The organism is Helicobacter cinaedi PAGU611 (assembly GCF_000284635.1).
Classification (GTDB): Bacteria; Campylobacterota; Campylobacteria; order Campylobacterales; family Helicobacteraceae; genus Helicobacter_C; species Helicobacter_C cinaedi.
Window position 1 is genome coordinate 807,400 of record NC_017761.1, and the last position, 115,343, is coordinate 922,742.

Consider the following 115,343-nt stretch of genomic DNA (forward strand, 5'->3'; position numbering starts at 1 on the left):
TATGCCTTTGCGTGAGATTTTACAAGAGAATATTAGCTTGCCAAGTGCTATTGCTTTTATCTTGTTTATTATGTTTTATAATCCTTGTTTTGCGGCAAGTATTGTGTTTGGCAAGGAGGCGGGTGGAAAGCGGTTTATTGCGTATTTGTTTATTTTTACAAGCGTGGTATCGTATATTTTTGCTTTTGTGGGGTATAAGATTACGCAGTTGATTGTTGGGTAAGGTGTAGATTTCAAGTTTGAATCTACTCTAAAATCCGTGCGGAAAAGGCGTATTTTCTTGACAAAAAAGCGAGGTTATATTATAATCACGCCTTTTTAACTTCGTGTCGGGGCGTAGCGCAGTCTGGTTAGCGCACTTGGTTTGGGACCAAGGGGTCGAAGGTTCGAATCCTTTCGCCCCGACCACTTCTTAAGTCTTTTTTTATTATGGTGGGTGTAGCTCAGTTGGTTAGAGCATCAGGTTGTGGCTCTGAGGGTCGTGGGTTCGATCCCCATCACCCACCCCATTTTTCTTAGTTTTTTGCGTTCGTAGCTCAATTGGATAGAGCACCAGACTTCGGATCTGGGGGTTAGGGGTTCGACTCCCTTCGGGCGTACCACCTCCCTTGTATCAAAATGTTTGATGATTTTAGCTTTTGTTGGTTTTGGAGATTAGGATAAGTGTGGTTATTATTTATTTTTGAATGGATAATATATTTTATGTAAATGTTTGATTTTTCTTAGAATGCGGACAATAATGGATTTTTTTAATGATATTTCAAATTCTTTAATTCTTGTAAGGGCAATTGCAGATTTTGTAATGGTGCTTGGGTAGGTTACAGGAAACTTTGTGTTTATTATGTGAGAATTAAAAATCTCTCTTTCTCCCCCGCAGTGTGTGCCACTATTGTCAAGGCCGATCTGTTTAATATATGGAATGGCTGGACAAAGTGTGAGAGCACTATGTTTATAAGCAATGAGATAATTAAATATCGCCCAAGTTTTTATTTTACCTTTGTGATTGGCAATGAGCTGTTGAAAATAATGCGGAGCATACCCATCAATATTGATATAATCAATGTCTTTTTTTTGTAAAGTTATTCAATGCCCATTGTACATCTCTTTTGAAATACTGCCATCTATTTGCCCAAGTTGACCAACCCCAGCAGTGTGGAGATCGCCAAAAATAGCAATCCCCAAATCTTGTTTGTCAATAGGATAGCTCCACGCAGAAATGCTCCATACTTTTGATTCGTTTTCATAGCGATTGAGAGCGTCATTCATATAGTTTAAAAAAGCAGGCGAGGTAACAATATCATCTTCAAGAATAATGGCTTTGTTGAAACGATAAATAATAGCATTTATGCCCTGAATAATAGAATCTGCCAAACCAAAATTTTCTTTTCTATAAACAATCTCAATTGAAGCAAATGGAGCGAAATTATCTTGCTCTATCTCAAGCTCTTTAAGAAGTTGTCTCACTTTCTGAAAACCTTCTCTTTTTTTCAGGGTTTTCTCCATCAGCAAAAAAACAAAAAGCAAACTTTGTTTGGCCAATGTATTAGATTTTAGTGCTTCAAGTGTTTTGGATAGATGTATTGGGCGGTTGTAGGCAAAAAGTATAATAGGGGCAAGATCCACTATATTTCTCCTTGTGACACACTGCTACTATGTTTTGTGATTGTAGCAAGAAGATTGTCATAAAAATGTGGGCTTGTTATATTAGAAATATATGGATCAAGCTTTGCAAATTCCTCATTTTCGTCAAGCTTGTATGGAAAGCCTTTTTGGATTTTTTCTATAGCTTCTTGCAAATCTTGATAGGAAAAAATATGAAGCGTATTGCTTAAAAAGCGATAAGGACTAGAGTCAGAATCAAACATAATGATAGGTTTTTGAAAAGCAATCGACTCTAAACACACAGTTCCATTGAAGGTTGCAATAGCTTTTGAGTGAGCGATTAGGTCCTTTGAGCTTACTTGGAGCGACACAAGTATCGTGTTTGGCACAAGGACGATATGCTTGTAAAATTCAATATTTTTAAAAAAAGTAATATTGTGTAAAAAATAATCTGTGAGACTATCATTCATTAATAGCTGGTGAGGATGTTCTTTAACATAGAGTTTCCAGCCTTTTGGCAAAGCATTTGCTGTCATTTTAATAAGGGTAAGTTGTGCTTCAAGAGGTGCTCTACCAATAATGGCAGCCTCAGGCTCAAGATGGAGATTGAAATAGATAAAATTCTCATTGAGATCGGGTATATGAGAGTGTCTTTTATAATATCTATGCATTTGCTTGTGTTTAAAAAGTGAATAGAGTTTTTGGAAGTAATTGTATTCTAAATTTAAAAAACATCTTTTAAAGCTTAGGTTTTTCATACAAGAAATAAATTCCACAAGCATTGCTCCGCCAATTTTATAGAATAGGGCTTTAACTCTATCTTTTAAAGTCGTATTTGGATTTGTTGCGTGAGTATTGTATGGATAAAAACATTGCTCCTTGATGGGATACTTTGGCTTGTTGAATGTATCAAAAGCTAAATTCTCGCGTGTATTATAATAAAAAAGTGCAACCTGACCATAAAGTTCTTCAAGTGTATATGATGGAATATTGCGTAGTTTTGCCAATCCAAATGGAATGAGATGGTGAGGTGTAGCAAGGATCATTTCTGCATTGAGAACAAATGCAATTTGGTAAGTTTCAAAAATCTCTGCAAAAAATGAGAGATATTGATAATAAATATCTTTAGCGATAGGGTTATTGAGTATAACGCGATGAAGCATTGTTTCTATATCTATTTGAATAAACTTCATTTGCTTGATAAGATTATAGTCAATATGAGTGCAGTGCTGAATCTCAAGAAGATCTTGATAGTTTAGGGTATGGGTGAGTCTATGTGGATGGGATTCTAATAGGGTATTCGTTTTTGTATTGAATTCGCACACTAAAACAACTATATTAAAAGAGGTGTGCTTAAGAATATATTCTAATAAATTCCCCTCTCTATCTAGCAGAATAATATGTTTGCACATATGTCTGTTCTCCTTCAGAATTAATATGGGTTTGTCATTGATTGGAACAACAAGGTAAATATGGGAGAAATAAACACTGCTATGTCATATTGTAGATTTTCTTTGGCAAGTATGGTCTTAAATACGGTGGACAACATTTATTTTTCCTTAAAAAACAATGTGTTAATTGTTTTGGCGAATAGCTTATAGTTCTGGGAGGATAAAAAAGAATATGTTTCAGTGTGATATATATTCTCCAAGTCGCTATCCCAGCATTCTACAACTACAACTTTTGGGCGGTATTTATCCCAGTTGTTTGATTTCAGCACCTCTAAATCAAGCCCCTCAACATCAACGCTTAAAAAATCAATATGGGTCTCTTGCGGCAAATATTCATCAAGGATAGATTCTAAACTCCGCACAGGCACAGAGATTTCATCAATCAAACGGTAGAGTGGGTGATTATCATATTTTGTTTTTAAAATTGGACTAAAGCCATTAAGGGCGGGTTCATTAAAACTATAATAAATCATACTGCCCCCCCCCCCGTTAAAAGCTACACCACATTCAATATTAATGTCCCTAGGGCGGAAACGATTAAAAAGTTTCATTGAATTGGGCATAGCATCAATGTTAAGCCCACGCCAACCGACTTTATAAAATAAATAAGTATTTGAGAATCTAAATGGGTGATGAGCACCTACATCTACATAGAAGCCACTTTTAGCGTATTCAAAAAGCTCACGCAAGATTAAATCTTCACCTTGTATGGCGTAAGATTTGGTGTGAAAGTGTGTGATGTAGAGATTTCTTATATGGATAAGCCAAGCTTGAAGTTTATTTGGCAGGATTTTTTTAATAATATTTTTCATCACAGCCCCCAGCCATCATCAACAACTAGAATCTGCCCATTGATATATTCACTTGCATCACTGAGTAGGAACACAAGTGTCCCACTTAAATCCTGTGGGTCAAGCATACCTTTGCTTGTGCAATGCCCTTTGTAACGCTCTAAAAAGCTTTGCGGCTGATTATCCAAGATTCCACCCGGGGCAATGGCATTAGCACGGATTCCGGTGTTGGCAAGGTATTTTGCCATATAGCGTGTCATATGGCATACTCCCGCCTTGATAATGCTATATTCCACAGGGCTATCCATTTGTGTGCCAATGTAGGTATCAAACTTTGGAGCATACACACCTTGAATACTACTCATTGAGATAATATTCCCATAACCTTGCTGTTTAAAATACTTCGCAAATTGCTGTGAAGTCAGCAGATACCCACCCATCTGCATATTCATATTCGCACAAAAATCATCATACTCCACTTCAAAAAAATTCTTTTTCCCCCACATTGCTGTGCGTGGATAGGCATTATTGACTAACGCATCAATTTTACCAAAGTGGGAATGCAGTGTCGTTATAGCAGATTCTAAACTTGCCTTTGAAGTAATATCAAGCTCAATGCAGAAAATAGAATCTACATTCAAATACTCATCTTTAAGGTTTTGGTAAATAGTATTTTTAGCAGCTTCAGCAGCAGCAAGATCAATATCTGCGATAATGCCAATGCCTCCATGGCGGATAATTGCTTCTATAAAGCCCCTACCGATAAGCCCAGCTCCGCCTGTTACAACCACCACTTTATCTTTTAAAATCATATTGGTCCTTAAGAATAGTTTAATTGTAAGATGAAAATATTATAAAAAGAGTGGAATTATAAGTAAGAATATCTAATAAAAATCTTAAAGTATGCCCAAACTCCATTCCCAAGCAGTTTAATTAGAATCTTCAAGCTATAAGATTCTAAAAATGACTTGCAAATTCTCATATTCTCACAATATGTTTTTTCCAAATGCCCTTGTAGAAAAGTAAGCCAAAAAGTCCCGCACGCAGGTATGTCTCGCAACAAATAATGGCAAAAATCCACACCACATTGATTTGAAAATACACGCATAGCCACATCGGCAAGATTCTAAGAATCCAAATGCTCCCCGTATTCACCCAAAGCGAAAGCTTCGTAGCCCCGCTCCCACGCAACGCCCCATCAAGCACAAAGATACAAATAAGCGGCACTTGAGAAAATCCAACCGCCACAAGATAGGCATAAGAATAATCCACCACAGCAGATTCTGTGCTAAAGAGCGATGAAAGCTCCACCCCAAACACACAAAGCAAAAGCCCCAAAATCCCCATAGTAACGCTAGAGATAAGCAAAATTGTGCGGATAAAATCCTGTGCTATATCCAGTCGCTTTGCCCCTAGCATTTGCCCCACTAACGCCATTGTCGCCACTTGAAAGCCAAAGCCGGGCATAAGGATAAAGCTCTCCACCCTTGAGCCAATTTGGAATCCCGCAATCACTTCTAGCCCATAATCTGTCATAAACTTTGTGATAAGCACGAGTGAAAAGATGGTCAAAGCGCGTTCAATCCCTGAAGGCACTCCAAGCTTTAAGCCAAAAAATAACATTTTGACTTCAAAGCTAAGATTCAAGTGTAGATGTTTATGCACTCCACAGAGAATCCAAAGCAACACAAAACATTCGAGATAGGTGATTGTCATATTTGCAATACCCGCTCCCATAATGCCAAGTGATGGTATATGTAAAGATTCTAGACCAAAAATTAATATATAATTAAGAGCGATATTTAAGCTTGTGGCGATGATTTTAATATAAAACACACTTTTTGTATCGCCAACTCCAGCTAGGGCGGAGATAAAGATTGTCTTAAGTAAAAAAGCAGGGATACCATAAAAAATAAAGCTAAGATAGAGCATTCCTAGCGTTTTTGTCTCCCCACCCACATTCATCCAGTCAAAATAAAATTCATTACTCAAATCGGCAAGAAAGTAAATAGGGATAGAAAAGAGAATCGCCCCAAAACTCATTGTGCTTAGAATCTTGCTGAGTTTTGTGTAGTTTCTTTCTCCAAAGGCACGAGAGATTTGTGCGTTTGTGCCGACATAAAAAATGGTTGTGAGTGCGAATAAAAACATCCAGCAGCTCATACTTAGCCCCAAAGCCACGATATTGTGCTTTGTAATCTCTGCGTTATTTGAGATATGAGCGATAAAATACATCGCTATACTGATATTGGCAATATCAAGCAAAGAGTTCCCACCAGAGGGCAGAGCGATTTTTAGAATCTTACAAGTGCGTTGTTTAAAGCTATAAGTCATAGGTATTTCTTATGGGGTTAGATTCTACTTTGGGCTTGTATTGTGCGATAAGCTGAATGATATGTCTATATGCGGATTCTGCCCTTGTGTTTTCATAAATGTGAGAATGTAAAATCTCAAAGTGATTATGTGGGCTAAAAACCTGCTCCAACTCCCCCATATACAAGGCTTTATCGTGCTTTATAGAGCTAGAATCTATGTCAATAAAAGTTTCAAAAAGCACAATGCCATTTGGATTAAGTGCGTTTATTATAGGCATAAATTGCCTTCTATCAAGGAAGAAACTATTTAAAATCACATCATATTTTTGCGTTATGCTAAAGGTATCTAAATCAGCACAGATAGGCGTGATATGTGGAATATGTGAGAGGTTTTCTAGGGCGATTTGAGATATATCTACACTCTCTACGCAAAATCCAAGAGATGCTAGAATCTTGCTGTGGCGTCCATTCCCACACGCAATATCGAGGGCTTTTAATCTTGTATTGTGGGGGTGTTTTTTTGAAACTAGATTCTTTGAATCTGCCTTGATAGAAAAAACATCTTTTAGCACACCACAAGCTTCTATCACAAACGCACTAGACTCACTTGGCATAAAGCCTTGCTTGTAGCGTTCATTCCACTTTATCGCATCTTCAAGCATTGTCGCAATAGAATCTTCAATTTACACAAGTGGAGGGAATTTTAGCTTTGCCCCACCAAGTATATGTAAATGCAAATGAGGCACTTCCTGTCCGCCATCAATGCCGATATTTGTAATGATTCTATATCCACTCTTATCAAGCCCCACTTTTTTCACAACCTCTTGTGCAAAGCCACAAAGCTCCCCTAATAGCTTAGAATCTGCACAATCAAAGTCCTTTATGCAAACTTTTGGAATAGCTAAAATATGCACCGGGGCTTTTGGAGCAATATCATAAAAGGCTAAAAACTTCTCATTTTCAAGCACTTTTTTGCTTGGAAGCTCCCCACTTACAATCTTTTCAAAAATCGTTTTTTCCGCCATTTTTTCTCCTTTTTGCTAAAAAGTAGGGATTTACTCCCTTAAGATTCACAATGCCCCACAAGATAAAATTTTGTAGCAAATCTCAAAAATCCGCAGAATTATAGCTTTTAAATCTCAATAATAATCTATTAATGTGCTACAATGTCGGTTTTTTATTTTGACATAAACGCATACAAAGGATAGGCATTGGAAGCACAAATGGAGCAAATCATCGCAAAAATTTCAACATTACAAACCTTGCAGGAGGTGGAGAATCTCCGCGTTGAGATTATGGGTAAAAAGGGCATTTTAACACAGCAATTTGCTGAACTCAAAAATCTCCCTGATGAGCAGAAAAAGATTCAAGCCAAGATTCTAAACATCTTTAAGCAGGAGTTTGAATCTAAGCTTACAGAAAAAAAGGAAAGCTTATTTGTAGCTCAAATGAATGAAAATCTCGCCAAAGAAGCCATTGATGCAAGTCTTTTTAGTGCCTTACGTCCTAAGAGTAGCGGACACCCTATTTATCAAACAATGGATAGGATTATTGATTTTTTTGTAAATATGAATTTTTCTATTGAAAGTGGTCCGCTTGTGGAAGATGATTTTCATAACTTTGAAGCACTTAATCTCCCTAAATTCCACCCTGCACGAGATATGCAAGATACCTTTTATTTTAAAGATTCTATGTTGCTTCGCACACATACTTCGCCTGTGCAGATTCGCACGATGGAAAAAGGCTCATTGCCTATCCGTATGATAGCACCGGGCAGTGTGTTTAGGCGGGATTATGACTTGACGCATTCGCCGATGTTTCATCAAGTGGAAGGCTTAGTGGTGGATAAAAAAGATAGCATTAGCTTTTCGCATTTGAAGTATATTTTGGAGGATTTTTTACACTTTATGTTTGGTGATGTAAAAATCCGCTTTCGATCTAGCTTTTTCCCTTTTACAGAGCCGAGTGCGGAGGTAGATATAAGCTGTGTGTTTTGTAAGGGCGAGGGTTGTAGGGTTTGCTCTCACACAGGGTGGCTTGAAGTGCTAGGCTGCGGGATTGTCAATGATAAAGTCTTTGAATCTGTGGGCTATAAAGATGTGAGTGGATATGCCTTTGGGCTTGGAGTAGAGCGGTTTGCTATGCTTGTTCATTGTGTGAATGATTTGCGTAGTTTTTTTGAGACAGATTTACGAGTATTGGAGCAGTTTTAATGATTTTTACAAAATATTTGTTATCGCAATTTGTGGATATTTCTCATCTTGATATAAATGAAGTTTGTGTAAGGCTAAGTAGCATTGGCTTAGAAGTAGAATCTGCGTATGCGTTGAGTGTGCCAAAAGAGGTTGTTGTAGGTAAGATTCTCTCTTATGAGCCACACCCAGATGCGAGTAAGCTTAATGTATGTAAGGTTAGCATTGGCACACAGGAGCTTCAAATCGTATGTGGGGCAAGTAATGTTAAGGCTGAATCTTATGTTGCTGTGGCATTGCAAGGTGCGGTTATCCCAAATGGTAAGAATGGCGAAATGCTTATTCAAAAAACGATTTTGCGTGGTGTTGAATCTTGTGGAATGCTATGCTCTAGCACGGAGCTGGGACTGCCAAAAATTAATGAAGGCATAATGATTTTAGATGAGAGTGCGGGGAGATTAGATTTAGGCAAGGAGCTAAGTGAGCTTCCGATATTTGATGACTATGTGATTGAAGTGGGTATCACGCCTAATCGTGGGGATTGTCTCAGTGTGCTAGGCATTGCAAGGGAGCTTGCCACTTGCTATGAGTTGCGTTTAAAGCGTGAAATTGATATGGATAATGTCATCACACTTGGGCTTGGGCGGGTGCTACAGATTCTTACTGATGAAAAGATTAACGCACATTTGCTTTATCGCGTGGTGGAGATTAAACAGGCTTATTTACCGCTAGATATTGCTTTAGCTCTAGCAAGGAATGAGACTTTGAGTGAAGATATTGTGTGTAATTTTTTAGAATTTGGCACTTATATGACAGGCGTGATTTTAAATGCCTATAAGCTTAGAGAGTGTGAAAGTAAGGATATTGTGCTTGATAATGGCTTGGCAGCACAGCTTAGGATTAAAAAAGATGAAAATGGCTTGGAGGCGGTATTTGCTAATGAAAAGCTATCAGTCATTGGTGTGTCTTATGGGGAGCGACATTTTGGGATTCGTTCAGAAATTCTTATCATTGAAGCAAGTTATGTGAATCCAAACTCACTTGCAAAAGCCTTGTATGATAATGCTATAAAAGGCGACACACAGCTTACCTATCGCACAACGCGTGGGAGTAATCCAGATTTAGAGCAGGGGATTGAATTTTTATGTAAAAAGATGGTTAGCACTTCAGATGTGTTGGTGTATTCTGGCTCACACAATATCGCTCAAAGCACAGATGAAGTTAGTATTAAAACAACCTTTGGTGCGATTAATCAGCTTATCGGCACAGAGCTTGAAAAAGAAGAAATTGCGATGATTTTAAAGCGGCTTGATTTTAAGCTTGATGCGACTTGTGATGAAAACTTTTTTATGATTTCTGTGCCACCTTATCGCCACGATATACATAGGATTCAAGATGTGGCAGAGGAAGTAATGAGAATCTACGGTATTGATAATATCCCTTCAACGCCCTTGTATTGCTTGCAAACGCATAATGCTAATAGCACTTATTTTGCGTATAAATATACGCGGGATTTGGCACATAGGCTCATTGCTAATGGCTTTGTGGAATGTATCCATTATGTGTTTGCTTCATCACAGAGATTGCAAGAGCTGGGGTTTGTGCGATTGGAAGAAAATTTAGAGCTGTTAAATCCTATTACAAACGACCTTGACACACTCCGCACAAGCCTTTTGCCTTCACTCTTAGATTCTATAAAACGCAATGAAAATTTTGGATTTAAAAATATTGCTTTATTTGAGATTGGTAGTGTATATGATTGCAAACGCAATGAATCTAGCAAACTCGCCTTTGTCGCAAGTGGCTATAAGGAAGATGAGTGCTATCCACACACTAAGCCTAACAAATGGGATTTTTTCTCTTTTGCTGAAGTGTGTCAGCGATGTTTGGGGGAGGTTGGCTTAAAAAATATCCGTGATGAATCTAACAAAGATGAGCTATTATCACGCTTTGGCTTTATGAGCGAAAAGATTTTACATCCTTATCAAAGTGCGTTTGTGTATGTTAAAGGTAAGCCCATTGGTATCATCGCAAAGATTCATCCGCAGATAGATTCTGATATTTTTATATGTGAAGTGGAGCTTCAATCTAGTGATTTTGCCATCACTCAAGCACAAGAATTTTCAAAATATCAAAAATCTGTGCGTGATTTGACTATTCTTATAGACAGGGAGATTCCTTTCTATCGTATAAGGGAGAGCATTATTAGAGCGGAGCTTGAATTTTTACAAAATGTGTATCCCATTGATGTGTATTTTGATGAGAGTTTGGAAAATAAAATGGCTTTAAGTATAAGAATGGTGCTGCAATCAAATGATGGGACACTCAAAGACACGCAGTTAAATGAAGTGGTGGATAATATTTTGGCACTTTTGCAAGATAGATTTCAAGCAACACTTCGCTCATAAATGGTGTTTATGGAGTGGCATTCATAAAATAGCATTTGGGCTTTTTATTTAGAATCTAAGTTTTAAGGAGAATATATGCAAAGACAAGTTGTCATCACACAAGAAGATGTCCCATTACTGCAAAAGATGTCCCACACGCTAGGTTTTTTATGTGCGGATATGGTGCAAAAGGCAAATAGTGGGCATCCGGGCGCACCTATGGGACTAGCTGATATAGCAAGTGTGCTTAGCTTCCATCTTAATCTTTCGCCTAAAAATCCTGCGTGGCTTAATCGCGATAGGCTTATTTTTAGTGGCGGACACGCAAGTGCATTAGTATATTCGTTGCTGCATTTATGGGGCTTTGATGTGAGTATGCAGGATTTACAATCTTTCCGTCAGTTTGGGTCAAAAACGCCCGGACACCCAGAGTTTAAGCACACGCAAGGTGTAGAGATAACCACAGGTCCATTAGGGCAGGGCATAGCAAACGCTGTGGGTAAGGCAATGGCGAGTAAATATGCGACTAATCTTTTTGGACGCGAGATTTTCTCACATTTTGTGTATTGTTTATGCGGTGATGGGGATTTGCAGGAGGGTATTAGCTATGAATCTGCTTCACTAGCCGGACATCATAAGCTTTCAAATCTCATTGTGATTTATGATAGTAACAATATTACGATTGAAGGAGACACGCATATTGCGATGAGTGAGAATATAAGAGGGCGGTTTGAAGCACAGGGCTGGGAAGTGTTAGAGTGCGATGGGCATAATTTTTTGCAGATTCATAACACTTTAGAATCTGCAAAAAGCTCTTCAAAACCAAGCTTAATTATCGCTAAAACGATTATTGCCAAAAATGCTCTAAGTTTAGAGGGTAGCCATAAAGCTCACGGTGCACCTTTGGGCGAAGAGATCATAGCAAAAGCAAAGCAAAAGCTAGGATTCCCTTTAGAATCTTTTCATATTCCTTGCGATGTGGCTTTTGCTTTTGGAATGATGAAAGAGCGCGGGGAGCTTTTAGAATTACAATGGCAAAAGCAGGTGGATAATCTCCCGCAAATTGCTAGAGAGCGATTTGAAGCTATGGTAAAAATGGATATATCAAATATTTCTTATCCGCAATTTGAAGTGGGGCAGAGTGTGGCTACTCGCGTGAGTAATGGCAAGATTCTTAATGCTATTTCTGCTGGGGTGGAGGGCTTTATTGGGGGGAGTGCTGATTTAGCCCCATCAAATAACACAACGCTTGAAAATGAAGGCGATTTTCCACAGGGTAAAAATTGGCATTTTGGTATTAGAGAACACGCTATGGGGGCGATTTGCAATGGTGTAGCAAACTATGGCTTATTTTTGCCATTTTGTGCTACTTTTTTTGTATTTAGCGACTATATGAGCCCAAGTGTGCGTGTGGCAAGCCTTATGAAAGCAAGGGTGTATTACATTTGGACACACGATTCTATCGGTGTGGGCGAAGATGGAGCGACACATCAACCCATAGAGCAGTTAAGTCATTTTAGAGCAATGCCAAATCTGCTTGTATTCCGCCCAGCTGACGCGAATGAAAATGTGGCGTGTTGGCAAGTGGCATTAGATTCTAATCTGCCTTGTGCCTTTGTGCTAAGTCGGCAGAATCTCCCTGTGCTTATGCCTTATAATGCGGATTTGAAAGAAAAAGTGAAAAAGGGGGCATATATTTTACAAGAGTGTGAAAATGCGGATATTACGCTTATGGCAAGTGGGAGTGAAGTGAGTTTGGCCATCAATGCAGGTAAAGCGTTAGAACAAGCAGGAATCAAAGCAAGGGTAGTGAGTGTGCCTTGCTTTGATTTATTGCTAGAGCAGTCAAAAAGCTATGTGAAAGAGCTATGTGGGGAGAGTAAGATTCTAGCCATTGAAGCTTCAAGGGGGCTAGAGTGGTATTATGTAGCAGATGAAGTGATAAGTATGAAAGGCTTTGGGGCTTCAGGCAAGGGGGAAATGCTTTTGAATCATTTTGGATTCAGTGTAGAAAATATTCTTAAAGTTGCTGAAACGCTGTGTAAAAAATAAGCCCATAAAGGAACTTTGCAAAGGGAATGTAAGGTGGAAAATACACTTAAGGTTTATAGCTCAAATCGTGCTTTAATGCAAAATCTTAGCCCAAATGAGCTACTTTCTCCATATATGATGATAGGGGAGTTTTTCTCACAGCTCATTATTGTTGAAGGGTATAGGGCATTGCCTAAGGCTATGCGTTTGCCTTTGGGTATGGCGATTTTAAAAGAATGTGCTAGGGAGCTTGTGGGGGCAAAACTCATTTTTGAAGAGAGTTTTTTAGGATTTTTAGAAACTTCAAATTTTTTATTTGCTTTTTTTGATGAGTTAGCCCAAGCTAGAGTGTCGGTAAAGCAGATTCCATCTGTGGATATTTATGGGGATTATGCGGATCATTTAGCATTGCTTGAAAAGATTGAATCTCGCTATAAGCAGCGTTTAGAAGAGCTAAAGTTTTATGATGGATTTATTTTGCCAAGTGGTGCGAAGATTACTCTTAATGAAGCTTTTATCAAGCATTTTAGCGGGATTGAGCTTTTTATTGAGGGTGTGATAAATCCAAGACATCAAGAGATTTTATCTCAAGTGGCGGATTCTGTGCCTATCAAGGTGCATTTTTGGCTTGATGATTATAATAAAGCTTTAAACTTTTTGCCTTTAGATATATTGCGACATTGTCAAACATATCATCGGTATGTGGTGGATTATAAAAGCGGGGAGATTCTAGAATCTGCTCCTTTAAAGATATGTGAAAAGATTGATACATATAGCTTTGGGCTTGGTATTTCTCAAGTGGCGTTGGTGTTTGCTAAGATTGGGGAGTGGATAAAAGCAGGTGTGAGTGAAGAGGATATTGTCATCATTGTGCCAAATGAGAGCTTTTCAAAATACCTTTCTTTGCTTGATAAGGGGCATAACTTTAATTTTGCTATGGGGAAAGATATAAGGCTAAGTGCGGCTTATAAGCGTTTAGAAGAGCTATTGCAAGAGTGTGCGGAAAATGCTTTGGATATGGGTTTAGATTCTGAATCTAGTCTTAAGTCTATGGGGGCTAAAAGCTATGTCCAAATATGTGAGATGATTCAAAATGCTATTGCCCCTTGTGATGATAGGCAGAGTAAAAAGGTGCGAGAATATGTTGGGGAGTTACTCTTTATATGGGGTGGCTTAAATCTTAGTGCTTGTGAGCTAGGCGATATTCTCTCTTTTTTGCTAGAAGAGTTAGCACAAAAAAGTATTGATGATATTCACGGCGGGAAAATACGCGTTATGGGTGTGCTTGAATCTCGTGGCTTTGCGTATAAAAAGGCAGTGATTGTGGATTGTAATAAAGATGTGATTCCAAATGTGAGTGAGAATGATTTATTTTTAAACTCAAGGCTTAGAAGTGCGTTAAAAATGCCAACGCTTAGGGATAAGGAGCAGTTGCAGAAGCATTATTATTATGGGGTTTTTAGCACAGCGAATGAAGTGGCGGTAGCCTTTGTGGAAAATGAGGATAAACAGGCTAGTCCTTTGCTAGATGAACTAGCCCAAAAGACAAAAGTATCCTACTATAATGGCGATTTGCTTTTCTCTCTTTTGCCACAGGGCAGGAAATTAGCATATTGTGAGGATAAATTTTTTGGGAAAATGCCAGAGGTTTTAACGCCAAGCAGGTTAAAAGTCTTTTTAGACTGCCCGCGGAAGTATTATTACATTTATATAGAGCAAATGAGTGGGGCAGGAAGCGATAATGCGAGTTTGGGAAATGCCCTGCATCAATGTTTAGAATCTGTCTATCAGCCTTATGTTGGCAAAAATTTGCGTTTAGATATGAGCGAGATTGTAAGCAATGCTGAATCTTGGCTTGATGATTTTAGTCTAAAGGCTGAAAGTGCGTTAAGTCGTGCGGAAATTGAGCTGCTTAAATGTGAGCTAAGGAAATTTTTCACTCAAGCAAATTTAAGCGAAAAGCAAAGTGAAATTGAGATTTTGCAGCTAGAGGGGCAAAATATGAACTTAGAGCTTAAAGGTTTTAGCTTTTATATGCGTCCTGATAGGATTCAAAGGGTGGGGGAAATTGTAGAGATTATAGACTATAAGTATCGCAGGAATTTTGATACAAAACACGATATGGCAAATGACTTTGCGATGAATTTGTATGATTTTGCTTTTAAGCAAAGCAATAGTGTGTATAAGAATCTGCCTATTTGCTTGTATTATTGGGATATACGCGGTGGTGTGCAGAAAAGTGAGCTACAAGAAAAGGGCGAAAAATTGCTTGAAAAACTTACAGAGCTACAAGGCGAGATTGAATTTAGCAAGGCTGAAAGCAGGAAGCCCTGCCGTTATTGTGAGTTTGTGGATTTATGTGATAGGTAGGATTCTAGCTTTTCTTTGAGTGCTTGATAGACGAGCTTATGTCCAAAGGCTGATAGATGATGCCCATCTCTTATAGTGATTTGCCCTGTGTTATATCCTGTATAGGGATTAAGGATTTCAAAATGCTTTTGGGTGGCACATTGAGCCAAAATGTTATTGTAAAGCTCAATGTCTTGTTGAATGGCATAGACTTTTGATATAAGAAATTCTCCGGGTGGGGCAATTGCAATCCATAGAATTTTTGCATTAGGATTGGCTTTGTAAATATCATCGCAAATACTTATGACATTGCGATAAAAGTTTGCGGGAGATACATAATGGTAATTGTATAAACGCGTGAGTTTAAGCCTAAAAGTAGAGGTAAAGTTTTTATAGAGCTTACCGAGAATAGGCAAAGATTCAATACGCCATTCTAAGCCCCTTTTCATAATGCGTCTGCTTGCATCTACGACACCAGATTGAATGATGACAAAATCTGATTTTTGATAAAGAAGCAAATCTATTTTATCATTAAGCATATCTTGTGTATGCAAACCGCGTTTAGCAAAGAAGTATGTTATCACCCCCCCCCAGCTATTTGCTTAATATTATTAGAATCTTGCATTAAGTGGCATAAAAAAAGATCTATCCAAGTTTGCTCCCTAGGTGTGCAGTCTCTAGCCATACCTAAAGAATCTGTAATAATCGTTAATCGTTTCATTTTTCACTCCTATTATATCCCAAGCATTGTTTGCAGAGATGATGTTGCGGGAAGATTCCATATTGTTGCATTTGTCTAATTTCTTCAAAGGCTTGAGAATGATAGAGGTCTAAAAAATCGTGTGTAAGCAATGATCCAAAATTAATAGAATCAAAATAATCCTTGCAACATAAAATGAGAGAGCAATCAGAGTTTATCCATATTTCATTAAAAGGGATAAAACAAAGGGGTTTTTGGAGTGGTTGAGCTGTGGAAAATTGTAAGGGAGAAAAATATTGTGTGGGAGAAAAATGCCGTTTATGCGGAGTTTCTTCTATCCCCCCCCCCGTAGAAATATACTCTTTTTGTGTAAGAGTGTGCTGGTATGGGAGAATATTGTCAATAAAAATGGAATCTTCCCCAAAAATTTTCTTAAAAGCATCTTGTGGATTTTGCGTATTGCAAGGTGTTAAAACGGAGCTAATAAGCAGTTTGAGATATGGATATTTTTCTTTTTTAAGTTTAAGAAGTGTAGAGAAATTTTGAATAACCCTATCAAAATCATCACGATTATGCACTTTTTTATAATTTTTAGAATCCACTGCATTAATGGAAAATTTTATAGAATCTAGTCTAGATTCTATAAGAGATACAGCGCGAGATTCATTCATTAAGGCTCCATTTGAGCTGATATAAATATATGGAATATTGTAAATATTTTTACAATGGCTGATGATAGATTCTAAATCATTATTTAAAAGCACTTCACCTTTTGCTGATAGCCCTAACTCATCAGTTTCAACATATTGCAAAACATTATCCATAGCTTTTACAAAATCAGCATAACTTGTTTTTGCTTTCTTGGTGCGTTTATCTGGGTTTGAGCAAAAATCACAGGCGTGATTGCAAAATGTGCAGACATCAAAGTTTATTTTTCTTTTGAGTTTCATTTTCTCTCCTCTATTGTGTTTGGGGGTGCTATTATAACCACTTTTGTGCGATTTTTGTTAAAGAGGCGGTGTTATCACTTGCGAAAAATTGAAGTGATTTGAGTGGATATTGTGTGCGAAGCTGCAAATGCGTTTCTAAATACTCCACAATCGCCTCGCCTGAATGGATAAGCACACTTTGATTGTTAAAATACGCACTCAAAGCATCTGCGATAAGCGGAAAATGTGTGCAGCCTAGGATAATGCCTTTTGGTGGATTGGTGAAATTACTAAAATAGTAATCAAACACGCTTTCAAGCACCGCTCCTTCAAGCAAACCCTCTTCAACAAGTGGCACGAAAAGTCCAGTAGCAAGGCTTTTAAGATTCCAAAAACCTATTTTTCTTAGGCGTGTCTCATATTCCCCAGAATTAATCGTGGCACGAGTGGCTAAAATAAGGATTTCTGAATCTGTGTCCTTGAGCTTATTTTGCACGGCTAAGACTCCGGGCTCAATCACGCCAACGATTGGAATCTTGCTGTGTTTTTGCATTTCTTCCAATGCATAGGCACTCACGGTATTACACGCAACGATGAGAATATCAATATTATGGGGCTTAAAAAAATCTAATGCTTCTAGGGAAAAGCGGATAATAGTTTGCTTATCTTTCACACCATAAGGCACACGAGCTGTATCACCATAGTAAATAATCTCATCAAAAAGTTTTGCATTAATAAGACTTTTTAAAACGCTTAAGCCCCCAATACCGCTGTCAAAAACCCCTGTTCGCATCTATTTTCCTTAAACTACTCTTGCATCATATTTAAAAACTCTTCATTGTCCTTTGTTTGCTTCATTTTTGAATAAATAAAGCTAAGCGCTTCTACATCGTCCATTGTGTGCATTACATTGCGTAGCATCCACACTTTTGTGAGATTATCTTTGCCAAGTAGCAAGTCATCTTTTCGCGTTCCGCTTTTAAGCACATCAAAGGCTGGGTAGATTCTGCGATCAGCAATATTTCGTGCTAAGACGATTTCGCTATTACCTGTGCCTTTAAACTCTTCAAAAATCACTTCGTCCATTCTAGAGCCTGTCTCAATAAGGGCTGTAGCGATGATGGTAAGGCTTCCGCCTTGCTCTATATTTCTAGCTGCACCAAAAAATCGCTTAGGCTTATGCAAAGCATTGGCATCAACCCCACCGCTTAGCACCTTACCACTTGAAGGTGTAGCGGCATTATACGCACGAGCAAGACGCGTGATAGAATCTAGTAAAATCACCACATCTTTACCCATTTCAACCTTTCGCTTGGCAGATTCAATAACTAAATCAGCTACGCGGATATGATTTGTCGCTGGCATATCAAAAGTAGAGCTAAACACCTGCCCTTTGACGCTCCGCTCCATATCAGTTACTTCTTCGGGTCGCTCATCAACGAGCAAAACCATAAGTTCAACTTCGGGGTGATTTTTCGCAATGCCGTGGGCTAACTCTTTCATAAGCTCCGTTTTTCCTGTGCGAGGAGGGGCTACAATAAGCGCTCTCTGCCCCTTGCCTATGGGGCTAAAGAGATCTAGCATTCTACCTGTAACTTTGCTAGATTCATATTCAAGCTTGAGCTGCTCTTGTGGGAATAGGGGGGTGAGATTATCAAAAAGAGGGCGGTTTTTATTCTCTTCAAGCGACATATAATTAATGGCTTCAATCTTTAAAAGTGCATAATATCGCTCCTGATCTTTTGGGGCGCGCACCTGTCCGGTTACAATATCGCCATTACGCAAGGCGAAGCGGCGGATTTGAGATTGTGAAACATAAGTGTCATTTTGAGAATCTGCAAGACTTTCTGTCAAAGCACGCAAAAAGCCATAGCCTTCATTTGTAATTTCTAAAATCCCTGAAAAAAGGATATATCCGCCTTGATTGACTTGATTTTTTAGAATCTCAAAGATGAGATCTTGTCGGCGATAATCACTAGGATTTTCAACCTTGACTTCTTCAGCGATGCTAATAAGTTGTTTAATGCTTTTTGTGCGGAGCTCTTCTAGCTGATAGCCTTCCACAGGTGTGTGAGTTCGTTTGTGTTCTGCCATAAATGTCCTTAAAGAATTTTGTTAAGAAATTGAGAAGTTGCAAAATTAGATTCTAAATCCTAAGAGATTGCATAGATGAAATGAAACGCTGATTGTATTAAAAACTTTGCTTGAAGTCAAGGGTTAGAATCTTTTAGGGCGTTATTTTTGGCATTTTGGTCTAAATCGGGGTGAATCTTATAGACTTTATTTTTGATTTTGATAAGAATGCCCGTGTCAATGAGCTGCTTAAAAGTCTTAACAATGGTGGGTTTGCTGACATTAAGATGAGCGATAATATCTTCATACGAGCCATAAAAGATATTATCTTTATCGCAATGGGAGAGCAAAAATTGAATAATGGCGATTTTCTTTCCGCCCACAAATGTAGAGATAGCATTAATCAGCAGATTCTTAGAGGCAATCTCATCAGCTTGTAAAAATGGCAAAATCGCCTTATCAAGTGCGTGGAGTAACTCTTCTACATTAATGGGCTTAAGAATATAACCATCAACGCGTAGTCTTATGGCATCAAGGAGATATTTTGTTTCAGTATGTGCGGTGGTAATGACAACAGGGACATCGGGGTGAGTGCTTGAAGTGCGTATAGCATCAATAAGTTCAATACCATTCATCTTTGGCATAAGAATATCAGTGATGACTAAATCAACCTTGTGGAGTTTAAAAAGATTGAGTGCTTCTTGTCCATTTTTTGCCACAAGCAAACGCCCGACATAATCTTCAAGCACCAAGCTTGTGAGATTAGCCGTGTCATTATCATCTTCTGCGTATAAAATAGTGAGTTTGCTAAGTGCGTTTAGATTCATAACTAATCCTTTTGTAATGGTATGTTTATGCTAAATTCAGCCCCAAAATATTCCTTATTCCTAGAATCTTTATTGCGTTCAAAATCCCCATTAGACCAATGGGTGTTAGCTACATTGATTGTGCCATTAAATTGACGCTCTATGATTTGCTTTGCCATATACAGTCCAACGCCCGTGCCAACGGACTTATGCTTGGTGGTAAAATAAGGCTCAAAGACTTTTGATTTATCCTCTAGGTGAATCCCCCCTGCATTGTCTTTCACACAAAGTGCGACATTATACCCTACCTTATCTAATGAAATCGCTATGAGTGGGCTAAAGTCTTTTTCGCCCTCTTTATTTTCCATAGTCAGTTTGAGTGCGTCAATGGCGTTGTTAATAAGGATTAAAATCACTTGTGTGAATGAGTTTTGAAAACCATCAATGCTTAAGTCCTTTTCACTCTCTTCAATACACACTTTCACTTCAATGGAGCTTTCAATCAGTTGAGCTTTAAGCAATTCCACAGAATCCCAAATACTTGAAGAGAGCGTAAAAGGCTCTGTCTTATTCTCTGGGCGGAAAAAATTGCGGAAGTTTTCAATAGTATTTGACATCTCTGTGGCGATTTTCATACCATATTGCGTTTGTGTTAGGACAAACTCATCATCTAGCTTTTTTTGCATAGCCTTGCTTTTAAAGCTTTGTATCAGCACCATCAGGGAGTTAAGCGGTTGCCGCCACTGATGAGCGATATTTTGAATCATCTCCCCCATAGAAGCAAGTCTAGCTTGTTGATACATAATCAAATCTTTTTTGCGATTTTGCTCTACTTCGTAATCTATGGACTTTTGGAGATTCTCATTAAGGTTTTGTAGCTCTTGGGTTTTTTCCTGCACGAGTTGCTCTAATGTGAGATGATTGATATTAATGGATTGGCGGATAGATAGGGCAAGAATGATGATTGTTGTGATGACAATAAACATAAAGATTGCCAAAATGATAAAGGTGTTTTGATAGAGTGAATCTGTGATATATTTGTTGTATAGGGCAATGTCAAATGCGAGTAGAATCTGCTCTTCTAGCAGGGAAGGAATGCTATGACTATCATTTGTAATAAAGGCTTTGTCAATAGATTCTAAAATGGTATTTTCTTTAGCAAGAAGTGTTTGAATCTGTGTGTAGTGGCTGGGCTTAAAGGTTTTAGCATACCATTCTCGCAAATGTGTAGTAGCTAAATTTTGATTTTTTGTAAGATTATACATTTTGTATTGTTCCCACATTTCAAGGAGTTGTGGAATCTTGTCATTTGGCTTGTATGGGTCGTAATTTTTATTAAGCAGTATGAGTGAGTGGATATTGCGATTTTGTGGTGAGTTTGTATCAAACTCGCTTTTTAACCCAATGAGTGTAAGCAGCCCCACACTTGCCACTAAAGCAAAACCAACTATAATAATCCACACAAGGATTGTCGTTTGCGTGTGAAAGGAGGTTTTGTTAATAAAATGTGTAAATATATTTCTCATTGTGAATCCTTATACCAGTTCTTTACCATTTGCAATTGCATCGCCTAAAGCGTGGCAAAGCAAGTCATATTGCAAAAAAATTTCTCTATTTTTCTTAAAAGTGTAATTAATGCGTTGTTTGAGTTCTTCTTTAGATTCTAAAAGCTTGATATACTCATTATTTAAGCCCACAAACTCTTTTTGTAGCTCTTCAGTGGTGTTTAGAATCTGTGATTTTTTAAGAATAAGGGCATTTATTTCTTCACTTAGCGTATCAATCTGCTCTTTTGGTGCTTTTTGATTAACAAGTAAACGCAGGGCTTGATTTTTAGATTCTAAGTCATTTTTGCAATATTCAGCTTTGGTGTGAGATTCTTTTAAACTTAATTCGTGTTGGTTGCTTGTGCGGGTGATATTCTCAATCTGTTTATCAATATTATCACTTTGTTGTTGCATTTTTTGTATGTCAAACTCTATATTAAGCTTACTTTTTAGGGCTTGTTGTATGAGATTTATAGTCCAAGGATTTCCATTACTATCAATGATAAGTGGCTTTTTTAGAATCTGCCCTTTAAGCTCAAGTGAGCCGCCATTATAAAACTCAATAAATTTAATAGCATTAGCGTTATTTTTGCTACAAAGCTCTAAAAGCTCTTTTGCCACCACTTCAAACATCACATTAGTATATTTATGTGCTAGATTCATACAATAAATGCTTTTTGCTAGTGAATCTATATGGTTTATAGCAAGATTTTCTATATAAAGTCGCAATTTTTGAATCGCAAAAAAGCTAAAGCGTTTATTGAACTCAAGATTATCTATGCGTGAGAGATGTATGTCATTTTGTAAAATCATCAAGGTATTTTGCACGATGATAGTGTGCATATCGCTTGAAAGCAAGGCATTATCTAAAATCTTTTTATCTTCATTGCTTAAGACATTAATGTGGGCGTTGCTATTAATCTTGCGGATTTCATTGTTGATTTTTACCTTTTCATAATCAAAGGTAAAAAGCTTAATCTCTCCATCTTTAAAAAAAAGTGCGTCCCTAGCCTGTATGCCAAAGACATTTCTTAGAGCGATTTTGATTAGCTCTCTTTGTGTGTTTCTCTGCACATCAAAGCTAGATTCCACAAAGTCAAACAACTCTTTAAAATCCTGTTTTGTCAGTTCGCCTTGCTTGATTTTCTCCTGTGTATAAAGGGCTTTGTGGGTTTTTAAAAACTCGCAGATAGAATCTACATAGATATTATACTTTTTGTTTTTAATATGCGTGATGATATGGAGTGTGTTTTTATCATAATGCACAAACGCCCCCAAGCCACATTGATGATAAAAATGCAAAATCGCCATTCTTATTTCATTTTCTGTAAGCTGTGGATTTTCGCCGCTTTGCTTTTGCCAAAGGGATTCTAGGCTTTTTTGGGCATTGTCTTTGGCAAGTTTAATGTCTAAAGTTTTAAAACTTTGGTGCAGAATATCTAGGGTTTGATTGTATAAAGAAGTAATCATTTTGAATCTTTATTACTTTTAAAAGAGCGTGAAAGAGCATTTTCTATCTGTTCTTTTGGAGCGTTTTGAATGGCGTGGAATGAGCCAAAATAATCTAAAAGTCGTTTAATTTGAGCCTTGCTATAAGAGCTATCCATATCACTTCCTTTTTGAATCTGAATCTTGTGTATGTCTTTTTGCTTTTTGTTGCGATGATAAGTGATAGCATATCTATGCACTTCATCGCGGAGCTTTTGGCAGAATTGTAGTCTTTTATCGTTTGTGCTAAGTTTAAACTCCGCATTTTGTGTGCGTAAAATATCAAGGGCATTGCCTTTAGCGCGATAGGCTTTGGCATTATATTTCATTTTGGCAATGGCGATAATATCTACATTTGCCCCCACACTTTTTAGAATGTCAAGTGCTAGGTTGATTTGAGCCTTGCCCCCATCAAGTAGCCATAAATCTGGTGGCGGATTGGATTCAAATTTTTTTGCCCTGCGTGTTAGCATTTCACTCATTTGAGAGTATTCATCACTGCTATGAAGCTCAAAGCGTCTGTAAGCACTGCGGATAAACTCGCCATTTTCATACACTACCATTCCGCCTACATTGTGGCTTCCGCTATGATGAGAGGTGTCAAAGATCTCTATCCTATAAGGCACTTGAGAGAGATTGCATAAATCTTTTAGAGCGTATAAAGTGGTGTTTTCATTTTGGGCGTTCTTTTGCTCTTTGGTATGCAAAGTTAGGATTTCTTGGGCGTTCTTTTTAGCAAGTTGCAAAAGGTTATATTTTGTGCCTTTTTGTGGTTGGGTGATTTTGAGATGACTTTGTGTTTGGGCTTGCAAAATCTTTTGTAAATCATCTTTTTCATCTTTGTCTTGGAAGTCAAAATGCGGGATAAGAATCTCCTTTGGTGGCAAGGGAAGAGGGGTTTTATAGTGATTAAGTAAGGCTTGGGTGTAGAGTTGGGCTAGGTTTTGGCTGTGAATCTCTTGGTGGATAAATGAAAAATCACTTGAGACAATGCGTCCATTGCGGATAAAAAGCATCATAAGGATATGATTTTGCCCTGCTGAATCAAGCAGGAAAATATCATAATCTCCGCTCATAATATCAATAATAGATTGGGTTTTTAGTGTTTTTAGCTTTTGGATTCTATCTCGTATCTTTGCTGCCTCTTCAAATTGTAGATTGTGTGAGAGTATCTGCATTTTAGATTCTAAAATCTCTATAAGTCCTTTTCTATCATCTATAAACGCCTTTGCTTGTGTAATATACTCTGCATATTGACTTTGAGAGATTTTATTTTCACAAGGGGCAGGGCATTTATGAATCTGATGAAATATACACGCCTTTTTGCCTTTAAGGCAGGATTTTTTCTGCACAAGGGGCAGGGCATCATAGAGACTATCAAGCAGCTCTCTAGCTCCACTCACAAAAGGACCAAAATACTCAATATGCTTACTTTGTAGCACCTTGCGAGTGATTTCAAATCGTGGAAAAGTAGCAGAAGTATCAATATAAATATAAGGATAAGTTTTATCATCACGCAAAAGAATATTATACTTTGGCTTTAGGCTTTTGATAAGGGAGTTTTCAAGGATAAGGGCATCTTCTTGGCTTTGTGTAAGTAAAGTGTGAATCTTAGCCACTTGGGATACCATAAGGGCTATTCTTTGGCTAAGGTTAGCCTTTGGCGTGATGATGTCATTATGGATAGAAAAATAGCTTTTTATGCGATTTTTTAGATTTTTAGCCTTGCCGACATAGAGCAAGTTATCATCTTTATCAAAATATTGGTAGATTCCGGGCTGTGTAGGGAGATTTTGCAGGGTAAAAAGCAGACTATATATTGATGTTTTGGATATTTTGTGAATGTTTTTATGCTTTGGCATTTTGTGCTTCCCATTGGCGTTTTATCCCAACCCGAAGTGCTTCAAACTTCTCATAAATCTGCGGATTTTTGGCGTGGTTTATAAACTCGCCTTTTGCGTGTTCGCGGTAGATTTGCACGCTTTTTTGTGGGGGCTTTGGGCTAAGGATATGAGAAGGCACATAGGCGTGTATTTTTTGGATAGAAGCAAGGCTGGGGAAACGCTCTTTATATTGCTTTAAACTCTCTATTATAAATTTATGCTTATAATGATTAAATTCTAGGCACAACGCCTTATGCTTAAAAGCAAAAAGCAATTGATTGTTTTTAGGCACAATGAATAGAATCTGCTCTCGCTCTAGCGGAGTAAGAAAGGCATTTTTAAAACGCGTAATTTCACTTTGGGCTTCAAGCTTTTGGTGCAAAAGTGGGAATTCTCGTTTTATATGGGAGAGTAAATGATACATCGTTTTAGTTCTTATTTCAGCTTTCATAGGCTGATTGTAGCATATTTGATATTTATTTTTGCTTGTGGGTTTGTGGGCTGTGGATACAAGGCAGATCCTTTTTATAAAGATTTTAAAGCAGATTCTAAAATAGAGCAAGATTCTATTCCACAAGAGCTTGAATCTGAATCTAAAAAGAAAGTGCTATTCCAAGAGATAGGCTCTAAGCCTTCAGCAAGTTATGAAGAAGATGAGGAATAAATGAGCCAACAATATGATGTGATTATCATCGGTGCTGGTGTGGCTGGGCTATATTGTGCTAGGCATTTACCCCCGCATTTAAAGGTGCTGATTCTGTGTAAAGCTCAACCTTGGGAGTGTAATACCTTTTACGCACAAGGTGGCATTACTATTCCAAAAGATAAGCAAGATGAAGCCCTACATATACAAGATACGCTTTCAGCCGGTGGCTGGGTGAATAATAGGGAGTGCGTTGAGATTCTAAGCCAACATAGCAATGTGATTTTACAGGAGCTTATCCAAAGTGGCTTTATACTTGATAGAGATGATAAGGGGCAGTTACTTTATGCTAAAGAAGGGGGGCATTCCTGCTCTAGAATCGTGCATTCAGGTGGGGACGCCACAGGGAGAAATCTCCACACGCACCTTATAGGCAAACTTCAAGCGACATTGTGGAAAAATGCTGAAGTGGTGGATTTACTCATTGAAGAAGATAAATGCTATGGGGTATGTGTGCAAAGTAAGTTTGGTTTGCAAAATCTTTACGCACATCAGGTGGTTATCGCAAGTGGGGGCGTTGGGGGGCTTTTTAAATACCATACCAATGCTTATACCATTAGCAGTGATTTGCACGGCATTATTTTAGAGCATAATTTAGCTCTGCAAGATATGGAAATGTTGCAATTCCATCCCACAGCCTATGTCAGCAACCCACAAGCGAGAAAATACCTTATATCCGAAGCGGTGAGAGGTGAAGGCGGTGTGATTGTAGATGAAGATAATAAGAGATTTTTGTTTGCCTATGATGAGCGAGGCGAGCTTGCTCCGCGAGATATTGTGGCAAGGGGGATAATGGATTATTGCTCCACACAAAAAAAATCAGCTTTTTTAGATGCGAGTGCTTTTAGTGAAGTAGATTTTAAAACGCGTTTCCCAAATATTTACCGCGATTTAAGCACAAATAAACTCTCTCTACCTAAGCAAAAGATTCCCATATCTCCAGCGTTTCACTATTCTATGGGTGGAATCTTAGTAGATTCACAAGGGTTAGTCAAAGGTATGAGTAATCTCTATGCGGTGGGGGAATGTGCGTGTAATGGGCTGCACGGAGCAAACCGCCTTGCGTCTAATTCACTTTTAGAAGGGCTTGTTTTTGGCAAAAGAGTTGCGGAATATATCGCAGGGCATTCTATCCAAAATCCCATTCGGCATTTTCCGCTATGTGAAGAAGCCTTACAAAAAGAGGGCGATGTCCGGCTTAAGAATGTGCTACGGGAGATTATGTGGGATAAGGTTGGGATTATCCGCTCACAAAGTGGGCTAGATTCAGCTCTAGGTGGCGTTGAGGTAATGCTAGAATCTAATATTGGGCGTATGCTACGACTACGATTGCTTGTAGCTAAAAAAATCATAGAATCTGCCAAAGCACGCAAGGAAAGCAAAGGCGCACATTATAGGCTTGATTAAAGTTATGCCAGATTCTATGAGTTTGGCTCTACTTCTATCATCTCAACCCCTGCACCTTTAAGGAGCTTTTGGATACTCTCACTTTTACTTGCTATGCCTTGTGTGCCGTTGTATTTTGTCATCACTTCATCGCTGAAAGTTTTTTGCAAGGTGTTAATATTTTTGCCAAGTTTCTCAAGTGCGTTTTCAAATCGCTCAATATAAACAAAAAGCTTTTGAATCTCATTAAAAATCTTATCAATATTCTTATTGCGATGTTCAAATTGCCATAGATTGTGGATAATGCGAAGCACTGCCATAATGGTTGTGGGTGAAACAAGCACCACACCTTTTTGATATGCCTTATCATACAAGCTCATATCATACTGCATAGCTTCTAAAAATGCCCCTTCAATTGGCACAAACATCAGCACAAAATCAAGCTTTTGCCCCTGCAAATGTTGCTGATAATTTTTTCCGCTCAACGCATTGATATGGCTTTGGATAGAAAGGGCAAGTTCCTTTCTGGCTTGAATCCTGCCCTCTTCATTTTCTGCATTACATAATCGTTCATAGGCTATAAGCGAAGTTTTTGAATCTACCACAACGCACCGCTCCACTTCATTATGCTTAGGGAGCTTGATAATCGCATCTGGGCGGAGCAAATTGGAGCTATCATCATACAAAGTTTGTTGAATCTCATATTCTCGCCCTTGTTGCAATCCGCTATTTTCTAACACTCTTTGGAGTATCACCTCTCCCCAATTCCCCTGCGTTTTATTCTCACCCTTTAAAGCATTTGTAAGATTATGTGCGTCAGTTGAGAGCTGAAGATTGAGCTTATGAAGTTGGTGAATCTGCGTCTCTAGGCTTGTGTGTTGCTTGAGATTTGTCTCATAATTGAGTGAAAGCTGTTTTGTGAAACGCTGTATCTCTTCACGCAAGGGCTGGAGAGAGAGCATTTGGCTTTGATTAAAGCTTTGTGTATTTTGAGCTAGAATATCCGCACTCAAAGCCTTAAAGGCATTTTGCAATTCTTGCTTATTTTGTTCTTTTAGTCGCTCTTGCTCATTTTGTGTGTAAATAAACTGCTCTTTAAGATGCTCTAGCATTGCTTGGGAATGGGCTTTTTCTTCAAATAGGGCGTTTTGATACATTTGCTGCATATCTTGTAGGCGTTGGCTCATTTGGGATTGTAAAATCTCTTGCTCGTTGTGTGCGTTTTGGAGAGCTAGATTTGCTTGTAATAACTGCTCTTTGTATTGCTCAAGTGTAAGATTATATGAAGATTCTAGCTTTTTAATGCGGCGTGCGTGCCATACATAAAGCCCAAAGCACACACATAGACTCATAATCCCAAAGCTTAAGGCAATATTCATATTTTTCCCTTAGTTCTGTCTGTGAAAATCACCACTTTTGCCTCCACGCTTAGATTCAAGCTTAATTTCACTTATACTCATAGATTTGTCAATAGCCTTTAGCATATCATAGATGGTTAAAAGCCCGATACTCACACCTGTGATCGCTTCCATTTCCACGCCCGTTTTGCCTTCACATTTCACAAGCACCCCAAGCTTAATGGAGTAAGAGCTAGAATCTGGGCTAATATCAACATTCACCTTGCTTAACATTAGCGGGTGGCACATAGGGATTAGCTCACTTGTTTTTTTACTCCCCATAATAGCGGCAATTATGGCAGTCTGCGTGATAGGTCCCTTTTTGCCCCTGTCGTTGATAGCCGCTTCAAAGGCTTCCTTACTCATACTGATAATGCCACTTGCATAAGCCTCTCTTTGGCTTATTTCCTTTGGACTGACATCTACCATTGTGGGGTTGTTATGTTTGTTTAAATGTGTGAGCTGCATAAGATTCCTTTTGTATTCTCTTTAGGCTTTTGGGCGGAATATAGTGATATTCTCCGCATTTGCGTGAATGTATCCTGCCTCAATCAAATCAAGGCAGTAAGGCACAGCAGGAAAGACTGCTTCAAGGCATTCTTTTATACTTTTTGGTTTGCCCGGGAGATTGATAATTAAAGACTTCCCGCGTATCCCAGCACTTTGACGCGATAAAATCGCTGTGGGGACATATTGCAAACTCACACTTCGCATAAGCTCACCAAATCCGGGAAGCATTTTTTGACATACCGATTCTGTGGCTTCGGGCGTTACATCTCGTTTTGCGGGTCCTGTGCCACCTGTGGTTACAATCAAATCACAACCCTGCTTATCACTCAAATCTTTGAGATAAGATTCTATGAGCCTTTGCTCATCAGCGATGATATGGTAGCAAAACTCGCAAGGATTAAGGATAAAGCTTTTTAGCACTTCTTGTATTGCTTTGCCCGATTCATCTTCGTAAATTCCTTGATAGGCTCTATCGCTTGAGACAAGCACACCGATTTTTATTGTTTGCATTGTGTATCCTTTGTTGTAGATTGTAAAAGAAAGTTTGCAATTTGTGCCACATCATTAAGATTGAGTGTGGGGATATGACTTGGCACGATGTTAGCATTACTCACACTCTCATCTATGGCAAAAGCGTCCGCATAGGGAATATAAGTAGATTCTATACCCTCCCTTGCAACAACAATGCGTTTAAAAGGCAGAGTTTTAAGCCCTTCAATAAAAATAAAATCATAATCCTTAAAAAGCTCCATAGTTTTATAAAAGGCTTGAATGTCGGTAGAATCTTGTGAATCTACGCTTTCATTTTTTGTCTGCAAAATAGTGCGTGTAGGCGAGATAAGAGCCACCGCATCGGCAGTTTGAAAGAATTTATATGAATCCTTACCCTGTGTGTCAAAAATTGCCTTATCCTTTGGGTCGTGCTTGAAAATAGCTACCTTTGCTCCCCTTGCCTTAAAATACTCACTTAATTTACAAATAAGCGTCGTCTTGCCACTATTGCTTTTCCCGCTAAAGGCAAAAATAATGGGCTTAGAATCTACCTGCATAAGATTCCACTTCCTTTGAGGGCTTTGCTTCTCTCTTTGGCATAGATTCTTTTGTGATTGATAACATCATATTTCCAAATGGGTGCATTAGCCTTAAAATCCTCTATCAGCTCCGCATACAGACTAAGAGCTACCTTGCGATGAGATGAGATAATGCCACACATAAAAGAGCTTTTCCCACAAGGCACATCGCCTATGCTGTGAGCCATACACACATAAGCCCCCATATTATGGGCTTTTTCCTGCCACGAGTGAAACCATTTCTCTAGTAAGGGTTTATAAATATCAAAGCTAAGGGCTTCTATATCACTAGAATCTAGAAACTGCGTCATCTTTTCAGCAATTTCAAGGGAGTTTGCTTCTTGTGCATCGGCACTACCGCTTAGGTAGCTTCTCGCACAAGAATCGGCACAACCCTTGAAATTATCTAAAAATATTTCCGCAGTCGGCGTTTTGGGGTTTTGAGATTTTAGATGTTGCTCTTTTCGCACGATACCACTAAAAATGCTTACTGCTCCGCAATTTTTGCTTTGAGCTAGAGCTTCCCATTGTGTGTAAAGCTCACCTGTTGGCAATGCTCCGTGATATAAACTTAGCATTATCCACCACACACTGGAGGGAGCAAAGCTATTCTATCGCCATCACACAATGGGTGGGATAGAGATTCAATAATCTCATCATTAACTGCCACTGCACTTATTGTAAGCCATTGTTGCAGAGCAGAATCTTTACTTAAAATCTCTTTTAACTCTTGTAATGTGTTTGCTTCTAGCTCAACAGGGGGGATATGGCTCATCGGTCCCAAAAATTCAACTTTTACCATATAAACACTCCTTTTGCTTGGGATTTTACACAAGATTCTATATAAGATGATGAAGAAACATCACTTGCACCACTGCACCTTTGGGTAAATCACTGCCATTTTCTTCTAAAATCGCAAGGGCAGTGTTGTGGGTAAGATTATTCACCATTGAGCTTTGCAGGGATTTTTTCTTTGCAAAACTCACACTGAGTTTGCCATTATGTGAGAACACTTCACACGCACGAAATTCTAATCTGGAATCACTGCGTTTGCACTCTTCAAGCAAAGTCGCTTCAAATGTTGCTTCAATATGTGGGGGCTTGTGGATTCTATTTTGCAAACGAGCAAGTAAGGTAGTGCCAAAAAGCAAAAAAGTTACCGCAGAGGAATTTGGAAAGCCCGGTAGTCCTAGAATCAGCGTTTTATTAGCCACACCAAAGGCAACAGGTTTGCCCGGCTTCAATCTCACGCCTTTAAAGTGAATCTGGCTCAATTCCTGCATTATCTCTTGTGTGTAGTCATAATCCCCAGCACTCATACCGCCGGTGGTAAGGAGCATATCGCATTCCTTTAACGCTTGAATGTAAGCAGTTTTTATCATCTCTTTATCATCTTTGATGATGGGATAAATGATAGGCTCTTGCCCCATTTGTAAAAGCAGAGATTCTAAAAGATGTGTATTGACACTTCGCACAACATTGTGATGTGGGCTATCTTGCCCCACTTCAATGATTTCATCGCCCACGCATAAGATTCCAACCTTTGCCTTTTGATACACTTGCACAAAGCTTTGATTAAGCTCTGCTAACAAGCCTACTTCAAATGCACCGATTTTATCGCCCTGACGGAGCAGAATCTCGCCCTCTTTATAATTATCGCCAACTTGGCGTATCCATTGGGATTTGCGGATAGAATCTAGCGGGGCATTTAAAAATATCTTATTATTTTCAAGCGTGATATACTCCACAATGATAAGCGTATCAGCATTAAGTGGCATTACAGATCCGGTGAAAGTCTTTATCGCGTGGGCTTTTTGGAGCGTTGGGCGGGTGGGATTCCCAGCTTTATTTGGTGGCAGGATAGTAAGTCCTTGCTTGGAGAGTAGCTCTAAATCCTCAAATATCATCGCATAGCCGTCCATCGCAGCGGTAGGGTAGGCTGGGACATTGCAAGGGGCTTGTACATCTTGGGCTAAGATTCTATTTAGGGCATTTTTAAAATGCACTTGCTGTGTGCCAAGCGGCTCTATGGGGATTGAATCTAGGATATGCAAGGCTTCTTTGTAGCTAATAAGTTTAGGATAGTTTGCCATTTTCCATAATCCTTAGAGTAGATGTCCAAGCTTTTGCTTTTTAACTTCAAGGTAGGCTTTGTTGTGGGGATTGCAAGGGGTGATAATGCTATGCCGCACAACCTTTGCATAAGGCTCTAAGGCGTGAATCTTGCGTGGATTGTTGGTAAGAAGATTAATCTCTGTAATGTTAAAATGCTTAAAAATCTCGCCTACAATCTCATAGCTTCGCATATCGCCTTCAAAGCCAAGCTTTTGATTTGCCTCCACTGTGTCATAGCCCATATCTTGCAAAGCGTAAGCATTAATCTTATTGAATAGCCCTATCCCTCGCCCTTCCTGTCGCAAGTAAATCAGCACACCGCCCTCTTCACTTTGAGCGATTTTCTCCATTGCTAAAGCTAATTCATTACCACAATCGCATTTTTGTGAGCCAAAGACATCGCCAGTTAGGCATTCGGAGTGGATTCTCACTAGGGGAGTTTTGCTAAGATTCTGTGTAAAAACGATAAGATGTTCTTTTGTTGTAGAATCTGCAAGATACTCGCGAAAACTGATTGTGAGAAAATCCCCAAAACGCGTTGGGAGCTTAGCTTGATTGGAAATATCATATTTCATCATTTATTATCCTTTTTTGATCTTGTGTAAGATAGGTGAATTTGAAAGAGCGATTCTAAAATGTTTTGATTAATCATAAGTGATTTTTCTTTTTCAAACGCCAATAAAGCAAATATCCGCCTCCACAGATAATTACAAAGCCTAGCGTGTAAAGTCCTGCTTGTTTGACAAGCCCTTTAAGCTCTAGCTCTTGTGGGCTTGGTGTGCGTGAAGTAAAGGCGTGGATAATAGAATTTACACTTATGCCTGTGTCAAAAAGCACCCCAGCATAATAGCCGATGATGGTTAGGATAATCACCCAAATACCCGCACCAAGCGAAGTATAAAGGCAAAATTTTGCTAGATTCATTTTGGCTAGTCCAGCGGGCAAAGAGATATATTGCCTAACAACCGTGATCAATCGCCCTATAAATGTGCTGATAGGTCCGTGCTTTGTGAAAAAATCTTCCATTTTCTGCATAGTAGATTCAGTGAAAAAGAAGTATTTGCCATAGCGGATAAGAAAATCTCTCCCAAATTTTAATGCCAAGTAGTAGTTAAATAATGCCCCAGCTAAAGAGCCTAAAATCCCGCATAGCACAGCGATAATAGCATTCATCTCGCCTGTATAGACTAAATATCCAGCAGGTATCATCACCACTTCGGAGGGGAAGGGAAAGAAGCTAGATTCTAAAAACATCATAAGGAAAATCCCAACATATCCAAGTGTGCCTACAATCTCAACAATACCGCCTATAATGCTACCAAGTATCTCGCCCATTTTTGCTCCCTTAAATTAAAGTTATCAAATCAAATTGCATTGTGATTATTTTAGTTTGATATAATGCCATAATTTTTTTACAGAATCTAGCCAACGCTAAGTGTTTATTAAGACTAGGCGTGAAGAGTGTAATGCTAAAGGAGTGGAATGAAGGAGCTGTTTCAAGGGGCGGTGAAGTTTAGAGAGGAGGATTTCAACGAGCATAAAGAGCTGTATGAGAGCCTTAAAAAACACCAAGAGCCACATACGCTTCTTATCACCTGCACAGATTCACGCGTTGTGCCAAATTTGATAACAAACTCTTTACCCGGGGATTTATTCGTCATACGCAATATGGGGAATCTTGTGCCACCATATTTGGGGAAAAACAAAGGCATACGCGATGGGTATTTAGCAACGACTTCCGCCATAGAATATGCTTTGGTGATTTTGGGTATTAAGAATGTCATTATTTGCGGACATAGTGATTGTGGGGCTTGTTCGGCGATTTATGAGCCACCAGAAAAGCTTGAGAATGCACCCTATGTCCAAAAATGGATAGAGCTTTTAGAGCCGGTAAAACAAAAGGTAGATGCCCTAAAGCCAAATTCCAAAGCAAAACGCACTTGGCTTATGGAGCAGATGAATATAGAACATCAGCTTGAGAATCTAATGACTTATCCTTTTGTGGAGGAGCGGTTTGATAGGGGGGATTTAAATGTGTATGGGTGGTATTACATCATAGAAACAGGTGAGATTCTAAACTACAATATGATAAAGCGAGAGTTTAAGACAATAAATCAAATTAAAAAGGAGAGCGTATAATGGAGCGTATGATAATAATGAGCGGACCTTGCGTGATTGAAAGCATTGAGGGGCTAAATGCCGTAGCTGAAGCCTTAAAGCCTTTAGCGGAGAATCCACAGATTGACTTTTATTTCAAAGCGAGTTTTGATAAGGCAAACCGCACGAGTTTAGAATCTTATCGCGGACCGGGCTTAGAAAAGGGATTGGCGATGTTGCAAGAGATTAAAACTAAATTTGGTTATAAGATTCTTACAGATATACACGAGAGTTATCAAGCAGGTGCGATTGCTGAAGTGGCGGATATTATACAGATTCCAGCGTTTTTGTGTCGGCAGACGGATTTGATTGTAGCGGTTGCAAAGACGGATTGTATTGTGAATATCAAAAAAGGGCAGTTTATGAATCCTGCGGATATGCAACATAGTGTGCTAAAAGCCATCAAAACGCGTGGAGGCTCACAGGCGACTTATGAACAAGCAAAGGAATATAGAATTTGGCTCACAGAGCGGGGCAGCAGCTTTGGCTATGGGAATCTTGTGGTAGATATGCGTTCATTAGTGATTATGCGTTCTTTTGCACCGGTGATTTTTGATGCGACACATAGTGTGCAAATGCCCGGGGCAGCTGGTGGCAAAAGTGGTGGCGATAGCTCATTTGTGCCTTATCTTGCTAGGGCGGCTGCGGCAGTTGGCGTTGATGGCTTTTTTATGGAGACACATCTCAATCCCAAAGAAGCATTAAGTGATGGACCAAATATGGTGCAGACAAATGCCTTGCTTCCGCTCATAGATGAGCTACAAAAGATTACTAATCTCACACAAAAGGAGTGCAAATGAATGTGATAGAGGGCAAACTACAACTTATGGGGAGTGAAAAAATCGCCATTATCAGCTCTAGATTCAATCATCTTATTACCGATAGGCTTGTTGAGGGGGCAAAGGACTGCTTTTTACGACACGGAGGCAGAGATGATTTACTTGATTTAATCCTTGTGCCCGGAGCGTATGAGATTCCATTTGCGTTACAAAAGGTGCTTTCTCAAGGTGAATATGATGGAATCTGCTGTCTTGGTGCGGTGATTCGCGGATCAACACCACATTTTGATTATGTCTCTGCTGAAGCGACAAAGGGCATTGCTAATGTTACGCTTAAATATGGCGCACCTGTAACCTTTGGTGTTTTGACCACAGATAGCATTGAGCAAGCTATTGAACGAGCGGGGACAAAGGCAGGAAATAAAGGCTTTGAATCTATGGCAGGGCTTATTGAGCTTGTGAATCTGTATAGAAAAATCGGGGCTTAAGACTTATGGCTACTCGCACACAGGCACGAGAGGCGGTTATTGGAATGCTGTATGCCTATGACTTGGGGAATAAGGATATTTTAGACATTGCGCGTTCTATGTTTGAAGAGAAAAAGATTAAAAATAAACAACAAGATTTTGCATTTTTGCTTTTGCAAGGTGCGATTACAAATCTACAAAGCATTGATGAAGCGATTATCCCTTATCTTAAGGAGTGGGATTTCTCTAGGCTTGGGGGAATGGAAAAGGCAGTGCTGCGACTTGGGGCGTATGAGATTCTCTATACGGATACAGATTCTCCTGTGGTGATTAATGAAGCTATTGAGCTTGGCAAGATGTATGGTGGAGAGGATAATACGCCGCGTTTTTTAAATGGTGTGCTTGATGCGTTGAGTAAGGCTCATAGGCAAACGAGCAAGGAAGCACAAGATTCTAAAATAGAATCTACAAGTTTAGATTCTCTCTCACAAAATGCAAATAAAGATAAAGGCAGAGATAAATGAAGCTCTGTATTGCCCTTGATAATGAAAATTTGCAAGAAAACCTTTGCTTATTAGAATCTTTACGCACCCTTTCATCATCGCAAAAGCAAGATATTTGGCTCAAAATTGGGCTAAGGAGCTTTATTCGTGATGGTGTGAGCGGATTAGAATCTATTAAAAAATATGGTGCGTATAAAATCTTTTTAGATTTGAAACTCTATGATATTCCAAATACAATGCTTGATGCGATTATTGAAGTCCAAAAGCTTGGCGTTGATATGCTGACAATCCATACAAGCTGTGGGTTAAGAGCTATGAAAGAAATCGCTAGATTAAAAGAAAAGTATCAAATGCCCCTTATTATTGGTGTGAGTGCTTTGACAAGCTTTGATAATGATGAATTTATGGAAGTGTATAATGCCTCTGTATTTTCTCATACACTTAAACTTGCGAGTTTAGCATACAAGGCGGGGATTGATGGTGTGGTGTGTTCTACTTATGAAAGTTTAGCTATTAAGCAACGCACAGATTCTAGCTTTCTTACTATCACACCAGCAATCCGTCCATTCGGGGAAAATGTGGGGGATCAAAAGCGTGTGGCGACCTTGCGTGATGCGTTAGATTGCAAAAGTGATATTGCCGTGATTGGACGCCCTATTTATAAGGCAGATAAGCCCATAGAAGTGGTGCAAGATATTTTAAAGGCGATGAATGGAAGTATGTAGAGATAGGCGGTCTTTGCGGGAGTTTCGCAGTAGGCTAGAGGGTAGTGTAGGCTTTGTGGCGACTATGGGGGCATTGCATAAAGGGCATTTAAGCTTGATTGAAAAGTCATTACAGGAAAATAAGCATACAATCATATCTATCTTTGTGAATCCTACGCAATTTGGGGAGAATGAAGACTTTGGGAGCTACCCTCGCACTTTGGAAGCTGACTTGGCATTATGTAAAAAAGCAGGGGTGAGTGCGGTATTTACCCCAAGTGTGGAAGATATGTATAGCACAGATGAAATTACTTTTAATCCCCCAAAAAATATGGGCTATATTTTAGAGGGCTTTGATAGACCGACACATTTTGCTGGGGTTATTGCTGTGGTGCTAAAGCTTTTTATGTTGGTTCAGCCTTATAGGGCGTATTTTGGGCAAAAGGACGCACAACAGGTGCTGATTTTACAAAAAATGGTGCGAGATTTGTTTTTGAATCTTGAGATTGTGCCTTGTGAGATTATGCGCGATGATGATGGCTTGGCTCTAAGCTCACGCAATATTTATTTGAGCCAAAAGGAGCGAGAGACTGCTCTATGTATCCCACGCACGATTGCTTTAGTGAAAAAGGAAATTGACAATGGCGAAGTAAAAGTGGATAAGCTTAAAACCCTTGCATTAGAATCTTTAACACAGAGTGAAACTACACTTTTTTATGCGGATTTTTTTAATAGAGAGCTTAAACCCATTGCAATGATAGAAAAGCAAAAAAGTATTTTTTTAATCGCACTCAAAGTTGGCAAAACGCGTTTGTTAGATAATCTGTGGATATAGGAAAAATATGAAAAAAATAGTTTTAAGCGTAATGCTTTGCGGAAGTGTATGGGGGTATGCGTGGGGATATGATAGTATTGATGAAGCCTTAGAAAATGGAATCTCAAGCGGTGATATTACCCTATATGGCAATTACACAAATGGCACAAAAAATCAAGGCAACAATAAAGGCAAAAATGATTTTAGTGAATCTGGCTATATGGTAGGCAGTGTGGGCTTAGCCTACCACTCGGCGTTTTATAAGTATTTGCGTGTGGCGGTGAGCTTTAGGGCAGTGGGTGTGGCGTATGAAAATGATACAGATTCTATCTGGGGAGCTGAGAATTTAACGAATAATCCAAATCGCTATGGCAAGGGCGATGCTTCTAGGGATTTTTATATGAATGATCGCACGATGCTAGGGCAAAGCTATGTAGAATATTTTGATGGAAATACGAGTATTAAGGCTGGGCGTATTTTTGCAGATTCTGAATGGGCAGATAGGCTTGTAGATGGTGTGTGGCTGCGGAATCGCTCCTTGCCAAATGCACTGATTGAGGGCTTGTGGGTAAAAAATAGTGGCTATGTGCAGTATAATAAAATGACAGGCTTTTATGATGTGAATCCGCACAATAGCCTTGGGCTGACACAAATGAGCTTCAAATATCATATTGGCGAAGTGATGAGTGTGAAATTTTATGGTATTGCTAATCCAAGTATGTTTTATGCCACAGGTGTGAAAGCCTCTGCACGATATGAGGCTTCAAAGTCTTATATCGGTTTGAGCGGACATTTTGCCACGAGCTTTGAGCAAACCTATGGTGTGCAAAAAGGCAAAGAGGGCAATGGCTACAACACAGATGTGAAGGTTTATGTAGGCGTGAAAGATATGGCAGAAGTGAGCGGAGGCTATATCGGCAGTGGAAGTAATGTCGGCTGGGGGTCTCTCAATACGCTTGGTAATAGTGTCAGTCCATTTTTTATGTGGGGCGGGAGAGCCCTGCTTGAAGGCGTAGATTCGAATGTATGGTATGGCAAGGTGATGTTTGCCATTGATAGAGTGAGTTTTGCGGTGGTGTATGGTAGCACGAAGTTTAGGGGAATGTCTATGATAAATGATCCACTAAAGCCTTATGATAGGGTGAATGAAGTAAATTTTCTACTTGATTTTGGATTTACAGAGCATTTTAGTGGTATTGTGAATGTCCTTAACACACACGGTGGCTCACAGTTATATTATCCACATATGACAAATGTGAATCTAGGTATGAAATTGGCATTTTGAGAAATTGATTGAAGGGAGCAGTATGGATAAAATATATAAAATTTGGCATATAACAAAGGCTAGATTCAATAGTCTGCGGGGGGGGGGGCGCAAAACTAAAAGCATAAGTCTTTTACATATCATACTCTATTCTGTTAGGGTAGTGTGGCGTAGGGTTTTTACCCCGTATGCCGACATTGCCCGACACGATTTTAAGCAATATCGCCTTATGTCAATTATAGCGATATGTAATATTTGCTTTGTTGTTTTTGTTTTCAATCCTTATAGTGTTTATAGCAGTGATGTGTCGCAATTTGATATTGCGCAGATTCGTTCAACTTTAGCAAAGCTTTTTGGCTGGTTTTTGTTGTTTTCATTTGTGTTTATTTATTTTATAAGTTTTGTTTATAAAACGAGGCTATTTAAAGTTTGTGTATGGGCACTATGTGTGCTTATGTTTATGGCTACGTGTTATAGTGCGATCTTTGTGCGTGATTGTGAGTTTAACACTTATGGCTTACTTGATAATTTTGTTTTTCAAGGTGGTGTATCCGTTTATAATCCTAAAAATAAATATTTTGATATCATTTTTGGCTTATGCTCTATGGTTGTTGTATTTGTGCTTATTTATAAGCGTTTTTTTATTCACTTTGCGTTTGTATGCGGTGTAGTTTTTGTTAGCTTTGCCTTGCGTGATGCTATAAAAATTTTATCTGTTGATATTTCACAAAAAGTATATGATAATGTCTTGCCACCTTATAATGATAAGCTTTTATCTTTTTCACAAGATTCTAATATTTTGGTTTTAGTGCTTGATGCTTTTACCGGTTCGCATTTAGATATAATCCTGCAGCAGGAGGATTTGCGTGAAAAATTAAGTGGTTTTACATACTATAACAATACACTTGCAACTTCCAACAATACACAATTTAATACTCCAGCATTAATGGGAGGGGAAAAATATACGAGCCTATCGCTTTATAATCAAGGTGTGAGAAACGCACAAGATTCATATGATGAAGCATTTTTTATTTTGCCAGAAAAACTATTGCAAAAGGGATATAAGGTTGCGGTGTATGATACAGTGCCGGTTTTGCCTACAACATTTGAATCTTATTTTGGTGATACGGTATTGGTAGCAAATCAAGATAAACAGAGTTACATAGGAAGTTTTATCCATCATTATAATTTGGGTGATTTTATTCAAACACAATTTGATGAGATTAGAAAAAAACAAGATTCTGTTGCCATACTCTTTGCCATTGGTCTTTTTAAGGCTGCACCTTATACGATGAGAGTTAGGATTTATGGTGATGGCCAGTGGCTTTTTGCGAAGAAAAATTTATCTGATGAGTTGGCGACACAGCTTAGATATGTCTCGGATGTAGCAATGTTTCCATTTGTTTCCAATACAAATTCACAAAGAAAAACTTTTAAATATATCAAGTCAATGATTACGCATTATCCTTGGCAATTAGATTTAGAAAATCAATGTGCTCCTAATGTTTTTGCACAAAGCTCCTTGCCAGAATTATATCAGGCATTTATGCCCAAAGAATATCGTAATGGATACAATGATAAGCATTACAACAATGAATATTGTGCGATAAAGTTTGTCCTTGATTGGTTAGATTGGTTTAGAGAGAATGATATTTATGATAAAAGTGCTATTGTGATTGTGAGCGATCATGGTCATTATGATAGTTTTTCACAGATTCAAAACAATAATTTTGAACAGCTTGGCACCCAATCAGATGCACTTTTGCTTGTAAAGCCCTTTGGTGCAAAGGGCAAATTAAGAATTGATAGTGGTTTAAAAAGCAATGCCGATGTTTATACAATGGTGTGTAAATTTGCAGCTCTTAATTGTGATAATATGGCAGATATACACGCAACAAACCGCATTTTATATCATACAAATTCCCCGTTTACCGAACACTTAGAAATAGATCGTGCCTATCGTGTGAGAGAAAATATTTTTGAATCACATAATTGGGAGGATATAAGTCAGGAGATTAAAGATTTAAAGCAAAACCTTTGACATTTGATTATATTTTTAGAGATTTCAAAGAAAAATTTGCAATACGCCAAGGTTTAGAGAATCTAAGTTTAATCTAACTTTGAGCCTAGCTCTCAATCCGCTTTATCTCATCTTTTAAAAAGTTTTTCCATTGCGTTGGTGTCAGGGCTTTTGCTGTGATGAAAATATCTTTATCACCCCTGCCTGACACATTTGCAATGATTTTTTTGCCTTTATTCTCTTTGCATACTTTAAGTAATGCAGCAAGGGCGTGGCTAGACTCTAAAGCTGGGATAATGCCCTCATTTTTAGCAAAAAATGCTAATGCTTCTAGTGCTTCATCATCTGTGGCGGAAGTAAAATGCAAACGATTGGCTTTAAATTATAAAATCCTTAAATTTGACTTACTAAAATGGATTTGCCATCAATAAACTTATTAATCCATTATTTGTAATTTAAAATAAGAAGACTCAAATGCATATTTTTAAGTCTCACTACAGGTAAAAATACACATTTTTCTGTTGGAAATAGATTGTAAGTTAGCATTACGCTCAATGTTGTGTTTTTTAACATGGTGTCAACCCTTATAGTTTTATTTGTATTTTTTTAAGGTTGCTGTTGTGCCTGTGTCTTCTGTCATTGCTCAAGGCGTAAGTTGGTAATTATAATGCTGTTGTTGCATAACTTCCTTTGAGTAAGACTGAATGGGAATATTCCTAGCTTTGTGTGTCAAAGCATCTTGGTGCACAATTTGGTATTAATATTATTTTATTTAAGATGAAGATTCTGGGTTGATGGCATTGAATTGAGGGGATATATATGAAGCGTAGAGCTTGAATGTGGAGATTTAATTATAACTGTGGGGCTGTTTGATTTGGGGTTTAAGGGTGCTGCTTATTTGCACTTTTAAGATTTGCAAATAAGCTTTACAAAGGCGAGTAAATCTCATTGCCAATGCTTTTATACCGCTCCCAATAAAAGTCAGCAAAAGCTCTAACTTGCGGATTTATAGCGTGATAGCCATTGCGATTGATAAAGCGTTCAAGCCACGCATTTGCTGGGAGCTTTTGTATGTAATGCTTAGCCAAAGATGTGTAGGTGTGTTGATACCACTTTATCAGCCTAGTATAATGCTCTTTGTGAATCTGCAAATGCGGTGTTTGTGCCTTATCAAAGCTTAACACCCCGCTTTCAAATAATCCGCTTAAATGCAATAGTCCCTCACAATAATACGCCCGAACTTCCAAGCTCTCCCTCCACGCCATAAGCCCAACACAACGCTTAATGTGATCTTCAAGCAAAGATTCTAAAATTTTATCCATTCCACCCAAGCTTGTTTCATAAGCAAGAATCTCTTTCAAATCTTTGCAATCCGCAGAATCTTGCCCCATATTTTTTGCTTTCTCATAGTGTAAAAACCACGCCACAAGCCCACCGCAAGTAGCCTTAAATTCTTCTATATTTTTAAACTCTCCATCAATATTCATAAGCCCCTCACTCTGCCAATCCACCCACAGAATATGCCCAAACTCGTGTCCATTCGTGCTAATGTCATACACAAAGTGCCAAAGCCTTTCATTATGAAATAAAATCTCACGCCACTTCTCCAAAAGCTCCGCCCCGAAAAATTCTACATTAATTTTCATCTGCGGTTTGGCTTTAGCTTGATTGATGATTCTATCTGGGAAAGCAAAGATCTTTTTGCCCTTTTGACTGGAGATTGTCTCATCATTTGGCACCACTTGTGCGGAAAATAGTCCATTATTCTCCGCTCCATAATACAAAAGCGGCATTGAGTTATACAAGCTTGTTTGCTTAAACGCACAAGTAATGGCATTATAAAGCGTAGAATCTAGCTCTAATTCTTGACTTAATGTTTGAAACATTGCTCCCACAAGATTTTTAGCATAGCTTTTTGTTTCATTCTTTTTATTCTCTAGGCGTAAGTCCCATTCTGGTGCGACACTATGGCGATAAATATCTTCATAATACTCAAAAGGGTGGGCGATTTGCAAGGGCGTTTTGATAGCCATCCACGCTAAATCCACTTCCTGCCATTGCTTGATGAGATTTTTGCTTTCACTCTCTCCCCACGCTCTTATAAGTGTCTTCAAATAGGCAATATAAGCATCTTTTGCGTGATATATAGAATCTTCTAGCAAACTAAGATTTTCAATACTTTGCTTCAAAGATTTAATAATGCACTCCACTTCCTGTGGGAATGCCTTGATATAAGGCTGTGAGATAAACTTTGTGCCAACTTGCAATGGGATAGAGTAGCACCGCCCGATATATACGCCATTTTCATCTCTATCAAGGCTAGATTCTAGAATCTGCCTTGTCTCTTGTGTGCTTTTGTGGGAGTCTGCGGTGTTGGCTTGGTCATTTGCATTGAGCAAACTCCCTTCACCCCCACCTCTACAGCCCAAAAAATCATCACAAGATACTTCTGTAGAATCTAGGTTTGTGAGAGATTCTACGAAGCTATATGTCTTCTCAAAGTCTCGGTTTATCCCATCAATCAGTCGTTTTTGCCACGATACAAAAAAGCCATTCATCGCAAGTCCAACGCGATGTGTACTAGCTAGAATCTCCCTATAAAATGCACTTAAAAGCCCCTTTTGCTCTATACTTTGCAAAAGGCTTTCAAACTGCCCTTGGTAGAATCTCATCACAAAATCAAGGAGCATATATCGTGCTTTGTCAATCTCATATTCTTTGTTTTCACTCTCCACATATTGCGTTTGTAAAATCTGCACGACTTTATCTTCTCGCAGATTTACTATACGCTCACACAACGCCATAAGGGTTGATTGACTAGGTTCAAGGTTGCATTGCTTACTTAAATCACATAAAATCTTGTGTTTGGGTGAATCCTGCTGTGTTATAGCGTCAAAAAATGTATAAATCTCCCTGCTTTGAATCTGGCTTAGCTCATAAATCTGTGTAAGCTCATTTTCAAATACTGCTTTTGATTTTTCCATAATATCTCCTTAGTTTTTGCTTGTGTGTCTTAAGATAAATTAGCAAAACTTTGCCATAATATCGCTGAATAAATGTTAAGCAAGGGCTTATGAATTTAAGGGGAGCTTATGGATTCTCGTTTTGAACGCATTATTAGACAAAATCAGCTTAAAACCTATGCTGTTTTATGCGTGTATATTGCCATTTTTGTTTTTATCGGGCTGTTGGCGGATATTATTCGGCTAAATAGCGAGAGTTTGCAGGAGGGATTCTATCTCTTACTCACATTACAGGAATTCCCCCTTATCACTTTTATAATGGGCGTTGTGGCATTTGGCGTGATAATGTATAGTGTGGGGCAGTTTTCACGCATTATGCTAAGTGGCAATGAGTATAAACGCATAAATCCAAATCTCGTGCTTTCCCGCAGAGAATCCACACTCTATGGTGTTTTTAGCGATTTGCTTAAAAGTGCAAATTGCCCTTTTGAACCAGCGTTATATATCATAGAAGCCCCATATATGAATGCCTTTGCAAGTGGGTGGAATGAAAAAAACTCTATGATTGCTATTACTTCCACACTTTTAGAGCGACTAAAAGAAGATGAGCTAAAAGCCGTCATCGCCCACGAGCTAAGCCATATACGACACGGCGATGTAAGGCTTACAATGTGTGTTGGGATTTTAAGCAATATTATGCTTTTGGGGGTAAATATCTTTACCTTTTATTTCAGCAGCTCAAACTCTCAAGGAGCGCGTGTAGCTAGGAATATCCTGCTTGTGTTGCAGTTTATTTTACCTTTGCTTACAATGGTGCTAAGTCTTTTTATCTCTCGCAACCGCGAGTATATGGCAGATTCTGGTGCGGCGTATTTGATGAGAGATAGTGAGCCGATGATTAGGGCGTTACAAAAGATTAGCCAAGATTATTCTCAAAACACTTACACCGAGCCGAATCCTACTCGTGCAAGTGCGTATCTTTTTGATACGAGTGAGATTTTAAGCACACATCCTAGCATACAAAATCGTATAAAGTCTTTACTAGGACAAAGATTTTGAGTAGGCATTCAGCCTACAATTCGTCTTTGGGTAATCATAGTAGCGATTTTATGGATTTTAGGGGAACCGCAGACTCTATGTCTAGCTCCCCCCCCTAAAATCCATAAAAAGCCCCACTAGCAATACCGCAAATACTAGAATTGTGGATTCTAAAAGCCTAGAATCTCAAGTCGATTCCACAATGGCAGAATCTCGCCCCTCTCGTGGTGCGAAAACAAAGCTAACTTACGCTTAAAGTATATCTTTAAGCGTGTAAAATTAAATCGCGTGAAACGCAAACCTATAAAAGCGTTGTAGGGTGGGGGATTTTTAAGGGGGAGGGAGCGACTTCGCAATTTAAGCCCCTCCCCCTTAAAAAAAAAACAGAAAAACAGAAACTAGCGTTCAAAACCACTTTTTGTGAAAAAGAAAAAAAAGCAAAAAACCTCTCTTAACAACATTCGTATAACTTCGTATAATGTATGCTATACGAAGTTATTACGGGAGCGACTTCGCAATTTAACGACCCCTACCCCCCTTTAAAAAAAAAACAGAAAAACAGAAACTAGCGTTCAAAACCACTTTTTGTGAAAAGAAAAAAAAGCAAAAACACTCTCTTACAACATAAAGATACTTCGCTTTTTTTAAAGGTTCAATACGACAAAAACGCAAAATCTCAAACAAAGCTTACGCTTCAGTATGATAAAAGCTTAGAATCTTAGGTAAAATCTTATTATCAAAATTTACAAAGGAGTGTCTATGAAAATACCACAAGATAAAGCCCTAGAGCAAAGCTCAAAGGCATTTTTTGAATCTTTATGCGCGTTTGTGGGGGAAGATTCTAAACGAGAGGGGTTAGAAGCTACACCAAAGCGTATTGCTACAAGCTTTGCAGAAATGCTAGATGGCTACGCTCAAAGCCCAAAAGTTGCCTTAGGCAGTGTCTTTGAAGATGGCGTGTGTGATGAAATGATAGTGCTTAAAAAACTGCCCTTTTATTCTATGTGCGAACATCATCTTTTACCTTTTTTTGGCTTTATATCTATTGGCTACATTCCAGATTCTAAACTCGTGGGGATTAGTGGCTTGGCACGATTAGCGGAAGTTTTTACACATCGTTTGCAGATTCAAGAGCAGCTTACAGCGCAAATTGCCAATGCACTGATGAGTGAGCTAAGCCCTAAGGGTGTAATGGTCGTATGTGAAGCAAGACATCTATGCCTTGAAATGCGAGGGAAGCAAAGGCAGTCGCATATCATCACTTCTGCGTTGCGTGGGCTATTTAAGAAAGACTCTAAAACTCGTGCAGAGTTTATGCAACTGCTGAATAATCCTTAAAAACAAGGACAATCTTTATTTGATATTTTGTGAAATAGTGCTTAGTTTGTGGGGAATCTCCCCATATTTTACATAAATTTTACATTTAGCCTTGACATTTTATACATTTTCTAATGATAATGGCACTAGTTCAATCTTGAACTATAATCTTAAACAACTCGTAATGGAGGTTTTTATGAAAAAGATAGTTGTAAGCAGTGCTTTATCGGCTCTTCTTGTGTTGCCAGCAATGGCTTTTGAAGTGCATAATAACGATGATACAAAGGTTGATATCTATGGATCAATCCGCGGTTATGTAGGCTATGGCGAAAGTGGCAAGGCTGGAGCTGATGCGGGATACCTTATTGGGATTCAAAATAACTCACAATTTGGTGTGAAATTCCAAAAAGATAAGTTTAAAGCTAATGTAGAGTGGGGTGCAGTAGAGCCGGGCGTCGATGGCAATGCTAACAGCACAGGCTGGAGACAATATTGGGGATCTTATACAACTTCGGCTGGGACAATTCTCTTTGGTAAGACAAATACCCCAACAATTGATAATGGCTTTACAAATGACTTCTTCAACAATGACAATGGCTCAAGTGGCTTTGGTGGTATTGCTACTGGAAGCAGAAAGATTCAGATTCAATATAATGTAGCTGGACTAAGCCTAGCGCTTGTAGAAGATGAAACAGGTGATGGACGAAATGGTGGTGCAGCTCGACCAAATCAAGAATCTCCTCGTATCGCTACAAGCTATACAATCAATGATGACAAAGGCAAACCTATCTTTAAAGCAGCGGCGACTTATAAATACTACAATTCTAACACAATTCAAGGAAATGTGCCTGCTGGGACAAGTGCATATCACGCTTGGATAGGTTATAAACCTACATTTGGTAGCTCATTCCTTTCATTAATGGCAAATTATGGTAAAAATGGGCATCTTTATGGTGAGCAACTCACAAGAATAAGTACAGGTGGTTATCACCATTCTACGCTTGATGTAGCTGGATTAGACGCACAAAGAGCGGGTGCAAGAGTGGAGTTTGGCACAAAGCTTTCTAGTGATATGGGACTTATCATCGGTGCTGGGTATCAGGCGACATTTGGCGGAAAAGGACAAAAAAATGCTCTAAAAACTGCTTCTGGAGCAGATAAAGATTCAATGATTCATAGTTATTCAGCATTTATTCAGCTTCCTTATAAAGTTAGCTCAAACTTTACTTTTGCTCCACAAGTAAGCTTCTATCAAACAATTGAGGGAACAAGTGGTGCAAGGAGTAATACTGCTGCTGGTACCAATACATTTAGCGGTAAAGAAACAGGCGTTATCGCTGCTGCTAGAATCAAGTGGGATTTCTAATCCTTGTTTTGTCTCCTTTAAGAAAGGTGCTTCACAATGTGTCGTTTGTGGCACCTTTTGCTTTTATCATATTTCTTTTGACTTGCTTTACATCTTTAACATTCATATCAAATTTATCACTTCACATTTAACACTTTAATCTTATAATATCGCTTTTCTCATATTTTTATTAGGATTTAGATATGGTATTTGATTTTGGTATTGAGATAAGTGTGGGGTTGGTTGTATTTTTAATCGCTTGTGCGTTTGTAGCGGGATTTGTAGATTCTATTGCTGGGGGTGGGGGAATGATAACTATCCCTGCCTTGCTCTTTGCTGGAATCCCACCGCTTCAAGCTTTGGGGACAAATAAGTTTCAAAGCTGTTTTGGGAGCTTTGGGGCGAGCTTGCATTTTTACAAAAGGGGGCATATTGATTTAAAAGGAAGTGTGGGGTTTGTGTGTGTGGTTTTTCTTAGCTCTATACTTGGGAGTGTGTGTGTGGGGCTTTTTGAGAGTGATTTTCTGCGTAAATGTATCCCATTTTTGCTGATTATCTTTGCGTTTTACTTTCTCTTTTCTCCAAAAATCACGCAAGATTCTAGCAAGGCGATATTGGGAAGTGCAGGGCTAGGCTTTGTGCTAGGGATAATTGGCTTTTATGATGGATTTTTTGGTCCGGGGACTGGCTCATTTTTTATGCTTTCTCTCATTACGCTTGGGGGCTTTTCACTGCTTCAAGCCTTAGCAAATGCTAAACTTTTTAACTTCGCTACAAATCTTGCTTCAATGCTTGTCTTTGCCTTTGGGGGGCATATTTTGTGGATTGTGGGCTTATGTATGGCGTTAGGGCAGTTTGCAGGGGCAAGTCTAGGCTCACGCATAGCTATTGGCTATGGGGTAAAGATTATAAAACCGCTTGTGGTGTGCGTGTCTTTAGCCGCGTGTGTGAATCTATTGTATAAAGAATTTTTCACTTCACTTTGACTTCATTTTAAAAGTATAAACTTCGCCTATCCATTTAAGGATAAACTAACATAAAAGGAGTTTTTATGAAACTTACAAGGACATTGAAAATAGGTGTGTTGGCTGTGGCTTTTGGAAGTCTAGTGTGTGCGAATGCAGCGGATTTTAGCAAGAAAAGTGATAAGGAGCTTATTTCACTCTCTGGCATAGTTAAGGTTGAAGAGTTTGCTGACTATGAGCTTGAGATAGCAAAGCGAATGAAGGCTAAAAGTGAAAAAGAGGCAAAAGACTTTAGAGAAAAGCTCAAAGCTCAATATGAAAAGGCTACTGAAAATATGAGTGTCAAGGAATATAGAGAGTATAAAAAGGCTACACACGAAGCGATGAAAAAGCGTGTGGAAAATATGAGTGAAAAGGAGCTAAAAGAGAGTGGATTGCCACCGCATAGACATTTTAAAGAGTGCAAAGGCAAAGCTGAATGCAAGGATAAAAAAGCATTGTGAGCCAAAAAAGAAATAAAAAACTTGCCTTGCAATGATAATGAGAGACAACGAGGCCAACTACGCTTAAAGTATATCTTTAAGCGTGTAAAATTAAATTGCACGAAGTGCAAACCTATAAAAGCGTTGTAGGGGGTGAGCGACACGATTGCGAACGATTTATAAGGGGGAATGAGCGGTATATCTGCGAGCCGACTTCGCAATTTAAGCCCCTCCCCCTTATAAAAAATAAAAAACTTAGAATCTTGAAAAGAGATACTTTGCTGTCGCTCAGTATGAAAAAAACAAAGAAAAAGTAAAAGCACAAAAAGGAAGTAAAAGATGTCGGCAAAGATTTTATTGCTAGAAGATGACTTTGTGCTAAGTGAGATTCTGCTTGAATTTTTAAACGAGCAGGGCTATGATGTGAAGCTTTGTGATAATGCTAAAGATGCGTTAAATTGTGCTTATGAGCAGCATTTTGATTTGTGGATCTTTGATGTGAAAGTGCCTTTGGGTAATGGATTTGATATACTAAAAGAGCTTAGGGAGTGTGGGAAAAACACACCGAGCATTTTTATCACTTCGCTTGATAGGATTGATGATTTACAAAGTGGCTATAAGGCGGGGTGCGATGACTATCTTAAAAAACCCTTTGAGCTTTTGGAGCTACAATATCGTATCCGCACATTGCTGAAACGCTCTTTTTCCCATACGCATACGGAATATGTGAAGCTGCGTAATGGTATGAAGTTTGGAATCTTAACGCAACTGCTCTATGATGAGCATAACGCCATTGTGCCTTTGACACAAAAGGAGAGTCTTTTGCTTTTATTGCTTTTACAACACAAGGGGAGCTATGTATCCCAAGAGATGATTTTTGATACTTTGTGGGAATACGAGCAAGAGCCAAGTGAAATGAGTTTGCGTGCGTATGTGAAAAATCTGCGTAAGATTCTGGGTAAAGATAGTATTGTCAATCAACGCGGCAGAGGGTATTGCTATAATGAAAATAACAATGTGGAGTAGGTGTTTTGAGTGAGAATGCAAAGAGTATCATTAAGATTCTAAGTCTATATTTGGGGACAACAGGCATTTTTTTATGCGTGTTTTTTTGGTTTTCTTATGCCAAAGAAGCGCGACATTTGATAGCAAATCAAGTCAGTGATCTGCGTGAGATAAGCCTTGAAGTATATGAGATTTTACATAATAATAAAGATGACTTGCAAGCTGGGCTTACGCAGATTCAAAGTGAGATTAGCACACCGCTTAGAATCTACAATAAAAAAGGTGCGGTTTTGTATGATACATTGAAAGTAAAGCTTAGTCAAAGTGAGATAGAAGAGGGCTTTGCTATGCGTGGGGAATATGTGATTATTGAGCCTTCAATGCACGAAAAGATTCCAAAAGCTCATAAGAGTAAGAAGAATCTTGTATCAAAATACCGCGATAATGCGAGATATAAGATTTTTATACAAGATGCTTCTTTAGAATCTCAAATGTTTGTTTTGCGTCTTAAGATGATAGCGTATTTTTTGCTCTCACTTTTTGTGGTGGGCGTGGTGGCGTATTTTTTGGTTAAGCTTTCATTGAAACCTATGCAGCAAAGGATTAATACTTTGAATGCTTTTATTAAAGATTCTACCCACGAGATAAATACACCTTTAAGCATTATTCTAATGAGTATTGAGACGCTTTCACTTGATAATCTTACCCCCACACAAGCCCAAAAAATAGAGCGGATTAAACTTGCCTCTAAAAGTCTAAGTCATATTTATAGAATCTTAGTGGCGTATAACTTCCCCCATAGTATTAATGATATGCGTGAAAATCTTGCTTTACATACTTTATTACAGGAGCGATTAGAGTATTTCTCGCCATTTTTTGAGCAAAAGGCTTTGTGCGTGGGGGTTCGGGCGGAATCTAGCTATATTTTTGCGAGTGCGGAAAAGATGAGCTGTGTGCTTGATAATCTCCTAAGCAATGCGATTAAGTATAACAAAAAGGGCGGGGAGATCGAGATTGTTTTAGGGCAGGGGAGTTTAAGCATTAGCGATAGTGGCTGTGGTATGACAGATTCTCAAAAGGATAGAATCTTTGAACGATATGTGCGGTGCAATGAGTATCAAGGGGGCTTTGGCATAGGGCTAACATTGGTAAAAAGAATCTGCGATGAGTATGACATAGATATAGAGGTGCAAAGTCAGCAGGGCAGGGGAAGTTGCTTTACTCTTAAATGGCAAAGATAGGAAATAAAACACTTTTTAATGCAAAAAAGTGTAGGATTCTTGCATTCAAGTTAGTAAGGATTGTGTATGCAAGAAACAATTATTATGATTGAAAAAATCGTGCTTTCATCTATTTTTTTCTCGCCTGAAAAGTTTGAAGAGATTGCCACAGAGCTAAGCCCTAAGGACTTTTTATATCCGGTGCATAGGGATATTTTTGCAATGTGTGAGATTTTGAATAAAGAGAATCTGCCTATTGATAGTGAGTTTATTTTAGCCAAAAAACCTGCAAATAAGAAAATCACGCAAGAAGAGTTACTTGAGATTCTAGCGATTAATCCTATCGCAAATATTGAAGCCTATATTGATGAGATTAAAGAGGCAAGTATCAAGCGTGAAATGCACTCTCTAGCTAATCTTTTGCGTGAAAAATCACTTGATAATAATCAAAGTGTGGAAGAGATTGTTGATGAAGTGAGTAGGAAACTTAGCGATATGAGCTTGGGAAAATCAAATGATGATGTGTATGATGCAGGGCAGGTGGCGAGAGATGTAATGGATCATATCATAGAGCTTAAAAATCGTGGGAATCTTGAGCTAACCGGACTTGACACAGGCTTTAAAAAGCTAAATCGCTTTACAACAGGTTTTAATGAAGGGGATTTAATCATCATAGGTGCGCGTCCGTCTATGGGGAAGACGACTTTTGTGTTAAATCTCGCGCAACATTTTTTAGATAACAATAAGGGTGTAGTGATTTTTAGCCTTGAAATGCCTTATTTGCAGCTGGGTATGAGAATGCTAAGTGCAAAGGCATCAATCCCTTTGCAGAATCTCCGCACAGCAAATCTTAATGATAATGAGATAAGTGAGCTAAGCAGTGTGGTGGATAAACTAGCAAATCAGCCTTTGCAGATTGTAGATGCCTCTTCGCTTAGTATCGCTCAACTTAAAGGGCGACTGCGTAGGCTCAAAAAGCAGAATCCGCAAATAAGTGTGGCGATCATTGATTATTTACAGCTTATGAATGGTGGCAAGGGGGAGATAGGCAAACAAGCGGAAGTCTCTGAAATCTCACGCGGACTTAAGATGTTGGCAAGGGAGCTTTCAATGCCAATCATCGCCCTATCTCAACTTAATCGCCTTGTGGAATCTCGCGATGATAAGCGTCCTATTTTGTCAGATTTGCGAGATTCTGGAGCGATAGAGCAAGATGCTGATGTGATTTTATTTCTTTACCGCGATGATGTGTATGCTAGAAGGGCGGATAAGGAGCGATATGCAAGGCTTAAAAAAGAGGGCAAGGAAAAGGACTTTAAGCCCGAGCATACCGAGCGTGAGATTGAACCGGCAGAGATTATCATCGCTAAAAATCGCAATGGTGAGATAGGTAATGTGGAGATTCAGTTTAATAAAAAATTTACGCGTTTTGAAGATAAGCCTGAAGAATACAGCCACGAGATGACACAAACGCGTATTGATGGTGCAGATTTTTTGCAGAATATGGAGCGAGGCACACCGCCCCAAAGCCCGACAGATTCTAACTTTGATATGCCCAATGTCTTTTAACAAGTGAATAGCAAAACTCACTCTACACATTCTCCCTTGGCAGTGGAGATTTTACATACAAAAAGGGAGATTTTGGCATTTGTGGGGTTGTGTCTAGCTCTTTTTATGGGTAATATGCTTTTAGAATATAACGCATATCGTGCGTATATTACTCCGCAAGATACCCAAGAGATTTACGCTCAAGTCATCGCTCAATACACAAAGCACAAAAATAATTCAAGTTATCAAGTTTTAAAGCTAAAGAGTGATAAGGGCGAGATTTTCTACACAACAAGCAAAGAAGATATAAAAGACTTAACGCATAGATTTGTAAGAATCTATGGCAAAAGGCTAGAATGTGGCTTTGTGGAGTATCTAAAAAGCTGTTTTTTTATCTCTTATCGCATTTCGCTTTTAGCGGATTTGGATTATAGGCTCAATCTTAGGGCGTATATAGAATCTCAACATAATGAGCCGCTTATTGCTTCGCTGTATAAAACGCTATTTTTAGCGGACTTTTTGCCCCATACTTGGCGAGATTTAAGCAATAAATTAGGCATAGCTCATCTTATTGCCATTAGTGGCTTTCACTTGGGAATCTTAAGCCTTGTGCTTGGAGGGCTTATAGGCTTTGTGTATGGGAGATTCCATAGATTTATAAGCTATCGCAACAAATATTTTGATATTGGAATCTTGATGTGTGCGGTGCTATTTTTATATTTGCTTGTGCTTGATTTTACGCCTTCATTTTTAAGAGCGTATGTGATGAGTGTGTGCGGATTTGTAGCTATTTTTAGCGGGATAAATTTGCTAAGCTTTAGGCTACTTTTTGTAGTGGTGGCTTTGTGTTTGGCTTTATTCCCGCGATTAATTTTTTCTGTGGGCTTTGGGCTATCTGTTGGCGGAGTGTTTTTTATCTATCTCTTTGCGAAGTTTAGCAAGATTCAAAAATGGCGTGGGGTTGTGGGTAAGTTTGTGCTACTGCCTTTATGGTTTAATACGCTGATTTTTTTAGATATGCTTGTTTTGGTGCATTGGTTTTTTCCTTATTTTACGCCTTTAAATATACTTAGTATTCCTTTAAGTTTGCTTTTTGTGGTGTTTTTTCCCTGTATGTTTGTGGCTCATATTTTGGGCTTTGGTTGGTTATGTGATAGCTTTTTGCAATGGGCTATGAGTTTAAGGTTAGATTCTATTGAGTTTTTTACACCGACTTGGCTTTTATGTATATTTTTGCTTTTATGTGTTTTGGCTATGCGTTTTAGAATAGCCCATATTGCCTTGCATTGCGTGGGGCTAGGCTTTTTTGGCTTTTTATGTATGCGGTTTATGAATCTAGCTTATGGGCTGTGAGCGTGTAATAGATAGATTTTGCTTTGCCTAGCTTTTTGTGATTAAGGCAGAGGAGCTTATTATGAGCTACGGCTAGAAAAATGCAGTCAAAATAGGCTAAGGGCAACTCATCTAAAAGTGAGATTTGATACTCTTTTTGCACTTCTTGCTTATTTGCCACAGGGTCATACACATCTACTTTTAGCCCAAAAGATTCTAGCTCCTTTTTCACAATGGGGACTTTGGAGTTTCGTATATCAGGGCAGTTTTGCTTAAAGGTAATGCCAAGGATTAAAACTTTTGCGTTTAGAATCTCAATGCCATTTTGAATAAGTAGCTTGATGATTTTCTGTGCGATAAAATGTGGCATAGTATCATTAATGAGCCGCCCAGAGCTAATCACTTGCGGGTGATAGCCGATACTATGAAGCTTATGCGTGAGATAATAAGGATCTACACTTATGCAATGCCCCCCAACAAGCCCGGGTGTGAAAGGCAGGAAGTTCCACTTTGTCTTTGCCGCTTCAAGCACTTCTAGGGCGTCAATCTGCAAGGCATCGCAAATCATATACATTTCATTGATAAAGGCGATGTTTAAATCGCGTTGAGCGTTTTCTATGATTTTTGTCATTTCAGCAGTTTTGATTGATGAGACGCAAAAAGTCCCGGCTGTGATGATTGAGCTATATAGGCTATCAATGAAGTGTGCTACTTGCTTTGTGCTACCGGAAGTGATTTTTTGAATCTGTGTGAGTGTGTGGGAGCTATCGCTTGGGTTAATGCGTTCAGGCGAGTAGCCAAGGTGAAAGTCAGTGTTGAAAGTGAGATTTGAGCTTTTTTCTAAGGCGTTTTTGCATTCATTTTCCGTGCAGGTGGGGTAAGTGGTAGATTCATAAATCACGATATTACCTTTTTGTAAAATCTTACCTACAAGCTCACTTGCGTGAATTAGGGCGGAGAGATCTGGTGTTTTGTTTTCTGTGATGGGTGTAGGCACACAGATAATATAAATATTTGCGTGTGCGATGTGTGAGAGATTATGCGTGAAGCTAAGATTTGGGGAGTTTTGCAGCTCTTGTTTGCTTACTTGCTGTGTGCTATCAAAGCTAGATTTTAGCTCATCAATCCGCTGTGGATTTATATCAAAGCCAATGGTGGGATAGATTTTGCTAAAAGCCACAGACAAGGGCAAACCAACATAGCCTAAGCCGATGATAGCGATATGTGCATTTTGAAGCGTGGGAATAGGCATTTCATACCTTTAAGATTCTATTGTCATCAAGGCGATAAGCGGTGTTATCATAACTATCATAGGCTAGATTTTCTTCATTAAATGTAAGCCTATTTCCTGCCTTATCTACCCAAGCGATTTGCCTTGCAGGATTCCCCACACACAAGGCAAAGTCCGGCACATTTTTTGTTACCACACTTCCTGCACCAATGAGTGCATACTCGCCAATCTCCACACCGCAGATGATTGTCGCATTTGCCCCGATGGAAGCTCCGTTTTTGATAAGGGTAGGGCGGAAGCTATCTTTACGCGAGATAAAAGCTCTGGGGTTAATGACATTTGTAAAAACTACACTTGGTCCCAAGAACACATCATCGCAGATTCTTACCCCCTGATATATGCTGATATTATTTTGTGCCTTGAGATTATCGCCAATGATGACATTTTTGCCTACCATACAATTTTGCCCTAAAGAGCAGTTTTTACCTATAATGCTCCCACTTAGAATATGGCAAAAATGCCAAATCTTACTGCCCTCACCGATGATGACATTTTCATCAATAATGCTACTTTCATGGATAAAAACCGCCATTTAAAGCCTTTTGTTTAAGGGGTGATAATCGCCCTGTAATCCAATGGGCGTGGCATTTCTAATATGATAAGTAAGCTCAATAGCCTTTCTTGAATCTTCGCAGCTAAAGCCTTCATTATTTAAAATCTTCGTATAACTTAGCGTGTGTAAATCATTAAACCCATCGCTAAAGGCAAACTCTTCGCCTTGTAAAGACAAGGAGCGATACACTCTTTTATTTTGCTCTCTTATATGCTGGGGCAAGAGATTTTCATCAATGGAGAGAAACCACCTAACCCTTGCCTTCTTTAATATTAAGATTCCACTCACGCTTGAAGCAGAGCGATAATGCACAATGCTTTGCTCTATATCGCCAAAAATCCAAATCAGCATATCAAAAAAATGCACCCCAATATTAGTCGCAACCCCACCACTCTTACTTTCATCTCCCTTCCACGAGTGAAAATACCACTTGCCCCTAGCGGTAATATAGCTTAAATCAATATCAAACACAGAATCTTTGCTTGATTGCTCTATGCGTGTTTTAAGTGAGAGAATGCTTGGGTGCAAACGGAGTTGCAAAATGCTGTAAATGTGTTTGTTTGTTTCGTTTTGAGCTAATAAGAGTGCGTCTAGATTCCAAGGATTAAGCACAAGGGGCTTTTCACAAATCGCTGAAGCACCATTCCGCAAAGCAAGGCGGATATGCGTATCGTGCAGATGATTTGGAGAGCAGATACTAAGATAATCAAGCGGTGTGCTAGTGCGTTTGAGTTTGTCAAGGTGGCATTCAAAGCGTTCGGATTCTGTAAAAAAATCAGTCTGTGGGAAATAGCTATCTAAGATTCCCACAGAATCGTGTTTGTCAATCGCACAAAGAAGCGTACCATTATTTTGCTTAATGGCTTGAAGATGTCTAGGAGCGACAAAGCCACCCACACCGACTAATCCAAAGGTTTTACTAGGCGTTTGGCTCATAAATTATTTAGTATTATTTGTGTTATTTAACTTCAAAATGCACCGGATCAGCTACAAGGCTTTTAAAATTTGGCAAATCTCTAGCCGCTTCTGTGCGTGAATTATATGGACCGATGAGATATTTTGTCGTTTGTTGTCCATTGCTTGATGTCCCTGCATATACGCGGTAGCTGTAATTGCCTATTTTCTTTAAAAACTCTTCACTTGGTTTGTTGGCAAAAGAGCCTACTTGCACATAAAAGCCTTTTGTGGCGACTTGCCCATTTTTTGAGCGATCCATAGGGGAGGTGGCGACACCTTCAAAAGCATTGGCAACGCTATTTGTAGGCGTAGCTGTTTGGGTAGGCTGTGGCTTTGGTGTTTGAGTTTGAGTAGGTGCTGGAGCGGATTTGGCTGACTCTGGCTTTTTAGTTGTGTTTGTAGAAGTTGTGTTACTTGTTGTTTGAGCTGGTTTAGACGGCTCCGGTTTTTTGGTTGATGTTGTGTTGTTTGGCAATACAGGTTTATTTTGGCTTGTTTGCTGTGTAGGCTTAGGCTGGGTGGTTTGTTGCGTAGGTTTGGGTTGGTTTTGTATAGGTGTTGTTAGTGGTGGAGTGCTGGGAGCAGTGGGCTGCTGTGTTGTGTTTTGCGCCACTTGATTGTTTGAATCGCCATTGCGGTTGCGAATATCATCAAGAATCTGCTGAAACCTATCATCACTACCTGTATTATTGTCAATAGGCACATTTACAAAACCACCATTTTGTGGCTCTTGGATAGGGGTAGATCCCATTGAGGTCAAGCCGTTGTTGTCTGCTATGGTTTTTTCACTAAGATCCTCTTCATCGCGGGTGATAACAAAAATCACCGCAATTAAAATACATAAAATGATGATAGCTACTCCCACCATCATCATAAGCTTTTTGGTGCGATTTTGTTGTTGCAAATCATCATCATTGATTAAAATATCATTTAATTCTCGTTTTGTTTCCATTTTTTCTCCTTAGTTTAGGGTTTTTTGCTTACATATGTCTTGCCCAAGATGCCCCACGCTCTTTTGCATAGACATCATAGGGTAGGCACAAAATATTAAAATATGAAGGCATTTCATCATTTGGAAATACTCTCCATTCCTTTGGACAATGCTGGGCTAACTTCATTGAAAGCGTTTTAATAAGTCGCTTACCCTCGTTAATCTCCGTATGTCCTTTATGCACATAAAGATGTAAATGTCCCGGAGTCTTTGTAGAAAAAGCAGTAAAGTTCAAAAAGCCCTCTTCACGCAAAAGTAGCTGTGCGCGATGATAGAATCTCTCTGGATTCCGCCCATTATAGTCAAAGACGATATTTTCAACCTTCGTGCCTTTGCCAAGCAAAAGTGAATGAGCAATTGTAATCTCTTTGCGAAAATGCTTATTAATCAGCATAGAAGTCAGCATAGAATCCACTCGCTCATATTTATCATAGAGAATCCGCCCCATATGACTTACCTTTTTGCCTAGTCCGCTGACACGCTGATAATAATGGGAAGTATCCATTTTTATCAGTTTCAGATCCATTTCTGTCACAATTTACCCCCTAAAAAATTGGTCGTTCATAGATTCTAAAATCTTTTGAAAAATCTTTGATCTCTTTTTTGATTTTTTGCTGTAAATCAACATTTGAAATATCATCAAGAATATCAGCAATCCACTTGGCGATTTGCTCAAATTCTTTCTCTTTCATACCCCTTGCCGTGAGAGCTGGAGAGCCGATTCTTATACCGCTTGTAACAAAAGGAGATCGCGTTTCTCCCGGAACAGTGTTTTTATTCACAGTGATTCCTGCATTACCAAGGGCTAAATCCGCATCTTTACCGCTAAAGTCGTTATTAAGGAAGCTCATAAGCACAAGGTGATTTTCGCTCCCTCCACTTACAAGATTATAATTGCGTTGTAATAACACCTTTGCTAGAGCTTGGATATTAGCCTTAACTTGCTTGGCATACACTTTCCATTCGGGCTTAAGATTCTCTTTAAACCCTACTGCCTTACCAGCTATAACATGCATAAGCGGTCCGCCCTGAATCCCCGGAAACACAGCTTTGTTAATCTTTGCCATTAGCTCTTCATCATTTGTAAGAATAGCCCCACCGCGTGGTCCCCGCAATGTTTTGTGTGTTGTTGTCGTAACGATATGGCAATGTGGAAAAGGATTTGGATACTCTCCAGCCACTACAAGCCCAGCTATATGGGCTACATCACCCATAAGCAAAGCCCCAACAGAATCCGCAATTTCACGCAATCGCTTAAAATCAAGCTCACGCGTATAAGCTGAAAATCCACACACAAGGATATTTGGCTTAACGACTTGGGCTTGAAGTGCGAGTTTATCATAATCAATGTAGCCATTAAGCTCCACACCATAAAAAAAGCTTTGATAGAGTTGTCCAGAGCTGCTGACTTTTGCTCCGTGTGTGAGATGTCCGCCGTGGCTTAGATCCATTCCTAGAATCTTATCATAAGGTTTAAGGAGCGCAGCATACACAGCTGCATTAGCTTGTGAGCCTGAATGAGGCTGGACATTGGCAAAACTTGCTCCAAAAAGTTGTTTTGCCCTATTGATAGCAATCTCTTCGATCTTATCTACAAATTCACAGCCACCATAATAACGCTTAAAAGGATAGCCTTCAGCATACTTGTTTGTCAAAACACTACCCATAGCTTCCATAACGCTAGGAAATGTGAAATTTTCACTTGCTATCATCTCCAAGTGATCATTTTGTCTTTCAAATTCTTTTTCTATGAGTTCATAAATTTCAGGATCTTGCTCTTTTATTGCGTAGTTCATCATTTCTCCTTATTTGCGTGATTTGGGCTTCCTTGATTGGCTTGAGCAGTATCATCGCTTGGCATTATATCAAAATTTGTTTTACTTGGCTTTAAAGCAGGGAATAAAATCACATCTTTAATGCTTTTTGCATCGCTTAAAAGCATAACTAGCCTATCAATCCCTATGCCTTCACCCGCAGTTGGGGGCATTCCGTGTGCTAAAGCCCATACATAATCTTCGTCCATATATTGAGCCTCTTCATCTCCTGCGTCCTTTGCCTTGACTTGTTCTTTAAAACGCTCAAGCTGGTCAAGTGGATCATTTAGCTCACTAAATCCATTGGCTATTTCCTTACCACCGATAAAAAGCTCAAACCTATCAGCAATCTCTAGATTCTCATCATTGCGTCTTGCAAGTGGGCTAATGTCAATGGGATATTGCGTGATAAAAGTGGGATTGATAAGTTTAGATTCTACAAACTCATCAAATGCCTCTCCCAAAAGCTTTCCATAGCTGAAAGAACTATCAATCTTGAGATGTCTCTCTTGGAGTGTTTGAAGCAATAATTCCTTGTTTTCAATGATATGTTTATCTAATCCGCCTATGGATTCTAAGGCTTCTTTGTAGCTTAGAATCTGCCATTTGCTAAAGTCAATCTCTGTGTCGTTGTGCTTTAGAATCTTAGGGAGTTTAAGCTCTTCTAAAAGATATGTAAAAAGCTCTTGGGTGAGTGTGATGAGATCTTCATAAGTCTTATACGCCCAGTAAAATTCAATCATACTAAATTCGGGATTATGCGAGTGGTCCATTCCCTCGTTGCGAAAATTACGATTCAGCTCAAAAATGGTTTCAAATCCGCCTACAATAAGCCTTTTAAGATATAACTCTGGGGCAATGCGTAAATACCGCTCCACATCAAGGGCATTATGATGTGTGATAAAAGGACGCGCATTTGCACCGCCGGGGATTGGGTGAAGCATAGGCGTTTCTACTTCTAAAAATCCTTTTTTTTCAAAAAACTGCCGCACACACGAGATGATTTTACTGCGTAATTTAAAGGTTTCTTTGACATTCTCATTTACAATCAAATCCACATAGCGTTGGCGGTAACGCAACTCTATATCGCTTAGCCCGTGGAATTTCTCCGGCAGTGGCACGATACTTTTGCTTAGAATCTTAAAGCTTAGCGTGTGGATACTTAGCTCCCCGGTTTTAGTTACAAACGCATAACCTGATACATTGATTATATCCCCCACTTCTAATATCTTTTTGATATACGCAAAATCTTCGCCCACATCGTTCTTTGAGATATAAGCTTGAAGCACCCCGCTTTCATCTTGAATCTTCACAAAACACGCCTTGCCCATAAGACGGATAAATCGCACTCGCCCCACAATAGATTCTATGGGTTGAGATTTTGTTGAGCTAGAATCTGCACTCTCTGCCCCTTGCTCTTGGGATTTTAGAAAAGCATATTTTTGTAAAAAGTCATTATTGCTTATGGTGCGTTTTGTGTCATTCGCATAAGGATTCAAGCCCTCCTCACGCATAAGTTGCATTTTTTTAATGCGTTGCTGTATGTAAAAATTAGAAAACATTTATTGCCTTTCTAGTTGTGTAGATTTGTCATTGGAATCTTGGCTTTGAGTTTCTCTAGTTTGATTTTGTAAAAGATTCTCCGCTTCTTCAATAGCCTTTTGCCTAGCTTTTTCAAGATTCTCGCTCAAATCCTTAATTTCATCTTCAGCATTATTAAGCTTCTTGTCAAGGTTGAGATTCTCTTTCACTTCCTGAATCTGCTCAAGATTCATAATTTTGATAGAGAGATTTTTCATCATAGGAAAAATAGAGCTATTTTGTTCAACATTTTGTGAAAAGTTCTTAAGCCACGCGATTTGTGAGATTCCAAAAACAATAATGGATAAAAGCAAAAACGCCTTGCAGAATCCAAAAGCCAAGCCCAAAGCCACATCAACGCTCACAAGCGGCGTAAATCGCACCATACGGAATAAAATCTCCCCAAGGAGTAAAAACCCCGCCCAAATGAGCGTGATAATAATCACAAAGCCTACAAGGGCGTTTAGCTCTGGGGAGCCGAGATTGTAAATATTTATCGCAAACCACTCGCCAAGCCCATCATAGAATCTTGAAGCAAAAAATATCCCAAGCAAAATACCTAAAAAACTTGCCAATCCTCGTATAATTCCCTGCCAAATACCCTTGAGTGAAAGCAAAATAAGCAAAACAATAATGCCTATATCTATGTAACTGAACTTATCCATAATGTTAAATCCTTGCCCTGTGTAAAATATAAAGCGGTGGTTGCCTATGCCCATAAATCTATGAAATCTGTAAAGATTCTATACATTGAGATTTCCAAACTTAGAAAATATTTCATTTGGGCTTTAAAGGCGATATATTAAACGATTTTGCGTTATTTTGCAAGAGTTTTAGCTTATTTTTTGGTAAGGTATTTTAGAATCCTGCTTTTCTACCCTTAAAGTTATTGAAAAATAAGAACAAAAACTAAGGAATCCGCACAATGAGTGTTTTGCAGAATTTAAGCAAACAGATTAAAAATTTCAGTGAGCTTGTCGCATTTGAACATACCATTTTTTCAAGCAGTTTTATCCTTATTGCTATGGTTGTAGCGAGTATGCAGCAATATGGTGTTGCGTGGTGTGGCTGGGAAACATTCCTGCTCTGTGTTTTAGCTTTAATCACTGCTAGAAATTTTGCAATGGGTTTTAACCGATTTAAAGACAGAGATATTGACGCACAGAATCTCCGCACAAATAGCCGACCAAGTGTTGATGGACGCATTAAGCTATCTGCCCTTATTGCTTTTAATATTATAAACGCACTGCTTTTTGTGGCGGTGTCGTATTTGATTAATACTCTTGCGTTTTATTTGAGTGTGCCATTTTTAGCCATTTTGGCGTTTTATTCCTATACAAAGCGTTTCAGTGCCGTGGCTCATTGGGTGCTTGGCGTGTGCTTGGGACTAGCACCTATTGCTGGGGTAATTGCCGTTATGGGAGAAGTGCCTTTGTGGAGTGTTTTACTCTCTCTTGGTGTGCTGTTTTGGGTGGCTGGGTTTGATTTATTATATTCCATTCAGGATATGGACTTTGATAAGGCTAAGAATCTCCACTCTATACCTGCGTATTTTGGGCTTAGAGCGACATTGTGGATTTCGCGTTTGTGTCATATTGTAGCGGTGCTTTTTTGGGGCTGCTTTGTGTATGAGGCTCATCTTGGGGTAGTTGCGTGGATAGGCGTAGGGCTAGGGGCGTTAATGCTAAGCTATGAGCAATATCTTGTAAGTGTGCATCTTAAAAACATACCCAAGGCATTTTTTGTTACAAATGGATATTTGGGTATTATATTTTTTGTATGTATTTTGCTAAATTCTGTGGTGGGCTAGATTCTTATGGAGAAAATGTAATGGATATTAAGGGAATATTACAAGCCCAAGGGATACAAACGCGGATTGTGCCTTGCGAGATTGAAGTAGCCTTTGCAAAGGCAGAAGAGAATCTAGAAGCGTATAGAAAAGAGTTTATCGCACTCTCTCAACATCGCTATGGCTCTATCACACAATGGCTCAATAAAAATAAATCTAAAAATCGCCTAGAAGATACCGATGAAGTCTTGCTTGAATTACTTGTGGAGCTGTATCAAAAGGTAGAAAATATTGAGCAGATTCTATTAAATAAAAGCTTTGCCTATGTGTCTTTGAGTGGGGAGGGCATAGCAAACTTCGTGGGACATAGTGTGCTATGTATGCCGGAGAATGTCTTTGAAAAGGGACAGGAATATTATTTGCGGATATTTTAAATGCCTTTCCAAAGCGTTATGTCGGTATTTTTGCAAAGGCTATTGATGAAAGGATTGTTGTTTTTACGCAGATTCATCAAAGCGATGTTGTGGATTTTGATAGCTTTGTGGTACAAATGGAGCGATTAATGATTTTAGATTCTAAAAGTGCGTTGAAAGGAGTGGAGTGATGTTTGGGGTTTCAATGAGTTCTATGGCGATGATTGTCTCGCTTGTATCCATAGCAATTGTGTGTTTGGTGGCATTTTTGAGTTATAGTCGTTCTTTGGAGCTACATAAACGCATACGCCGATTTGAAAAGGGTATGGAAGATATTAACGGAGAGATTTTTAAGATTCACAAGTGGATTAAAGATAGTGAGCTTGAAAGTCAGCTAAGTTCTACCGCACTTAATACCAAGATTAAAACAGAATCTGCTGATGCGGTAAATAACTCGCTAGTGAGCGTGTATCGGCAGATTGAGATTTTAGAAGCACAATTTAATAAAGAGCGTTCATATATTGAAGAGAAGCTTGTAAGCTTAGAAGAGAAAATCCGCGAGTTTGGCTACTTCCCAAGCTCAAGCACAAATATAGACCAAAAACGCATTTTAGGAATGTTTCGCGATGGGTGGAGTATAGATGCGATTGCAAAAGAGATGCGTTTAAGCAAGGGTGAGATAGAATTTACCCTAAAACTTGCGGACATTAAGGAATAAATCCACACAAAAGGAGAAAAACAATGAAAAATCACAAATACGCCAAACGCGTGGAACTGCTTCAAGAATCTACAACAATTGCTATAAGCACACTAGCTAGAGAGCTAAAGGCTCAAGGGCAAGATGTTTTAAGTTTTTCAGCTGGAGAGCCGGACTTTGACACGCCAGAAGTGATAAAAGATGAAGCTATAAGGGCGTTAAAAAGTGGCTTTACAAAATATACTGCGGTGGCTGGGATTCCCGAGCTGCGAGAGGCGATTCAAAATAAGCTTTTGCGTGAGAATGGATTGGCGTATGAAAAGAATGAGATTCTTGTGAGTAATGGTGCGAAACATTCACTTTTTAATGTCTTTCAGGCTTTAATTGATTCTGGTGATGAAGTGATTATCCCTTCACCTTATTGGGTTACTTACCCAGAGCTTGTAACTTATAGCGGTGGGAAGCCGGTGTTTGTGGAGACTTCACAGCAAAGCAATTTTAAAATAACGCCTAAGCAGTTGCAACAAGCCATTACACCAAAGACAAAAATTTTTGTGCTTAATACCCCTTCTAACCCAACAGGTATGGTTTATACTAAAGAGGAGCTAGAAGGCTTAGCAGAGGTGCTAAAAGATACAAATGTATGGGTTGTGAGTGATGAGATGTATGAGAAGCTCACTTATGGGGTGAAATTCACTTCTGTTGCGGTGATTAGCCAAGATATGTGTGAGCGCACTATTACCATTAATGGTTTAAGCAAATCGGTGGCGATGACAGGGTGGCGTATGGGCTATTTGGCGTGTAAGGATAAGAATCTTGTCAAGCTTATGGACAATCTCCAAAGTCAATGCACTTCAAATATTAACTCTATCACACAAAAGGCTGCTGTGGTAGCCCTAAAGGGTGAGGCGGATAATGATATTGAAGAAATGCGAGTGGCATTTGAAGAGCGTATGCGTTTTGCGTGTGATGTGATTAATAACATTCAAAATCTTAGCGTTATAGCTCCACAAGGTGCGTTTTATCTTTTTGTCAATATCTCTGCCTTGCCTCAATATGGCACAGATTCTATGGGCTTTTGCCAAGCATTGCTAAAAGAGCAAGGCGTGGCGTTAGTGCCGGGCTGTGCCTTTGGTATGGAGGGTTTTGTGCGGCTTTCTTTTGCGTGTTCTTTAGAGCAGCTTGAAATGGGGATAGCGCGTATTTCTAAGTTTGTTAAAACACTTCTTTGAATCTCTTGTGGATAGCCTTTGTAGAATATGCTGGGAAAGGGAAGTGTAAGTTTTATTGGGGTTTTGCTTTTGTGTGCTTGGTGGTGTATTGCCACCGATGAAAGCCCTAAAACTACGCTTGATTTAAGCAAACACACCCTTGTTTCTGCACCCATTTTTCCAAAAGATTCAAAGCGGGAATCTCTAGCTACAAGCTCACACGCTTTAGATTCTATTACCTATTTTGATATTCCAAATACACAAATCTCCGCTCACGCAAGTGCGATTACAAATGTTAGCTCCGTGAGTGATAAGGACTTTATGCTGCTGTATTTTGCAGGGAGTAGGGAAGGGGCTAGAGATGTGGGGATTTATCAAAGTTTTTTTACTTTTGAATCTCAAAATAAGACTTTAGATAATAGCACCCTAAAAAATAAGAATCTTGGCACTTGGAGTGAGCCACACCGCCTTTTAGACGCACAAAAACTATCCCAACTTAGTGGAAAATTTATAAAAAAGCTAGGCAATCCTATCACTTTTGTGGATAGGCAAAATCGGGTGCATTTGTTTGTTGTGGGAGTAAGTCTAGGCGGCTGGGCTACAAGTAAAATCTATTGGTTGTGTTTAGATTCAACATTGCAAAATCTTAGCTTTGTTAGGGAGCTACATTTAGGCCCGTTTTTTAATTTTTCTCATCTTGTCCGCACACCGCCGATGTTAAAAGAAGATGGCGGATTCATTTTGCCAATCTACCACGAGCTTGCAAATAAATATCCGCTTTTGCTTGATTTTAGCCCCACATTACAGCTAGATTCTATTACAAAGCCTTTAGAGCTTCACTCACAGCTTCAGCCGAGCTTCATTCCATTAGATTTGCATACTGCCTTTGGTGTGTATCGCAATCACAAGGCGTATAATAATGTGCTTTTTACATCATTATGCGATGAGCTTTGCCAAAGCCCAAAGTCGAGTAATTTGCAGAGTTTTGATTTTTCTTCCGTGCTTTTTAGGAGTTTAGATTCTACATATTTGCTTCATAATCAAACACAAAGGGAGAATGGCAATAAACGCGAGGAGCTGTGGATTATGAATCTTAATGAAAAAAGCTTAGATTCAGAATCTATGAGCTTTGAGCCTGTGTTAAAGCTAGATTCTTTTTTAGGTAATGAAGTGTCTTATCCAAGTGTGGCAGAGAGCAGCGAGTATGTCGCTGTGGCTTATACCTATGGGCGTTTGTATATTCGTGTGGCTTTTGTGCCAAAGGCGATGTTAAAAAAATATGCTACACATTCTACATATTATCACACACAAGGGGAGCAGAAGTGAATCTCGCCATAAGCATTGGGCTAAATATCATTACTCTTGCAGGAATTGTGTGCTGTCTCTCTTTTGTTTTTGCTTCAAAAAAACTTCTAGCAGGGCTTAGTCTAGCGTGGATTTTTCTCTTTAATATACCCTTTATGGAATGGAGCTTGTGTGATTATGTCTATGCCCTATTTGATGTGCCTAGCGTGATGTTAATTTTACTATGCTTGTATTATTTGCTAAGGTTTTGGGTAAGCGATTGTGTAAGGCAAGATTCAAAACAGAAATTACAAGTCTTTTTGCATAAGCCATTTTTTCCACCAAATGTGCAATGTGTGTGGATTGTGCTTGGAATCTTCTTGTATTTTGGAGCATTGGGAATTTTTGGAATCTTGGGCTATGGTTTTGTGGATATTTACCATTTAGAGTTTAGAATAACGCTTTCTATTTTATGCGTAATATCCATTATATCCTATAGCTTGAACGCTCTAACAGGCTGGGGAATAATCCTTTGTATCATTGCTTACCAAGTGCAGATTCTAGGTGAGATGAGTATTTGGCAGTATTGCATTGATCCGTTTTTGTGGGTTGGGTGCATAGTGTTGGCTTTGTGGCGTGGCTTTTGCTTTGTGTATAGAATCTTTGGTGGGGTGAAGAATGGAAAAAAAGTGGCTTGAAAAACTACTTGTCAAATCAATCGTATTTGCGTTATTTTTGTTTGTTTTGTTTTTTGTGATGAAGCTGTGTTTCGTGCTGTATAGTGGGGTGTATCACGGGGCAATTGGGGAAGTTAAGAGCTATATGGAGTATGTGAATACTTTTTTAAATGGATTGCGTTATGATTCAAGACATATTGCGGGGCTAAGCCTTGCATATTTTGTGCTTGGGCTATTATTTTTTTGGACGGAATTTCGTTGGTTTGTGCTGTGGATATATGCGTTAATTGCCGTTGTGCTGACTTTATTTATAGGTATTTCGGAGATTGTTTTTTACCAAATTTATAATGATGTATTTAATGCTAATTTACTAGGACTTATTTTTGATGATCAAAAAGCGATTTTTCACACAGGCATAAGTGGGCAGTATGGCATTACTTCAAAGGTGTTGCTTTGGCTTTTTCTTAGCCTTGTGTTTATGTGGATATATACAAAAATATCTGGGAAAATCACGCGTGAGTATGGCAGAGATCCGCTAAGCTCTATCCGCTCTCGTTCAACACGCAAAGAATCTGCCCTTGCTAGTCTTATCCTTTTTGTTTTATTTGCGTTTATGATGATGATTTGTATTAATTCTGCTTTTAGTTTTAAGGGCATAAGTTTAGATCAAGCCTTAAAGCCTGTGGAAAATACCTTTTTGCGTAAGGCTTCGCCCGGGGCATTTAGGGATTTGTATCTTGTGTATCGTGGATATGCCAAGATTTCAAATTCACGCTTTAGTGATTATACTTCGCAAAGTCCGCTTGAGGTTGTAGAAGAGTATTTTGAGCTAGATTCAAAACAAAGTCAGTATAATCTTAAAGATTTGCTAGAAAAGAAGGTTGGCAATAGTAGCGGAGAAAAAATAGAGTATGTTTTCTATATCGTGGCTGAAAGTTTGAGCGAATGGCATTTTGATGAAGAATTTGATGATCTTGGACTGACTTCTGGGCTAAAATCACTTCTTAATGATAATCACGGAGCAAAGATTGGCGTGTTTTTAGAAAATGGTGGAAGCACGATTAAAAGTATGGATGTGCATCTTACAGGGCTTTTTCAAACTGAAATACCGGTGAATTCTGTGCTTGGTGCGTTAGATTCATTTGTAACGGCTCCGGGCTTTATTATGAAAGATTTGGGCTATAAGAATAATTTTTATTATGGCGGAAGTGGAATCTGGCAAAAGCTGGATCAATACACCGCCACACAGGGCTTTGAAAAGATTTATTACAATACCCAAATTATTGAAAATGCAAAGCTTAATGGCTACTCTGCACCTTATGAAGGCTTATGGGGAGCGTATGATCATCATCTTTTTGCACTCGTGCGGGATAATACTTTTAAAGAACGCAACAAGCCAAGCTTTAATATGATTCTCACAACCTCTAACCACCCACCCTATGATGTGCCTTTAGAGCAGTTTAATGTCCCGCTAAAAAAGATTGAAAAGTTTTTTGCTAACTCATCAAAATATAAAGAGAAGAATCCTCGCCTTATAGGGCATATTTGGTATCAAGATAAGATGATTACGCGTTTTATTGAAGAGGTTTCAAAAGTCTTGCCTAACTCCTTATTTGTGGTAACAGGCGATCATTATGATAGAGAGTATCCAAAGGTGGGTGCGGCACTTAAGGCAAGTAATACTATTCCGCTCATTATCTATTCCCCAAGCCTTGAGATAAAAAAGCTTACAAATATCGGTTCTCACATTGATATAACTCCAAGTATTGTAGAACTCATCGCACCAAATGGCTATACATACCATAGCTTTGGCACACCGCTTGTGAGTAATGATAATATGGCGTTGAGTGAGAAAAATAGTGCGTTGGGGTATTTTGCTATTGCCACAGATAGATTTATCGCTAATAAAGATGGCGAGATAGAGTATTTTAATGAAGGCACAGCACAACATAATGATAAAGAATTAGCAAAATCGCTTTACAGACGCTTGGAGCAAGCTACGGCACTCAGCTGGTGGATTCTCAAAAATGGCTATGAAGTGAATAATGAGGAAAAAACCAAATAGCCTTTGGTTTTAAAAGTTTAGCTTTATAAAGTATAAAATGGATAATACAATCAGTTTTCGTCAAAGTGCCGATGGCTCTATGAGTGCGTATAATGCGAAGTTTGATGAGTGCTATCATAGCTTGAAAGATGGGGCGTTGAATGAGACGCTCTATAAACATATTTACCCCTCTTTAGCACATAGTGTAGGGTGCTTTGGCGATGCGTTAGAGAATCTACCAAATACTTCAAATACTTTATGTGTGCTTGATATATGCTTTGGTTTAGGCTATAACACCTTGACACTTTTAAGCACACTCGCAAAAGGGCAGATTCCACAACAACAGATTCCAAACAGGCAGATTCTAAAAACACCCTTTAAGGGTAAGGTGAAAATCTACTCGCCAGAAATTGATGAAAATGTATTTCGCACATTAAGGGAGCTTGCTTATCCGCCTTTTATTTGTGAGACTTTACCGCTAGAAGAGATATTAAAGCATTTTGAATCTGCTAGGCAAGTCAGTCAATATGATGGGAAAATAGGCAATATGGAATTTGAGATTTATCTTTATAAAGGCGATACACTTGTGTTTTTGGAAAATCTTAAGCGGGATTTATGCGGTGAGTTTCACATTATTTTTCAAGATGCGTTTAGCCCTAAGAAAAATCCAACTCTATGGAGCAAGGAATATTTTGCCTTGCTTTATCGTCTTTTACACCCACAGGGCATTATCACCACTTATTCCCAAAGCAGGGCAGTGCGGGAAAACGCCATAAATGCGGGATTTAGAGTATATGACTATAAGGCAAATAATGTTCGTGGAAGTAGCCTTATAAGCAAAGAATCTTTGAATTTAGAAAAACTTAAGGAGATAAAATAAAATCGCAATTTAGTATAGAGAGTGCCTCGCTACCCTAGCATAGCCATTAAACATAAAATCAAAAAATAATGAAAGTTAAAGAGAAAGTGATACAATGCCTTTTTGAGGTTGTCCTTAAGAGGTGGCAGCCTCTTAAGTGATAGCCTACTTTATTGTAAAGGAGGCTAGAATGGATAAGATTTACTCCAAAATCTTAGCTACCATTATACTACTATGTCTTATAGTAGTCAAGTGTTGCTAAGATTATCCACGCTCTGCCCTTTGACTAGGGGGCAGGGCAGTCTTATCCAACCTCTTAACCAGTCGCCTTTTGTATTTTATGCTATTGCAAGTTTTTTTGTTTTGGCATTGCCTTTTGGTGCTTATATGGCTTATGCTTTATCATTTGTTTGAATCTACGATAGTATCTTGCAATGAGGAATATGAGAATCTTAAAAAAAACTTTACACTTCCCAAGTTTCATACGCTTTTTTCACAACCTCAATCACACTATCCATACCACCAGCAAGGGAGAAAAGCCAATATTTGTGTGCATAAATAAGCTCGGCTTGTTTCTTAAGCTTAGATTCTTCACTATTTGTAGGCATAACAAGAATCTTAGCAATATCCATTTCTTGATGAAAGATATAAGATTGTATCGCGTCCATAAAGCATTCTCTAAACCGCCTATTATCAAACAAATCTTTAACTTTTTGGATTCTATCAATGCACTTTTCTAACTCTTTTAAATCTAGCTCATCTAATCGCCCCTCTTTATTGAGCAGCTCAAATCGCTCTGTGAGTGCGGCTACTTCCAAAAACACTTCTTCAACAAATGCCTTGTCTTTTAGCCCAAGTTCAATCCAATCCAGTGTCTTTTGTCGCACTTTTTTAAGATTTGCTTCATACATTTCTTGCGTGGGGTAGGTGAGTTTTATAGGCTGCTTTTTATGCGAAGTGTCAATGAGTTTAATAGATTCGGCAAATGGAATCTCCTTTGTCCCAGCGATTCTAGCTCCGCCTTCAGTTGCGTTAATCACTTCAATGGGGTAGGGGGTATTAGCAATATCGCGTTCATAGAATGTTAAAAATAGCTTCCACACGATTGTAGATTCTACCTCGCCTCCACCGCCATATTTTTCCACCATAACCTTTTGCCCCTTTTGCTCTATGGCTTTGGGATTTATCTCATTTGCACCATACACAGCATTTTTAGCGTGAGAAGTGCCATCTTCCCCAAAGGCTAAATCCTGCCCGATGATAATGCAGCGTTTGAATCTAGCGTGAGCGACTAGCTCATAAGCCATATTTGCCGCACTCATACCAATACCCAAATACCCATATTCAGCAATCTCAAAATAATTCGTATAGCCAAATGGACGCAGTGAGTATTGCACCAAATCCCCTTGCAGTGCGTCTTTTAGCCTTTTATGCACGATAGAAGTAATCGCAAAGACTATGCCCTCCCTTGCCTCCTTTGGCGTCTCTTCATAGAATCTTGCCGTTGGCTCTACGCGTTCTAATGAAAAGACAATATCAGGCTTAATACCCTCCCTTATGAGAATAGGCAATGAAGCGTCAATGCAAAAGATAGTCGCATAGTCTTGAATCTGCTTTAAAAGCGGAAGTTGTTTGCTAAGGCTTGGACCGGTGGCTACGATAATAGCTGTATCTCTGCCTTTAATCTGTGCGAGTAAATCAAGCAAAGTCGGGCTTTGAATCACGCTTGGGAGATTTTGTATATGCTGTTGAATACCAACAATAGAATCTCGGCTATCATTCCCCACACTGATGACACTATGCTCAATAGCACGGATAAAAAGCTGATTGATTTTGATATATAAATCCGCATAAGCGTTATAATAGGCATTAAACAAATGCAAATCATAGACTTTGGAGTAAATTTTCGCATCACGATTAGTGGAGAATAAAATATCAATGCGTGTGAAATCCACACTTGTCGCATCAAGAAACATAATGCGTTGCTCTAAAATATCTTTGCTAAAATCCATAAAATGCAGCACAATAAAAAGTAGCTCTAATTCCGGCTCAAGCACGACTATGCGTTTAAGTAGCTCATTTTGTAACAAAACCTTAAACAGCACACCATTGCCTACACCAAAAAAATATAAATATGGATAGTGTGAGTATGCTCCAAACTCGGCGATTTTGGCATTTGTCTCGTCAAGGGGATTGTGTTGAAATAAAGGCGTATTTGTGCGTTTATCAATGATATTAATATTTAAAACATCACTGCCTTGAAACACTTCATAGTTTTGATTTGGAGTAAAATCTTTAAGCTTTAAGGCAAGAGCGGGGGAACGCACCGCCAAAGCTGAAAGATTAAGAGAGAAAAAATCCTGCATAGCGTATTCTTAAAGTTTTAGGTTATTAGAACTTTAGGGCGATTATTGAAGCAGTCTAAGAACATTTTGTTGCACGGCATTAGCTTGAGCCATAGCGAAGCTACCACTTTGTGCCAAAACATTATGCTTAGAGAATGTCGCAGATTCTGAAGCAAAATCCACATCGCGGATTTGAGATTCTGCAGCTTTGACATTAACTTGCGTAACAGAGACATTGTTGATTGTTGAAACAAGCTGAATCTGTGCTGAACCAATATCTGCCCTAAGCTTATCGAGCTGAATCCGTGCAGATTCTGCCATATCCATAACAACCATCGCTCCCTTAAGGCTTGTAACCCCAGCACCAATACCATCAAAATGCAGGTTTGCTTGAGCGACATTGGCATTTGCCCCACAGGCTGAAGCGATATTAGCGTCCATTTCTCCACGCACAGAGCGGAGATTAGCCGTGTATTCTGAAATGCCTTGTGCGGAGTGAAATCCTATGTGGCTAAAGTTTATCCCGCTTACAATAATATCTCTTGCATCTGTTCTAATAAGTGTCAAACGCCCCACAATGGCGTGATCTGTCCCGGAGATTCCAGCAAAGTTCCCTCCACCAAAGACTTTACCGCTATCGCCCTCTGTTTGAATGGAAATTGCTCGTCCATCAAGGCTACGCACATTTATCCGCCCTGTAATATCTGTGTAAGCCTCACAGCCTGTTCTTTCTTTGATTGAATTTATCGCATTAAGCAAACGCCCATCGGAGTCGTTTTTACGCACATCATTAACATTCCCAATCGTTACACCATTGATGACAAGCCCACGCACCGTTCCAGATAAAACCGGCACATCACCTGTTGCCATAACATTCCACGCAGCACGCACTCCTAGTGTATCGGCGTGTTTGTTAATAACTTCTGTGAGAACACCAATGCCTGTCCCAGCGGAAGTAGAGATTTTTACCGTTTCAAGTTCAAAATCGTGCTTTCCATCAACTTGGCGGAATTTTAGCATTACTTCACTTAGGTTGTTTGCAGCACCAGAGGCAAGCATTCCCTCCCCTGCAAAGGAGCTACTCTCCATTCTCACATGTCCTATTTTATCCGAGCTTGTTGGACCAATAGAGGCTTTGACCGTTGTATTTGAGTAAGCACCGATTTGAAATTCTTTATTTGAAAATGCACCGGAAAGCATTTGCTGTCCGTTGTAGCTTGTAGTGTTGGCGATATTGTCTAGCTCCTCTAAAAGGCGGATAATATCACTTTGCAATGCCTTTCTTGTTTCTGTGCTTTGCCCATCTTGTGCGGCTTGAATGGCTTTAGTCTTAATGGTATCTAAGATTTTAAGCTGCTCGTCCATTGCCTTATCAGCTACTTGAATCATACCAATAGCGTCGTTGGCATTTCTTACAGCTTGTCCCAAGCTCTCACTTTGACTTCGCAAACTATCGGCAATCGCCATACCTGAAGCGTCATCTGCGGCTTTATTTAGTCGCAAACCAGAGCTTAGCTTTTCAAGTGAGCTATGCAGACTTCTATTATTTTGCACACCAATGGTGTGGGCAGTTAGGGCGGAGATGTTTGTGTTTATCCTAAAACTCATTTTTGCATCCTTTGCTAAAGTTCTTTTTGTTTATGCCGATTAAGCAAAAGACATTCCAATTTTTACAGATTCTATTTTGCTTTTTTAGTAGAAATTCTATTTAGAATCTGTGCTAAAATCCGCTTTTACTTTTTATATGGAACTAGGGGCTTATCTTATGAAAGACTTAATCATCGTAGAATCACCGGCTAAAGCAAAAACAATCAAACATTTTTTAGGGGATAAATATGAAGTCCTTGCATCAAAAGGACATATTAGAGATTTGCCAAAATATAGCTTTGGCATAGAGATTGAAAATCAGCATTTCACGCCACAATACACTATCAGTAAAGACCACACTGAAATTGTTGAAAAGATAAAACAAGCCCACAAAAAAGCAAAAACAACCTACATCGCAACCGATGAAGATAGAGAGGGTGAGGCGATAGGCTACCATATTACACAGGCTTTGAAGCGTCCTTATGATGAGTTTCCGCGTATTGTTTTCCACGAAATTACTAAAAATGCCATTACGCATTCCCTGCAGAATCCTAGGAAAATTGATATGGCAAGGGTGAATGCACAACAGGCTAGAAGACTGCTTGATAGAATCGTAGGCTTTAAGCTCTCACAACTTATGAACTCTAAGATTCAAAAAGGGCTATCAGCTGGGCGTGTGCAAAGTGCGGCGTTAAAAATTATTGTGGATAGAGAAAGGGAGATAGAAGCTTTTAAGCCGACAATTTATTTCAATATAGGGGCGATTTTTGCCACACAGGGCGGAGAAAAAAATAGCGATATAGAATCTGAACTCATCGTGTATAATCAAAAGCTAGAAAAGCTCTCACTCCAAGATTCTAAAGTTGTGGAGCAGATGTGTGAAAATATTAAAAGAGAGCAATTTTACATTAAAGAAATCACTACAAAAAGTAAGAAAACGCCCACCCCTCCGCCTTTTATGACTTCTACATTACAGCAGAGTGCTTCAAGTCTGCTTGGCTACTCGCCCACACGCACGATGAGTATCGCTCAAAGGCTTTATGAAGGAGTGAATACGAGCTTTGGGACGATGGGGGTTATCACCTATATGAGAACAGATAGTCTTAATATCGCTAAGGAAGCCAAAGATTCAGCAAGAGAGCTACTTTTAAAAACTTATGGCAAGGAATATGTCCCTACAAAAACTAAAAACTACAGCACAAAATCAAAAGCTGCCCAAGAAGCCCACGAAGCTATCCGCCCCACAAATCTAGCCTTTACTCCGCAACTTGCCAAAGACTATTTAAAACCAGATGAGCTAAAAATCTATACCCTAATCTACAATCGCTTCCTTGCTTCGCAAAGCCAAGATGCGGTGTTTGAGACGCAAAATATTCTTTTTGCTTCAAATGGGGCAAATGATGAGATTGTTTTCAAAGCAAGTGGGCGAAAACTTGTGTTTGATGGATTTTATAAAATTATGGGGAGTGATGATAAGGATAAACTTTTGCCCGAGTGTAAGCAGGGGCAAAGTGTAGTGCTAAAAGAAGTTAAAAGTGAGCAAAAATCCACTGAGCCTTCCCCTAGATATTCCGAAGCGAGTATTATTAAAAGTATGGAGAGCCTAGGTATAGGGCGTCCATCAACCTACGCACCAACAATTGCCCTGCTTGTGAATAGGGAGTATGTGAGGGTTGAAAAAAAGCAGCTTGTGCCGCAAGAGAGTGCCTTTAAAGCCACAGCTATGCTTGAAGAAAATTTTAATGAGATTGTAGATTCGCATTTTAGCGCAGGGCTTGAAGATAAGCTTGATGAAATCGCACAGGAGCATATAGATTGGCAGGTGGTGCTTTGGGATTTTTATGATCCATTTATCAAAAAAATAGAATCTGGGAAGAAAAATATCACTTCGCAAAAGGTGAGTATCCCCACAGGTGAAATGTGTCCGCAATGTGGCAAGGAACTAGTGCAGCGGCAAAGTCGCTATGGAGAATTTATCGCGTGTAGTGGCTACCCAAAATGCAAATACATTAAGCCTAGTGAGACTAAGCCACAAGAGAATGAGCAAGGGGATTCTAAGGTGTATGGGGAATGTGAGAAATGTGGTAAGCCTATGGTAAAGAAGTTTGGGCGGAATGGAGAGTTTATCGCGTGCAGTGGCTATCCAAAGTGTAAGAATACAAAATCGCTTCAAAACAAGGCAGAGCCAAAGAGTGTGGAGGGTGTGGCGTGTCCGGAATGTGGAGGGGAGATCGTGCAGAGATTTAGCCGCAGGGGAGCATTCTTTGGCTGTAAGAATTACCCAAAATGTAGTTTTATCTCAAAGTTTCAGCCTATTGGCGATAGATGTGAAAAATGCGGTGGGGCAATGTGCGAAAGGGAATATCGCAAAAAGCAAATGCATGAGTGCCTGAAATGTAAGGACAGAGTGGAGATTTAATCTAGCTTTAGAGCGATTAAAGTTAGCCGAAAAGAGATTTGAGAGATTCTAGCTTTTATAGGTGGCTTAAAAGCTAGAATCTTGGTGGTGTTGAAAGCTTGAAAATTTTAGTGCGGAAGCTTTGTAGTTTGTTGTTTTTTACATTAGGGTTTGAAACAAATAAAATCCGCTAGATTCTCACACTCACAGGTTGTTTGTTTGTAAAATACAAGGCGTGGGTGTAGCCGATACTTTTGGCTAAATGACATAGCTTTTCATAGCCAAAGCCTATATGCTCTAAAGCGTGAGCGTCTGAACCAAAAGTAATGGGAATGCCCTTTTTGTAGGCTTTTTGCAAAATCTGTGCTGATGGGTAGGCTTCTTTGATAGGCTTTCGCAGTCCGGCTGGGTTTAGCTCTATGGCGAGATGATTGTCAGCAATGGATTCTAAAGCAAGATTAAGATTAGGGATTTGAGAATCTGGAAGCGTGTGTCCAAAGAGTTTCAATAAATCTATGTGTCCAACGATTTGAAAAAGCCCTGTTTGTGCCATTTGTGCGATAGAATGGAGATACTTTTCCCAACATTGCTCCATATTGATTTGAGCGTATTTGCCGATAAACTCGGGATTATCAAAGCCCCAATTATCCAAGAAATGCACCGAGCCGATGAGATAATCAAAGGGGTATTCTAGCACTTGAGATTCTATAAGATACTCTTTATTTGAAATATAATCCACTTCTAAGCCACAGAGAATGTGAATCTGCCCTTGATAGTTGGTTTTAAAGCTTTCTATCTTTTCACAATAGCTTGGTAGCTCATCTTTAGACATACGATATGCTTCATCAAATGCCATAGGTGCGTGACAGGAAAAGCCAAAGACATCAATCTTTTTTTGTACCGCAAGGGCGATGTATTCCTCCATAGTTCCTGTGGCGTGGCGACAAAGGGTTGTGTGATTATGTAGGTCAATACGCATATTTTGCCTTTGTTGTGTGGGGTTTGTTTGCAATGGGATTCTATAATGGCAGACTTACAAATGGCTTAGATTCCAAATATTACTTCAAATTATTACCAGGGAGTTGTTGAATGAAAATTTTACATTTATGCTTGAAAGTTATTGTGCTTGTGGTGGCTTTGATGTCAGTGCAGGGGTGTTTTGTGGATTTGGTAAGGCAAGAGAATAAAGAAAATCTTTTAGAATCTAAAAAGCAATGGTATGTGTCCAAGATTATCTTACGCGACGGGCACGAGCTAAAGCCTATATGGGAGGGTGCAAAATCTACGATGAGCTTTGATGCTGATGAAAATCGTATTTTTGGCGTGGGTGTGTGTAATAACTACTTTGCCACCTTTGCTTTAAAAAGCAAAAAGCTACAAGTGAGCGGGATAGGCTCATCTCGGCGTATGTGTGAAGAGAATGAGGGAATGAATTATGAATTTTGGTTTTTTAAAGCACTTGATGGGGAATTTGCTATCAAAAAAAGAGGTGGCAAAATGGAGCTAAAAGGGGCAGGGGCGACTTATTATTTAGAATAGTATTTGTTTTTTTGCGTGATGATAAAGCGTGATTTATTGAAAGTAATACGATGAAAACTCTACATTCTCATATACAGGGGAGTTTTGAAAGCAAGGGGTCAAAATTTTTAGCTTTTCTACTACCTTATAGTGAGTTTGAATCTACCCTTGCTTTGCTGAAGCAAGAACATCTTAAGGCGGTGCATTTTGTGAGTGCGACGCGACATTTGAATGAGTTTAATCAGATTCTAGAATCTTTTGATGATGATGGAGAGCCAAAGGGGAGTAGCGGAATGCCGAGCTTGAAAGTTTTGCGTGGGGAAGAGCTGATTAATGTTGGTGTGATTATAGTGCGGTATTTTGGCGGAACATTGCTAGGTGTGGGAGGGCTTGTTAGAGCTTATACAAATGCGGTGAAAGACGCCATAGATGGAGCAAAGTCTCAAGGGCTTTTGGAGAATTTTGTCTTATGTGAATCCGTGTGTTTTGAGATTGAGTATGCTTTGCTTTCACAATGTGAGTATATGGCAAGGAAGCTAGGCGTTGAGCTAAGAAAAGAAACTTTTTTGGAAAATGGCATTAAGGTGCGAGTGCAAGGGGAAGGGGATAAGATAGAGAGTGTGCGTGCGACATTTGATAGATGTAAGTTTGATAAATGAAATTTAATGTGAAATTTTAAGTGGGGCGGATAAAAGCCTATTCATTCAAAATAAGTATAATGCCGACTTTAAGATTCTACATTTTGTAAAGATTCTAAAAGGCAAGATTCTAAGTAGGGAGTAAAAATGGAGTATTTGTATATCAAGGCGTTTCATATTGTGGTGCTTGTATCGTGGATGGCTATGTTGTTTTATCTGCCACGATTATTTGTGTATCACGCTACACATAGGGATAATGCGGATTTTGTAGAGATTGTCAAACTTCAAGAGATAAGGTTATTTAAATTTATCGGTATGCCTGCAATGGTGCTGACACTTGCCACAGGTGTAGCGATGATAGCTTTGAGTCCAAGTTTGCTAAAACCCGCAGATTCTGGAATCTGGCTTCATATCAAGCTTACAATCGTGCTGTTGCTTGTGGTGTATCACTTTGCTTGTGGATATTTTATTAAAACTTTAGGGAATGGCTCGTGTAAGAAGTCGCATACATTTTTTAGAATCTATAATGAGATTCCTACAATCGCCCTTATTGTCATTGCGTTTTTAGCAGTGTGTAAGCCTTTTTAGGAGGGAATTATGGCAAAGCTTTGGGGAGGGCGATTTGAGCTAGAATCTAGCTCACTTTTAGAAGAGTTTAATGCTTCAATTTTATTTGATAAGATTTTGTGGCGTGAGGATATACAAGGCTCAAAAGCCCACGCTCAAATGCTTGAAAAAATCGGTGTTTTAAATAAAGATGAACTAGCACAGATTTTACAAGGGCTTGAATCTATCGCACAGGAAATAGAATCTGGTGATTTTAGCTTTAAGATAAGCGATGAAGACATACATATGGCAATAGAATCTGCCTTAACAAAGCATATCGGTGAAGTGGGCAAGAAACTTCACACCGCAAGATCTCGTAATGATCAAGTGGCGGTGGATTTTCGGCTCTTTGTGCTAAGAAATAATAAAGAGATTAGGATTTTGCTTTTAGATCTTATGCAAACACTTTTAGACATTGCACAAGAGCATACACAAAGCATTATGCCCGGAATGACACATTTGCAACACGCCCAACCCATTAACTTTGGCTTTCATCTCGTAGCGTGGGCGTGTAACTTTAAGCGAGATGTGGAGCGTTTGGAAGATGATTTTAAGCGGAATAATTTTTGTCCGCTTGGCAGTGGGGCGTTAGCTGGGACGCCTTATGGGAATGACAGGGAGTTTTTAGCTCAAACGCTTGGCTTTGCAAAGCCTACGCTTAATGCAATGGATTCAGTAAGTGATAGGGACTTTGCCCTTGATATGCTTTATAGCCTATCAATGATTGCTATGCACCTATCGCGTGTGGCTGAAGAGCTGGTGCTATGGAGCAGTGCGGAGTTTAAGTTTATATCCCTTAGCGATGCGTATGCGACAGGAAGCTCCATTATGCCCCAAAAGAAAAATCCCGATGTGCCTGAACTCCTGCGTGGGAAAAGTGGGCGAGTGTATGGCTCACTCATAGGACTGCTTAGCGTGATGAAAGCTTTGCCTTTTGCCTACAATAAGGACACGCAAGAAGATAAAGAGGGCGTGTTTGATGCGATTAAAAATGTAAAAATTTCTTTGCGAATTGCTAAGGAGTGCATTCAAACTATGACAATCCATACAGAAAATATGGCAAAAATGGCAAAATGCGGACATTTGAGTGCGACTGATTTGGCGGATTTTTTGGTGCGTGAATGTGGCGTAGCATTTAGAGATGCACATCATATCACAGGGCAGGTTGTAGCGTATGCGGAGCATAAGGGCGTGGATATAAGTGAGTTAGCTGAATCTGAAATTTTAAGTATAGATTCTAGGATAAAGGCAGGGGTAAAGGCAGTGCTAAGTTTAGAATCTTCTATGAACGCAAGAGACACACTAGGCGGGACTTCAAGCAAACAAACACAGACTCAAATAAATGAGCTTATGGGCTTTGTAGCACAAAGATTAAAGGAAAGTAATGGATAAGCAAAATCTTCACAGCACAGCTCCACAAGAAAAGCAAGAAAAAATTGTCAATATGTTTGATGAGATTGCCCCAAGCTATGATAAGGCAAATCGTGTGATGAGCCTAGGCATTGATGTGAGTTGGCGTGTGAGTGCGTGTAAAAAGGCGTTTGAGGCGTTGGGAAAGGAAAATATTGAATGTGTACTTGATGTAGCTTGTGGCACGGGCGATATGCTTTGGCATTGGCAAAATGAAGCCAACAAGGCACAAAAGCATATTGCACATTTGCGTGGGATAGATCCATCAAGTGGTATGCTTGAAGTGGCTCATCAAAAGCTAGAGACATTGCTGAAGCAGGGGAGTCTTAGGCTTGAGAAGGGCGAGGCAAAGGCGTTAAATATAGAATCTCAAAGTGTAGATATTCTCTCAATCGCTTATGGATTGCGGAATGTTGTGGCACTTGAAGAAGCATTAGATGAGTTTGTGCGTGTTTTGAAGCCCGGTGGTGTGATTGTGATTTTGGAATTTATGAATAACGAGAAAAGGGGCATTTTTGATTCTCTTATGCGATTTTATACCTCTAAGATTCTGCCTTTAGTGGGTGGGCTTGTGTCAAAAAACTATGCGGCATATAAATATTTGCCAGATTCTATACAGCATTTTGTAAGCAGTGAAAAACTCGCACAGAAGCTTTTAGATAGGGGCGTGAAAAGCTACTTCGTAAAGTCATATAGTGCGAATATTTCCACATTGTATGTGGGCGTAAAAATTTAGTGAAGCTTTAATTTTAGCCTTAGAATCTTCTCTCAAGTCTCACGGGAGAGTTCAGCAAATGTGGTAAATTCTCCCATTTTTCTAAAGCAAGTATGTAAAAAAGTGATTTTGGTAACAAAGTTATTCTTTTATTTTACTTTTTTTTATACTCATTTACAAAAATGTCCTAACATAAAGAGAACTTCAAATGCAGGTTCAATACATAATAATCCCCTAACGCACAAAGCATTTAAGCTTATATAAGCCTAGCCCAAAGCGTGAATATAAGGAAGGAACAAGGAAATGAGCGAGGATTCAGAAGTAGTTTTAGTTGGTGGAGGGATTATGAGCTTGACATTAGCAGCAATGCTAAAAGAGCTTAAGCCTTCAGCACATATTAGTGTATATGAAATGCTTGATGATGTGGCGTTGGAAAGCAGTATGGTATGGAACAACGCTGGGACAGGACATCAGGCACTTTGTGAGTTAAACTACACGCCAAAAAAAGAAGATGGTAGCATTGATATTTCAAAAGCGGTAAGAATTAATCAGCAATATGAGCTTAGCAAGGAGTTTTGGGCATATTGTGTAGAAACTGGAATCTTAAAAGAACCACAGACTTTTTTAAATCCCGTGCCACATTTAAGCTTTGTGGTGGATCATATCGTGCCGTATTTAAAGCAACGCTACGAGACACTTACATCAAGCTGTCCGCTTTTTAAAAATATGATTTATTCCGAAGATAAAGAGCAGATTAAGCAATGGGCTCCGCTTTTGCTTGAAGGGCGAGATACGAATCAGCCCATTGCTGCGACATATATGCAGGAAGGCACAGATGTGGATTTTGGCGAGATTGTAAGGCAGTTTAAAGAAAAGCTTAGCCAAAAGGATAACTTTAATGTTTATGTGAATCACAAAGTGCAAAATCTTATCAAGCAGGGCAATGCTTGGCTCTTAGATGTGCTAGATACAAAGAGTGGAGAAAAAAAGCAAGTTAAGGCGAAATTTGTATTTTTAGGTGCAGGTGGTGGATCGTTTCCATTATTGCAAAAAAGTGGCATACCCGAAGGGCGTGGCTATGGTGGATTCCCTGTGGGTGGGCTGTGGCTTGTGTGTAAAAATCGCGATGTTATTGATAAGCATAATGCAAAGATATATGGCAAGGCGTCTATTGGCGATCCACCGATGTCAGTGCCACATTTGGATACGCGTATTATTCAAGGTAAAAAAGAGTTGCTTTTTGGTCCATATGCGGGATTTAATACGAAGTTCTTAAAACACGGCAGTTTGCTTGATTTCCCTATGTCTGTGCGTTTGAGTAACTTTTTGCCTATGTTTCAAGCAGGTATTGATAATGTGCCTTTGACGATTTATTTGATTAAGCAGATTCTAATGTCAAACAAGCAGAGAATGCGTAAGCTTCATGTGTTTTTCCCTGATGCGAAGCTGGAGGATTGGGAGGCGTTATTTGCTGGACAAAGGGTGCAGATTATCAAAAAAGATAGCAAGGGCAGGGGAAGTTTGCAATTTGGTACGGAAGTTATCACTTCAAGTGATGGAAGCTTGGCAGCATTGCTTGGAGCATCGCCGGGAGCTTCAACAGCTGCGGATATTATGCTACAAGTGCTTGAGCGATGTTTTGGTGAAGAGATGAAAAGTAGTGAATGGAAAGATAAACTTGCCGAGATGATACCATCATATAAACGACCATTGGAGGAGAAAATCACGCATTTTAACGAGTGGCGTTCCAAAACAGCCCAGATTCTCAAAATGCCTTTTTGTGCGATTTAGCCTCAAATCCGCTTTTCCCACAGCTAAGATTCTAGGTTATATGCTTAGAATCTTAGCTCATTAAATTCCCACATTGAGTTAGTTGATACGATAAAACACTCCAAAATCTTGAATCTTGCGTTGAGTGAAACAAAATAAGTATTTAAGAATTTGTTTGATAAGCCCTTGAGTAAGTGGGCGTTTGTTTAGAGTTGCCATATATAATTCTCATTTACTTTTTGATTATGGGGAAAAGAATGAAAATCCTTGATACGCATACTTGTGAGTTTGATAAAGAATTTGCAAAGATTCTAGAGCGTGGCAAGATGGATATGGGAGAGGTTTCATCTATCGTGCAGAGTATCCTTGAAGAGATAAAAAATGAAGGTTTTGGAGCTTTGCAAAGGCATATTGCTCGTTTTGATAAGTGGGAAGCAAAAAGTTTGCAGGATTTGCAAATCTCTCAAACGCAGTGTGCCAAAGCCTATGATGATTTGCCAAAAGATTTAAAAAATGCTCTGCATTTAGCCTATGATAGAATCTACGCCTTTCATCAAAAGCAAAAACAGCAAACTTGGATTGATTGTGAGCTAAATGGCACTATGCTTGGATCCAAGCTTACACCTATGGAGCGTGCGGGGCTATATATCCCCGGTGGCAAGGCTGCCTACCCAAGCTCGGTGCTTATGAATGCAATCCCTGCTATTGTTGCTGGTGTTAAGGAGATTGTGCTTTGTTCTCCTGCTCCACATAATGAGCTTAATCCACTTCTTTTAGCAGCCCTGCATTTATGTAATATTACAGAATCTTATAAAGTCGGTGGGGCAAGTGCCATAGGGCTTATGGCGTATGGGATTGATGGGGTGAAAAAGGCAGATGTTATCACAGGTCCGGGCAATATTTTTGTCGCTTGTGCGAAGAAGCTTGTGTTTGGTGAAGTTAATATTGATATGGTGGCAGGTCCTAGTGAAATAGCCATAATCGCCGATAAGAGTGCAAACCCGCAATATGTGGCTTATGATTTACTCTCTCAAGCTGAACACGATGAAATGGCAAGCTCCATTCTTATAAGCGATGATATAGGCTTGATTGAAAAGGTAAAAGCACAGATAGATGAGATTCTGCCTACAATGCCTCGCTATGAGATTGCTAAAAAAAGCATTGAAAATCGTTCCGTTTTGATATATACGCGTGATATAAATGAAAGCATAGAAATAGCAAATGCTCTAGCGGCTGAACATTTGGAGATTCTAACGCATTCACCTTTTGATGTATTGCCTTATATCAAACACGCTGGAGCGATATTTTTAGGGGAGTATTCAAGTGAGCCTATTGGCGATTATCTCGCTGGTCCCAACCATACGCTGCCAACGGGTGGTAGTGCGAGATTCTTTTCTCCTTTGAGCGTGGAGCATTTTATGAAAAGAAGCTCTATTATCTCATTTTCACGCAATGCGTTAAAGCAAATGGGAGAATCTTGTGCGATTTTAGCAGAATGTGAATCTCTCCACGCTCACGCACAAGCAGTTTTAAAAAGACTAGATTCTATAAAGGAGTAGGGCAGATATGGAAGATGCGTTTTTTGAGGGAAGTCCATTACAAAAGTGGCAGGAAATTATCCGCAATGCTTCGCCCACTTTAGTTGGATTGGAATTAGAGCGGTTATTAGAACGCGTGGTGGTGTATGAGGCACTTTTGGAGCAAAAGGGTGTAGATGTAGATAAAGCCTTTAAGGCGTATTATTTTGATGAGACGCGTAAAGAAGAGATAGAAAGTGGCAAACAGAATCTTGCAATAACTTCTATGGCAACTATATTGGGAAATTATGAATAAAACAAAGTTTGTCTTTATTGTGTGGGCTGTGTTTTTTATGGCACAAGCTTATGGGGCGATTCCACAATGGAGCTGGGAGAAGAGTCTTGAGCTTAAAAAAGAGCAGGTGTATAGTGCGAATTTTGACTTAGGTAATGTGCAAAAAAAGCTAGAGTTCCGCTGGACATTGTTTAAAAATCAAGGGCTTGTGTTGCATATCCGCTATGATAAGTTTAATCATCAAGTTGTGTTGTATAAAGACTATCAACGCAATGCTTTTAGAATCCCGCTTGCTAGGGGGGACAATACGCTTAAAGACGATCCGCAGCTACTTTTGTATTTTAAAGATTTTGCTGATAAGAAGGCACATTTGAAGCTGTATATTGAGGGGCTTGGCGTATCTGTGCTTGATGAAAATCTCTCACAAGGAGTGGATTGATGGGCTTGGAATTTGCGTTGGAGCGGATTAAGGCGTATATTGATATGTATATCAAGGAATGTGGCAATGATGAAGTGCTGAATCTTAGCTCTCATCTTAGCCAAGGTAAAATGCTACGAAGTAAGCTTTTACTCGCTATTAGCGGTGTGAGTGAAGATTCTTTAAGGGCGTGTGCGTTAATAGAGATGATTCAAAGTGCTTCACTTTTGCACGATGATGTGATTGATGAGGCACAAACACGGCGACAAAAGCCATCAATCAATGCTCTTTTTGGGAATAAAAATGCCATTATGTTAGGTGATGTGCTGTATTCTAAGGCGTTTTATGAGCTAAGCTGCCTTGATGTGCGATTAGCCCAAAGTGTGTCTTCAGCGGTGGTGAGACTATCCATTGGCGAGATTGAAGATGTTTCACTTGCTTCAAGATTCCATATTGATAAACAAGCTTATATCAAAATGTGTGGGAATAAAACCGCTGCTCTTATTGTCGCAGCAGCGGAGTGCGGAGCAATACTCAAGGGGCTAAATAAAAATATATATAGAATCTATGGCGAAAATCTAGGTATTGCCTTTCAAATTATTGATGATATTTTAGACTTCACACAAGATTCTAAAACGCTTGGCAAACCTTCAATGAGCGATTTTAAGGAAGGTAAGGTAACGCTACCGCTTATGCTTATGTATGAAAAGCTAGATGAAAATGAGCGTGAGATCGTGCAAGGTTTATGGGCAACAGAATTAAGTGAAGAGCAAGAGATTTGGATAAAAGTGCGAATGCAAAAACACAATGCTATCTCTCAAAGCATAGATGAAGCAAAAGTATATGCCAACAAAGCCCTTATGGCTGTGGCAAATGAGAGTAATGCCAAACTACAAGAGATTATCACGCAGATGATTGAGCGGACATTTTAAGGGTGTAGGGGTGGATATGCAAAGACAAGAAGAACAAAAAACGCAATATATGGTTATAAGTTTTTCACATAAAAATACAGATATTGCTATGCGTGAAAAGCTCAACATCACTCAAGCTAAGATTCTACCCTTTTTACAAGAAATAAATGAAAGTGAAAGCATAAGTGAAAGCATTTTGCTTTGCACTTGTAATCGCATTGAAATTTATGTGAGTATGTATGATAGGAAAATAGCTAGAAGCCACATATACGCTACTTTAGCAAAATACACAGGCTTAGATTCTGCACTCATAGAGCAAAATGCCATTGTGCGTTTAAATGAATATGCGATTTATCATATTTTTGGTGTGGCTTCAAGCCTTGATAGCCTCGTGGTGGGTGAAACGCAGATTACAGGGCAGCTCAAAAATGCCTATAAACTCTCTTTTGACAACAAACTATGTGGTAAGGATATGACGCGTTTAATGCACTTTGCCTTTAAATGTGCGGCAAATGTGCGGCAGGAGACGGATATTTCAGCCCATAGTGTGTCGGTGGCTTCCACAGCGGTGCGTATGGCAGAGCATAAGCTTAAGCAAATGGGGCAGAATCTAGATTCTACTCACGCCCTAGTCATTGGCAGTGGGGAAATGGGACGCCTTGCGTGTAAGCATTTATTAAATGCAGGAGCGAAAATCACACTGATCTCTCGCACAAAGCAAAACGCTTATAATCTTGCTAAAGAGTTAGATTCTAAGAATGTTAATATAGAATCTTTTGAAAATCTCTTTCAAATTCTCAATAGCTTTACTTTGCTTTTTAGTGCGACAAGTGCGACAGAGTGTGTTATTAAAGCAGATATGGTAAAAGCATCTCAAGTCAAGCGTTTATGGTTTGACTTAGCCCTGCCGCGTGATATAGAATCTGTAAAAATGGCGGATTTGGAGATTTTTTGCGTTGATGATTTGCAAGAGATTGTCAAAGAGCATAAGGGTGTGCGTGATAAGAGTGCTAAAGAAGCACATAAGATTCTAGAATCTTATACGAGAGATTTTTTTACTTGGTTGCAGACTTTGAGTGTTGAGCCTATAATCAAACATATCCGCTATTTAGCTAAGCAATCTTCGCTCAAAGAGCTTGATAGGGCGATTAAGAAAGGATTTTTACCAAGTGAGTATCGTCAAAATGTAGAAAAGATTCTGCACGGGGCGTTTAATAGCTTTTTGCATAATCCCACGATGAGACTAAAACAGGCAAGTGAAAGTCATCAGGGCGATCCTATCATTGAAGCGATGAAAAGTATGTTTGATATTGGCGATGAAGTTGTTATGTTAAGTAACTACAAATGCGAAAAAGACACCACAATTGTAAAGGAAGATATATGAGATTTTCACAGCTTTTTGTTAATACCTTAAAAGAAGCCCCAAAAGATGCCCTGCTAAAAAGTCATCAATATCTTGTGCGAGGTGGGTTTATCCAGCAGGTGGGCAGTGGGATTTATAACTTTTTACCACTTGGAAAAAAGCTCCTTGATAAAGTGCGTTTTATCATTAAGGAAGAAATGGATATAACAAACGCACAGGAGATTCTAATGGGTTTTGTTACCCCTGCGGATTTATGGCGTGAATCTGGGCGATATGAAAAGTATGGGCGAGAGCTTTTGCGGCTTGTGGATAGGAAAGAGAATGAGTTTGTGCTAGGACCTACGCACGAAGAGGTGGTAACTTTCATTGCTAAAAATGGTGTGAAAAGCTATAAGCAACTTCCCGTTCATCTTTATCAAATTCATACGAAGTTCCGCGATGAAGTGCGTCCGCGTTTTGGGCTTATGCGTGGGCGTGAATTTATTATGAAGGACGGATATAGCTTTCATAGTAGCTTTGAAGATTTGGATAGAGAGTTTGATGTAATGGAGCAAACTTATAAAAAAATCTTAGAACGCATAGGTGTGGATTTTAAAATTGTAGAGGCGGATTCTGGGGCGATTGGCGGGAGTGGAAGCAAGGAATTTATGGTGCTAGCTCCTTGTGGGGAAGATACGATTGTAGTGTGTAAAAACTGCGAGTATGGGGCAAATATTGAGATAAGCTCAAGGGCTTTGCGTCTCTCCCCTCGTCCAAGTGAGCTAAAATATGATGAAAATCCGCCAAAAGCGGAGTTTGGGCGATTCTACACGCCAAATGTGAAAAGCATAGAATCTTTAAGCGAGTTTTTTAAAGTGGATAGATTCTATCTTTTAAAAGCTGTTGTGAAAAAGGCGTTAAGGGCTGATGGGAGCTTTGAGCTTGTGTATGGCTTTGTGCGGGGTGATGATGAGATTGAAGAGACAAAATTACTCAACACCATTAATCGTGTGGATAGCTCCTTTATAAGCCTAGAAGATGCAGAATCTAGCGAGATAGCACAAGCTGGAAAAAATGGCGTGCTAGAGGTTGGGTTTATAGGACCTTATGGCTTGGGGTATATTACGCAAAGTAGCCATATTTATTTTGATGAGAGTTTAAGAGAAGCTAAGGGGCTTATTTGTGGAGCGAATGAAAAGGATTATCACTTTGTGGGTGTGGATTTAGACACATTTGAAAATCTTAACTTTGCAGACTTAGCTCAAACACAAGAGGGGGATTTGTGTCCTAAATGTAATGGGGAGTTGTATTACACAAAGGGCATTGAAGTGGGACATATCTTTAAGCTTGGCACGAAGTATTCTCACGCGATGAACGCACAATTTTTGGATAAGGACGGCAAGGCGCAGGATTTGATTATGGGGTGCTATGGCTTTGGCGTATCTAGAATCTTACCGGCAATTTTGGAGCAAAAAAGCGATGAGCTAGGCTGTGTGTGGGGTAAAGAAGTTAAGGTTTTTGATTTAGCCATTATTATTTCAAATGTCAAAGATATAGCACAAAGTGAGTTTGCTACAAAAATCTATGAAGAGTGCAAGGCTAGGGGCATAGATGTCTTGCTTGATGATAGAGATGAGCGATTTGGTGTAAAGATGAAAGACTTTGAATTACTTGGATTTTCATTTGCTTTGATTGTGGGCAAGGGCTTAAATGAGGGACGATTAGAGCTTATTAAGCGTGAAGGGTTAAAAAAGTTTGAGCTTCAATGCGATGAAAACATACTTGAAAATCTGCTTGGGATTCTAGGGCGGAATAGCTAAGGGGGTAAAAATGCAAAATGTTGCGGATAGAAAACTTATCATCGGCACACGCGGAAGTGCGTTGGCATTGTGGCAAGCTCAATATGTGAAAAATCGCTTGAAAGATGAATGTCGGCTAGATTCAGAATTTAAGATTATCAAAACGCAAGGCGATAAAATACTTGATGTGCCATTGGCAAAAATCGGTGGCAAGGGGCTTTTCACAAAGGAGCTAGAACAAAAGCTTTTGGATAAAGAGATTGATTTAGCTGTGCATAGCTTAAAAGATGTGCCTGTGGAGATATTGCCCTTGCTTGATTTGGCGGCAATTACAGAGCGAGAGGATTGCAGGGATTGTTTTTTAAGTATGAAATATGAGAGTTTAGAATCTTTGTCGCAAGGTGCTAGGGTGGGGACAACTTCACTTCGCCGCTCTATGCAGATTAAAGCTTTTCGTGCGGATTTGGATACGCTAAGTTTGCGTGGGAATATACAAACGCGTTTAGAAAAGCTCAAAAATGGCGTATTTGATGCGATTATCTTAGCTCAAGCGGGTGTAAAGCGGCTAGGCATTGATGTGAAAAAAAATGATATGGGGATTTGCCATATTGTGCCTTTGGATTTTATGATACCTGCTATGGGACAGGGGGCTTTGGGTATTGAGATGAGAAAGGATAGCCCATATTTTGAGACTATCTCAAGGCTTACACATAAGAGAAGTGCGTTGTGTGTGAGTGCGGAACGCTCTTTTGTGCGGGAACTTGAGGGTGGCTGTCAAGTGCCAATAGGTGTGCAAGCAATGTATGAAAATGGGATTTTAAGGCTTAGGGCTATGGTGGGATTGCCAAATGGGCAGGAAATTTTGCAGGAGAGCTTGGAGGATTCTATATTGGAAGAAGACAAGGCAAAGGCAGAATCTCTTGGTAAAAATCTCGCTCAAAGCTTTATTGCTAAAGGGGCCAAGGAGATTCTATCTCGTGCAAGAGATATGGCATTTGCGTAACAAAATTGATTTTTAGATAACAAAGTCAACTTTCACACTTCTGTTGATGTGAAGCCGTATTTTTCTTCAAGTGTTTTGCCAAAGTTTGTCCCAAAGCCCTCGCAAAATCGCATTCCATAGAGCAATACAAACCACGAGATATAAATCCATAACATCATAAAAAGAAAAATAGAGATAGGTCCATAGACGCTTTTGTAAGTCTCATTATAAAAGACATAATACACAAAGCCCCATTTTGTGATAAGCCAAACCGCTGTGGTAAGCACACTAGAGACAAGCAGGGCTAGAATCTTCAAAGGCTTGTTGGCTGAAAGCTTAAAAAGCAAGAAAAACATAATCCAAGTCAGCAGATAAGGGATTAAATCAAAAAGCACACTTAAATCCGCAGTGCCTTTGAGTGTCTTTTGCACCTCGCCACTAAAGTAGATTGAAAAGGCTAAAACCACAGGAAAAAGTGTAATCATTGTCCAATACATAACAAGTGAGTCAAAAAACTTTCTAGGCGTGGAGTTAAACATCTTTGCAGCGATGTATTCGTAGTTACGAAAAAACATAATTGACGCAATAAGTGTATAGCCAAGCCCCATCATACCCAGAGCAGAGCTGTTTTGCATAAAAGTATCAAGATAGCTAGAAATGACTTCAGTGTGCGTTGGTAGGATATTTGAAAGGATAAGGGTGCGGATTTGCTCAATTTGGGATTGGAAGTTTGGGAGATTCACAAAGATAGAAAAGAAAATCATTAATAGTGGGATAATGGCAAAAATGGTATAAAAGCTTAGAGATGCCGCATAAAAGCTTAGCTCCTTATCGGCTACGAAGTTCCAAATGCTTTTGAGTTTATCCCAGACAAGAGTAAAAACCTCTTGAGTCTTACCTAGAAATGTGCGGATAAGCTTGTCTTTTTGTATATTCATTTATTCTCCTTTAGTGGCAGTGTGCGGCTGGAATATAGCCATAAGATTTTAAAAGCTCAATATCTTCTTGTGGGGCTTTGCCATCTGTGGTGAGATAGTCCCCTAGCACAATGGCGTTAATCCCCGCTTCATACAGGGGCTTTTGATTATCACCAAAGATGACTTCACGCCCACCAGCTATCATAAGACGCGTATTTGGGAGATACTCTCTAGCAAGGGTAACGCACTCTAGGGCTTCATCTTGGCTCAATGTCTGCGGGGGCAGGGGCAAAGCGTCATTAGGGATATAAAAATTAATCGGTGAGCTATGTGGAGATAGAATCTGCAAAGACTTTAAAAGCTCAATCCTATCGCTCCAGCTCTCCCCTAAGCCAAAGATTCCACCAGAACATAAGCCTAGCTCGGCTTTGAGTGTGTTTTCACAAGTTTCAAATCGCTCCTGCCAAGTGTGTGTGGTGCAGATATGCGGAAAAAAATCTTTGGAGGTTTCAAGGTTGTGATTGTAGCTATCTACACCTTGTAATTTAAGATATTTGAGCGATTCCAAATCCGCACTGCCACAACACGCGATGATATGTAGCCCCAAATCAGCTTGTTTAATGGCGTGTGCGACTTTAGCAATGTATTCACATTTTTGAGAATCTAGACTGCGACCAGCAGTAACCAAGCAAAAGCCCAAAGCCCCAAACTCCCGCAATGCCTTTGCTTCTTGTAAAATTTTATCAATACTTTTATTTTTATAACGCTGAATCTGTGTGCCATAATGCACACTTTGTGTGCAGTATTTGCAGTCTTCTGGGCAGTCTCCGGATGCGACATTGCAAATAGAACAAAGGAAAATCTCATTATCTGTCATAATAAACCTTTGATTTTAAGATAGTTTTAGGAAATGTGATGTCATTATAGCAAAAATGCCATAGATTTATGGCAAAAGTCTTTAAAAGTTAGCCTGTGGTAGAATCTGTGATAAGTCAATATAAAACAACAACTATTCATCAAGGAAGTTTAATGAAAGCTTTGAAGGTCAGTGAGCTAAACACACAGATAAAAGCGATTTTGGAGCAGACTTTTTTAGATGTGTGTGTGCAAGGCGAGATTAGCGGTGTTAAGGTGCATACGAGCGGACATATTTATTTAAGCATTAAAGATGAGGATTCAAATATCAAATGTGTGATGTTTAAGGGAAATGCAAGGGGGTTAAAGATTACGCTTGAAGTGGGGCAGAGTATCGTCATTATGGGGAGCGTGAGTGTCTATACACAAAAAGGGGAATATCAGATTCTATGTAAAAGCATTACTCTTGCGGGGGTTGGCGAGTTTGCCTTGGCATTTGAAAATCTTAAAAATAAGCTTCAAACTAAGGGCTATTTTGAATCTTTTCACAAAAAGCCTATGCCGAAGTTTCCCAAACGCATTGCCCTGCTGACTTCAGCCACCGGAGCGGCAAAAGAAGATATGCTAAAAGTGGCTCAAAAAAGATGGAATCTCGTGCATATCACGCTTTTTGATACGCTCGTGCAAGGGGAGAATGCTAAGGAATGTATTGTAGCAAATTTAGCTTTAGCCGATAGCTTTTTTGGCACAAAGGAGGGCTTTGATGTGATTGTGCTAGGGCGAGGTGGAGGCAGTATGGAAGATATGTGGGCGTTTAATGAAGAGTGTGTGGCAGAGGCGATATACAGGGCTAAAACACCCATTATATCGGCTGTGGGACACGAAGTAGATGTATTTATTAGCGATTTTGTAGCGGATTTACGAGCGCCTACACCTTCAGCGGCGATGGAAATGCTTTTGCCCGATAAGTTTGAATTTTTGCGGATTATTGATGAGATGATGAGTGCGTATTCTAGCGTGTTTGAAAGGTATTTGGGGCAGAAGCAGAGATTGATAGGGCAACTCAAGGAGTATTTTAAACTCTATAATTTTCAATCGCAATATATAAACAAAAGAGAGCAGATTCAGGCTCTAGGGCAAATATTTGTGGAAAATTTTAGAAATATTTTAGAAAAAAAGCAAGGAGAGATTGAAAGGGTAAAAATGCTTATAGATGTGGCATTTGAAAGAAAGCTCACTCACGCACAAATGGAATGTGAGCGGCTTTTTGAAGCCTTAAAAGCGAGTAATCCACGCTCACTATGTAAGAACGGATACGCACAAATAAGCAAGGAGCAAAAAGTCTGCGTTTTACAAGATATTGCTGTAAATGAAGTGTTTGAACTTAGTGATTTAGATTTGCATATATTTGCTAAACGCGTGAAATAGGGCAAAACAGATAGATGATAGGGCAAATAGGATTAGATTCAACACTGTGTTCTAAAGTAGAATCCTAGCGTGTACTGCCCACAGATGTAATGTGGGTTTTTGTCCTAAAGACAGGGATTGAGTTCCAAATAAATACAAGAAGTAAGCGTTGAGCGTCTTCTATATTCATAAACTTATACTTAATTAGCACCTTGCAGGTAAGAAACTCAAAATATGACTTGCCCACACCCTTATCATCAAGATAGGCTTTTTCAAAATCGCCACCAAAATACCGTGCAACATTGCTGATATTGATTTCCTTTTGGGCGAGAGTTTTAAGATAATCATCCGGAGAAGTGCTAGGGGGGAATTTACTTACGCGTGAAACAAGAAAAGTGATAAGTTTTTCTTCAATGCCCTTAATGAGATCTAGGAATACAACGCTATTTTTATCTACATTTTCTCTTATGCGGATAGCTTTTTCAAGGGTTTCTGGCTTTGAGCCTTTGAGTAGGACAGAGGCGATTTGCGTGATTTTTGGCTCTGATAAGATATTGATGACATATTGCTTATTTGCCCTGCCACTAGTGTAGGAACGCTTGATACTATCAATGGCTTTATCAAGATTATCAGCTTCAAACATAGCGTTAAAAATAGCAAATTCCTCTTTGGCAAGGAGATTTTGCAGATCATCTTTATAGTTTTGATTTGCTACAAAACCCTCTTCTTTGAGAACATAAAACTTCCGCACCAAAGTGTTTATCATATTAAACTGCATAGTATTCTCCAAGCCCAATAAGATTCTAGTTGAGAACATCGGCAGAATCTATGAAGAATTAATGAAATCCTTGTTTTTACTCTCTTTTGTGTGATGTCAATCTAGTTTTGTTTTAGCCTAAAATAATAGCCTTTTCTCGCTTGGGTAGAATCTCACCAACAATATTTGCATAAGCGATTCCAGCCTTGCGTAAGTCATAGGCAAATGCTTTAGCTTGAGCAAATGGCAGGGCAAAGAGTAATCCGCCAGAAGTTTGTGCGTCATAGTAAAAAATATCATCATCTATTTGTGATTGAATCTGCACTTGATGGGACAAGGCATTTTTATTTTCATACGAGCCACCCGGCACAATTCCCATTTTTGACAGCTCTTTTGTATTTTCAAAAAGTGGAATCTGTGTCGTGTAAAAAAGTATGCTTTTATCATAAGGAGAATTTTGCGTGGAATCTGGCAAAGGATAAGATGATTTTTTTATCATATTTGCACGACACATCTCAAGTGCGTGTCCTATAAGCCCAAAGCCTGTAATGTCAGTGCAAGCGTGAATCTCATAGTTTTGAGCGACTTGCATTGCATAGAGATTAAGCATTGCCATTGATTTTATAACTTCTTCTTGATTGTGAAGCATTCTTGCTTTAATTGCCGTGGTGAGAATCCCACTCCCAAGCGGCTTCGTCAGCACTAAGACATCACCTTCTCGTGCGGTATTATTCCGCCAGATTCTATTCTTATGCACCACTCCATTGACAGAAAGTCCATATTTCTGCTCGGTATCTTTAATCGTATGTCCGCCAAGAAGCAATGCTCCAGATTCGGTAATCTTATCTAGCCCACCTTTTAAAATAGCATTTGCTACTTTGACATCAAAATGTGTGCTATCCCACATCAGCAGATTTAAAGCACTTTTTGCAATACCCCCCATAGCAAAAATATCGCTTAACGCATTTGCCGCAGCAATTTGCCCATAAATATAAGGATCATCAACCACAGGCGTGATAAAATCCACACTTGAAAGCATAGCGTATTCATCATTTTCATTATAGAGTATAACGCCACAATCTTCATTGTTTTCAAACCCTGCAAGTAACAATGGACTTGGCTTTTGGGTGAGTTGGCTAGAGATTTGTGACAGATCTTCCAGACCGACTTTAGCCGCTCACCCAGCACATTGAATATGTTGCGTTAAATCTGAATCTGCCATATACAATCCTATTATAAAATTAAAGAGAGATGAGACTATCGCTTGTTAGCATATTTTGCACACCATCTATGGCATTGCCTATCATACCGACTTTAAGGCGTTCCGTCAAAGCAAAATAGCTTAAGCACGAGCCGCAGGAATAAATCTCAACGCCCTGCTTTTCAAGCTCTTTTAACACTTCCACAATTTCTGCATTATCTACTTCTTTGTTATCCGTTGTAAGTAAAACACCGCGATTGATAAAGAGAATCTTATGTGGCAAAACTTCAGTTTGCAAAAGTGATTTGATAAAGCCATTTATCAGCATACCGCCAAGCTCCCCTTCGCCTACGCGATCATTTTTAATAAGCATCATTTTGGGAATGATCTTATCCTTAGATTCTTTGCTAAGCTTACCCACCTTACCTTTAAGAAAGATGATGAACTGCTCATCTCGCCCAAGCCCAATCTCAAACTCAAAACCTTCAGTCTTAAGAAAACGGCTAAGATTTTCCTTTGATGAAGGGGAATTACCGATAATTTCATAACTATGGAGTTTTAAGGAATGCTCATTGACACCAACGAGTGCTTTTTTAGCCTTAACAACAGGCTCAGGGCAGGGTAAATCACGCACATCAATTTGGATAGTATTATTCATAAAAATCCTTAAAAGGGGAGATTCTCGTTTGTAAAGTGGCATTATACATTAATTTTTAAAAGAAATTAGAAGTTTTTATGAGAGAAAGAGCTTGTATTGCGTGAAATTATGGCTTCAATGTGGAGCTAAATGAAAATATAAAATCTAGCCTTGTAGATTTAAGGCTAGATTCTAGGTATTTAGAGAGCAAAATCTTGCATAAGGTGGAAGTTGAGATAAGTATAGATATTTTCTTTCTTATCATCAATTTTTTGTGGGGCGATTTGTAGATACTCTTCAGCTGTTGGAAGCTTACCAAGCATAGCACACACTCCGCCAAGCTCCGCACTACCAAGATAGACTTGTGCACCTTTGCCCATTCTGTTATCAAAGTTTCGCGTTGAAGTAGAGAATACCACAGCATTATCTCGCACTCGTGCTTGATTCCCCATACATAGACTACAACCCGGAGCTTCAAGCCTAGCTCCTGCTGCACCAAAGAGTGAGAAATATCCCTCTTTTGTGAGTTGTTTTTCGTCCATTTTTGTCGGTGGGGCAATCCAAATTTGCGTTTTGCTTTGCCCTTCATTTTTGACAATCTCACCAAACGCCCTAAAATGCCCGATATTTGTCATACAGCTTCCAATAAAGACTTCATCAATACTTTTAGGTCGTTTTGGATTAGCGTGAATCTCACTCAAAGTCGCCACATCATCTGGGTCATTTGGACACGCAAGAATAGGCTCTTTAATATCAGCCAAATCAATCTCAATGATGGCTGCATACTCCGCATCGCTATCTGGCTCTAAAAGCACAGGATTTTTAATCCACTCTTTCATTTTATCTGCCCTGCGTTGCAATGTTTCGGCATTTTGGTAGCCATTTTTAATCATAGATTCTATAAGTTTAATATTTGAGCTAAGATATTCAATAATCGGCTCTTTATTTAGCCTTACACTACACGCTGCTGCACTTCGCTCCGCACTCGCATCACTTAGCTCAAAGGCTTGTTCAACTTTCAAATCACCTAAGCCCTCAATCTCTAGAATCCGTCCGCTAAAGATATTCTTTTTACCTTTCTTTTCAACGGTCAAAAGCCCTTGCTTAATCGCATAATAGGGAATAGCATTAACCAAATCACGCAGTGTAATACCCGGATTGAGCTTGCCTTTAAACCGCACAAGCACAGATTCTGGCATATCAAGTGGCATAGAGCCTGTAACCGCAGCAAACGCGATTAGTCCGCTTCCTGCTGGGAAACTAATGCCAATAGGGAAACGCGTATGAGAATCTCCGCCTGTCCCAACCGTATCTGGCAAACACATACGATTAAGCCACGAGTGGATAACGCCATCTTTTGGGTGCAGAGCAACACCACCACGCTCGGAGATGAAGTTTGGTAAAGTGGCGTGTAAGCTTACATCAGCTGGTTTTGGATAGGCTGCGGTGTGGCAGAAGCTTTGCAATACAAAATCCGCTCCAAAATTTAATGCGGCAAGTTCCTTAATCTCATCGCGTGTCATCGCACCTGTGGTGTCTTGGCTACCAACGGTTGTTGTCTTTGGCTCACAATAACTGCCCGGACGTACACCTTCAACGCCACAAGCACGACCTACCATTTTTTGTGCTAATGTATAGCCTTTTGTGCTTGGAGCTGGTTGTTTAGCTTCTTTAAACACGCTAGATTTGGGTAGCTTGAGATATTCCCTTGCCTTTGCGGTTAAGCCTCTGCCGATGATGAGTGGGATTCTACCGCCTGATCGGATTTCATCAGCGAGTGTTACGGGATTGAGCGTGAAAGTTGCTACAACCTCACCATTTTTGCTAATCTCGCCCTTAAGTGTGTCAATCTCAATAATATCGCCATCTTGTAGCTTACTCACATCAGCTACGATTGGCAACGCACCGCTATCTTCACAAGTATTAAAGAAAATGGGTGCAATTACGCTACCAATGACAATGCCACCACTTTTTTTATTTGGGATAAATGGAATCTCTTTGCCAAAATGCCACATAATGGAATTGCACGCAGATTTTCTACTGCTTCCTGTTCCTACTACATCGCCCACATAGGCTACAATGGCGTTATTTTCTTGTGCTTTTTTCTTGGCATTTTCAATGCGAGATTCAAAATTTTCTATACGACTTTTTAGCATTGCCTTAGCGTGAAGTGGAATATCACTTCGTGTAAAAGCATCTCCTGCTGGGCTTAGGTCATCTGTATTTGTCTCGCCATCAACCTTAAATACGCATACTTTAATCTTTTCTTGTAAGCCCTCTTTGCATTTAAACCACTCTGCATCTGCCCAAGACTGGATAATCTCCTGTGAAAGCGGAGTGTTTAAAGCAGCAATCTTTTCAAAATTATCATAAATTAAAAGTGTATGTTTTAAGGCTTCTGCACAGGCTTTTGCTAGATTGTTATCACTAAGAGAAAGCCCTTTAATGAGAGGAGCGACATTGTAACCCCCAAGCATTGTGCCTAGATATGTGATTGCTTCGGCTTGGCTAAAGCCCCAATCTTGCTTATTTTCAAGCAAGATTGCACCTAAAAACTCCGCTTTTAGCTGTGCTGAAGTATCAACGCCCGGATTCACTCTGTAGATAATAAGTTCCTTTGCAAATGCCTTATACTCGGCACTTACACTAGAATTTTTACACATTTCAATGGCATTTTGTGTTTGGGCTAGGCTCAAAGGCAAAGGTGGAATGCCTTGTGCAGTGCGTTCCTTGCTGTGTGTCTCGTAGTCTTTGATGAATTGCTCAAATTCTTCTCTCATTTGCGTTCTCCTTGCTTTTTTTGTGTTGTTATGTAGAAACCAAAACTCTGTATAATGGTTTGGCTCAAATTGTATAACAAAAATACCAAACAAGCAGGAAAGTAAAGTGAAAGTTATCCAAAAGTGAGCTTCAAAACTTCCCAAAATTCTTTTAAGTTATTTGTTTTTGTGTTGTGTTTGTGCGGATTTTAAGTCATTTTTCAAAGTAGTTTTTGGCTGATATATTCGTGTATATAGGCTTTTTGTATGTGGCACTTGGAAAATATGTTTAAAAGCGATACATAAAGTAACATTACAGACTTTTGGTAAGTTGTTGGTAGATTCTAAAGATTGCTAGATTTTATATCCAGATGAAAGCAAAGATTCTAAAATATCTGCGATTTTGTATGGGTTTGTGTAATGCTGTACGCAATAAGAAATGATAGGAGTAGGAATAATGCAGATTTATAAAAAGCGACATTATGATAGGCTTTTAGATTGTTTGTTTGCCCCGTTGCTTGATGATGGCGATTTGCTCACACAGCTACGGGCAAATACCATTCTTATTAAAGGACAGCGTTATTTTGATTTTACCGCTTCGGGTTTGGCGTATAAAAAGATTGAAAAACGCATAGATTCTATTTTGCCCTATTATGCTAATACCCATTCGCGTTTTGCCACGCATTCAGCATTTATGAGTATAATTTATGAAAGGGCAAAAGAGCGATTAAAAAGAATGTTGGGGCTAGATGATGAGTTTGTATTGATTGTTGGAGGGAGTGGAGCGAGCTTTGGGATTAAAAAATTCCAAGAGCTTATGGGGATATATATGTCTCCAAAGAGTTTGGCACATTTTGATTCATTTTTTCAAGGAAGTGAAGGCTTAGATGATAAAAAAAATTGTGTTTCACAAAATCCATTGCTTGAAAAACTGCGGGTATATGATAAGCAAACAAAGGCTTTAAATCTGCCTTATGTGTTGCTTAGTGGGTTTGAACATCATTCAAATGAGATAAGCTTTAGGGAAGGGCTATGTTATATCCACAAAATAGGCTTTGACAAGGCAGGGCTACCTGATGTAGGGCATTTGAAAAAGATATTGCAGAATCTTAAAAATGAAAAAATCATTGCGTCTTTAAGCGTGGCTTCAAATGTAACAGGATTGCTTACTCCCATAGAATCTTATAGCAAACTTTTGCGTGAAAATAAAGCCACTATCGCCTTTGATATGGCAAGCTCTTCATCTTATATGCAAGTAGATTCTCATTTGTATGATGCTGGATTTTTCGCACCGCATAAGCTTTTGGGTGGGGTTGGTTCGTGTGGGCTTTTAGCAATAAGAAAAAACTTATGCGATACGCAGATTCCACCAAGTTTTCCTGGAGGCGGGACAATGGAGTATGCTAGTGATATGACGCATTCTTTTATTGATGATGAGGCTTTAAGAGAGGAGGCTGGGACACCTAACATTTTGGGGCTACTGCGTGCGGCTTTGGCTTATTCATTGCGAAATGAGATTGGCTTTGCGTGGATAAAAAGGCGGGAAAAGGTGCTTACAGAGATATTCTTACACGAGCTAAAAAAGATTCCAGCGGTCAGTATTTATGGGGATTTAAAGGTGGAGAGACTCGGCATTGTGAGTTTTAATATTGGCTCAATCTCCCCTCTTAATCTTTCAATGCTTTTAAGCAAGAAATATGGCATACAGACGCGTGCTGGTTGTAGTTGTGCCGGTCCGTATGGGCATTATCTTTTAGGTAATGGGAGCAAGGATAAAAAGCCTATGTGGTTGCGAGTAAGTATCCACTACACACATACTTTGGAGGATATTGAATACCTTATAGAATCTATTAAATCTTGTGTAAAAATCCTTCGTGGTGAGACAGGAGAAAAATGGCAATTTTGATAAATATTTAATGATTATTAAGGGTAATCTATAATAGAATGTCGCCTTTAATTTTTTAAATGAAAGCAGAAAAACACAATGCAAAATATACGAAATATCGCTGTGATAGCACACGTAGATCACGGCAAAACTACACTAGTAGATGGGCTTTTAAGTCAGTCTGGGACATTTGGTGAGAGAGAGCAAGTTGATGAAAGGGTAATGGATTCTAACGATTTGGAGCGAGAAAGGGGCATTACAATCCTTTCAAAAAATACAGCCATAAACTACAAAGGCACAAAGATAAATATTATTGACACGCCCGGACACGCCGATTTTGGCGGGGAGGTGGAGCGGGTGCTAAAAATGGTAGATGGCGTCTTATTGCTTGTAGATGCACAAGAAGGCGTTATGCCTCAAACGAAATTTGTCGTCAAAAAAGCCCTTAGCTTTGGAATCCGCCCCATTGTTGTAGTCAATAAGATTGATAAACCTACCGCAGAGCCTGATCGCGTGGTAGATGAAGTGTTTGATTTATTTGTATCAATGGACGCCACAGATGAGCAGCTTGACTTTCCAGTAATTTATGCGGCTGTGCGTGATGGCTATGCGATTAAAGATTTAAATGATGCTAAAAAGAATCTTGAGCCATTATTTGAAGCGATTTTAGAGTATGTGCCGCTGCCTAGCGGAAGTGCTGATAATCCACTGCAAATGCAGGTTTTCACACTTGATTATGATAACTATGTAGGCAAAATTGGCATTGCGCGGGTGTTTAATGGACGCGTGAAAAAGGGTGAAAATGTAATGCTTGCAAAAAGCGATGGCGAGAAAGAGACAGGGCGTATCAGCAAACTCATCGGCTTTATGGGACTAGCAAGGACAGAGATAGAATCTGCTGAAGCGGGGGATATTGTAGCCATTGCTGGATTTAACGCCGTTGATGTGGGAGATTCTATTGTATGTCCTAATAATCCTATGCCACTTGATCCTATGCACTTAGAAGAACCCACAATGAGCGTGTATTTTGCGGTAAATGATAGTCCTTTGGCGGGATTAGAGGGCAAACATGTAACGGCAAATAAAATCAAAGATAGACTGTTAAAAGAAATGCAAACAAACATTGCTATGCGATGTGAAGAGATGGGTGAGGGGAAATTTAAGGTAAGCGGAAGGGGTGAGCTACAAATCACTATTTTAGCGGAGAATCTAAGGCGTGAGGGCTTTGAGTTTAGTATCTCACGCCCCGAAGTGATTGTGAAAGAAGAAAATGGCGTGAAAACTGAGCCTTTTGAGCATTTAGTCATTGACACACCGCAGGATTTTAGCGGGGCGATTATTGAGAAGCTTGGTAAGAGAAAGGCGGAAATGAAAGCTATGAATCCTATGAGTGATGGCTACACAAGGCTAGAGTTTGAAATCCCTGCACGAGGGCTTATTGGCTATCGTAGCGAGTTTTTGACAGATACAAAGGGTGAGGGGGTAATGAATCATAGCTTTTTAGAGTTTAGGGCATTTAGCGGTGGGGTAGAATCGCGTAAAAATGGTGCATTAATCTCTATGGAAAATGGTGAAGCAACAGGATTCTCACTCTTTAATATACAAGAGCGGGGTGTGCTATTTGTAGCCCCACAAACGAAAGTATATATCGGTATGGTAATCGGCGAACATAGCCGCGATAATGACTTAGATGTTAATCCCATTAAGGCAAAGCATTTAACAAATATGCGTGCAAGTGGGAGTGATGATGCCATTAAGCTTGTGCCACCGCGAGAACTGACACTAGAGAGAGCATTAGAGTGGATAGAAGATGATGAGATTTTAGAGGTAACACCGCAAAATATTAGAATCCGCAAGAAGATTCTAGAGCCAAATATGCGTAAGAGAGCAAAGGCGAAGTAGGGTTTTGTGTGTTGTTTAAATTTACATAAGGAGTAAGTGATGAATAAGTTTTTAGATTCTATATATTTCCGCCATTCGTGCAAACTTTTTGATGAGAATAAAAAGATTCCAAAAGAAGTGTTTGATGAGATTTTAGAAGTGGGCAGATTATCGCCAAGCTCCTTTGGGCTAGAGCCTACAAGATTACTTGTGTTGCGTAGCGATGAGGCAAAGGCAGCACTTCGTCCATTATGCTGGAATCAGCCTCAAATCACAACAGCAAGTGAAGTTGTAATATTTAAAAGTTTGCAAAATGACTTAGTCCCACCGAGTGAATACACAAAGCAAAATACCTTTAGACGCAAAATGGATTTGGGTGCGTATCAGGCATTTTGTGATCGTTTGGGTGGATACTTGAAAGAGCGGGGACTAGATTCTGGAGAATCTCTAGCACACTGGAGTAGCAAACAGGCTTATATTATGGCAACTTATATGGTAGCCTATGCGAGTTTCTTAGAGATTGATACTTGCTATATTGAGGGCTATGAGAAAAGAGCGGTAGAAAAGCTGTATGGGCTTGATCCATTTAAAGAGCAAGTGAGCCTTATTGTGTGCTTTGGCTATCGCGGCAAGGAACAGCAACCAAGATATAGAATCTCACTTGATGATTTGGTGGAATATAAGTAAGAAGGGGAAAGAATGCTAGATACAATCACAGTTGTTAAGAGAAATGGGCGTATAGAACCGCTTGATGTTTCAAAAATACAAAAACACACTTCTGCAGCAGTTGAGGGTTTAGAGGGTGTAACGCAAAGTGAGCTTGAGGTTGATGCGAAAATTTTATTTAAAGATAAGATTACGACAGAAGAGATTCAGCAGACTTTAATAAAAACAGCCGTGGATAAGATAGATGTTGATGCACCAAATTGGAGCTTTGTCGCGGCTCGTTTGTTTTTGTATGATTTGTATCATAAGGTAACGGGCTGGACGGGTTATAAAAAGCTTGAAGATTACTTCATTCAAGGGGAAAATGAGGGGCGATTGCTTCGTGGGATTAAAGAAAAATATGACTTAGCATTTTTAGATTCTCATATTAAGCCTGAACGCGATTTGCAGTTTAATTATTTAGGTATTAAAACGCTATATGATAGGTATTTGCTTAAAGATTCTAATAATCAGCCCATTGAGTTGCCCCAGCATATGTTTATGGCGATTGCTATGTTTTTAGCTCAAAATGAAAATGATTGTAATGCGTGGGCGGTGAAGTTTTATGATATGATTTCTCAATTTGAGGTGATTTGTGCGACACCAACTTTAGCAAATGCCCGCACAACGCGACATCAACTAAGTTCTTGCTTTATTGGTAGCACACCGGATAATATTGAGGGAATTTTTGATGCGTATAAAGAAATGGCACTTTTAAGTAAGTATGGTGGCGGTATAGGCTGGGATTTTAGCCAAGTGCGTGGGCTTGGAAGCTATATTGATGGACATAAAAATGCAGCTGGTGGCGTTGTGCCGTTTTTGAAAATAGCTAATGATGTGGCGATTGCTGTGGATCAGCTAGGTACACGCAAGGGAGCGATTGCGACATACTTAGAAGTTTGGCATAATGATGTGTTTGAGTTTATTGACTTGCGTAAAAATAGTGGTGAAGAGCGTAGGAGAGCGCACGATTTGTTCCCCGCATTGTGGATTTGTGATTTGTTTATGAAGCGAGTTGAGGCAAATGAGTTTTGGACACTTTTTGATCCTTATCAATGCCCTGAACTTACGGAATTGTATGGAGAGGAGTTTGAAGCAAAATACCTTGAATACGAACAAAATGAACATATCTTAAAACATCGTGTTGTGGCAAAAGATTTGTGGAAAAAGATTCTAACGAATTATTTTGAATCTGGTTTGCCATTTTTGTGCTTTAAAGATAATGCAAATCGTGCTAATCCAAATGGACACGCTGGGATTATCCGCAGCTCAAACCTTTGCACAGAGATTTTTCAAAACACGAATCCAAATCATTATGTTGTGGAAGTTGAATTTGATGATGGTTCAAAGGTGATATATGATGAAAAGCAAGAAGTAGAGCTTGATAATGGTGTGCGTAAGGCGGCAAATAAAATTACAAGCGTAGATTCTTTGCTGGGCAAAAAAGTCTTTATTACAACGCGTATTGCACAAGGTGGGGATACGGCAGTGTGTAATCTAGCGAGTGTGAATCTTAGTAAGATTCACACAAAAGAGGATATTGAGCGTGTTTTGCCTATTGCGATTAGAATGCTTGATAATGTGATTGATCTTAATTTTTATCCTAATCGCAAGGTAAAGGTTACAAATAAAAAAAATCGTGCCATTGGGCTTGGTGTGATGGGCGAGGCTGAAATGCTCGCGTGTGCTAAGATAGAGTGGGGGAGTGATGAGCATTTGGCAAAGATTGATGAAGTAATGGAACTTATTAGTTTTTATGCGATTAGTTCTAGCTCGGATTTAGCACAAGAAAAGGGTAAATATCCGCAATTTGATGGCAGTAACTGGAGTAAGGGGATAATGCCTATTGATTTGGCGAGTAAGGAGGCATTAAAGCTTGTTGATAGAGGTGGGCTTTTTTCGCAACAATGTGATTGGGAATCTTTGCGAAAAAAAGTAAAAACGCAAGGTATAAGAAATGGCTATCTTATGGCGATTGCACCTACAAGTTCTATTAGTATTCTTGTTGGGACAACGCAGACTATTGAGCCTGTGTATCGTAAAAAATGGCTAGAAGAGAATCTTAGCGGAATGATTCCTGTTGTTGTGCCTCATTTAAGTACAGATACTTGGAATTATTACATATCTGCGTATGATATTGATCAAACATTATTGATTAAGGCTGCGGCAGTTCGTCAAAAATGGATAGATCAAGGACAAAGCACAAATGTCTTTGTAAGGCTTGATAAGGCAAGTGGGAAAATGCTTAATGACATCTATATGCTTGCTTGGAGGTTGGGGCTAAAAAGCACTTATTATCTCCGCTCACAAAGTCCTGAGATTGAAAAAGATGATGTGATAGATAGAAGTGTAGAGTGTGTGAATTGTCAATAAGATAATTTAAAGGAAAGAATATGGCATTACAAGAAGAGCTAAAAACGCAAGGCGATATTTTGTTTCGTTATAGGAGCTATCTGCCTTTTTGTATTTTACCACTTTTTATTTTGGTAATTTTGACTTCCGAGACTTATTTGTATTGTGATGGGGTGTATAACACATCTTTGGTTATTGTTGCAATTTTTGTGGGATTGCTTGGGCAGGGGGTTAGAATCTGGGTGGCTGGATTTGTGCCTCGTGATACTTCAGGGCGTAATACAAGAGAGCAAAAAGCTAGTGTGCTTAATCATACTGGCTTATACTCTGTGTGTCGTAATCCACTCTACTTGGGGAATTTCCTAATGATGCTTGCACCGATTATTTTGCTTGGTAATTGGCTCTTTATTGTAGTTTTTGCTTTGAGTTTTTGGCTCTATTATGAGAGAATTATCTTTGCTGAAGAGAGTTTTTTGCGTGTAAAATTTGGTCAAGAATATATTGATTGGACTTTGAAAACCCCGCCATTTTTTCCAAAGTTAAGTGGTTATATTCCAAGTGATATGGACTTTTCCTTTCGCTCAATGATAAGGCGAGAATATAATTCATTTTTTGGCTTAACATCTTCGCTTTTTGTGTTTCACTATATAATTGCTGTGATTGTAAATTGGCAGAGGGGGGGGGGTGTAGAGTTTATTGCACCGGATTCTATTTTGACATATTTGTTTATTATCTCGGCTGTGTTTTATTTACTTATTCGTATTATGGTAAAGACAACAAAATTTTTTGAAGTGGAAGGGAGATAGGTTGGAGATAGGTTGCAATCATTGTATTTGTGATATAGCCAGAAAGCCTTATAAATGAGAAAGTTTCATAGCATCAAAAAGATTTAATATTTAATATATGTTCTAAGTTTTTGAATGGGTATTTTAAAAATATTTGCAAAGCCGTTGGCTATTTTTCTTGCTCTTTGGAATTTTTTATATCTTTTTTCAAGATTATATCGCCATTGTCCAAAACCCCTACGATAAGCCTTTTTGATAGGTTGGCTAAAAATATGGAGTAAAAAATTTTCAAGCCTTTCATCAAAAATCTCTTCGTGATTGGAATCTAAAAAACTTGGCTCTTTTAACATAGAGAGATAGGCTTCATCATCATTATCAAGTTTTTGTATTTTTTCAAGTGCTGTGTCAAAATCATTGACACTTTTAATATGTATAAAAGCCTTTGGATTTACCCCCCCCCCTCCCCCGCTTGAATCTAAAGGTTTGCTAACGCATTCATCTCCCCAATAAATAGGCACAGTTTGCGAACTAAGGGCTTGAATAAGCTTTTCTGTCGTGTAGCCATTGGTGTTTGAATTTTCAAAAGCAATGTTGAATTTCCCAATTGCAAGGAAGCTTGATTTGTCCTTTATGGGTTTGCCAATATTGTTTTTATACTTTCCGCCACTATCTATGTGTTTATATTGACTTAGGAAGTCAAAAAATTGTGTGCGTAGCTCATCTGCCTTGCCATTACTGACAACAAAAGTGCAGAATCTATCCTTGTTTTGTAATGTTTGTGTGTTTATTGCGAGATGTTTGTTTTTTGCTTTTTGCATATCCTTTGTATAGTGAAGATAGAGTGGATAACGCAAATATCTATCATCAAACTGTATATAATCAAACCCAATAGCATAATCGCAAAAATTAAAATCCGCCCGAACATTCTCGCCCGTGCTAAAGATTCTAATCCCATCATATTCAATATGTTTTTCACCCATAACAGAATAAAAAATATAGTCTGGATCTTTATCTGTGAAGATAAGATTGTAATGCTTTTTTAGAATCTTTACTATCTTTCCTTCAACCGCTCCATCGCAAAAATATACTTTTTTGATAGGCTTTTGCATTGCTATTCCACTGCACCCATAGCTTGACTTTGAGCGTGGGCGATGAGTGGATTGATACATTCATCAAGCAAACCACCAAGCATAATCTCTTCAAGGCTATAAAGTGTCAAGCCGATGCGGTGGTCTGTGAGACGATTTTGAGGGTAGTTATAAGTGCGGATTCGCTCACTTCTATCACCACTCCCCACTTGTGTTTTACGGGCTTCTTTGTTTTGGGCATTTTGTGCTTCAAGCTCGGCTTCATAAAGTCTGGCTTTTAGAATCTTTAAGGCTTTATCTTTATTTTTATGCTGGGATTTTTCATCTTGCATAGATACGCTTATGCCCGTTGGGATATGCGTGATTCTCACCGCTGAATCTGTCGTATTTACGCTCTGTCCGCCGTGTCCGCCACTGCGAAAGACATCAATTTTTAAATCGCTTGGATTGATATTCACCTCCACATCATCAACTTCAGGCATTATCGCTACGGTGATGGCTGAAGTGTGAATCCGCCCTTGAGATTCTGTCTCTGGGACGCGTTGGACGCGGTGGGTGCCACCCTCATACTTGAGCTTAGAATACGATCCTTGCCCTTTTATAAGCGCGATAACTTCCTTGTAGCCACCCACATTATTTTCACTTGAGCTGATAATCTCAACTTTCCACTTTTGTAAATCTGCATAGCGACAATACGCCTTAAATAAATCGCCCACAAAGATTCCCGCCTCATCTCCGCCTGTCCCTGCACGGATTTCAAGATAAATATTTTTACTATCATTGGGATCTTTTGGGATTAAAAGAAGTTTAATCTCTTCTTCAAGCTCTGCTTTTTTAGATTCTAGCTCTTTTAGCTCTTCCTTAGCAAGCTCTCCTAGCTCTTTATCTTCAAGCAAGGCTCTATTATCCGCAATGCCTTCAAGCACGGAAAAATACATTTTCGCACTTTGGACAATAGGCTCTATGTCGCTTTGTTCTTTGCTCAATTGTGTGAGTTGCTTGACACTGGATAGAATCTCTTGGGAAAGTAGGAGGCTTGAAATCTCATCATACCTTGCCACAATGGGCTTGAGTTTATCAACAAGCATTCAACCTCTTTGAAGTTAGTTAAATAAAATTAGGCAGATTGAGCAAGTTTTTTCACACTTGCGTTAAGGCGAGAGACTTTGCGTGAAGCCGTATTTTTCTTTAAAATCCCCTTACTTACATATTTGTGTAATTCCCTATTGGCGATTTTTAATGCTTCTTGGGCTTTGGCTACATCTTTACTTGCAACAGCCTCTCTTAGGTCTCGCACGATGTTTTTAATACGCGTTTTATAGTAGCGATTGCGTTCAGTTCTTGTCTTGGTTTGACGAATGCGTTTTTCCGCAGATTTGTGATTTGCCATTTTTCATTAGTCCTTTTTAAAAAAAATTAAGGCAAAATTCTGCCAAAAGTTTGATTAAACGCAGTTTAAAAGCACAAAGGAGTTTTGATGAAAAAGGAAGCAAAGGCAAAAGAGATAAAGCTTTTTGGCACTGATGGTGTGCGAGGTAAGGCAGGAGAAGTGATTACGCCTTCAAGTGTTATTGCATTGGGCTCTAGTGCTGGGATTCACTTCCGCAAACATTCTTTGACAAATAAGATTCTTGTAGGTAAAGACACTCGCCGCAGTGGCTATATGATAGAAAATGCCCTTGTGTCTAGCCTTACTTCTGTGGGCTATGATGTGATTCAAATCGGTCCTATGCCAACTCCCGCAGTGGCATTTCTCACAGAAGATATGCGTTGTGATGCAGGGGTAATGATAAGTGCAAGTCATAATCCTTATGATGATAATGGAATCAAATTTTTCAACCATTTTGGCTATAAAATCGCCCCAGAAGAAGAAGAAAGTATAGAATCTCTCTATCATAATGCCACTTCTTTGCAAGCGGCATTAAAAAGTGGCGAAGAGATTGGCAGCTCAAAGCGTATTGATGATGTGGTGGGGCGATATATCGTGCATATTAAAAATTCATTTCCAAAGCATCTTGCCTTGCGTGGTTTGCGTATCGTGTGTGATTGTGCTAATGGAGCGGCATATCGTGTCGCACCCATTGTATTGCGTGAGCTTGGGGCAGATGTCATTGCGATAAATGATGAGCCCAATGGTTTTAATATCAATAAACAATGTGGGGCTATGCATCCAGATGGCTTGGCTGAAAAGGTTAAAACTTATCGTGCCGATGTGGGTTTTGCCCTTGATGGTGATGCCGATAGGCTTGTGGTGGTGGATAATGAAGGCAATATCGTTAATGGCGACAAGCTCATTGGGGCTTTAGCCTTGTATCAGCAAAGTATCAAGGCGTTAAAAAATAACGCCATTGTCGCCACGCTAATGAGTAATCTAGCCCTTGAAGAAACACTCAAAAATCATCATATTACCTTGCATCGCTGCAATGTAGGAGATAAATATGTGTGGGATAAAATGCAAGAGTTTAATCTTAATTTTGGAGGCGAGAGCAGTGGGCATATCATCTTTAGCGATTATGCTAAAACGGGCGATGGCTTGGTGAGTGCATTGCAAGTTTTAGCCCTTTTGTTACAAAGTGGTAAGAATGCTAAAGATACGCTTAATCCCTTTGAGCTTTATCCTAGTGAGCTTATCAATCTCCAAGTCTCTCAAAAAAAGCCGCTTGAAAGCATTGTTGGTTTGCAAGAGAAGCTAGATTCTATTACCAAAAGTGGCAATCGTCATCTCGTGCGATATTCTGGCACGGAAAATAAGCTTAGAATCTTGATAGAAGGCAGAGATTCTAAAATCGTAAGTGAGCAGATGAAAAGCCTTGTAGAGTTTTTTCAAAAGCAACTTTAAAGAGGCTATGTAAGGGGCTGATATGCTTTCAATGCGATATATTAAATCTATTTCAAAAGCACAGATTCTTATTTTTATCTTGCTTTTTTGTATGAGTCTTGGGCTGGATCAGTGGGTAAAAAATATTATGCTAAATGGCTTTGCGTGGGATAGTCAGGCGTTAAGCATTGGCGGCAAGGCGTTAGTGTATAACACAGGCGTGGCATTTTCTATGTTTAGCTTTTTAGCCGAATCTTTAAAGTATATTCAGATTCTATTTTTGTTTGCTTTATTGCTTTTTGCTCTAATGAGTGATTTTTTTGTAAAACATTACATTCCACTTGGAATCTTGCTCGGTTCTGGGTTATCAAATATCCTTGATCGCTTTATGTATGGGGGTGTAGTGGATTATGTGTATTGGCATTATTGGTTTGATTTTGCGATTTTTAATCTTGCTGATGTGCTGATTGATGTGGCTGTTGTGATTATCATCTGGCAAATGCTAAGAGAGAGAAGTGTCAAGCCCATAACATAAGTTTGGGAAATATTTGTTAAAGCCGACTATAATCCTAGGAACTAGAATAGGCTTTGGAGGGAGTGTTATGAATTTTGAAGAGATTGTTGGGGTATTGTGTGAAAATACGCAGACTAATGTTGAGCAGGGTAAGAGATTTGAAAAGTTAATTAAAAAAATTCTGCAAGTTGATTCTTTTTTGCGGGAAGAATTTAATATCAAAGAGGTATATTTGTGGAATGAATTTAGTGATAAGTTTCAAATAAATCGCCACGATTTTGGTATAGACATAGTTATTTTAAGTAAAGAAGAAGAAATCCTTGCTGTGCAATGTAAAGCTTTCAGTCCCACATATAGTTTAAGACTTAATGATTTTAAAAATTTTTTAGGGATTAATAGTTTTGTTGATAATAATGACAAGATATTTAAGATTTCTCAATCTCTTATTTTTCACACTTGCAAGAGTGTAAGCGGTGAAGTTGGAAAGGCATTAGAGCAAAATGCAAATGGGGAAAAGGCTAAGGCAATAGCCTTTGGTTACAATGAACTCAAAGATTTGGAAATTGATTGGCAAAAAATTAATCTAGATGCCATTGAGCAAACGACACAATCAAAAGATAAAAAGAAATTACGCCCTCATCAACAAGAGGCTTTTGAAGCAATTAGAAAACATTTTGTAGAGCAGGATAATGCACGAGGCAAAGTTATTATGGCGTGTGGCACAGGCAAAAGTCTATTAGCTATCCGCACCATAGATGATATAGTAAAAGACGGAGAGATTGCTGTGTTTTTTACCCCAAGTCTTGCACTTACCAATCAAATGATAAAAGAATTTTTCGCACAATCTTTAAGTAAATCTTATAAAGTCTTTGCCGTGTGTAGTGATAATAAAGTCGGCTTACCTAACTCTACAAATACTGAAGATATGAATAGTGATGAGTTATATATCGCACCCACCACAGATTCTAATGTTTTAGCAAGAAAGATAGCTCACCTACTTCATAAAGAGGTAGATAATTCTCACTTCACCCCCCCCCCCTCAATAATCTAAAAGTAAAAGATTCAAAAGACTACAAAAATCCAAAAATTATTATATTCTCTACATATCAAAGCATAGATGTCATCATAGAAACTCAAAAGCTTTTCAACCAAGAGTTTAAACTCATAATAAATGATGAAGCCCACCGCACCGCCGGCGTGCAGAAGCTTGATGAGCAATGGAATGCTAAAGATATAAGTGTATGGCAGAAAACCCACGATAATACTCTCCTTAAAGCAAAATACCGTCTCTATCTTACCGCTACGCCTAGAATCTACTCTTCTAAGGCAAAAGATGAGCTTGGCAAAAAGTCCAAGGGCAAGGATTTACTGCTTTTTTCAATGGACGATGAGACTTTGTTTGGCAAAGAGATTTATGAGCTTAAGTTCAGTAAAGCAATAAGCGAAAAACTTTTGAGCGATTTTAGAGTGGTGATTAGCTATATACGCGAAGAATATTTAGCCGAGTATTTAGGCAAACTCACCAAAGCTCAAGAAAATTCAAAATTAACTATAGAAAATGCAGGAAAAATGATTTCCTTTGCAAATGCTTTAAATAAAATCAATATGAGCTTTGTTGATGAAAATGGCATACACGAAGCTTATAAAGATGACACAAAGCCTATGAAAAAGGCAGTAGTTTATCACTCTAGTATTAGAAATTCAAAATTTGTCACAGAGAAGTTTCCTAAAATCAGCAGAAATATTATCTTGCGGCATATAGATGGCACACATAACGCTTACAAAAAAGCAGAGCAGTTATTTTGGTTAAGTGATAATGGAGATGAATGCAGAGTGCTAAGTAATGCTAAATGCTTAACAGAGGGCATTGATGTGCCTAGTCTTGATGCGGTATGTTTCTTTGACAAGCGGGATTCTATGGTAGATATAGTGCAAGCCGTGGGGAGAGCGATAAGAAAGAGTGAAGGCAAGAAGTATGGCTATATTATTTTGCCCTTAGTGCTAAGTGATGAAGAGATAAAAAACTACGACAAAACCCTTAAAGGCGATAAATTCAAAATCGTATGGCATACACTCAAAGCCCTTAGAAGCCACGATGAGCGGCTCATTGATGAAGCGAGAATTGCTGAAATTGTGTCATTATTGACAGATTCAAGTGGTATAACAGAGCTCCCAGAAGCCACACTTTTTACCCTTGAAGAGCTTTTTAATGAGATGAAAAACGCCGTGCCTAAAAACTTAGGCGACCTGCAGTATTGGGAAAATTACGCAAGCAAAGTCGGCGATATTATGCAAAAACTAATGCTCCGCATACAAGCCTTACTAGATTCTAGCTCCGCGATACAAAAGCTCTTTGCTACATTTTGTAAAGCTCTGCAGAGCAACCTAAACGCCAGCTTCAACGAGAGTGAAGCCATAGCCCTAGTAGCCCAGCACATCATCACAAAGCCTATTTTCACCTGTATATTCCCAAGCCTTGATTTCGCCACCTTTGACAAAGTCTCTGCCGAGCTAGAGAAGCTCCACAGTAAGCTCCTAGAGCAAGGGCTAAGTGCCGAGACACAGACACTAGAGAAATTCTACACCTCTGCGCAGGAGAGTGCGCACTATGCCAGAAGCGACAAATCCAAACAAAACTTAATCAAAAATCTATATGACACCTTATTCAAAGAAGCATTCAAAAAAACACAAGAAAAGCTAGGCATAGTCTATACTCCCATAGAGGGCGTGGATTTCATCATTCACTCAACTCAATACCTTTTGCAAAAGCACTTTGGCAAATCGCTGGGCGATAGGCATATCCACATAGCAGACCCATTTGTAGGCACAGGCACTTTCATCACCCGCCTTATCCAAAGTGGCTATTTAGATTCTAATTTAGAATCTAAATTTACCAAAGAGCTATGGGCAAATGAGATTACGCTGCTGGGATATTACATCGCACAAATCAATATCGCCACGACCTACCACGAAAGACTCGTTGCTTTGGGGGATTCGGATTTGGGCGAGCAATGCGGCAGTGTTGTGGATTTTGTGAAAGGCACGAACGCCAAGTTCGCTAACCTTCCCCAAAATCCACAAAGCTCCCACAGCCCCACCGCAAATCTTAGAATCCTTGAAGAAGAAAAACAGGCTGGGCGTGAAAACACCCCCCCCCCCCTTAGAATCCCAAGGTGGTGATGGAAAACAACAAGCCCCAGAATCCACTTTTGACAACGCCCTTTCTCCGTCATTGCGAGGCGATGAAATCGCCGAAGCAACCCACAAATCCACGCAAGTGGATTCTAGTGCCTTGCCTAGCACAGATATTTCGCCTTTTACAAAGGCTCAATATGACAAGGCAGAATCTAGTGCATTTTGTCATTTTGAGCAAAGCGAAAAATCTCACGCCCAATCCAACAAAACTGCACCAAAAGCTGAATCGCCCACAGAAATCAAGCTCTTTGATAATCTACTATTCACCGACACCTTCAACACCTACACCCCAGACTCCAAAGGCTTCATCGGTAGTAAAGATGGCACACAAACGACCGTAGATTCTCTCCCTTATTTGGAGAAAAACTACGCCAAAATCCAAGAGTTTAAAAACACCGAGTTTAAAATCTTTATGAGTAATCCTCCTTACTCCGCTGGGCAAAAGTCCGCTAATGATGATAACGCCAATGAAAAATCCCCCCATATTGACAAACGCATAAGCGAAACCTACCGAGCCAAGTCCTTAGCCACTAGCACCAAAAACACCAGCTTTGACTCCTTCAAACGCGCCTTGCGTTTTATGAGCGATAGGATAGGAGAGAGCGGGGGGATTATAGGGCTTGTAGTCAATGGCAGTTTCTTAGATAGCAATAGCGATGATGGCTTGCGCGCGTGCTTAGAAGCAGAGTTTGACTATATCTATATCTTTAATCTTAGGGGCAATCAACGCACTTCCGGCGAGACTTCACGCAAAGAAGGCGGCAAATTCTTTGACTCTGGCTCACGCACCCCTGTGGCGATATGCTTTTTTGTGAAGCTAGATTCTAGTGCCTTGCCTAGCACAGATATTTCGCCTTTTACAAAGGCTCAATATGACAAGGCAGAATCTAGTGCATTTTGTCATTTTGAGCGAAGCGAAAAATCTCACGCCCAATCCAGCGACAAGCCAACGCCCAGCAAAGCCAAAATCTACTACTACGACATCGGCGACTACCTAGACCGCCAAACTAAGCTAAACATTATCCAAAACTTCAAATCCATAGAATCTATGGAAGCCCAAGGGCTTTTCACTCTCATCACGCCAAACAAAGATTACGATTGGATAAATCAACGCGATTATAGCTTTATGGCTTTCACTCCTATGGGTAGCACAGGGCAGAAGCTAAAACCCCTAGCCATAAACGCCAAAGACGAATTAGAGCTAGAAATCTTTGAGCTTTTCTCTCAAGGCGTGGTAACAGGCAAAGATAATTGGAGCTTTAACTTCTCTAAAGAGAATTTAGCCAAAAACATTGCCCTTTGTATTGATACCTATAACACCGAGCGAGAAGCCCTAGTAGCAAACCCAGCTTATAAGCTCTGTAATGACCTAAGCAAGGTTACTTGGAGTGGGAGCTTAGATAAAAGAGTGAGAGCAAATAGAGAGCTAGTCTTTGATGAAAGCAGGATTAGAATCTGCTCTTATCGCCCTTTCACAAAGGAGTTTTTATATTTTGACAATGGCTATAACCATAGCCATTGTCAAAT

General features: G+C 39.2%; 105 protein-coding genes, 3 tRNA genes and 1 pseudogene (2 of these 109 only partly in view). 61 read left to right on the plus strand and 48 right to left on the minus strand.

Annotated elements, in window-relative coordinates:
- The 4 genes from feoB to HCN_RS04100 form a co-directional block, all read left to right on the plus strand.
- Positions 1–223 carry the 3' portion of a ferrous iron transport protein B gene (gene feoB / locus HCN_RS04085; RefSeq protein WP_014666634.1) on the plus strand. The gene continues 2,060 nt to the left of window position 1, outside the view, so the window shows 223 of its 2,283 coding nt (coding positions 2,061–2,283); its start codon lies beyond the left edge, outside the window; it ends in the stop codon at positions 221–223.
- Positions 224–330: 107 nt separating this feature from the next.
- Positions 331–408: transfer RNA gene (locus HCN_RS04090), tRNA-Pro, on the plus strand.
- Positions 409–432: 24 nt separating this feature from the next.
- A tRNA-His gene (locus HCN_RS04095) sits at positions 433–509 on the plus strand.
- Positions 510–525: 16 nt separating this feature from the next.
- Positions 526–602: transfer RNA gene (locus HCN_RS04100), tRNA-Arg, on the plus strand.
- 481 nt (positions 603–1,083) lie between these two features.
- Here the strand turns inward: HCN_RS04100 and HCN_RS04110 are convergent.
- From HCN_RS04110 to HCN_RS04140, 7 genes are all read right to left on the minus strand, one after another.
- Entirely contained in the window at positions 1,084–1,464 is a 381-nt protein-coding gene (locus tag HCN_RS04110; RefSeq protein WP_158309888.1) for a hypothetical protein, read from the minus strand.
- A gap of 158 nt (positions 1,465–1,622) precedes the next feature.
- Entirely contained in the window at positions 1,623–3,014 is a 1,392-nt protein-coding gene (locus HCN_RS04115) for a hypothetical protein (protein WP_014666636.1), read from the minus strand.
- 137 nt (positions 3,015–3,151) lie between these two features.
- The gene (locus HCN_RS04120; protein ID WP_014666637.1) at positions 3,152–3,865 is read right to left on the minus strand and encodes an FkbM family methyltransferase; all 714 of its coding nucleotides are present in this window, start codon (positions 3,863–3,865) and stop codon (positions 3,152–3,154) included.
- Positions 3,865–4,656, minus strand: a complete 792-nt coding sequence (locus tag HCN_RS04125; protein WP_002956833.1) for an oxidoreductase — start codon at positions 4,654–4,656, stop codon at positions 3,865–3,867. The genes HCN_RS04120 and HCN_RS04125 overlap by 1 nt, the downstream gene beginning before the upstream one ends.
- 166 nt (positions 4,657–4,822) lie before the next feature.
- Positions 4,823–6,178: an MATE family efflux transporter gene (locus HCN_RS04130; RefSeq protein WP_014666638.1), complete on the minus strand. Its 1,356-nt coding sequence runs from the start codon at positions 6,176–6,178 to the stop codon at positions 4,823–4,825.
- Positions 6,168–6,821 carry a class I SAM-dependent methyltransferase gene (locus HCN_RS04135; protein ID WP_014666639.1) on the minus strand — a complete coding sequence of 218 codons (654 nt, stop codon included), beginning with the start codon at positions 6,819–6,821 and terminating at the stop codon, positions 6,168–6,170. The genes HCN_RS04130 and HCN_RS04135 overlap by 11 nt, the downstream gene beginning before the upstream one ends.
- A gap of 21 nt (positions 6,822–6,842) precedes the next feature.
- Complete coding sequence (locus HCN_RS04140) at positions 6,843–7,184, minus strand: histidine triad nucleotide-binding protein (RefSeq protein ID WP_002956830.1); 342 nt, start codon at positions 7,182–7,184, stop codon at positions 6,843–6,845.
- A gap of 198 nt (positions 7,185–7,382) precedes the next feature.
- Between HCN_RS04140 and pheS the strand changes: the two genes are divergently transcribed.
- From pheS to HCN_RS04160, 4 genes are all read left to right on the plus strand, one after another.
- A complete protein-coding gene (pheS, locus tag HCN_RS04145) occupies positions 7,383–8,372 on the plus strand; it encodes a phenylalanine--tRNA ligase subunit alpha (protein ID WP_041309595.1) in 990 nt (329 codons plus the stop codon).
- Positions 8,372–10,759 (plus strand): phenylalanine--tRNA ligase subunit beta, encoded by a 2,388-nt coding sequence (gene pheT, locus HCN_RS04150; RefSeq protein WP_014666641.1) that lies wholly within the window; start codon positions 8,372–8,374, stop codon positions 10,757–10,759. Before pheS ends, pheT begins: the two co-directional genes overlap by 1 nt.
- 75 nt (positions 10,760–10,834) lie before the next feature.
- The gene (gene tkt / locus HCN_RS04155; RefSeq protein ID WP_014666642.1) at positions 10,835–12,790 is read left to right on the plus strand and encodes a transketolase; all 1,956 of its coding nucleotides are present in this window, start codon (positions 10,835–10,837) and stop codon (positions 12,788–12,790) included.
- A gap of 33 nt (positions 12,791–12,823) precedes the next feature.
- Entirely contained in the window at positions 12,824–15,139 is a 2,316-nt protein-coding gene (locus HCN_RS04160; protein ID WP_231900548.1) for a PD-(D/E)XK nuclease family protein, read from the plus strand.
- On the opposite strand, the gene HCN_RS04165 is transcribed toward HCN_RS04160, so the two are convergent.
- From HCN_RS04165 to HCN_RS04205, 10 genes are all read right to left on the minus strand, one after another.
- Complete coding sequence (locus tag HCN_RS04165; RefSeq protein WP_014666644.1) at positions 15,106–15,702, minus strand: SGNH/GDSL hydrolase family protein; 597 nt, start codon at positions 15,700–15,702, stop codon at positions 15,106–15,108. The two genes, HCN_RS04160 and HCN_RS04165, sit on opposite strands and share 34 nt — an antisense overlap.
- Positions 15,699–15,839, minus strand: coding sequence for a hypothetical protein (locus tag HCN_RS11905; protein ID WP_014666645.1), 141 nt, complete (start codon positions 15,837–15,839; stop codon positions 15,699–15,701). Before HCN_RS11905 ends, HCN_RS04165 begins: the two co-directional genes overlap by 4 nt.
- A complete protein-coding gene (locus tag HCN_RS04170; RefSeq protein ID WP_014666646.1) occupies positions 15,836–16,768 on the minus strand; it encodes a radical SAM/SPASM domain-containing protein in 933 nt (310 codons plus the stop codon). The genes HCN_RS11905 and HCN_RS04170 overlap by 4 nt, the downstream gene beginning before the upstream one ends.
- A gap of 31 nt (positions 16,769–16,799) precedes the next feature.
- Positions 16,800–17,540: a glutamate racemase gene (gene murI / locus HCN_RS04175; RefSeq protein ID WP_002956822.1), complete on the minus strand. Its 741-nt coding sequence runs from the start codon at positions 17,538–17,540 to the stop codon at positions 16,800–16,802.
- Positions 17,541–17,554: 14 nt separating this feature from the next.
- On the minus strand, positions 17,555–18,841 hold the full coding sequence (gene rho, locus HCN_RS04180; protein ID WP_002956821.1) for a transcription termination factor Rho: 1,287 nt from the start codon (positions 18,839–18,841) through the stop codon (positions 17,555–17,557).
- A 116-nt stretch (positions 18,842–18,957) separates the two neighbouring features.
- A complete protein-coding gene (locus HCN_RS04185; RefSeq protein WP_002956820.1) occupies positions 18,958–19,647 on the minus strand; it encodes a response regulator in 690 nt (229 codons plus the stop codon).
- Positions 19,648–19,649: 2 nt separating this feature from the next.
- Positions 19,650–21,152, minus strand: coding sequence for a sensor histidine kinase (locus tag HCN_RS04190; RefSeq protein WP_002956819.1), 1,503 nt, complete (start codon positions 21,150–21,152; stop codon positions 19,650–19,652).
- Between the two features lie 9 nt (positions 21,153–21,161).
- The gene (locus HCN_RS04195) at positions 21,162–22,643 is read right to left on the minus strand and encodes a hypothetical protein (protein ID WP_014666647.1); all 1,482 of its coding nucleotides are present in this window, start codon (positions 22,641–22,643) and stop codon (positions 21,162–21,164) included.
- Positions 22,640–24,481, minus strand: a complete 1,842-nt coding sequence (gene uvrC / locus HCN_RS04200; RefSeq protein ID WP_172580137.1) for an excinuclease ABC subunit UvrC — start codon at positions 24,479–24,481, stop codon at positions 22,640–22,642. The genes HCN_RS04195 and uvrC overlap by 4 nt, the downstream gene beginning before the upstream one ends.
- Before the next feature lie 28 nt (positions 24,482–24,509).
- Positions 24,510–24,968, minus strand: a complete 459-nt coding sequence (locus HCN_RS04205) for a hypothetical protein (protein WP_002956816.1) — start codon at positions 24,966–24,968, stop codon at positions 24,510–24,512.
- Between HCN_RS04205 and HCN_RS04210 the strand changes: the two genes are divergently transcribed.
- Together HCN_RS04210 and nadB are read left to right on the plus strand one after the other, a co-directional pair.
- Positions 24,960–25,208 (plus strand): hypothetical protein, encoded by a 249-nt coding sequence (locus HCN_RS04210; RefSeq protein ID WP_002956815.1) that lies wholly within the window; start codon positions 24,960–24,962, stop codon positions 25,206–25,208. The two genes, HCN_RS04205 and HCN_RS04210, sit on opposite strands and share 9 nt — an antisense overlap.
- The gene (gene nadB, locus HCN_RS04215; RefSeq protein ID WP_014666650.1) at positions 25,209–26,654 is read left to right on the plus strand and encodes an L-aspartate oxidase; all 1,446 of its coding nucleotides are present in this window, start codon (positions 25,209–25,211) and stop codon (positions 26,652–26,654) included.
- A gap of 14 nt (positions 26,655–26,668) precedes the next feature.
- Here nadB and HCN_RS04220 read toward each other — a convergent pair whose 3' ends face one another.
- The 9 genes from HCN_RS04220 to HCN_RS04260 form a co-directional block, all read right to left on the minus strand.
- Positions 26,669–28,012 (minus strand): DNA recombination protein RmuC, encoded by a 1,344-nt coding sequence (locus HCN_RS04220; protein WP_014666651.1) that lies wholly within the window; start codon positions 28,010–28,012, stop codon positions 26,669–26,671.
- Positions 28,013–28,021: 9 nt separating this feature from the next.
- Positions 28,022–28,498, minus strand: coding sequence for a cyclic pyranopterin monophosphate synthase MoaC (gene moaC / locus HCN_RS04225; RefSeq protein WP_014666652.1), 477 nt, complete (start codon positions 28,496–28,498; stop codon positions 28,022–28,024).
- A gap of 21 nt (positions 28,499–28,519) precedes the next feature.
- A complete protein-coding gene (mog, locus tag HCN_RS04230; protein WP_014666653.1) occupies positions 28,520–29,050 on the minus strand; it encodes a molybdopterin adenylyltransferase in 531 nt (176 codons plus the stop codon).
- A complete protein-coding gene (mobB, locus tag HCN_RS04235) occupies positions 29,038–29,589 on the minus strand; it encodes a molybdopterin-guanine dinucleotide biosynthesis protein B (RefSeq protein ID WP_014667547.1) in 552 nt (183 codons plus the stop codon). The genes mog and mobB overlap by 13 nt, the downstream gene beginning before the upstream one ends.
- Positions 29,580–30,188, minus strand: a complete 609-nt coding sequence (locus HCN_RS12575; protein ID WP_014667548.1) for a molybdopterin synthase catalytic subunit — start codon at positions 30,186–30,188, stop codon at positions 29,580–29,582. The genes mobB and HCN_RS12575 overlap by 10 nt, the downstream gene beginning before the upstream one ends.
- Positions 30,188–30,412, minus strand: a complete 225-nt coding sequence (locus tag HCN_RS04245; protein WP_014666654.1) for a MoaD/ThiS family protein — start codon at positions 30,410–30,412, stop codon at positions 30,188–30,190. Before HCN_RS04245 ends, HCN_RS12575 begins: the two co-directional genes overlap by 1 nt.
- Positions 30,413–30,449: 37 nt before the next feature.
- Positions 30,450–31,703 carry a molybdopterin molybdotransferase MoeA gene (locus tag HCN_RS04250; RefSeq protein ID WP_014666655.1) on the minus strand — a complete coding sequence of 418 codons (1,254 nt, stop codon included), beginning with the start codon at positions 31,701–31,703 and terminating at the stop codon, positions 30,450–30,452.
- A gap of 12 nt (positions 31,704–31,715) precedes the next feature.
- Positions 31,716–32,303, minus strand: coding sequence for a GTP cyclohydrolase II (gene ribA, locus HCN_RS04255; RefSeq protein WP_014666656.1), 588 nt, complete (start codon positions 32,301–32,303; stop codon positions 31,716–31,718).
- Positions 32,304–32,373: 70 nt separating this feature from the next.
- On the minus strand, positions 32,374–33,060 hold the full coding sequence (locus HCN_RS04260; protein ID WP_014666657.1) for a DedA family protein: 687 nt from the start codon (positions 33,058–33,060) through the stop codon (positions 32,374–32,376).
- A 147-nt stretch (positions 33,061–33,207) separates the two neighbouring features.
- Between HCN_RS04260 and HCN_RS04265 the strand changes: the two genes are divergently transcribed.
- The 8 genes from HCN_RS04265 to HCN_RS04300 are packed head-to-tail and all read left to right on the plus strand — an operon-like array spanning position 33,208 to position 40,454.
- A complete protein-coding gene (locus HCN_RS04265; RefSeq protein ID WP_014666658.1) occupies positions 33,208–33,864 on the plus strand; it encodes a carbonic anhydrase in 657 nt (218 codons plus the stop codon).
- Positions 33,864–34,682, plus strand: a complete 819-nt coding sequence (gene kdsA, locus HCN_RS04270) for a 3-deoxy-8-phosphooctulonate synthase (RefSeq protein WP_014666659.1) — start codon at positions 33,864–33,866, stop codon at positions 34,680–34,682. The genes HCN_RS04265 and kdsA overlap by 1 nt, the downstream gene beginning before the upstream one ends.
- Complete coding sequence (ribH, locus tag HCN_RS04275; protein WP_002956800.1) at positions 34,679–35,149, plus strand: 6,7-dimethyl-8-ribityllumazine synthase; 471 nt, start codon at positions 34,679–34,681, stop codon at positions 35,147–35,149. The genes kdsA and ribH overlap by 4 nt, the downstream gene beginning before the upstream one ends.
- Before the next feature lie 5 nt (positions 35,150–35,154).
- Positions 35,155–35,652 (plus strand): transcription antitermination factor NusB, encoded by a 498-nt coding sequence (gene nusB / locus HCN_RS04280; RefSeq protein ID WP_014666660.1) that lies wholly within the window; start codon positions 35,155–35,157, stop codon positions 35,650–35,652.
- Complete coding sequence (gene pyrF, locus HCN_RS04285; protein WP_014666661.1) at positions 35,649–36,356, plus strand: orotidine-5'-phosphate decarboxylase; 708 nt, start codon at positions 35,649–35,651, stop codon at positions 36,354–36,356. The genes nusB and pyrF overlap by 4 nt, the downstream gene beginning before the upstream one ends.
- On the plus strand, positions 36,343–37,170 hold the full coding sequence (gene panC, locus HCN_RS04290) for a pantoate--beta-alanine ligase (RefSeq protein ID WP_002956797.1): 828 nt from the start codon (positions 36,343–36,345) through the stop codon (positions 37,168–37,170). Before pyrF ends, panC begins: the two co-directional genes overlap by 14 nt.
- Before the next feature lie 7 nt (positions 37,171–37,177).
- On the plus strand, positions 37,178–38,434 hold the full coding sequence (locus HCN_RS04295) for an Opr family porin (protein WP_014666662.1): 1,257 nt from the start codon (positions 37,178–37,180) through the stop codon (positions 38,432–38,434).
- 22 nt (positions 38,435–38,456) lie between these two features.
- A complete protein-coding gene (locus HCN_RS04300; RefSeq protein WP_232501877.1) occupies positions 38,457–40,454 on the plus strand; it encodes an alkaline phosphatase family protein in 1,998 nt (665 codons plus the stop codon).
- 85 nt (positions 40,455–40,539) lie between these two features.
- On the opposite strand, the pseudogene HCN_RS04305 reads toward HCN_RS04300, so the two are convergent.
- Both HCN_RS04305 and ciaB read right to left on the minus strand, forming a co-directional pair.
- A pseudogene (locus HCN_RS04305) lies at positions 40,540–40,815 on the minus strand (tryptophan synthase subunit beta); the annotation flags it as partial.
- 544 nt (positions 40,816–41,359) lie between these two features.
- A complete protein-coding gene (gene ciaB, locus HCN_RS04310) occupies positions 41,360–43,417 on the minus strand; it encodes an invasion protein CiaB (RefSeq protein ID WP_014666664.1) in 2,058 nt (685 codons plus the stop codon).
- Between the two features lie 108 nt (positions 43,418–43,525).
- Between ciaB and htpX the strand changes: the two genes are divergently transcribed.
- From htpX to HCN_RS04355, 10 genes are all read left to right on the plus strand, one after another.
- Entirely contained in the window at positions 43,526–44,455 is a 930-nt protein-coding gene (gene htpX / locus HCN_RS04315) for a zinc metalloprotease HtpX (RefSeq protein ID WP_014666665.1), read from the plus strand.
- A gap of 738 nt (positions 44,456–45,193) precedes the next feature.
- Positions 45,194–45,772 (plus strand): GTP cyclohydrolase I FolE, encoded by a 579-nt coding sequence (folE, locus tag HCN_RS04320; RefSeq protein ID WP_014666666.1) that lies wholly within the window; start codon positions 45,194–45,196, stop codon positions 45,770–45,772.
- Between the two features lie 175 nt (positions 45,773–45,947).
- Complete coding sequence (locus HCN_RS04325) at positions 45,948–47,117, plus strand: porin family protein (protein ID WP_014666667.1); 1,170 nt, start codon at positions 45,948–45,950, stop codon at positions 47,115–47,117.
- Between the two features lie 182 nt (positions 47,118–47,299).
- Positions 47,300–48,082, plus strand: a complete 783-nt coding sequence (locus HCN_RS04330; protein ID WP_014666668.1) for a TSUP family transporter — start codon at positions 47,300–47,302, stop codon at positions 48,080–48,082.
- Between the two features lie 65 nt (positions 48,083–48,147).
- On the plus strand, positions 48,148–48,564 hold the full coding sequence (locus HCN_RS04335) for a DUF1104 domain-containing protein (protein WP_014666669.1): 417 nt from the start codon (positions 48,148–48,150) through the stop codon (positions 48,562–48,564).
- A 95-nt stretch (positions 48,565–48,659) separates the two neighbouring features.
- Positions 48,660–48,860, plus strand: a complete 201-nt coding sequence (locus HCN_RS11215) for a hypothetical protein (protein WP_133246276.1) — start codon at positions 48,660–48,662, stop codon at positions 48,858–48,860.
- Positions 48,861–48,882: 22 nt separating this feature from the next.
- Complete coding sequence (locus tag HCN_RS04340) at positions 48,883–49,569, plus strand: response regulator transcription factor (protein ID WP_014666670.1); 687 nt, start codon at positions 48,883–48,885, stop codon at positions 49,567–49,569.
- Positions 49,570–49,574: 5 nt separating this feature from the next.
- Positions 49,575–50,789 carry a sensor histidine kinase gene (locus HCN_RS04345; protein WP_002956785.1) on the plus strand — a complete coding sequence of 405 codons (1,215 nt, stop codon included), beginning with the start codon at positions 49,575–49,577 and terminating at the stop codon, positions 50,787–50,789.
- 66 nt (positions 50,790–50,855) lie between these two features.
- On the plus strand, positions 50,856–52,337 hold the full coding sequence (locus HCN_RS04350) for a replicative DNA helicase (RefSeq protein WP_014666671.1): 1,482 nt from the start codon (positions 50,856–50,858) through the stop codon (positions 52,335–52,337).
- 3 nt (positions 52,338–52,340) lie between these two features.
- The gene (locus HCN_RS04355; protein WP_231900556.1) at positions 52,341–53,669 is read left to right on the plus strand and encodes a ComEC/Rec2 family competence protein; all 1,329 of its coding nucleotides are present in this window, start codon (positions 52,341–52,343) and stop codon (positions 53,667–53,669) included.
- Here the strand turns inward: HCN_RS04355 and HCN_RS04360 are convergent.
- The 8 genes from HCN_RS04360 to HCN_RS04395 are packed head-to-tail and all read right to left on the minus strand — an operon-like array spanning position 53,644 to position 61,500.
- Positions 53,644–54,900 carry a nucleotide sugar dehydrogenase gene (locus tag HCN_RS04360; RefSeq protein WP_002956782.1) on the minus strand — a complete coding sequence of 419 codons (1,257 nt, stop codon included), beginning with the start codon at positions 54,898–54,900 and terminating at the stop codon, positions 53,644–53,646. The genes HCN_RS04355 and HCN_RS04360 overlap by 26 nt on opposite strands.
- 1 nt (position 54,901) lies before the next feature.
- Complete coding sequence (locus tag HCN_RS04365; protein WP_002956780.1) at positions 54,902–55,471, minus strand: acyltransferase; 570 nt, start codon at positions 55,469–55,471, stop codon at positions 54,902–54,904.
- Positions 55,472–56,428: a Gfo/Idh/MocA family oxidoreductase gene (locus HCN_RS04370; protein WP_014666673.1), complete on the minus strand. Its 957-nt coding sequence runs from the start codon at positions 56,426–56,428 to the stop codon at positions 55,472–55,474.
- 22 nt (positions 56,429–56,450) lie between these two features.
- The gene (locus HCN_RS04375; RefSeq protein WP_014666674.1) at positions 56,451–57,401 is read right to left on the minus strand and encodes an SPOR domain-containing protein; all 951 of its coding nucleotides are present in this window, start codon (positions 57,399–57,401) and stop codon (positions 56,451–56,453) included.
- A 28-nt stretch (positions 57,402–57,429) separates the two neighbouring features.
- A complete protein-coding gene (locus tag HCN_RS04380; RefSeq protein WP_014666675.1) occupies positions 57,430–57,975 on the minus strand; it encodes a DUF1882 domain-containing protein in 546 nt (181 codons plus the stop codon).
- A gap of 10 nt (positions 57,976–57,985) precedes the next feature.
- Complete coding sequence (locus HCN_RS04385; protein ID WP_014666676.1) at positions 57,986–59,236, minus strand: serine hydroxymethyltransferase; 1,251 nt, start codon at positions 59,234–59,236, stop codon at positions 57,986–57,988.
- A complete protein-coding gene (gene lysS / locus HCN_RS04390) occupies positions 59,236–60,816 on the minus strand; it encodes a lysine--tRNA ligase (protein ID WP_014666677.1) in 1,581 nt (526 codons plus the stop codon). The genes HCN_RS04385 and lysS overlap by 1 nt, the downstream gene beginning before the upstream one ends.
- Complete coding sequence (locus HCN_RS04395; RefSeq protein WP_002956771.1) at positions 60,817–61,500, minus strand: CvpA family protein; 684 nt, start codon at positions 61,498–61,500, stop codon at positions 60,817–60,819.
- Positions 61,501–61,760: 260 nt separating this feature from the next.
- Here HCN_RS04395 and mqnP point away from each other — a divergent pair, with 260 nt between their 5' ends.
- The 8 genes from mqnP (at position 61,761) to HCN_RS04435 (ending at position 69,830) form a co-directional block, all read left to right on the plus strand.
- Entirely contained in the window at positions 61,761–62,645 is an 885-nt protein-coding gene (mqnP, locus tag HCN_RS04400) for a menaquinone biosynthesis prenyltransferase MqnP (RefSeq protein ID WP_014666678.1), read from the plus strand.
- Positions 62,615–63,058: a hypothetical protein gene (locus tag HCN_RS04405; protein WP_232501878.1), complete on the plus strand. Its 444-nt coding sequence runs from the start codon at positions 62,615–62,617 to the stop codon at positions 63,056–63,058. Before mqnP ends, HCN_RS04405 begins: the two co-directional genes overlap by 31 nt.
- Before the next feature lie 169 nt (positions 63,059–63,227).
- Positions 63,228–63,755: a hypothetical protein gene (locus tag HCN_RS04410; protein WP_014666680.1), complete on the plus strand. Its 528-nt coding sequence runs from the start codon at positions 63,228–63,230 to the stop codon at positions 63,753–63,755.
- Positions 63,756–63,778: 23 nt separating this feature from the next.
- Positions 63,779–64,966: a pyridoxal phosphate-dependent aminotransferase gene (locus HCN_RS04415; protein WP_014666681.1), complete on the plus strand. Its 1,188-nt coding sequence runs from the start codon at positions 63,779–63,781 to the stop codon at positions 64,964–64,966.
- A gap of 27 nt (positions 64,967–64,993) precedes the next feature.
- A complete protein-coding gene (locus HCN_RS04420; RefSeq protein WP_232501879.1) occupies positions 64,994–66,271 on the plus strand; it encodes a sialidase family protein in 1,278 nt (425 codons plus the stop codon).
- Positions 66,268–66,927: a hypothetical protein gene (locus HCN_RS04425; protein ID WP_002956765.1), complete on the plus strand. Its 660-nt coding sequence runs from the start codon at positions 66,268–66,270 to the stop codon at positions 66,925–66,927. Before HCN_RS04420 ends, HCN_RS04425 begins: the two co-directional genes overlap by 4 nt.
- Positions 66,908–68,971, plus strand: coding sequence for an LTA synthase family protein (locus HCN_RS04430; protein ID WP_230197916.1), 2,064 nt, complete (start codon positions 66,908–66,910; stop codon positions 68,969–68,971). Before HCN_RS04425 ends, HCN_RS04430 begins: the two co-directional genes overlap by 20 nt.
- A gap of 37 nt (positions 68,972–69,008) precedes the next feature.
- Entirely contained in the window at positions 69,009–69,830 is an 822-nt protein-coding gene (locus HCN_RS04435) for a tRNA (5-methylaminomethyl-2-thiouridine)(34)-methyltransferase MnmD (RefSeq protein WP_014666683.1), read from the plus strand.
- A 443-nt stretch (positions 69,831–70,273) separates the two neighbouring features.
- Here the strand turns inward: HCN_RS04435 and HCN_RS04440 are convergent, their stop codons facing one another.
- Complete coding sequence (locus tag HCN_RS04440) at positions 70,274–72,175, minus strand: motility associated factor glycosyltransferase family protein (RefSeq protein ID WP_014666684.1); 1,902 nt, start codon at positions 72,173–72,175, stop codon at positions 70,274–70,276.
- A gap of 42 nt (positions 72,176–72,217) precedes the next feature.
- On the minus strand, positions 72,218–73,762 hold the full coding sequence (locus HCN_RS04445) for a flagellin B (protein WP_002956760.1): 1,545 nt from the start codon (positions 73,760–73,762) through the stop codon (positions 72,218–72,220).
- Positions 73,763–73,919: 157 nt separating this feature from the next.
- Between HCN_RS04445 and topA the strand changes: the two genes are divergently transcribed.
- Entirely contained in the window at positions 73,920–76,160 is a 2,241-nt protein-coding gene (topA, locus tag HCN_RS04450; protein WP_014666685.1) for a type I DNA topoisomerase, read from the plus strand.
- 169 nt (positions 76,161–76,329) lie between these two features.
- Here topA and HCN_RS04455 read toward each other — a convergent pair whose 3' ends face one another.
- A complete protein-coding gene (locus HCN_RS04455; RefSeq protein ID WP_002956758.1) occupies positions 76,330–77,118 on the minus strand; it encodes a histidinol-phosphatase in 789 nt (262 codons plus the stop codon).
- A gap of 110 nt (positions 77,119–77,228) precedes the next feature.
- Here HCN_RS04455 and HCN_RS04460 point away from each other — a divergent pair, with 110 nt between their 5' ends.
- The 13 genes from HCN_RS04460 to hemC all read left to right on the plus strand — a co-directional run bounded on the left by HCN_RS04460 (position 77,229) and on the right by hemC (position 90,081).
- The gene (locus HCN_RS04460) at positions 77,229–77,678 is read left to right on the plus strand and encodes an META domain-containing protein (protein ID WP_014666686.1); all 450 of its coding nucleotides are present in this window, start codon (positions 77,229–77,231) and stop codon (positions 77,676–77,678) included.
- 50 nt (positions 77,679–77,728) lie between these two features.
- Positions 77,729–78,316, plus strand: coding sequence for a YigZ family protein (locus tag HCN_RS04465; protein WP_002956756.1), 588 nt, complete (start codon positions 77,729–77,731; stop codon positions 78,314–78,316).
- A 126-nt stretch (positions 78,317–78,442) separates the two neighbouring features.
- The gene (hemJ, locus tag HCN_RS04470) at positions 78,443–78,883 is read left to right on the plus strand and encodes a protoporphyrinogen oxidase HemJ (protein WP_002956755.1); all 441 of its coding nucleotides are present in this window, start codon (positions 78,443–78,445) and stop codon (positions 78,881–78,883) included.
- A 9-nt stretch (positions 78,884–78,892) separates the two neighbouring features.
- Entirely contained in the window at positions 78,893–80,293 is a 1,401-nt protein-coding gene (gene argH, locus HCN_RS04475; RefSeq protein ID WP_014666687.1) for an argininosuccinate lyase, read from the plus strand.
- Positions 80,286–81,047, plus strand: coding sequence for a bifunctional demethylmenaquinone methyltransferase/2-methoxy-6-polyprenyl-1,4-benzoquinol methylase UbiE (gene ubiE, locus HCN_RS04480; protein ID WP_002956753.1), 762 nt, complete (start codon positions 80,286–80,288; stop codon positions 81,045–81,047). Before argH ends, ubiE begins: the two co-directional genes overlap by 8 nt.
- Before the next feature lie 282 nt (positions 81,048–81,329).
- Positions 81,330–82,817, plus strand: a complete 1,488-nt coding sequence (gene mqo, locus HCN_RS04485; protein ID WP_014666688.1) for a malate dehydrogenase (quinone) — start codon at positions 81,330–81,332, stop codon at positions 82,815–82,817.
- Positions 82,818–83,053: 236 nt separating this feature from the next.
- Positions 83,054–84,355 carry a histidinol dehydrogenase gene (gene hisD / locus HCN_RS04490; protein WP_014666689.1) on the plus strand — a complete coding sequence of 434 codons (1,302 nt, stop codon included), beginning with the start codon at positions 83,054–83,056 and terminating at the stop codon, positions 84,353–84,355.
- 7 nt (positions 84,356–84,362) lie between these two features.
- Positions 84,363–84,629, plus strand: coding sequence for a DUF2018 family protein (locus HCN_RS04495; RefSeq protein WP_002956750.1), 267 nt, complete (start codon positions 84,363–84,365; stop codon positions 84,627–84,629).
- Complete coding sequence (locus HCN_RS04500; protein WP_014666690.1) at positions 84,622–85,047, plus strand: hypothetical protein; 426 nt, start codon at positions 84,622–84,624, stop codon at positions 85,045–85,047. Before HCN_RS04495 ends, HCN_RS04500 begins: the two co-directional genes overlap by 8 nt.
- Complete coding sequence (locus HCN_RS04505) at positions 85,047–85,958, plus strand: polyprenyl synthetase family protein (RefSeq protein ID WP_014666691.1); 912 nt, start codon at positions 85,047–85,049, stop codon at positions 85,956–85,958. The genes HCN_RS04500 and HCN_RS04505 overlap by 1 nt, the downstream gene beginning before the upstream one ends.
- A 16-nt stretch (positions 85,959–85,974) precedes the next feature.
- Entirely contained in the window at positions 85,975–87,321 is a 1,347-nt protein-coding gene (gene hemA, locus HCN_RS04510; RefSeq protein ID WP_014666692.1) for a glutamyl-tRNA reductase, read from the plus strand.
- Entirely contained in the window at positions 87,318–89,099 is a 1,782-nt protein-coding gene (locus tag HCN_RS04515) for a proline--tRNA ligase (RefSeq protein WP_002956746.1), read from the plus strand. Before hemA ends, HCN_RS04515 begins: the two co-directional genes overlap by 4 nt.
- Positions 89,100–89,109: 10 nt before the next feature.
- Positions 89,110–90,081 carry a hydroxymethylbilane synthase gene (hemC, locus tag HCN_RS04520; protein ID WP_002956745.1) on the plus strand — a complete coding sequence of 324 codons (972 nt, stop codon included), beginning with the start codon at positions 89,110–89,112 and terminating at the stop codon, positions 90,079–90,081.
- Positions 90,082–90,113: 32 nt separating this feature from the next.
- On the opposite strand, the gene HCN_RS04525 is transcribed toward hemC, so the two are convergent.
- Complete coding sequence (locus tag HCN_RS04525) at positions 90,114–90,998, minus strand: YihY family inner membrane protein (RefSeq protein ID WP_014666693.1); 885 nt, start codon at positions 90,996–90,998, stop codon at positions 90,114–90,116.
- A gap of 10 nt (positions 90,999–91,008) precedes the next feature.
- Positions 91,009–91,854 (minus strand): biotin synthase, encoded by an 846-nt coding sequence (locus HCN_RS04530; protein ID WP_014666694.1) that lies wholly within the window; start codon positions 91,852–91,854, stop codon positions 91,009–91,011.
- A gap of 152 nt (positions 91,855–92,006) precedes the next feature.
- Here HCN_RS04530 and xseA point away from each other — a divergent pair, with 152 nt between their 5' ends.
- Complete coding sequence (xseA, locus tag HCN_RS04535) at positions 92,007–93,260, plus strand: exodeoxyribonuclease VII large subunit (protein ID WP_014666695.1); 1,254 nt, start codon at positions 92,007–92,009, stop codon at positions 93,258–93,260.
- Between the two features lie 64 nt (positions 93,261–93,324).
- Here the strand turns inward: xseA and HCN_RS04540 are convergent, their stop codons facing one another.
- From HCN_RS04540 to acnB, 4 genes are all read right to left on the minus strand, one after another.
- Entirely contained in the window at positions 93,325–94,017 is a 693-nt protein-coding gene (locus HCN_RS04540) for a hypothetical protein (RefSeq protein ID WP_002956741.1), read from the minus strand.
- Between the two features lie 112 nt (positions 94,018–94,129).
- On the minus strand, positions 94,130–95,158 hold the full coding sequence (selD, locus tag HCN_RS04545) for a selenide, water dikinase SelD (RefSeq protein WP_081445329.1): 1,029 nt from the start codon (positions 95,156–95,158) through the stop codon (positions 94,130–94,132).
- 79 nt (positions 95,159–95,237) lie between these two features.
- On the minus strand, positions 95,238–95,855 hold the full coding sequence (gene yedF / locus HCN_RS04550; RefSeq protein ID WP_002956739.1) for a sulfurtransferase-like selenium metabolism protein YedF: 618 nt from the start codon (positions 95,853–95,855) through the stop codon (positions 95,238–95,240).
- A 179-nt stretch (positions 95,856–96,034) separates the two neighbouring features.
- Positions 96,035–98,614 (minus strand): bifunctional aconitate hydratase 2/2-methylisocitrate dehydratase, encoded by a 2,580-nt coding sequence (gene acnB, locus HCN_RS04555; protein WP_014667549.1) that lies wholly within the window; start codon positions 98,612–98,614, stop codon positions 96,035–96,037.
- A 436-nt stretch (positions 98,615–99,050) separates the two neighbouring features.
- Here acnB and HCN_RS04560 point away from each other — a divergent pair, with 436 nt between their 5' ends.
- The 5 genes from HCN_RS04560 (at position 99,051) to HCN_RS04580 (ending at position 106,222) form a co-directional block, all read left to right on the plus strand.
- Positions 99,051–100,499, plus strand: a complete 1,449-nt coding sequence (locus HCN_RS04560; RefSeq protein ID WP_014666697.1) for an aminotransferase class V-fold PLP-dependent enzyme — start codon at positions 99,051–99,053, stop codon at positions 100,497–100,499.
- A gap of 78 nt (positions 100,500–100,577) precedes the next feature.
- A complete protein-coding gene (gene typA / locus HCN_RS04565) occupies positions 100,578–102,380 on the plus strand; it encodes a translational GTPase TypA (protein ID WP_014666698.1) in 1,803 nt (600 codons plus the stop codon).
- A 39-nt stretch (positions 102,381–102,419) separates the two neighbouring features.
- A complete protein-coding gene (locus HCN_RS04570; protein ID WP_014666699.1) occupies positions 102,420–103,046 on the plus strand; it encodes an NAD(P)H-dependent oxidoreductase in 627 nt (208 codons plus the stop codon).
- A 12-nt stretch (positions 103,047–103,058) separates the two neighbouring features.
- Positions 103,059–105,437 (plus strand): ribonucleoside-diphosphate reductase subunit alpha, encoded by a 2,379-nt coding sequence (locus HCN_RS04575; RefSeq protein WP_014667550.1) that lies wholly within the window; start codon positions 103,059–103,061, stop codon positions 105,435–105,437.
- A 20-nt stretch (positions 105,438–105,457) separates the two neighbouring features.
- Positions 105,458–106,222, plus strand: a complete 765-nt coding sequence (locus tag HCN_RS04580) for a methyltransferase family protein (RefSeq protein ID WP_002956733.1) — start codon at positions 105,458–105,460, stop codon at positions 106,220–106,222.
- 83 nt (positions 106,223–106,305) lie between these two features.
- On the opposite strand, the gene HCN_RS04585 is transcribed toward HCN_RS04580, so the two are convergent.
- The 3 genes from HCN_RS04585 to rpsT are packed head-to-tail and all read right to left on the minus strand — an operon-like array spanning position 106,306 to position 108,679.
- Positions 106,306–107,370, minus strand: a complete 1,065-nt coding sequence (locus HCN_RS04585; protein ID WP_231996682.1) for a glycosyltransferase family 10 domain-containing protein — start codon at positions 107,368–107,370, stop codon at positions 106,306–106,308.
- On the minus strand, positions 107,313–108,377 hold the full coding sequence (prfA, locus tag HCN_RS04590; RefSeq protein WP_002956731.1) for a peptide chain release factor 1: 1,065 nt from the start codon (positions 108,375–108,377) through the stop codon (positions 107,313–107,315). The genes HCN_RS04585 and prfA overlap by 58 nt, the downstream gene beginning before the upstream one ends.
- A gap of 29 nt (positions 108,378–108,406) precedes the next feature.
- Entirely contained in the window at positions 108,407–108,679 is a 273-nt protein-coding gene (rpsT, locus tag HCN_RS04595) for a 30S ribosomal protein S20 (RefSeq protein ID WP_002956730.1), read from the minus strand.
- A gap of 114 nt (positions 108,680–108,793) precedes the next feature.
- On the opposite strand from rpsT, the gene glmM reads away from it, so the two are divergent.
- From glmM to HCN_RS04620, 5 genes are all read left to right on the plus strand, one after another.
- On the plus strand, positions 108,794–110,128 hold the full coding sequence (gene glmM, locus HCN_RS04600) for a phosphoglucosamine mutase (protein WP_034548359.1): 1,335 nt from the start codon (positions 108,794–108,796) through the stop codon (positions 110,126–110,128).
- 22 nt (positions 110,129–110,150) lie between these two features.
- Positions 110,151–110,642: a signal peptidase II gene (lspA, locus tag HCN_RS04605; protein WP_014666701.1), complete on the plus strand. Its 492-nt coding sequence runs from the start codon at positions 110,151–110,153 to the stop codon at positions 110,640–110,642.
- 67 nt (positions 110,643–110,709) lie between these two features.
- The gene (locus HCN_RS04610) at positions 110,710–111,672 is read left to right on the plus strand and encodes a restriction endonuclease (RefSeq protein WP_014666702.1); all 963 of its coding nucleotides are present in this window, start codon (positions 110,710–110,712) and stop codon (positions 111,670–111,672) included.
- 62 nt (positions 111,673–111,734) lie between these two features.
- Positions 111,735–113,801, plus strand: a complete 2,067-nt coding sequence (locus HCN_RS04615) for a helicase-related protein (protein ID WP_332370324.1) — start codon at positions 111,735–111,737, stop codon at positions 113,799–113,801.
- Positions 113,761–115,343, plus strand: partial view of a type ISP restriction/modification enzyme gene (locus HCN_RS04620; protein ID WP_014666704.1) — the 5' portion only. It continues 1,060 nt past the right edge of the window; 1,583 of the gene's 2,643 nt are visible here — the first part of the coding sequence; its start codon is at positions 113,761–113,763; the stop codon falls past the right edge of the window. Before HCN_RS04615 ends, HCN_RS04620 begins: the two co-directional genes overlap by 41 nt.

Bases quoted from the DNA above. Each gene is read 5' to 3' on its own strand.
- HCN_RS04420 (WP_232501879.1), top strand. From the start codon at position 64,994: ATGCTGGGAAAGGGAAGTGTAAGTTTTATTGGGGTTTTGCTTTTGTGT.
- lspA (WP_014666701.1), top strand. From the start codon at position 110,151: ATGCTTTCAATGCGATATATTAAATCTATTTCAAAAGCACAGATTCTT.
- HCN_RS04500 (WP_014666690.1), top strand. From the start codon at position 84,622: ATGAATAAAACAAAGTTTGTCTTTATTGTGTGGGCTGTGTTTTTTATG.
- kdsA (WP_014666659.1), top strand. From the start codon at position 33,864: ATGGAGCGTATGATAATAATGAGCGGACCTTGCGTGATTGAAAGCATT.
- hemC (WP_002956745.1), top strand. From the start codon at position 89,110: ATGCAAAATGTTGCGGATAGAAAACTTATCATCGGCACACGCGGAAGT.
- HCN_RS04325 (WP_014666667.1), top strand. From the start codon at position 45,948: ATGAAAAAGATAGTTGTAAGCAGTGCTTTATCGGCTCTTCTTGTGTTG.
- HCN_RS04370 (WP_014666673.1), bottom strand. From the start codon at position 56,428: ATGAGCCAAACGCCTAGTAAAACCTTTGGATTAGTCGGTGTGGGTGGC.
- prfA (WP_002956731.1), bottom strand. From the start codon at position 108,377: ATGCTTGTTGATAAACTCAAGCCCATTGTGGCAAGGTATGATGAGATT.
- HCN_RS04465 (WP_002956756.1), top strand. From the start codon at position 77,729: ATGAAAACTCTACATTCTCATATACAGGGGAGTTTTGAAAGCAAGGGG.
- HCN_RS04335 (WP_014666669.1), top strand. From the start codon at position 48,148: ATGAAACTTACAAGGACATTGAAAATAGGTGTGTTGGCTGTGGCTTTT.
- HCN_RS04395 (WP_002956771.1), bottom strand. From the start codon at position 61,500: ATGGATAAGTTCAGTTACATAGATATAGGCATTATTGTTTTGCTTATT.
- murI (WP_002956822.1), bottom strand. From the start codon at position 17,540: ATGCGAACAGGGGTTTTTGACAGCGGTATTGGGGGCTTAAGCGTTTTA.
- HCN_RS04430 (WP_230197916.1), top strand. From the start codon at position 66,908: ATGGAAAAAAAGTGGCTTGAAAAACTACTTGTCAAATCAATCGTATTT.
- hemA (WP_014666692.1), top strand. From the start codon at position 85,975: ATGCAAAGACAAGAAGAACAAAAAACGCAATATATGGTTATAAGTTTT.
- HCN_RS04360 (WP_002956782.1), bottom strand. From the start codon at position 54,900: ATGCCTATTCCCACGCTTCAAAATGCACATATCGCTATCATCGGCTTA.
- HCN_RS04250 (WP_014666655.1), bottom strand. From the start codon at position 31,703: ATGGCAAACTATCCTAAACTTATTAGCTACAAAGAAGCCTTGCATATC.
- HCN_RS04385 (WP_014666676.1), bottom strand. From the start codon at position 59,236: ATGAACTACGCAATAAAAGAGCAAGATCCTGAAATTTATGAACTCATA.
- ciaB (WP_014666664.1), bottom strand. From the start codon at position 43,417: ATGGAAAAATCAAAAGCAGTATTTGAAAATGAGCTTACACAGATTTAT.
- HCN_RS04140 (WP_002956830.1), bottom strand. From the start codon at position 7,184: ATGGCGGAAAAAACGATTTTTGAAAAGATTGTAAGTGGGGAGCTTCCA.
- HCN_RS04350 (WP_014666671.1), top strand. From the start codon at position 50,856: ATGCAAGAAACAATTATTATGATTGAAAAAATCGTGCTTTCATCTATT.
- mqo (WP_014666688.1), top strand. From the start codon at position 81,330: ATGAGCGAGGATTCAGAAGTAGTTTTAGTTGGTGGAGGGATTATGAGC.
- htpX (WP_014666665.1), top strand. From the start codon at position 43,526: ATGGATTCTCGTTTTGAACGCATTATTAGACAAAATCAGCTTAAAACC.
- HCN_RS04540 (WP_002956741.1), bottom strand. From the start codon at position 94,017: ATGCAGTTTAATATGATAAACACTTTGGTGCGGAAGTTTTATGTTCTC.
- HCN_RS04515 (WP_002956746.1), top strand. From the start codon at position 87,318: ATGAGATTTTCACAGCTTTTTGTTAATACCTTAAAAGAAGCCCCAAAA.
- HCN_RS04365 (WP_002956780.1), bottom strand. From the start codon at position 55,471: ATGGCGGTTTTTATCCATGAAAGTAGCATTATTGATGAAAATGTCATC.
- HCN_RS04530 (WP_014666694.1), bottom strand. From the start codon at position 91,854: ATGACAGATAATGAGATTTTCCTTTGTTCTATTTGCAATGTCGCATCC.
- nadB (WP_014666650.1), top strand. From the start codon at position 25,209: ATGAGCCAACAATATGATGTGATTATCATCGGTGCTGGTGTGGCTGGG.
- pyrF (WP_014666661.1), top strand. From the start codon at position 35,649: ATGAAGCTCTGTATTGCCCTTGATAATGAAAATTTGCAAGAAAACCTT.
- HCN_RS04445 (WP_002956760.1), bottom strand. From the start codon at position 73,762: ATGAGTTTTAGGATAAACACAAACATCTCCGCCCTAACTGCCCACACC.
- HCN_RS04120 (WP_014666637.1), bottom strand. From the start codon at position 3,865: ATGAAAAATATTATTAAAAAAATCCTGCCAAATAAACTTCAAGCTTGG.
- mog (WP_014666653.1), bottom strand. From the start codon at position 29,050: ATGCAAACAATAAAAATCGGTGTGCTTGTCTCAAGCGATAGAGCCTAT.
- HCN_RS04435 (WP_014666683.1), top strand. From the start codon at position 69,009: ATGGATAATACAATCAGTTTTCGTCAAAGTGCCGATGGCTCTATGAGT.
- HCN_RS04415 (WP_014666681.1), top strand. From the start codon at position 63,779: ATGAAAAATCACAAATACGCCAAACGCGTGGAACTGCTTCAAGAATCT.
- HCN_RS12575 (WP_014667548.1), bottom strand. From the start codon at position 30,188: ATGCTAAGTTTATATCACGGAGCATTGCCAACAGGTGAGCTTTACACA.
- HCN_RS04170 (WP_014666646.1), bottom strand. From the start codon at position 16,768: ATGAAACTCAAAAGAAAAATAAACTTTGATGTCTGCACATTTTGCAAT.
- argH (WP_014666687.1), top strand. From the start codon at position 78,893: ATGGCAAAGCTTTGGGGAGGGCGATTTGAGCTAGAATCTAGCTCACTT.
- yedF (WP_002956739.1), bottom strand. From the start codon at position 95,855: ATGAATAATACTATCCAAATTGATGTGCGTGATTTACCCTGCCCTGAG.
- HCN_RS04525 (WP_014666693.1), bottom strand. From the start codon at position 90,998: ATGAATATACAAAAAGACAAGCTTATCCGCACATTTCTAGGTAAGACT.
- moaC (WP_014666652.1), bottom strand. From the start codon at position 28,498: ATGCAGCTCACACATTTAAACAAACATAACAACCCCACAATGGTAGAT.
- typA (WP_014666698.1), top strand. From the start codon at position 100,578: ATGCAAAATATACGAAATATCGCTGTGATAGCACACGTAGATCACGGC.
- acnB (WP_014667549.1), bottom strand. From the start codon at position 98,614: ATGAGAGAAGAATTTGAGCAATTCATCAAAGACTACGAGACACACAGC.
- pheS (WP_041309595.1), top strand. From the start codon at position 7,383: ATGGAGCAAATCATCGCAAAAATTTCAACATTACAAACCTTGCAGGAG.
- HCN_RS04575 (WP_014667550.1), top strand. From the start codon at position 103,059: ATGCTAGATACAATCACAGTTGTTAAGAGAAATGGGCGTATAGAACCG.
- lysS (WP_014666677.1), bottom strand. From the start codon at position 60,816: ATGTTTTCTAATTTTTACATACAGCAACGCATTAAAAAAATGCAACTT.
- HCN_RS04375 (WP_014666674.1), bottom strand. From the start codon at position 57,401: ATGGAAACAAAACGAGAATTAAATGATATTTTAATCAATGATGATGAT.
- HCN_RS04195 (WP_014666647.1), bottom strand. From the start codon at position 22,643: ATGATTACTTCTTTATACAATCAAACCCTAGATATTCTGCACCAAAGT.
- HCN_RS04245 (WP_014666654.1), bottom strand. From the start codon at position 30,412: ATGGTAAAAGTTGAATTTTTGGGACCGATGAGCCATATCCCCCCTGTT.
- HCN_RS04130 (WP_014666638.1), bottom strand. From the start codon at position 6,178: ATGACTTATAGCTTTAAACAACGCACTTGTAAGATTCTAAAAATCGCT.
- HCN_RS04610 (WP_014666702.1), top strand. From the start codon at position 110,710: ATGAATTTTGAAGAGATTGTTGGGGTATTGTGTGAAAATACGCAGACT.
- topA (WP_014666685.1), top strand. From the start codon at position 73,920: ATGAAAGACTTAATCATCGTAGAATCACCGGCTAAAGCAAAAACAATC.
- ribA (WP_014666656.1), bottom strand. From the start codon at position 32,303: ATGATGAAATATGATATTTCCAATCAAGCTAAGCTCCCAACGCGTTTT.
- HCN_RS04340 (WP_014666670.1), top strand. From the start codon at position 48,883: ATGTCGGCAAAGATTTTATTGCTAGAAGATGACTTTGTGCTAAGTGAG.
- HCN_RS04405 (WP_232501878.1), top strand. From the start codon at position 62,615: ATGTATTTTGCTAAATTCTGTGGTGGGCTAGATTCTTATGGAGAAAAT.
- HCN_RS04295 (WP_014666662.1), top strand. From the start codon at position 37,178: ATGAAAAAAATAGTTTTAAGCGTAATGCTTTGCGGAAGTGTATGGGGG.
- hemJ (WP_002956755.1), top strand. From the start codon at position 78,443: ATGGAGTATTTGTATATCAAGGCGTTTCATATTGTGGTGCTTGTATCG.
- panC (WP_002956797.1), top strand. From the start codon at position 36,343: ATGGAAGTATGTAGAGATAGGCGGTCTTTGCGGGAGTTTCGCAGTAGG.
- HCN_RS04190 (WP_002956819.1), bottom strand. From the start codon at position 21,152: ATGAGAAATATATTTACACATTTTATTAACAAAACCTCCTTTCACACG.
- HCN_RS04440 (WP_014666684.1), bottom strand. From the start codon at position 72,175: ATGCAGGATTTTTTCTCTCTTAATCTTTCAGCTTTGGCGGTGCGTTCC.
- mqnP (WP_014666678.1), top strand. From the start codon at position 61,761: ATGAGTGTTTTGCAGAATTTAAGCAAACAGATTAAAAATTTCAGTGAG.
- hisD (WP_014666689.1), top strand. From the start codon at position 83,054: ATGAAAATCCTTGATACGCATACTTGTGAGTTTGATAAAGAATTTGCA.
- HCN_RS04210 (WP_002956815.1), top strand. From the start codon at position 24,960: ATGATACATCGTTTTAGTTCTTATTTCAGCTTTCATAGGCTGATTGTA.
- HCN_RS04220 (WP_014666651.1), bottom strand. From the start codon at position 28,012: ATGAATATTGCCTTAAGCTTTGGGATTATGAGTCTATGTGTGTGCTTT.
- HCN_RS04205 (WP_002956816.1), bottom strand. From the start codon at position 24,968: ATGTATCATTTACTCTCCCATATAAAACGAGAATTCCCACTTTTGCAC.
- HCN_RS04125 (WP_002956833.1), bottom strand. From the start codon at position 4,656: ATGATTTTAAAAGATAAAGTGGTGGTTGTAACAGGCGGAGCTGGGCTT.
- xseA (WP_014666695.1), top strand. From the start codon at position 92,007: ATGAAAGCTTTGAAGGTCAGTGAGCTAAACACACAGATAAAAGCGATT.
- ribH (WP_002956800.1), top strand. From the start codon at position 34,679: ATGAATGTGATAGAGGGCAAACTACAACTTATGGGGAGTGAAAAAATC.
- HCN_RS04570 (WP_014666699.1), top strand. From the start codon at position 102,420: ATGAATAAGTTTTTAGATTCTATATATTTCCGCCATTCGTGCAAACTT.
- rpsT (WP_002956730.1), bottom strand. From the start codon at position 108,679: ATGGCAAATCACAAATCTGCGGAAAAACGCATTCGTCAAACCAAGACA.
- HCN_RS04495 (WP_002956750.1), top strand. From the start codon at position 84,363: ATGGAAGATGCGTTTTTTGAGGGAAGTCCATTACAAAAGTGGCAGGAA.
- HCN_RS04585 (WP_231996682.1), bottom strand. From the start codon at position 107,370: ATGTATCAATCCACTCATCGCCCACGCTCAAAGTCAAGCTATGGGTGC.
- HCN_RS04330 (WP_014666668.1), top strand. From the start codon at position 47,300: ATGGTATTTGATTTTGGTATTGAGATAAGTGTGGGGTTGGTTGTATTT.
- pheT (WP_014666641.1), top strand. From the start codon at position 8,372: ATGATTTTTACAAAATATTTGTTATCGCAATTTGTGGATATTTCTCAT.
- folE (WP_014666666.1), top strand. From the start codon at position 45,194: ATGAAAATACCACAAGATAAAGCCCTAGAGCAAAGCTCAAAGGCATTT.
- HCN_RS04265 (WP_014666658.1), top strand. From the start codon at position 33,208: ATGAAGGAGCTGTTTCAAGGGGCGGTGAAGTTTAGAGAGGAGGATTTC.
- ubiE (WP_002956753.1), top strand. From the start codon at position 80,286: ATGGATAAGCAAAATCTTCACAGCACAGCTCCACAAGAAAAGCAAGAA.
- HCN_RS04505 (WP_014666691.1), top strand. From the start codon at position 85,047: ATGGGCTTGGAATTTGCGTTGGAGCGGATTAAGGCGTATATTGATATG.
- HCN_RS04185 (WP_002956820.1), bottom strand. From the start codon at position 19,647: ATGAATCTAAACGCACTTAGCAAACTCACTATTTTATACGCAGAAGAT.
- HCN_RS04460 (WP_014666686.1), top strand. From the start codon at position 77,229: ATGAAAATTTTACATTTATGCTTGAAAGTTATTGTGCTTGTGGTGGCT.
- rho (WP_002956821.1), bottom strand. From the start codon at position 18,841: ATGGCAGAACACAAACGAACTCACACACCTGTGGAAGGCTATCAGCTA.
- HCN_RS04115 (WP_014666636.1), bottom strand. From the start codon at position 3,014: ATGTGCAAACATATTATTCTGCTAGATAGAGAGGGGAATTTATTAGAA.
- HCN_RS04300 (WP_232501877.1), top strand. From the start codon at position 38,457: ATGGATAAAATATATAAAATTTGGCATATAACAAAGGCTAGATTCAAT.
- HCN_RS04455 (WP_002956758.1), bottom strand. From the start codon at position 77,118: ATGCGTATTGACCTACATAATCACACAACCCTTTGTCGCCACGCCACA.
- mobB (WP_014667547.1), bottom strand. From the start codon at position 29,589: ATGCAGGTAGATTCTAAGCCCATTATTTTTGCCTTTAGCGGGAAAAGC.
- HCN_RS04410 (WP_014666680.1), top strand. From the start codon at position 63,228: ATGTTTGGGGTTTCAATGAGTTCTATGGCGATGATTGTCTCGCTTGTA.
- HCN_RS04260 (WP_014666657.1), bottom strand. From the start codon at position 33,060: ATGGGCGAGATACTTGGTAGCATTATAGGCGGTATTGTTGAGATTGTA.
- HCN_RS11905 (WP_014666645.1), bottom strand. From the start codon at position 15,839: ATGAAACGATTAACGATTATTACAGATTCTTTAGGTATGGCTAGAGAC.
- tkt (WP_014666642.1), top strand. From the start codon at position 10,835: ATGCAAAGACAAGTTGTCATCACACAAGAAGATGTCCCATTACTGCAA.
- nusB (WP_014666660.1), top strand. From the start codon at position 35,155: ATGGCTACTCGCACACAGGCACGAGAGGCGGTTATTGGAATGCTGTAT.
- HCN_RS04580 (WP_002956733.1), top strand. From the start codon at position 105,458: ATGGCATTACAAGAAGAGCTAAAAACGCAAGGCGATATTTTGTTTCGT.
- HCN_RS04135 (WP_014666639.1), bottom strand. From the start codon at position 6,821: ATGCTTGAAGATGCGATAAAGTGGAATGAACGCTACAAGCAAGGCTTT.
- HCN_RS04560 (WP_014666697.1), top strand. From the start codon at position 99,051: ATGCAGATTTATAAAAAGCGACATTATGATAGGCTTTTAGATTGTTTG.